This window comes from Acidimicrobiales bacterium (assembly GCA_022452145.1).
Taxonomy (GTDB): Bacteria; Actinomycetota; Acidimicrobiia; order Acidimicrobiales; family MedAcidi-G1; genus UBA9410.
The window spans coordinates 1-115,343 of record JAKURY010000003.1 but is presented as its reverse complement, the minus strand read 5'-3'; the positions used below and the strand labels follow the sequence as shown (position 1 = coordinate 115,343).

The window sequence follows — 115,343 nt, the reverse complement described above, 5'->3', positions numbered from 1 at the left end:
CGCCACCACGATGAGGGCCACTGCCGGCCCGCCGGGAAGGAGAGCGTCGGCGAGGCGTCCCAGCAGGACGTATCCAGGGAAGAACCGCACTCCCTCGGTCGGCACGCCGTCGTAGCCGTGGACGAGGAGCGACTGGTACCAGTCGCCATCCCATGCCAGGAGGCCGCGGGTCGACGGTCGGGGACCGCCGTCCGCCCGGGCACCCGCCAGGTGGACGGCGATCCACGCCGCGGCGATCAGCAGCCGAGCCGTCGTCCACGCGGGCAGGACGACAAGGAGGTCGTCTTTCGCCCGCCGGACTCGACCTCCGGTCACGGACGACCTGGGAAGCGCGAGAGGTTGGCCGCATCGTCGAAGGCATCGCCATCGGCACGGACCACCTTCGTGGGCCGACCCAGGCGTTCCACCAAGGCCTGGCGGAGATCCCCGCACTGTCCACCCATGGTCTCGTACCCGTCCATCCAGACCAGCCAAACCGTGGCACCATGTCCTGCCCGGAGCACGATCCCGTCGGCCACCGAGGCGACGTCGACCGACGCATTCCGCCTGGCGTAGTTCGCCCAGTCGACCCGTCGACCGTCGTCCAGCATCGGGTGGGAGAGGGTCACGAAGCGATCGGCCAACAGGCGGTGTCCTGCCGGCGCCAACTGGTCCGGGCAGAACACGACCACGTCGGTGGCAGCGCCATCGTCCAGGATCGCCTGGGCAGCCACCCCCACCTGGGTCCGGTCCCGGCCAAGCTCGCGGGCCACTGAGACTCCGGAGAGGAGGACCAGGAGCGCCAGGACGAACACGGATCCGGTACCGGGTAGGTGCCGCAGGCCCACTGCAGCAGCAAGGACCACCGGCACCAGGGCAAAGACCCCGTAGCGCCCCTGAAAGGCGGTGTCGGTGGCCAGGCTTACGGCAGCTCCCAGCAGCATGGTCGCCAGCCCGATGCCGACGGCCACCCGGAGCCAACCCCGGTCCGTCCAGCCGACCAGTGCGCCGGAGGCGCCACTACGGGTTCCGACACCGAGGACGACGAGGACGGACAGGACGACTGCGACCAGCAGCGCCTCCGAGCCCCGACCACCCCCGTAGGCCTCGAGGGTGAGGGCTGCCACCACCGTGGGGCGGGGCGCAGGCGACCACGGCGTACCGGTGTGGGCCAGCTGGTCGAGGAAGACCGGCAGCCAGGGCAGGAAGGCCACGCCGCCGGCGGCAAGGGCTCCGGCCAACCGGAATGCCCGCTCCCTGTCCCTGCGACGTCCGACCAACAGGAGGCCGACCCCGACCACCGCCATCAGGAAGAGCGACCAGTAGTGCGTGAGCAGCAGCGCTGCGGCGACCGCCGCGACCCCAGCGAGGCGGCCGGTCGACGGTGACGCCCACGCACGGACGACGACGAGGTGTCCCGCCAGTAGTAGGACCAGGAGCAGCAGGTACATCCGGGCCTCGGTCGCGTACCGGATGGCGAACGGGCTGGATGCCATCACCCCAAGGGCGAGCAGGGCGCCCGTACGGTCGAGGTGGCGACGGGCCACCATCCACACCAGCGGCAGCGAGACCACGCCGAGGACGCCGGAGAAGGACCTGACCGCCACATCCCCGTCGCCCAACACGGTGGTCCAGATGGCCAGAAGGACGTAGTAGAGCGGCGGGTGTCCGTCGTGTCGGAGGGCCTCCACAAGGGGCGACCAGCCACGACGGGCCTCCTCGGCCAGGGAGGCCGAGATCGCCTCGTCCAGCCACATGGGAGACGCCGGAAGGAAGCGAAGCACCAGCCCGCCGACCACGGCGACGGCCACCATGGCAACGATCCAGCGGGTCCGAGCGGCCTCCTCCACGGCGCAGGAGCGTACCTTCGGTCCCGGGAGGAGTCCGGTACGCTCGGTCCGTGCCCGATCGTCGCCAGGCCGGTCCGGACTCTCCCTCCCACAGATGAGCACGCCCCCGTACACCCGCCGCGAACCGTCACCCGACCACCTGCAGCCGGTAATCGTCGGCGCCGGGCCGGCAGGGCTGACCGCCGCCTACCAACTCGGGAAGGCAGGCGTCCTGGCCACCGTGCTGGAGGCCGACACGGTCGTAGGCGGCATCAGCCGAACAGCCGTACGCGACGGCTGGCGCTTCGACATCGGGGGCCACCGGTTCTTCACCAAGGTCCGTGCCGTGTCGGACCTCTGGCACGAGATCCTGGAGCCCGACGACTTCCTGGTCCGACCCCGCATGAGCCGGATCTTCTACAAGGGCAAATTCTACGACTACCCGCTGCGGGCCATGAACGCCCTCCGCAACCTGGGTGTTCTCGAGGCCGTCCGCTGCGTGCTCTCCTACGTCTGGGTCCGGATCCGCCCGCCCCGCGACCTCACCTCCTTCGAGGGGTGGACCGCCAGCCGCTTCGGATGGCGCCTGTACCGCACCTTCTTCAAGACCTACACCGAGAAGGTCTGGGGGGTGCCCGCCGACGAGATCCAGGCCGACTGGGCCGCCCAGAGGATCAAGAACCTCTCCCTGTTCAGCGCCGTCCTGAACTCCCTGATGCCCCGCCGGAACCAGAAGGACATCACCAGCCTTATCGAGGAATTCGAGTACCCGAGGTACGGACCGGGGATGATGTGGGAGCGGTGCCACGAGCTGGTCGTAGGCCAGGGATCCGAGGTGCTCCTCGAGCACCCGGTCCGCCGCATTCGACACGCCGACGGCCTGGCCCACCAGGTGGAGGCGGACGGGCCCGACGGCCCGGCCGTGTTCCCGGCCAGCCACGTCATCTCCTCGATGCCCCTCCCCCACCTCCTCCTGGCCATGGACCCGCCGATACCCAACCACGTGCGCCTGGCGGCTGACGGCATCGGCTACCGCGACTTCCTCACCGTGGCGCTGGTGATACCCGACGAGGACGGCTTCGAGGACAACTGGATATACATCCACTCCCCGGAGGTACGGGTCGGACGGGTCCAGAACTTCGGCCGCTGGTCGCCCCACCTCGTCAAGGAGGGAAGGACCTGCCTGGGCCTGGAGTACTTCGTCGACGAGGGCGACGACCTCTGGACGGCCACCGACGAGGACCTGGTGTCGCGTGGGAAGGTAGAGATGGAGCGACTCGGCCTCCTGGACCCGGACCGTGTCGAGGCCGGCTACGTGGTCCGGATGGCGAAGGCGTATCCGATGTACGACGCCAACTACCAGGCCAACGTGGCGGTTCTCCGGGACTGGCTGGAAGCCCATGCGCGCAACGTCCACCCGGTGGGTCGCAACGGCATGCACCGGTACAACAACCAGGACCACTCCATGTACACCGCCATGCTGACCGTCGAGAACCTGCTCGGAGCCTCGCACGACATCTGGCAGGTGAACGTGGAGGAGGACTACCACGAGGAGCTCCGGCCGACCGACGCTGTCGGAAGCTGACCGTGTCGCTCCCCTCCACCCACCCCGGCGAGGCGGTGGCCAGACGCGACCGGGACTTCGCCCGCAGGCTCTCGATCATCGTCACGCTGGGGCTCATCCTGCGGGTGGCCTACGTCCTGCTGGTCGAGCGGGGCGACCCGCTGTCCGGGGACGGCGTCTACTACCACCAGGCTGCGAACCTCCTCGCCGACGGCCTGGGCTTCACCGAGCCCTACCGGTACCTCCACGGTGGCGCCCAGGAGTACCTGTTCGCAGCCGATCCCTCGACCATCGGGACCACGGCCAACACGGCGCTGCCCGTCGGTCACGTCGAACCGACCGCCGGCCACCCTCCGTTGTGGGTGGTGGTGCTCGGGTTCGCCTCGATGCTGGGCTTCACCGGCGTGACCGCCCACCAGATGCTCGGGGCCATTGTCGGGGCAGCCGGGATCGCCGCCGTCGGCTGGGCCGGCCGGATGCTGGACGGACCCCGGACCGGGCTGGTCGCCGCAGCGCTGGCCGCCGTCCACGCATGCCTCTGGCTGAACGACGGCCTGGTCATGTCGGAGAGCCTGGTGGTCTCCGGAACCGCCCTCCTGGTGGGATGCGCCGTCCTGGTCCAGCGGTCGCCCGACCGACGGTGGCTCCTCCTGCTGGGCCTGGTCGGCGGCCTGACGGCCCTGGTCCGCGCCGAGGTGCTGCTCGCCCTGCCCGTGTTGGCGTGGCCGGTCCTGCGGTCACCCGGGATCGACCACCGACGCCGGCTGATGCATTACGCGACCATCGGGCTGATAGCCGGAGCGGTCCTGGCACCGTGGGTGGTCCGAAACATGAGGACCTTCGAGGAGCCCGTGCTGCTCACCAACGGCACCGGGATCCTGTTGGCCCAGACCAACTGCGACGCCACCTACTACGGGGACAAGCAGGGCTCCTGGGAATTCGAGTGCGGCCTCCCCCAGCCACTCCGCAGCGACGGCACGCCGGGAGACGAATCCGAACGCGACCTCGTGTACCGGCAGCGGGGCCTCGACTACCTGACCGACCATCCGGGCCGCCTCGTCACCCACGTGGTCCCGAAGCGGGTAGGACGGTTCTGGGGCGTCTACGCCCCGATCCAGCAGTTGCGCGCCGACATCCTCGTGGAAGGTCGGGAGTTCCGGCTCTCGGTCCTGGGCCTGGCGCAGTTCTACGCCTCGGTTCCCCTCGCCGCGGCTGGCGCCGCGTGGCTGTGGCGACGGGGCCAGGGACTCCTACCGCTCCTGGCCATCCCGCTGGTCGGCACCCTGGTCGCCGCCCTCACGCTCGGGGCGACCCGCTACAGGGTCCCCACGGACGTGGTCCTCGTGCTGCTGGCCGCGGTGGCGATCCGCCGCTTCCGGGACCGCCGGACCGCTGTACATAGGCTCGCCTGATGCCCCCCGCCGTCACCATCACCATGGACGTCGAGGACCTCCGGCCCACCCCCGACCTCCCGGAACGCGTGGTCACCATGACCCACCAGGTCCTCGACCTGCTGGCCGCCGCCGATGTCCGGGCATCGGTCTACGTGGTCGGCGACCTGGCGGAGCGGCGGCCGGGGATGGTCAGGCGGGCCGCCGGCGAAGGCCACGAGATCGGACTCCACTCCTGGTCCCACGTCCCGATTCCCACGCAGCGACCGGCGGAGTTCCTCGCCGCCATCAGGCGGGGCCGTAACCTGCTCCAGGACCTTTCCGGACAGGAGGTCTCCGGCTACCGGGCCCCGATGATGTCGCTGGTCCCGGCGTCGGCCTGGGCTGTTCCCCTCATCGCCGAGGCCGGTTTCACCTACTCATCCAGCGTGCTGCCTGGACCCAGCCCCCTCTACGGCTGGGCCGGCCTGCCCCGACGCCCGTTCCGGTGGTCGGGCGGCCCGCTGGAGCTCCCGTGCCCGATGGTGGGCTTCGGCGGCCTGGACATCCCCTACCTGGGGGGCACGTACCTCCGCCTGCTACCGGCGGCAGTCCGTCGGATCGGCCTCCGGCGGGCAGCTCCGGAGGAGGCGTTGTGGGCCTACTGCCATCCCTGGGAGTTCGACTCCGACGAGGCGTTCCACCTGCACGACCACATCGGCATGCTGGCCAGCCGGATCGCGTGGCTGCGACGGTCACGCATGGAGAGCAAGGTTCGTCGCCTCCTCGAGGAGCCGGTGGCTCCCCCACTCTGCGAGGTGGCGGCGGCCCTCGCCGGTCGGGACCTTCCGGAGGTGGATCCGACCCGGACACCTCAGCTCGGACCGGTCGCCCGTTGGGCCAACGGCCGGCTCCGCGGACGGTGAGTTCCCGGCGGAGCACGTTCCGGCTCCCCACCACCTTCGGCGGACGACTGGCCGCCCTCACCGTCCTGGGCCTCCTCGTCCGCCTCGCCCACCTGTTCCTGATCGCCGCCGACAACCCCCTCAGCGGTGACGCTGCCGGCTACCACCTGGCATCCAACCTCTTTAGCGACGGCCTGGGCTTCCCCGAACCCTTCCGCCACTACTTCGGTGCCGTCGACGTCGTCCCCCTGGACTCGGGAGAGATCGTGGTGGAGACGCCGATCGGCCACCTCGAGCCGACCGCCGGGCATCCACCCGTCTGGACAATGCTGCTGGGTGCCTTCTCCTTCCTCGGGTTCACCACGGTCTTCCAGCAACAGGTGGTGTCGGTCGCCCTGGGCACCCCCGCCATCGTCCTGATGGGCCTGCTGGGTCGCGAGGTCCGGTCCGAACGGGTTGGCCTGCTGGCGGCGACCGCCACCGCCGGGTACGCCTTCATCTGGGTCAACGACGGCCTGCTCATGGCCGAGACGGCGGCCATCGCCATGGCCGCGGCGACCATGCTGGTCGGTGTCCGCTTCTGGCGGGAACCCACCCGATGCGCCGCTCTGCTGCTGGGCCTGGTGGGCGGCCTGGCGGCCCTCACCCGTGCCGAGCTGGCACTCTTCCTCCCGGTGGTCGCCGCCGTGATCCTCCTGCGGTCGCAGCTCGGATGGCGGGAGAAGGTGGTGCGCTACACCCTCTGCGGGGCCGCCTCACTGCTCCTCTGCGCGCCCTGGTTCATACGCAACATCACCACCTACGACGCCCCGGTCCTATTCTCCAATGGGATCGGCACCGTGCTGGTCCAGGCCAATTGCGATCAGACGTACTACGGACCGGACCTCGGGTACTGGCAGATCTCGTGCGGGAACCCACCGCCGTACGGTCCGGAGGGTCAGGTCCTGGGCGAGTACGAGCGCGACATGGTCGTACGGGAGCGGGCCTCCGCCTACATCGCCGCCAACCGTTCACGCCTGCTCAGCGTCGTGGTCCCGGTCCGGATCGGCCGGATGTGGGGCGTCTACGAACCCATCGGCCAGCTCCGGCGGGACGTGCACGTGGATCGCAGGTCCATGGCCGTGTCGCTCCTGGGCTTGGCCCAGTTCGTCGTCCTGGTGCCGCTGGCAGTTGCCGGCATGGAGTTGGTCCGCCGACGGCGAGGACCCCTGCTTGTGCTAGCCGCCTGGATTCCGATCGCCACGTTCACGGCCGCCACGGCCTTCGGCACCACCAGGTACCGGACGGCCGCCGAGACGTCCCTCGTTATCCTTGCCGCCGTCGCCGTCGACGCCCTGGTGGACCTGCGCCAGCCGGAGCCGGTACAACCGCTTCAGTCGACAGACGCGTCGCAGCCCCCGGGCGGATCGTCGTAGCGGGCATCGCTGGTCCAGGCGTCCTCCCACCACCGCTCCGACGGATCGCCGATGTCGTGGTCGGCCCGAAGGGCGCCGAGCACCAGGTCGCCCAGCAGGGCCGCTCCCCCCGGACAGAGGTGGCCGTCGTCCCATCCGCCACGGACCTTGCGCACCTGGACCACCGTTCCTCCCAGGCCTACCCGGAACCGGGCGAAGCCACCGCCCGGGCCTCCCAGAGCCAGCCCGGTGTCCAGGTAGCGGACGTCGGAACGACGCCCGGCCAGTGCAGCGAACTGTCCGTTGGCGACCCGGCGCGCCGCTTCGATTCCCTCGCGCGGAGGAGCGGGTGGCATTCCCAGCCAGAGCACGGTGGCCCCTCGCCCGGCCATTCGGTCGGCCACGTCGTCCAGACGCCGTCCATAGGCGGCGGGGTCGGCGACGAGCCCGTCCAGGTCCCATCCTCCCAACATGACGACCACGACCTCCGGTCCGCCGTCCAGGATGTCGTCGAGGTAGTCGTCGAACCCGGGTCGCAGCAGGCCCACCCCACCGAACGACCTGGTGTCGACCCGGGCGGCGCCTGTGGCCTCCAGGGCCGCACGGATCCCCGGATCGCCATCGAACGCCACGCTGTCCCCGATGGTGACCACCCGCAGGCGATCGGCGCCACCGGTGGTCGCGACTAACAGGGAGAGGAGGATCGCCAGCAGGAGGACGACCATGGGGAACCACCTCCGGAGGACGGAACGACCCACCCCTGGCCCTGCGGCGGGATCGTCGACGTTGCGGCCCGAGAACATGGAGACCGAGGGTACCGGTGCGCCGACGACCGGTCCGGAGGCCCCCGGTAGGCTCGGCACCCCATGTACCGGTCCCCCACCCGACGAAGGTCCTCCCGACGCCGGTGGACCGCCCTGACCCTACTGGTACTCGGCCTCTGGATCGCCGTGGCCCCGTTCACCCGACCGCTTCCAGGTGGCGCTCCCTTCTCGTTCGAGTCCACCCCCGAGCTGGGTTGCCGTACTCCGCTGGTGGGCGCCTTCGTCGAGGACCGTCCCACCGCCGACGCCTACTCGACGCCCCGCCCGCAGGCCGACGACCCGATGGCCCCCACCACCGTGGACTGTGGGGGCCGGGCCGCGTTCCGTCTCATGCTGGGCACCACCCTCGTAATCGTGGCGATCGGCCTCCACGTCATGGACCGGCGTCGCGGGCGCTGAGGTCGCAGTGGAGGACCTACGGGCCACCGTCACGCTGCTCAACGACGTGTTCGGCTTCGATCCGCCGATCGGCCGCCACCACCTCGAGTGGTACTACCAGGCCAACCCGGAGGGCGAGGCGGCCGTGGGTCGGGTCGACGCCGACGACAGGCAGGTGGGAAATTATGCCCTGATCCCCATCCGCCTACTGGCGGCCGATGGCCGGACGCTCCGCCTCGGCCTCGGCGTGGACCTCTGCGTGCATCCCGATGCCCGCGGAACCGGGACCTACCGCCGGACGGTGGAGGCCAGCTACCGGGCCGGGGCCGCCGCCGGGCTGGACGGCATCCTCGGGGTGGCTAACACCGAGTCAGCCCCCCGTATGGTGAAGACCATGGGATGGCAGGAGCTGGCCCAGCTGCCGGCACGACTCCTGCTTCCCCGGCCCGGCAGCGAGCAGTTCACCCACCTCGGGGTGGACGACGGCCTGCTTGCCGGCGATCGCCTCGATGAGCTCCTTCCGGCGCCCACCGGCTCCCCGTCGACCGGCCACGCCACCGTCTGGAACGCCGAGCTCCTGCGTTGGCGCCTCGCCCGGCCCGGTGCCGACTACGTCCTCCACATCGGCCGGGACGTCCTCCTGGTCAGCACAACCGCCCGGGCCGGTCCGGTCCGGGTCGCCGTCCTGCTCAAGGTGCTCCTCCGTCGGCCGGCGACGGGCCCGCTACCGTCCGGGCCGCTGGCCGCAGCGCTGGCCGCCCACCACCGGACTCCGTTCGTTCTCCACTGGGGAGCCAACCACGGCGTCCACTTCACCGGCCCGCGCATTCCGCGGCGCCTCCAGCCCAGCCCGCTGGAGCTGATACTGCACCGCTTCACCGACGACGGGGGCTCCCCGATCGGCGACGCCGGCATCTTGCTCACATCGTTCGAGTTCCTGGACTTCGACGCCTACTGATCCGCCGACCGACGGGTCGCCTGGATCAGCCGCCCGGAGTGGGCGGTACCGTGGCGGGGTGCGCACCGCGGTGATCATTCCCGCCTTCAACGAGGCCGACGCCCTCCCCGAGGTTCTGGCCGAGCTGGCCGGACACAATCCGGACCACGACCTCGTGGTGGTCGACGACGGGTCCACGGACGACACGGCTGTCGTCGCCAGGGCGGCGGGCGCTACCTGCCTCCGCCTGCCCTTCAACCTCGGCATCGGCGGCGCCCTGCGGCTCGGATTCCGGTATGCCGTGGAGCAGGACTACGACCAGGCCTACCAGTTCGACGCCGACGGCCAGCACGACGCCACACAGGTCGGGGTGCTGCTGGCTGGCCTGGCGGATGCCGACATGGTCATCGGCAGCAGGTTCATCGGCGAACGGGGCTACCGGGTGGGCCGGAGCCGTGGCATGGCCATGGCCCTACTACGCCGTCTCGTCACATGGATCTGCCGGCAGAACTTCACGGACACCTCATCGGGCTTCCGGGCGTTCCGACGTCCCGTCCTGGAGCTCTTCGCGACCGAGTACCCGGCCGAGTACATGGAGTCGGTCGAGGCCCTCGTCCTGGCCGTCCGACGGGGGTTCACCGTCCGGGAGGTGCCGGTCGTGATGCACGACCGGGCTGGCGGGAGGGCGTCGAACCGCAACCTCCGGCTGGCCTACCACTTCGTCCGGCTCCTGATCGTCCTCGTCGCCGGCGGGACTGACCGCGGACGTGTCCGGAGGCTCGCGTCGTGACCGTGCAGACCCACGCCCTGCTGGCGGGCCTCACCGTCATCGCCGTGGTGGTCATCGTGCGCCTCGTCAGGCGTCAGGTCCTGAAGGCCAAGTACACCGTGCTCTGGCTGACGGTCGGCCTGGTTCTGGCCGTCACCGCCTCGGTTCCCACCCTCCTCGACAGGGCGGCCGACCAACTCGGAATCTGGTACCAACCCACCCTCTTCCTGCTGCTGGCCATCGGCTTCCTGCTGCTCCTCACCATGCACTTCTCCTACGAGCTGTCCCGGATGGAGAAGCGGATCCGGGCCCTGGCCGAGGAACTCGCCCTGCTGAAGGGGTCGGATTACGGCGACTAGCGGACGTCGGGCTGAGGCCGTCGGTCAGCCCCCCGCCATCAACCAACCATCGCCCACCAGTCGGTCCTCCAGTTGGCGGGCCAGCAGGTCGGCGCCGACCTCGTGGAAGTGCACCCCGTGGTCCTTGCGGAGCGCGACCGTCCGACCGTCCTCGTCGACCATCTGGTCCCGGTAGGCGCCTGTCTCGTCACCCAGGACGTCCATCGAGTCCAGGTCGGTGGCCCCGGATCCCCAGGCCGCTGTCGTCGACGCCCAGATCGCGTTCAGGGAGTCGGTGAGGAACCTCGGGTCCCGCATCCGGGGGGTGGTCCACCAGTAGACGTGGGCGCCGTCGGCCCGCCATCGGGCCATGGCCTCGTCTGCCCGTTCAGCCAGGACGCTGGCCCAGCGCTCCGACCCGGGCACCAGCCCCTCGCCATCGAGCACGTACCCCTCGAATTCGTTGGCACCGATCATCACGACGACCACGTCGGGTCGGACCTCGGCCACCAGCACGGCGTAGTCGACCAGCACGCCGTCGTCCCAGTCCCAGTGGGGCACGGTGAACCCGAAGCCGAGCGCGCCACGCCCCTCCACGAGCACGTCGGGTCGCCGGTCAAAATTCCGCTCCATGCCCCACTGCAGGTCGAGCATCAGAGAGTCGCCCACCGCCAGGATCCGGAGGGGATCCCCTGCCGAGGCCCTGCGCGGGGCGACGGTGTCCGACGGTCCGGCAGGCTCTTCCGGCGCGGCACTACCCGACTGGTCGACGCTCCCAGCCGGCGCGGCACTACCCGACTGGTCGACGCTCCCAGCCGGCGCGGCACTACCCGACTGGTCGGTGGTCGTCACGCCGGGTTCCGGTGGCACCTCCAGGTCCGGAACCTCCACCTGCCCGTTTGCCTCCGCAGGTCGGAGAATCGACGATGGCGTGGCGGCATCCAACTCCCTGATCGCTGGGGCAAAGGTCACCGTGGGTTTGGTCCCATCGAATACTCCCTGCACCCGTTCGAGCGGCTCGTCCAGTGCCAGGGCCCGTGAGATCCGACCCGCCGGCGTAGCCCACCCACCGGCCACGTCGCGCCGCCAGCCCTCGGGTTGCGTGTCAGCCCACCGGTCGGCGACATCGGGTGCCAGGAGGCTGGCCAGGACCAGGACCGTGACCGCCGTCCAGAGAAGGCGGGCGGCGCTCCGGCGGGGGCTTCGGGCCGGGCCGGTCATCGGGCGGGAAGAATAGTGCGATAGGCCTTTCGCTCAGTGGATGTTGCGAATAGGTTACGGATTGCCGCGATGTACCGTGGCATTTCATTTAGCGTTCTGTTCAACGGCCCGGTCCGGAACTCCGGAGGCAGGGTCCGTCTCTCAACCAAAGGGGTACCCATCCAATGATGTCAACAATTCTCACCCTGATCGTCCTGGCGATGATCTTCCAGGGTGTTCTGGCCGTGCTCAACAGCATCCTCGACACCGTCGGTGTCGGCTCGATGCTGAGCGGTCTTCCGGTCGTGGGATCCAACCTGAACCTGATCTGGGCGTATCTGTTCGTCGTGGTCAGCGAGGTGGGTGGCTTCGGCTACGGGGCTTCGACCGAGATCCTCGGCATGGGCGACTTCGGTTCCGACGTCGGGACCGCGCTGGCGATCTGCGCCTTCATACCGGTGAAGGACGCTGCGGTCTCCGCTCTCGGCAGGGGTCTGGCTCGCTGACCCAAGCCTGAACGAGGGCCCCGTCGCCTCCGGGCGGCGGGGCCCTCGTCGTTTTCCACCAGGGATGGAGCTCGCTTGCCTGCAGGTCCCGGGTCTGGAGGTCGCTTTCCACCAGATCTCAGATCAAGAACCGTAGTCGAACACTTGTTCGGCCCCGACTAGGCTCGTCTCCGTGATGCAGGCCACCCTCTTCGGCACCCTGCCCTTCGCCCTCGCCGAGATCACCGACCGGGTCCGGAGGACGATGCTCGACGGCGACTGCTGGATCGACCACGTCGACAGGTGGGCTGCCGGTGCCGACGACCTCCACCTGGAGTTGCTGGGGACCCTGGACTGGCGTTCACACAGCCGCTGGATCGTGGACCGCGAGGTGATCGAGCCGAGGCTCAGCACGGGGATCGCCAGGCCATCTGCCCCGCTGTGCCGGATGGCCGCCCGATTGGCCCACCACTACGATCAGGCGTTCACGGCCAGCTGGGCGAACCTCTACCGTGACGGCAACGACAGCGTGGCCTGGCACGGTGACCGCTTCCGCCCCGGTGCCGAGCACGAGACTGTGGCACTCGTCTCCCTGGGAGGCCCGCGTACGTTCCGGGTCCGGCCCCGCGGAGGTGGGCCATCGCACGCATGGAACCTCGTCTCGGGCGACCTGCTCGTGATGGGTGGTCCGACCCAGCACCGCTTCGAGCACTCCGTACCCAAGGCATCCCATGCCCCGGCCCGGGTCAGCGTCGCCTTCCGCTGCCCACGGGGACGGGAGTTCGATCCAGCCGTCGTAGACAGCCCGACGGGCCGGAGGCTGGAAGCTTCCCGCCTCTGAACGGGCGGATCCCGACCGCTACGGTCCCCGTCACGGAACGAGACGCCGCCGGGGAGAACAGGGAGCAGACGCCATGGGTCGATTCGACGGAAGGGTGGCCCTGCTCACCGGTGCGGCCTCGGGGATCGGCAGGGCAACGGCACTCCTCATGGCCGCCGACGGGGCCGCCATCGCAGGCTTCGACCGCGACGGCGACGGTCTGGCCGCCGTAGCCGCCGAGGTGGCCGACGCCGGCGGGAACATGACCACGACGGTAGGTGACGTGTCGGACCGGGGGTGCTGCAGGACCGCCGTCGACGAGGCCGTGTCCTCCCACGGGCGGCTCGACGTATTGGCCAACATCGCGGGGGTGGCCTGGAGCGAGCACGTCGCCGACGCTACCGAGGAGACCTGGAACCGGATGCTGGGCGTCAACGTGTCCGGGGTGTTCTGGTGCTGTCAGGCCGCCATCCCCCACCTGCTCGAGACCCACGGCAACATCGTCAACATCGCGTCGAACGCCGGCCTGATGGGACAGGCCTACACGGTCACCTACTCGGCGACCAAGGGAGCGGTGGTCAACATGACCCGCGCCCTGGCCATGGAGTTCATCAAGCAGCCGATCCGGATCAACGCCATCGCCCCCGGGGGCGTGGACACGGCCATGACCCGCAACTACTCCATGCCGAAGGACCTCGACTTCTCCCTGATGCAGCCCTACATCGGCTTCAGGGACATGGCCGACCCGGCAGAGTTGGCCAATGTCATCGCCTTCGTGGCCTCCGACGAGGCAAGCCGCATCCACGGCGCCATCATCCCGGTGGACGGAGGCCTCACCGCCGGCTGACCGGGCCCTGCGCGACCTGTTCGAACTACCGTCTCGGCTATGGATCGCACGTACGTGCTCGGCGTCGACCTGGACGGGGTGTGCGGCGACTACACCGCCGCCTTCCGCTCGGTGGTCGCCTCCGAGCTCGGCGTCGACGAAGCCTCGCTGCCCCTGGAGCGCTCATGGGACTTCGCCGAATGGGGGCTCTCGGCCGATGAGTTCGAACGCCTCCACCACCTCGCCGTCACCGAGCACCGCATGCTGCGCTGGATGCCGGTCATCGCCGGCGCAGCCGAGTCCCTCTGGAGGTTGTCCGACGCCGGGGTCCGGATCCGGGTCATCACCCATCGCCTCTACGTCAACTGGGGACACGCCACGGCCATCGCCGACACCGTCGAATGGCTGGACCGGGTACGCATCCCGTACCGGGACATCTGCTTCATGGGCGACAAGCCCGAGGTGGGGGCGGACCTGTACGTCGACGACGCCCCACACAACGTCGAGGCCCTCCGGGAGACCGGCAACCGGGTGATCCTGTTCGACGCCCCCTACAACCAGGGGGTGCCCGGAACCCGGGCCCTGGACTGGACGGAGTGCGAGCAGATGGTGCTCCGGGACGCCGCAACGGCGGGCTTCGAGTTCCAGACGTCCCTTCCCGGCATGGAGCGGGGCGCAGGACGCTTCGACCGTTGAGGATCCGGCCTGCCAGTCAGCGCCGCCTGTAGTCGGGCGCCCGCTTCTGGGTGAAGGCCAGCGGGCCCTCGCCGGCATCCTCGGAGGAGAAGACCGACCGGATGAGCGGGAGCTCGAAGGCGAAGGCCTCCTCCTCGGTCATCCCCGACGTCTCCCTGAGGGTGCGCAGAACCGCCTCCACTGCCAGCGGGCCGTTGGCCGCCACCGTCACCGCGATCTCGCGTGCGCGCTCCAGCGCCGTCCCGTCCGGTACCACGTGGCCGATGAGGCCGAGGGCCCGCGCCTCGGTTGCCGTCACGTGCTTCCCGGTCAGGAGGATGTCAGCGGCCTCGGTGAAGGGGATCTGCCTGGCCAGCCGTACAGCCGATCCGCCGCCCGGATAGAGCGACCAGCGGACCTCGGACACCCCGAAGGTGGCGCTCTCTCCAGCCACCCGGATCTCGGTCCCCTGCAGGATCTCCGTACCCCCGGCGATGGCGTTGCCCTCCACCGCTGCGATCACCGGCACCCGGGGATGACGCGTCTTGAGCAGGCCGTCGTAGATCCAGTCCGATCCGTCCCGTTCCATCCGGCCCTTCACGTCGTAGTCGTCGCTGTCGCCGGCGTCGCCGGCCATGGCTCGCAGGTCCATGCCGGCTGAGAAGTGGTCACCGGCTCCGGTCAGGATGCAGACCCTGACGTCGGGATCGGCATCGATCTCGTCCCAGGCATCAGCCAGGCGGGCGAACATGGCCAGCGTCATGGCATTGCGCCTCTCCGGCCGGTTCATGGTCAGGGTGACGACCGGTCCTTCTCTCTCCATCAGCAGGTCAGGCACCGTTCCTCCTTGAGAACCGGTGGTCATCCGGCCAACGCCGGCATGACCTCGTCGACCACCAGGTGCAGGGACTCCCATCCGACGGCCGGATCTATGCCACCGCACAACGGGTGGAGGACGACGGCGCCTCCGGCACACACCAGGTCCACACACTCCTCCGGAGTCACGATGAGGTGCTGGCCGCCCGCCCGAAGTTGCTCCACGTCGTCGGCCTCCACCTTCCAACTCGTCCGCTGGTCCGGATACTGCCACGAGGCATAGGAAAGGGCGTCGTACAGGAGGTTGGGGCCTATCCGGTCCCACAGGGCATCGGGGTCCCGCGTGACCATGACCAGCCCGGCCCCGCTCGGCATCATGCAGAACGGCGAGCCGTGCCCGCAGGCCTCAGATTCCAGGAGGTAGGCGTCGAGGAGTTCCCGGTCCTCTACGGCCGGGATGAAGGGGAGGTGCAACCGGGCGGCGCGTCGAGCCGATGCCACCACCGAGCCCCCGACGGCCAGCAGGGAGCGGGGATCCGACGCCGGCTTAGGGGTCACCCAAGCCGTACGGCCGTCCAGCTCGAACGGCTCCCCCTCCCACGCCCGGAGCATGGTCCGGATGCCGGCCTCGGCATCGGCCCCCCGACGGCTCCTGTCCCTTCCGAACATCTCGAACTCTGCCTCCCGGTAACCGATGCCGACCACCACGTTGAGGCGCCCGGGTGCCAGGAGGTCCAGAGCGGCGATGTCCTCGGCAACCCGGAGCGGGTCGTGGAGCGGCAGCAGGAGGGCCGACACCGAGCAGAACAGGTTCCTCGTCGCACCCAGCACCGCTCCGGCGACAGCCAGCGGCGCGTTAATGAAACCGTCCTCGCAGCCGTGGTGCTCTGACAGGACCACCCCGGCGAAGCCCCGATCGTCGGCCCATCGGACCATCTCCAGCATCTCCCCGTACTGGGCGACCGGGGTGAGGCCCTCCACGAAGGGTGGGATCCTCAGGTCGAAGCGGAGCAAGAACACCCCGGGCCTCCCGGTAGTCGGCTCGAGGAACGGAGGGCCGCGCCGGTCATAGGTCTGCGAAGGCGGCGCGGACCACCTCGAGGTCCTCGCGGTTGGTCAACCCGATCCACTCCTCGTCGGTGGACAGTACCGCTATGTCCAAGGAGCCCTCCCGGTGCTGGCCGGCCAACGCCTCGGGGAGGAGGAACTCCACTGTGGGGTCCGCGGAGTTCACGGCGTGGAACTCGTCCCACTGCCCGACGAGGCGCTCCACGGCATGCAAGGGCAGGCCCCATATGTTCATCGACACCGGCGTCGTCGGATCCAGGTCGCCGAACGGATCCAACGCGGTGATCGTGGCGCCTTCCCATCCGATGCCATGCGTCTCGACCAGCCCCTCGAGCAGGCCGTCGGCCCCCAGGCGACACACCCCGCGGGACACCCGCCCCGAGTCGGGCAAGGTTCCTGCCAGGGGAAAACCCAGCATCACCGCCCGGCTCCCGGTAGAGGCGACGGCCTCCGCCACACGGACCACGCCGGTCGCCCCGTAGTAGTCGTCCGCGTTGACGATCACAGCGGGGCCGTCCAGCAGCGAGGCCGCTCCAGCCACAGCGTGCCCCGTGCCCCAGGGCCGGGCCCGGGGAGGCCCGAAGGCATCCTGGTGTACGACCTCCAGATCCAGGCCACTGCCGTGCTGGGTCCGGAGGTGGCGCCTCAGGTCCTCGTCTATGTCGGAACGGGCGATGACCACGATCCGGACCACACCTGCCGCCAGAGCGTCCCGGATCGTGAAGTCCAGGATCGCCTCGCCGGCCCGGCCCACCTCGGCCAGCTGCTTGACCCCGCCGAAGCGGGTCCCGAGGCCGCCGGCCATAACCACCAGAGCCGCGTCGGACACGCTTCAGCCTGCTCAGTCGGCCGCGGCCCTGCGGTCCCGGTCGCCGCGCAGGAACGCCTCGCGTGCAGCGTCGCCGGCGCCTAGCAGGTTCAGCTCGAAGGTGAAGCCCTGTTCGTACCGGTAGCTGCGACGGACGTCCACCGGGTCGATCCCGTTCAGGGAGGCCTTGGCTGCCCGGACCACCATCGGATCCTTGGCTGCGATCACCCCGGCCAGCTCCATGGCCACATCCCGGAGGTCGTCCTCCGGAACCACCCGGAGCACCGAGCCGTAGGCGTGGAGTTCCTCGGCCGTGGCCGGCTCACAGCTGTAGAGCATCCAGCGTGCGCGGTGGGCGGGGACGAGCCGCATCAGGTGGGTGGCGGCACCCAGGGCACCGTTGTCGACCTCCGGGAGGCCGAACCCGGCACCCTCGACGGCCACGACCACGTCAGCGTTGCCGGCTAGCCCGATCCCGCTCCCGAGGCAGAAGCCGTTCACGGCCACCACCACCGGAGCCGCACACTCGTAGACGGCCCGGAAGGCCTCGAAGCAGGAACGGTTGGCCTCCACCAGGCCCTCGTGGCCATCCATTGCCTGGATCTCCCCGATGTCCACCCCTGCACAGAAGCCCCGGCCCTCGGCTGTCAGGACGACCGCCCGGACGTCGTCGCGACGCCGGTATCCATCCAGGAGATCCGCCAGGGCGTAGGTGTCGGCGATGCCCAGGGCGTTCACAGGCGGATTGTCCATGACGATGGTCGCCACGCCATCGTCGATCGTCTCGTGCAGGGCCATGGGTCGCTCCGTCCTCCTAGCGGCGTACAAGCACCGACGAGCCGTGGCCGAACAGGCCCTGGTTGGCCGTCACGCCCACCCGTGCCCCCTCCACCTGGCGATGGCCGGCCTGTCCCCGCAACTGCCAGGTCAGCTCGCAGACCTGTGCGATGGCCTGGGCCGGAACCGCCTCGCCGAACGCCCCCAAGCCGCCGCTCGGGTTCACGGGAATCCGTCCACCGATGCTCGTGGCGCCCGAGCGCAGCAGCGACTCGGCCCCGCCCACCTCACAGAGCCCGAGCTGCTCGTACCAGTCCAGCTCGAGGGCCGAGGACAGGTCGTACACCTCGGCGACGTCCACGTCCACCGGACCCAGGCCGGCCTCCTCGTAGACCCTGGCGCCGATCGACTCCTTGAAGCCCAACTCCGCGGCCTCTGATCCGGCGGCCGAGTCGGTGGCCAGGTACGGCAGGTCGATGACGGTGTCGGGATAGGTCGGCGTGACCGTCGACAGCCCCGCCACCCTCACCGGGTCGCCCGCTCCACGGGAGCGGGCGTAGTCCATCGAGCTGACCACCAGGGCCGCGCCGCCGTCGCTGGTGGCGCAGATCTCCAGCAGGCGCAGCGGGTCGGAGACGACCGGCGAGTTGGCCACATCCTCGACCCCGTACTCCTTGGGGTAGCGGGCGTTGGGATTGTGGACGCCGTGTCGGCTGTTCTTGGCCTTCACCAGGGCGAAGTCCTCCGGAGTGGCCCCGTGGAGGGCCATGCGACGGCGGGCGTGGAGCGCGAAGTAGACGGGGTTGGTGGCCCCCACCATGTGGAACCGGAGCCAGTCCGTGTCGTCCGGTCGGTCGCCCTCCGCAGGAGCCAGGAAGCCCTTCGGGGTGGTGTCGGCGCCCACGACGAGCGCTACGTCACAGGCACCGGAGAGGATCTGGCCCCTGGCGACCGACAGAGCGGTCGCGCCCGAGGCACACGCCGCATAGGAGCTGGCCACCTGGGCTCCGGTGAAGCCGAGCGCCCTAGCGAACGTTGAGCCGGCGACATAGCCGGGATAGCCGCACCGCACGGTGATCGCACCGGACACGAAGCCCACGTCCCGCCAGTCCACCCCAGCGTCGGCCAGGGCCTCGCGGGCGGCGTGAACCCCGTATTCCGCGAAGTTGCGGCCCCACTTGCCCCACGGGTGCATCCCCACCCCGAGGACGGCGATCTCATCCATCGGCGTCGCCTCCGTTCAGACCCGGCCGTCGGCCGACAGTCCGACGGGTCGCCACTGCCAGGTCAGGTACTCGCGTTCATCGTCCTCGTAGAGCACCCCGAGGACCAACTCGACCTCCATGTCCACCTCCAGGTCCTCGACGGTCCATCCGGGGGCCACCTGGCCGAGCACCACCATCCGCTCCACCTCCAGCTCGACGGCGGCCACCACCACCGGCACGTAGGGCTCTGTGAGGATGAACGGTGGGGGTGGCGGATAGGCGCTGTTGGTGAAGGACCAGATGCGGCCGACCCGGCTGAGCAGCACCTCATCGACCGCGGCTGCCGGATGGTGGGGATCTGCGCCGCCGAGGTGGAGTGGAAAGCAGTAGCCGCCGGAATCGACCATACGACCACCTATCAGGTGTGGTTCTTCGCCGAGCGTGAAGAACCCCTCGATGGCGGGCACCCGCTGCTTGGTGGTCACTGTCATGGACGCTCCGGGGATCCTCTTCCAGGACAGGTCGCTGGATCCTGTCCGGTGACGCCCGATCCTATGGCCGTGGTAGCCGTCGGTTCCCAGCGGGGCCCGGAGCCCGATGTTCCCCAGCGGGATCCGGAGCCCACCAGCCCACTCAGCGGAGGATCCCCCCACCGTCGACCTCGTACACGACGCCCGAGCCGCCCGACGACCTCAACAGATCGAAGGTCGCATCGGCCCCCGCCCCGTCGCGGTCCACGATGGCCACATGGGAGGCGCCCTCGGCCGAGTAGAGGAGCGATGCGGCACGGCCGATGCCACTCCCCGCTCCCGTGACCATCACCACCTTGCCTGCAACCAGGGTCATCGGACCGACGGTAGTCGGATCACCGACCTGACATCGCCAGCTTGTGACGTGAGTCATCGGAGCCGCCCCGCGGCCCCAGCGATGCCCGGGCCGGATGACGAGCCCGCGATCGGCGACCGGTACCGTCGCCGTTGTGGGCGGACAGGATATGGCACAGGTCTCCGGAGACAGTGCAGACCTCGAGCTCGCCGGTGACGACGAGTTCCCGACACGAGTTGAGGAGTTCCTCGACGCACACTGCCGGAGGATCAGCGATCCCACCGGCGAGGACGGTGACGGCCAGGGTGGCGAGGCGGATGCACTCCTCCGGACCCGGGCCTTCCAGGGATCCCTGGCAGATGCCGGCCTGGCCGGCCTGACATACCCGGCCATCTTCGGCGGAGCGGGCCTCACCCGCCGCCACCAGGAGGTGTTCGACAGGGTGTCGGCCGGATACCGGCTACCGAACGCTCCCCTGTCCATCTCGCACGGCATGTGCCTGCCCATGCTCGCCCAGTTCGGCACCGAGGAGCAGAAGGCCGTCTACCTCGCGGACAACATCCGCGGCGATGCCATCTGGTGCCAGATGTTCTCCGAACCGGGTGCCGGGTCCGACGTGGCCGGGCTCTCCACCCGTGCCGTCCGGGACGGCGAGGAGTGGATCTTGGACGGTCAGAAGGTGTGGACCTCGGGAGCCCACTACTGCGACTTCGGGATCGTGGTGGCCAGGACCGATCCGACCCTGCCCAAGCACCAGGGCCTCTCCATGTTCATCGTGGATCTGCGATCGTCCGGAGTCGAGATCCGACCGCTCGTGCAGATCTCCGGAGCGCGTGGCTTCAACGAGGTCTTCTTCACCGGCGTGCGGATCCCGGCCGGGAACCTCCTCGGGGAGGTGAACCAGGGCTGGAACCTGGCGGTCTCGATGCTCATGTTCGAGCGTGTCTCGATCGGCGCCGGCGGTGGCGCCCTGAACGCGAAGCGATGCCCGGAGCTCACCATGCTGGCCCGGGAACTCGGCCGGTCCCACGATCCGGTAATCCGCCAGGGCCTGGCCGACCTGTACGTCCACGAGGAGATCAAGGACTACATCGGCCAGCGCATACGGGCCACGGTCGCTGCCGGAGGAGTACCGGGCCCTGAGGGTTCCATAGCCAAGCTCAGCGGGGCCATCCTGGCCCGCCGCTCGCGGGACCTGGCCATGGCCATCGTCGGCACGGCCGGCCAGGCCTGGGGGGATGGGGATCCGGCTTCGGCGGCGTCGGCACGCTGGTCCGCCTTCTGCATCAGCGCCGCCGGGGTGAGCATCGCCGGTGGGACCGACGAGGTGCAGCGCAACATCATCGGGGAACGGGTCCTTGGGCTCCCCAGGGAGCCAGACCCGTTCAAGGGTGCCGCCTGGCAGGACATCCCCCGGAACTGACCACCGACGGCGCCCCGGACAAGTGTTCATCGACCTCACCGACGACCAGAAGGCCCTGCAGGTTGAGCTCAGGGCATATTTCGGCGACCTGATGACGCCCGAGGTGAAGGGCCGTGTCTCCAGCGCGGAGTTTGCCGAGAACCACGACTACAAGGCCCTCATCCGACAGGTCGGGTCCGACGGCTGGCTGGGGGTCGGATGGCCGGTCGAGTACGGCGGCAGGGGCTTCACCCCCATCGAGCAGTACATCTTCTTCGACGAGTCCCAGGCTGCCGGCTGTCCCATCCCGTTCCTGACCACCAACACCGTCGGGCCGACCATCCGGAGGTTCGGCACCGACGAGCAGAAGGACTTCTTTCTGAGGCGGATCCTGGCCGGCGAGATGCACTTCTCGATCGGCTACTCGGAACCCGATGCCGGCACCGACCTGGCCGCGCTGCGAACCCGAGCGCTCCGGGACGGCGACAGCTGGGTGGTTAACGGACAGAAGCTGTTCACCAGCCTCGCCTACAACGCCGACTACGTGTGGCTCGCCGCCCGGACCGATCCAGACGCTCCCGCACATAAGGGCATCACCATGTTCCTCGTCGACACAACCGACCCGGGGTTCTCCATCCAGCCCTTCGAGACCTTCGGCCAGACGCACACCACCGCCACCTTCTACGACGACGTCCGGGTACCGGATGCCATGCGGGTCGGCGAGGTCAACGCCGGCTGGGGCCTCATCACCGACCAGCTCAACCACGAGCGGGTCTCCCTCTTTCCCGGGGCACGCCTGGTCAGGATCACCGACGACGCCGTGTCCTGGGCAAGGGACACGACCGCCGCCGACGGCCTACGAGTCATCGACCACGAATGGGTCCGGGTGAAGCTGGCCGAATGCCGTGCCCTGGCCCGCCACCTCGACCTCCTCAACTGGTATGTGGCCGCCGAGAACACCCACGGCCGCATGGGCCCCGCGGACTCCTCAGCGGTGAAGGTCCACGGTTCGGAGTCGATGCACAGGGTCTACACGCTCATCACCGAGGTGATCGGGGCCACCGGCCACCTGAAGGAGGGTTCGCCGGGCACGTCGATCCTGAACACCGTGGAAGCCTCCTACCGCAGCGTCTGGGTGCTGACCTTCGGCGGCGGCACCAACGAAGTACAGCGCGACATCATCGGCATGGCCGGCCTGGGCCTCCCACGCCAGCAGCGCCGCCGGACGGACGGGGGGTAGCCGCAATGGACTTCACCCCCACGGAGGCCCAGCAGGCGGTTGCAGACCTGGCCGACCGCATCATGGGCGACCACCTGGACATGGAGCGCCACGCCTCCGTCGAGGCGGCCGGGGACTGGTTCGACCGGGACCTCTGGGAGGACCTTGCCGAGGCCGGCCTCCTCGGCATCGCCCTCGGGACCGACGTGGGCGGGGGTGGCCTGGACGCGGTCGCCCTGACAGTGCTGCTACGGACCCAGGGGGAGCACGTCGCCCCCCTACCACTGCTCCCATCCTCGGTGGCGGCCCTCATGGTGGACCGGCACGGCTCAGAGGAGCAGCGCAGCCGTCTGCTGCCCGACGTGGCCACCGGTCGCACCGTCCTGACTGTCGCCGTCCAGGAGTTCCTGAACGACCGGCTCGCCGAACCGTCCACAGCCTTCGACGGCGGGACGCTCCGGGGTACCAAGGTGGTGGTCGAGCATCTCGACGCAGCCTCGCTGGCACTGGTCACGACATCGACGCCGGACGGCCCCCGCTGCGTCCTCGTGGACCTCGCCGGATCGGGAATAGGCCTCCTCAAGGGAACCTCCACCCGTCGACAACCTGTATGGGAAGTCTCCTTCGACGGAACGCCGGCCGAGCTGCTCGGTGGCGGGACGACCGTGGACGCCCTCCTGGACCACCTCAGGCTCGGCGTCTGCGCCACCCAGCTGGGCGTGACCGAAAGGGCACTCACCATCACCGCCGAATACACCTCCACTCGACAGCAGTTCGGTCGCCCCATCGCCACCTTCCAGGCAGTGGGACAGCGCCTGGCCGACCAGTTCGTGAACGTGGGCGGGATCCGGCTGGCCACCCTGTCCGCGGCATGGCGCCTTGCCAACGGGGTGGATGCAGCCGAGGACCTGCTGGTGGCCAAGTGGTGGGCCTCGGAACGGGCCACCGACGTGGCCCACGCCACGCAGCACTGCCACGGCGGTATGGGTGTGGCCACCGACTATCCCCTCCACCGCTACACCCTCTGGAACAAGCACCTCGCCACCTCGCTCGGGGCCGGAACCCAGAGCCTGCGCGACCTCGGCGCCCTCCTGGCCCGCTGACGACCCGGAGCCCCACATGGCCCACCACGACCTCCTGATAATCGGTGCCGGGTCCGGCAACTCGATCATCGGCCCTGAGCACGACGACTGGGACGTGGCGATCGCGGAGCCCTGGTCCTTCGGCGGAACCTGCATGAACCGCGGGTGCATCCCGTCCAAGATGCTCGTCCATGCCGCCGACCTGGCGCTATCGGCTCGCCGGGCGCCAGCCCTGGGTGTGCACACCACCTTCCAGCGGGCCGACTGGCATGCCATCCGGAACCGGATCTTCGGACGCATCGACCCCATCGCCGCCGCCGGCCTCGAGTACCGCCACTCGCTTGCCAACGTCACCGTCTACGAGCACAGCGCTCGCTTCACCGGCGAGCGCACGGTGGAGCTGGCCGGCCGGGAGGTCACAGCTGAGCGAATCGTGGTGGCTGCAGGGGCCCGCACCGTAGTGCCCGACGTACCCGGCCTGGCCGGTACCCCGTTCCGCACCTCGGACGACGTGATGCGCCTGGAGGACCTGCCGGAGCGACTCGTAATCCTCGGGGGCGGTTTCATAGCAGCCGAGATGGCCCACGTGTTCGACGGCCTCGGAAGCCGAGTGAGCATCGTGCACCGCGGCGACATGCTCCTGAGGGGCGCCGACGCGGATGTGAGGCGTTGCCTGACGGACACCTACGTCGACCGGATGGACGTACGCCTGGGAACCACGATCACCGAACTGGCCCACGACGGCACCTACGAGATCCTCCTCTCCGACGGGTCGACCCTGCGGGCCGACCAGCTGCTGGTTGCAACCGGCCGACGGCCCAACGGGGACCTGCTCGAGGTCGACCGGGCCGGCATCGCCGTCGACGAACGGGGCTACGTCACCACCGACTCCCACCTTCGCACGACAGCCGAGGGCGTATGGGCCCTGGGCGACGTCACCAACCCCCGACAGCTCAAGCACACCGCCAACGCCGAGGCCCGGATCGTGGCCCACAACCTCACCGACCCGGATGACCTCCGGAGAGTGGACCGGCGGTTCACCCCACATGCAGTCTTCGGCCATCCCCAGATCGGAAGCGTGGGCTACACCGAGCAGCAGCTCGTGGATGCCAGCCGCCCCTACCTCGTGGCGACCCGTCACTACTCGGACACCGCCTACGGATGGGCCATGGAGGACACCACCGGTTTCGCCAAGGTGCTCGCCGACCCCGACACCCGCCTCCTCCTGGGCGCGCACATCGTGGGACCGCAGGCACCGACGCTGATTCAACAACTCATCCAGGGCATGGCTGCCGGGCTGACCGTGGACCGTATGGCCCACGACCAGCTCTACATCCATCCCGCCATGCCCGAACTGGTCGAGCAGGCACTGCTAGACCTCTGAGCCCGACAACAGGAGCACCCACATGAGAGACCTGGACGGCAAGCTCGCCGTCATCACCGGAGGCGCCTCGGGCATGGGCCTGGCCTTCGCCCACCGGTTCGCCGCAGCGGGCATGAAGGTGGCCATCGGCGACATAGAGGAGGCCGCCCTGGACAGGGCTGTTTCCGAGCTCAGGGCGGCTGGAGCAGAGGTCTTCGGTGGCCGGTGTGACGTGTCCGACATCGGGTCCTTCAGGGCCTTCGCCGCAGAAGTGGACGCCGAATTCGGTGCTGCCCACCTGATATGCCTGAACGCAGGGGTGGCCGGTAGCGGGCTGATGGTCGAGCGGACGCTCGCTGACTGGCAGTGGGTCCTGGGCGTCAACCTCTGGGGCGTGATCCACGGCCTGGACGTCTACCTCGGCGGCCTGTTGGAACAGGACGACGGCCACGTTGTCATCACCGCATCGGTGGCGGGACACACGTCCTTTCCGGAAATCGGGCCCTACAACGCCTCCAAGCACGCCGTGTCCTCGATCGCCGAGACCCTCCACAACGAATTGGCAGCCGCAGGCTCGAAGGTCGGCGTCACCTCGCTCTGCCCGGGCTTCGTGGCCACCGGCATCTTCGACTCCGATCGCAACCGGCCGGAGCACCTCGTGGACGCCCTGGCGGAACCTCCGTCCGAAGAGGATCTGGCACGGCGGAAGATGGTCCAGGAGTGGATGGCCCAGAACGCCAGGGACCCGGCCGAGGTGGCCGACATGGTGCACGATGCCGTTCGGGACCAGACGTTCTGGGTCTTCACCGATCCCGACCACCTCGAGCCGATCGAACGGCGCCATGATGAGATACGGAGCCGCCGAAACCCGTCCCAGGAGCAGGGCATCGGGCTGTCGCTCCTGGACTGAACCGTCGCTCCTGGACCGTAGAACGCCGCCGGGAACCACCCGACCGACCGTCCTGTCATCGGCCGGAGGCCGGTCACTCGGACAGTGAGGCCTCGACGACCGACCGCGCCCAGCGATAGTCGGACTTGCCGCTCGGGCTGCGCACCAGATGCTCCACCAGGACTATCCGCTTCGGCACCTTGTAGCCGGCGAGACGTTCCCTCACACCGGCACGAAGCTCGTCGGCATCGGCAGCTCCCGGCGCCGCCAGTTGCACCACCGCTGTGACCGCCTGTCCCCACCGATCGTCGTCGAGACCCACCACGTTGCAGTCGGCCACCGCCTCCAATTCCTTGAGGGCCTCCTCGACCTCCTCGGGGAACACCTTCTCCCCGCCGGTGTTGATGCACGCCGATCCCCGACCCAGCAGGGTGATGGTCCCTTCCGCGTCGACGGTGGCCCAGTCCCCGGGAACCGACCACCTTCGACCGTCCACCATCGGGAACGACTCCTCGGTCCTGGCGGGATCCTTGAAATAGCCGAGGGGCAACGGCCAGCCCAAGGCGATCCTGCCCCGCTCGCCGGAACCGGGCTCCACGTCGCAGCCCTCCTCGGTGAGGACCCGCGTGTGTTCCCCGAGGGCGAACCGGGCCGTCGTCGTATCCCTACGCCCACGGGAAATGACCTGCTTGGCCATGCCGATTCCCTCACTGGACCCCAGCGAGTCGACGATGGTGCACGCATGGTGGTCCAGCATCGCCTCCTTCGTGGCAGCGCTGAACATCACGCCGGAGGAGAGGAGCAGCCGCAGCGAGGAGAGGTCGGGCAGCCGACCCTCGGCTGCGGCCCGGTCCAGCGACTCCACCATCGGCCGTCCGAAGGCGTCCCCGACCATGGTGACCATCGTGATCCGGTCGGCCTCAACGATCCGCCACAGTTCGTCGGCGTCGAACGTACGGGACTCCAGGGTGGAGAGCATCCCACCGTGGCTGAGCGTGGCCAGGCCGGGTAGCCCGGAGGTGCCGTGCATCAACGGAGCGGCGCAGAGTTGCCGGATCTCCGATCCGGCATCGGCGATGCGTCGGGCCGTCGCCGCCACCTCGGCGGGAGTGGACGGCACCGGCACGCCGAAGGGCCTGAAGGTGGCCTCCATGGTCCCGAGGAGGTTGGTGTGGTCCCACATGACGGCCTTGGGCATTCCGGTCGTCCCACCTGTGTAGAGGAACCAGAGGTCTGACCCCGAACGCCCGATACGTGGCATGGGGTCGGCCGACGCGGCCACCTCGTGGCCGACCGCCCAGTCGGGCAACTGGTCGCCACCCACCTGTACGGCGAGGCGCAGTGCCGGACACCGCTCCCGGACCGCCGCCACCTGGTCGGCCAGGGTGTGGTCGAAGAAGACCGCCTCGGCGTCCGAGTTGTCCAGGATGTATGCCAGCTCGTCGCCCGTATAGCGGTAGTTCACGTTGGCCGGGACACCCCGGACCTTGAAGGCCGCGTACTGGGCCTCGGGGTACTCGTGCCCGTTGTACAGGTACAGCGCCACCTTGGAACCAGGACCCAGGCCGTGCGCGACCATCGTCGTCGCCAGGCGAGCCGCCCGGTCGTCGAACTCGGACCACGACAGGCGCCTGCCGGCCGCCGAGATCGCCGGACGGTCGCCGACCTCGTCGGAAACCGCTTCCCATGCGGTGGCCAGGTTGAGTAGCCCGTCGATGCCGCCCACGGGCGGCGATGGTACCGATCCCGCCGGCTGTGCCTCCCATCGGCTTCCCGGGAGGAACCTCCACGGGTCGGGACCCGGAGCAGCCCTATGCTCGACCGACGTGGGCAACACCTTCGGACAGACCTTCCGCCTCACCACGTGGGGCGAGAGCCACGGCGCGGGGATCGGCGTCGTGGTGGACGGCTGTCCACCGCGCCTTCCCCTCACCGCCGACGACCTGCAGGCCGACCTGGACCGCCGTCGCCCGGGTCAGAGCCGCCTCACCACGCAGCGCGACGAAGCCGACAGGGCAGAGATCCTGTCCGGTGTCTTCGAGGGCCTGACGACCGGCGGACCCATCGCCGTACTGGTCCGCAACGACGACGCCCGTCCGGGCGCCTACGACCACCTGCGCGACCTCTACCGGCCCTCCCACGCAGACTTCACCTACGAGGCAAAGTACGGACACAGGGACTGGCGGGGTGGCGGACGCTCCAGCGCCCGGGAGACCATCGGTCGGGTGGCCGCCGGCGCCATAGCCCGCCGGCTCCTGACCGAGGTCGCCGGGATCCAGGTCCTGGCCTGGGTGTCGCGCGTGCACAACATCACCGCCGACGTGGCTCCCGACGCCGTGACGCCCGGCGACGTGGAGGCTGACCCCACCCGGTGTCCCGACCCGGTCGCCGCCGCGGCCATGACGACGGCCATCGAGGCGGCCCGCAGGGACGGCGACTCCCTGGGTGGGATCGTGACCTGTGTTGCACGCGGCATGCCGGCGGGACTGGGCGTCCCGGTATTCGACCGCCTGGAGGCCGACCTGGCCAAGGGGATGCTCTCGCTGCCCGCCGCCAAGGGCTTCGACGTCGGCAGTGGCTTCGATGCCGTCGCCATGACCGGCAGGGAGCACAACGATCCGTTCGTACCCGGCCCCAACGGCCCCCGCACCACCTCGAACCGCTCCGGTGGCGTCCAGGGAGGCATCTCCAACGGCGCCGACGTCCACTTCCGGGTGGCCTTCAAGCCCACCGCCACCGTCTCGTCGGCCCAGGACACCGTGACCACTGAGAACGAGGCGGTGGTCCTGGAGGCGAGGGGCCGCCACGATCCGTGCGTCCTGCCGCGTGCCGTGCCCATGGTGGAGGCCATGGCGCTCGTGACCCTGGCAGATCACTGGTTGCGCCAGCAGGCCGTCGACGTCCTCGACCGCTGAGGGCGACCTCCACCTCGGCCCGGCCCGTTGCCGCCCCCTACACTGCCCCCATCGACGCACCGGTAATCCGGAGGCACAAGTGACTCAACCAGAGAACAACCCGGCGATCCGCTCCGACAAGCCCATTCCGTACGACATCCCGACCTTCGACGACCTCGAGTCCGAACGACGACACCGCAAGGAACGCCTGGCCGCCGCCTTCCGGATCTTCGGACGCTTCGGGTTCAGCGAGGGGGTGGCCGGCCACATCACGGTGCGCGACCCCGAGCACACCGACTGCTTCTGGGTGAACCCCTTCGGGACCCCGTTCAGCCACATCCGGGCCTCCGACCTCTTGCTGGTCAGCCACACCGGTGAGATCGTCCACGGCGAATACGCCGTCAACCAGGCCGCCTTCGCAATCCACTCCGGGCTCCACATGGCCCGACCCGACGTGATCGCCGCCGCCCACTCCCACTCCCTGTACGGCAAGGCCTGGTCGTCGTTGGGACGGTTACTGGATCCGATCACCCAGGACAGTTGCATCTTCTACGGCGACCACGTGCTGTTCGACGACTACACGGGCGTGGTCAACGATCCCGAGGAAGGGAAGCGGGTCGCCTACGCCCTGGGCGACAGGAGTGCCGCGATCCTGCGGAACCACGGCCTCCTCACCGTCGGCGCCAGCGTGGATGCCGCCACATGGCTCTTCGTCACCATGGAGCGGTCCTGCCAGGCCCAGTTGCTGGCCGAGGCCGCCGGTGAGCCGGTGCTCATGGACGACGAGACCGCTGCGATGACCCACCGCCAGATTGCTGGCGACTTCGCCAGCTGGTTCAGCGCCCAGCCCATGTTCGACCAGGTCCTGCGGGACCAGCCCGACCTGCTGGACTGACCTCCGGAAGGTCGGGGTCAGCCCCTGACGAAGGGCAGAGCCACCACGGTGGCGGCAACCACGGCCTCGTTGTTGGATGCGTTCGGCAGGACCCAGAACCGTTCCTCGGCTAGCCACCAGACGATGATGTTGTCGACCACCGAACCGTCGGCGTCGTCCAACAGGTGGGTGTACTGGGCCCGTCCTGGGGCGAGCCGCCGCAGGTCGTTGCTGAAAGCGGCCTGGGGCACGCCGAGCGCCTCTGACCCCCGAGCTCGAGGCTCCCTAGGTGGCTCACGTCGAACAGGGCGGAGGTCCCACGACACGCCGCGTGCTCCGCCAGGGTGCCTCCCGGATATCTGACCGACATGTCCAGCCACCAAACGGCACCATGCGGTCACCCAGGGTTCGGTGGACCGGGTCCAGCGAGGATGTGAGGAGGGCCCATCAGCCATGGAGCCGAAGGTAACGGCGGTCAGGCAGCGTGGGTGACCAGCAGGCGATCCAGGTCCCGCCGGTAGAGAATCCGGACCCGCACTCCCGGGTGTCGCTCGCGCAGCAGTCGCACCTTGCGGTTCTTGCGGGTCACCAGGGACTGGCGCAGCGTCGTGACCTCGAGGTACAGGTCGTGGTCCGGGAGGTAGAAGTCCGGGGTGAAGGCGACGCGGGGGCTGCCATCGGGGTCGGACTCCAGCACGAACGTGCGGGGCTCGTACTCCCAGGCGATGTCGTAGAAGTCCAGGAGGTCGGCGATCCGGTGCTCGGACTCGTGCGAGAACACGGGCCGATCGGGCGACGGATCGGGACGGCGTGGTCGCAGGTCTGTCACCTCTCCGCCACCCGACCGTTCCATGGCGTCGATGGGGCCGATCCGACGGCTACTTCTCGACGGCCCTGGCCGTCGGGACAGTCTCGGTGGCCTTCCGGCCCTCCGGGTACAACTCCACGATCCTGGCGTCCACCTGGTCCCTGACCCCGGACAGGGGGAGGATGTTGAGCACGCCCTGCCCGTGGCGGATCAGGTCCACGATCTCCTCCTCGCCGGTGCGCACCATCACCGACGAGCCGCTGATGACCAGGTTGACCCTGGTCACGTCCTCATCCAGGTGCTGCGTGAGGTATGTGAACACCTCTCGCACCAGCTCCAGGCGGATTCCGGCGTCCAGTAGGGACTTCACGGCCCGCAGCTCGAGCAGGTCCCGGTAGGAGTAGCGGCGTCTGCTGCCGCTTCCGGTGGCACGGGCCAGTGACGGCCTCACGAGATCCGTCCGGTCCCAGTAGTCGAGCTGACGGTAGGTGATCCCGGTGATCTCGGCGGCCCGCTTGCCCGGATATCCCTGGTCGGATGCTTCGGTGGCCATGGGACGTCTCCCTCGTCTCGGATCCGGTGGTCCCGGAGCATGGACCCAGCACCACAGGAGTGGAACTACAGCCCTGTTACTTCGACCCTCAGCGTACGGGCCGGCGCACCCCTGGTCAAGGATTTCGCGCCCCGAGTGGTCAGGCAAACACGCTGAGCGCGATCCGAAGGCTCAACCCTCGAAGTCCTCCGGCTCCACCGAGTCCAGGAACGCCCGGAACTCCTCCACCTGGGCCTCGGGCACCGGCTCGTCGGTCGGAGGGGGCAGGTAGCCCGCTTGGTCGACCACGTCCTCGGCGGCGAAGACCGATGTGCCCGTCCGCACCGCCAGGGCGATCGCATCCGAGGGGCGAGCCGACACCACCTCGACGCCGGCCGGGCCACGCAGATACATCTCGGCGAAAAAGGTCCGGTCGCGGAGTTCTGTGACCACCACACGTTCGAGGGTGGCCGAGAAGGTGGCCAGCAGGGTGGCCATCAGGTCGTGGGTCATCGGCCGCGGTGGATCCTGCCCGGCCAGCGCCAGGCCGATGGCCGTCGCCTCCGGCATCCCTATGAAGATCGGCAGCAGGCGCTCACCATCCGCCTCACGGAGGAGGACCACCGGCACGCTGGACGGCAGGACCTCCTGGACCCCCACGATCTCCATCTCGATCATCGGCTACCCCGGATGCTGGGATGATGGCGCACGCCGAAACCCTAGTGCCGAGCCCCAGACCGCCCAGCCCTCCGGACGTCCTCCATGAACGCCGGATCCGCCCGATCCAGGTCGGCCAGGTCCACCTCGACCACGCCGGGGAGGTTGCGGAAGTCTCCCCGATGGTCCAGGCCGAACCCCACCAGGTAGGAGGCGTCGGTGACGAAGCCGGTGTGGTCGATGGCCACTGGGAGGACCCGGCGGTCCGCACGGTCGAAGAGGGTGCAGACGCGCAGTTCGACCGGCCCGTGGTCGCTGACATGCCGTCGCAGGTAGTCCAGGCGAAAGCCCGTGTCGACCACGCCCTCGACCAGGACCACCTGTCGACCCTCCACGTCGACCGACAGGTCGCTGGTCAGGCGTACCCTGCCGCTGTCGGGGGCGAACGCACTGAGGGCGAGGAAGTCGACCACGACCGGTGTGGCCAGCAGTCGGACCAGGTCCGCCATGAACGGCAGGCAGCCCTTCAGCACCCCCACCATGACCGCTCCGGGTTCCAGCACCTCGTCCAGCTCGGTGGCCAGACCGGCCACCCGGTCGGCTATGGCCGACGCGTCCCTGTACGGCTTCGGCACGACCATCAGGCAAAGGGGCCGAGCGACCGGCGTAGCAGCAGGTCGTGAAGCGCTGCGCCCGCATCGGCCAGCTCGTCGAGCAGGTGTCGGGCCTCGCTCCGGGATCGGCCGTCGCCCTTGCGCTGCAGCGGTTGCAGGACCTGCTCCAGGATTCCCGCCTCGCGTTGGGCGGCCACCAGGTACATGCGTAGGTGGCGGACGTCGAAGCCGTGCTCCACGAAACGGGCCGCGACCCTGGCCACCAGTAGGGCGTCGCCGTCGTAGACCACCGTCCGGCCGGCTTCGCGGCCCTCGAGCAGTCCCAGCCTCTCCAACTCGACCACGGCCTCGACGTCGAGGCCGGTCGTAGTGGCCAACTCGTCCAGGCTGACGCTCACGGAACCCAGGTCGCCCGACCGGGCGCGCTCCCGAAACGGCTGCACCCGGGACGGCTCCGGCAGTTCAACGGCCGTCACGTCAACCCCGTCCAGGAGGATGGACCGGATCACCTTCAGCGGCAGGAAGTGCTCACGCTGCTGGCGCAGGATCCATGTGAGGCGGGCGACGTCGTCGACGGAGAACCGCCTGTAGCCCGCCGGGGAGCGTTCCGGCTCCAGCAGCCCGCGTGACTCCAGGTAGCGGATCTTGGAGACCGTCACGTCGGGGAACTCCGCCTCCAGCCGGGTCAGGACCTCACCGATGCTCATGGATCCGCTCGTCGCAAGACCCCCGGGGTCCGCGTCGCCAGCAGCCACCTTCCCTCAGTCCCCGGTGCCGTGGAAGAACATCAGCTTGAAGCGCCCGATCTGCAACTCGTCGCCGTCTCCCAGCTCGCAGGTCTCGATACGGCGCCGGTTCAGGTAGGTGCCGTTCAGCGATCCGACGTCCCGCACGACGTAACGGTCGCCGATCCGCTCTACCTCCACGTGCCACCGAGAAACGGTCACGTCGTCCAGGAGGATGTCGGCTCCACCGTGGCGACCAATGGTGGTCACCGCTGCCTCCAGCCCGTAGCGAGACCCGGCCTTCGGGCCCGACTCCACCACGAACAGCCCACATTCCGCCGGGAACAGGTCCCGATCCTCCTCGTGCGGTATCTCCTCCACCGAGTCGAAGGCATCGGTCACCTCATCGACAGACGACCGGAGCCTCGCTCCACAGGACCCGCAGAAGCGGGCGTCAGCCTGCTCCGGGCGACCGCAGTCCGGACATTGGACGGTCAACGCTCACCCCCCGATCATGGCCTGGTAGGCAGCCGCGTCGAGGAGGTCGCCGGTCACCGAGCCATCGGTGTCCATCTCGCAGATCCAACCGTCTCCGTACGGATCCTCGTTCACCTTTTCCGGGGCCGTCTCCAGGTCCTCGTTGACGGCCACCACCTCGCCGTCCACCGGGGCGAACAGCTCGGACACCGACTTCGTCGACTCGACTTCGCCGAACACCGATCCGGCTGCGATCGAGAAGCCGACGACCGGCACCTCCACGAAGACCACGTCACCCAGGGCGTCCTGCGCGTAGTCGGTGATCCCGATGCGGATCCGGCCGTCACCTCGATCTCGGACCCACTCGTGGTCCGCCGAGTAGAGGAGGTCAGCCGGAACGTTCATGGCCCGAACCTACTTGGACCGACCCGATCCGGTGGCACAATGAACCGGCGTCCTCTCCGGTCACCGCCCGGATCGTCCCTGCCGCAGCGCAACGCGCGCTTCCGGGACGTACGACCAGGCTGCCACCCAGGAAATCACGAGCCCGGGCAGGCCGAACACCCAGGCAGCCACGGCAAAGGCCTCGTGGGCGAAGGCAGTGGACTCCCCCGCCAGGAAGCACGGCACGGCCCACAGCAGGGCGAACGTGCCGGTCTTCCCCCACCAGGTCACGTCTATCCGACGCGCTCCCAGGGCCAGCAGGACCAGGGCGACCAGGCCGATGAGCACCTCGCGGACGAGCACCAACGCCGCGAACCAGGTGGGGATCGAACCGTCCACCACCATCGCCACGAGCGCCACCACCAGGAGGAGCCTGTCGGCGGTCGGATCCAGCAACTTTCCCACCTCGGAGACCTGGTCGAATCGCCGGGCGATCCAGCCGTCCACCCAGTCGGTCGCGCCGAGTGCGCCGAGGAGCAGCGCAGCATCGGTCCGGTTCCCGGCGTCGAACAGGACCCACAGGAACCATGGAATGCATCCCAGTCGCGTCAGGGTGATCAGATTCGGCAGCGTCCACACGCCGTCCCACCCGGTCCTGGACGAGGCCGAGCCAGCCCCTGTATCCGATCCCATCGGGCGCAGCCTACGATCCGTCCCGGTCGTGCCCCAGCCGGCCACGGAACGATTCCACTAGGAGCTCCCATGGCCTCGATTTTCACCCGCATCATCGCCGGCGAGATTCCCGGCCGGATCATCTGGAGCGACCCGACCTGCATCGCCATGCTCGACATCCGCCCGTTGAACAGGGGCCACATCCTGGTAATCCCGATCGTCGAGGTGGACCGCTGGACCGACCTCCCCCCTGAGGTCGCCACGCACTGCACCCGCGTGGCCCACGCCATCGGCCGCGCCCAGATGGCCGCCTTCGCCCCGGAGCGCATCGGCCTCATCATCGCCGGATTCGAGGTCCCCCACACGCACCTCCACGTGGTGCCGATCGACCACATGGGCCACCTCGACTTCGGCCAGGCTGACGACGACGCCGATCCTGGCGACCTGGACGCGGTGGCCGAGGAACTCCGGGCCGTGCTCCTGGCCGCCGGCCACCCCGAGGTGACCTGACCACCAGCCGGCCGTGTCGACCGTCAGGCGCCCGGCCGCCTCACCCAGAGTCGTACGCCGTCGCGGTCCAGGCGCTTGCGGAACTCCATCAGGATCAGCCGGCTCTCGAACATGCGTGCCTCCGAAGCCGTCCAGCCCATGGACTCCACGTCCACCACCACGGCATCGAACCGTTCCGGCCAGTCCAGGTCGGGCAGGAAGCCCTGCGTTGCACGCAGCACCTGGGCATCGTCACGGTCGGCCACCAACGGGTAGACCTCGGCGGGAACGATAACCCTCGCGTCGTCTCCGATCAGGATGGACGCCGACACCCTGGCCACGTCGACAGGCGAGCGCCGACCCCACTCCCACGGCTCCTCGTAGGGCGACGAGGCGGCGTCCCGAACGAAGAACACCACTGCGGTGAGGACCAGGACGGTCAGCACCCGGCGGTCCACCAGGATCCGACTCACCCCGGGGGTCCCGATCCGCATCAGTGCATAGGTGGCGGCGATGAACACGAAGGCCAGGGCGGGCACGTCCTGCTGTGGGTTGCCGAAGCCGGCATCGGGCACGTCTGCGATCAGGTACAACGCCAGGAGGGGCAGCACGGGCACCAGGTAGCGGGGCCTCACCAGGGGCAGGAACAGCACCGGCGCCAGCATCAGGAGCACCTTGTCGAAGCCGTCCCGACCAAACAGGTCGCCGATCAGGCCAAGCGGGTCGCTGAGCATGCCGAGGACGATTCCGACCACACCGGTCCCGTAGCGGGCGAAGGCGTCGAGGTGCGGATAGCCACCATCGCCGACCACGGGCTGCACCACGAACGACATGACCAGGAACCAGGTCAGGCCGAAGGTGGCGAGCGACCATCCGGCGGTCCGGTTGTCCTCACCGACCATGAGCAGCCCGAGGGCCACCACGGCGAGGCCCAGGTCGGACCGGGTGCTGACCACCAGCAGGACCAGCACAGCCACCAGCCGCCACCGGTCCTTCTGGGCAGCGAGGTAGGCGGCCATCAGAGCGGGTATCGCCATGGCCTCCGGATGGAATCCGGCGAGGTTCAGGTTGTGGATCGACGGATGCAGTGCGTATGCCGTCATCAGGGCCGCAGCTGCTCCGATGCGCAGGTTGGCCGGGCCTCGGGCGATCCGCCAGATCGGCACCACCCCCAACGCCAGGGCCACCGACTGGACAACCAGGAGGGTCCCTGCAACCGGGAACGCCCTCAGGGCCCAGGCCATCGGCCAGAAGGCCCAGGCACCCTGGTCGGCGAACAGGTTGTACCCCAGGTCGCTGACCACCGGTTCGAAGCCCCGATCCATGAGGTCCGTCGCCTGGAGGTAGTGGCCCACCTGGTAGCCGATGCCCAGGTCGTGGCTCCGGGCCAGGGCCAGCAGTGACAGGATGGTCGCCAGGACCACGGCAGTGAGCCACGGCAGGCTGCGATCCCAGGCCCGGGAGTCCATGCGGGCCTGCCAGCGGAGCATGACGATGTCGAGGCGGCGCCTGATCGAGACCACCTTTGTCACCACGGTCTCGCCGGTCCGCTCCAACGACTGGGCGGTGCGCTCGAGGGTGGGAACGGCCTTCACCAAAGGGCCTTCCAGTCCTCGTGGGGGCCGGAGTCCCTACCCCCGTGAACCGCCTGGATCAGGTCTTCGCCCTTTCGCCGGGCGTCGTTCACCCGGCGGTCGACCGGATGGCGCTCCAGCAGCCCCTCGGGTGCCGATGCCAGGAGGGCCTCAATCCTGCAGCGGTCCGGGGTCGTCGGATCCAGCCAGTCGGCCCAGTCGCCCGGCGGCAGCAGCGCCGGCATCCGATGGTGGACGGGAGCCAGGTCGGCGTTGGCCGGCACGGTGATCACGGTACACGTGCGGAGCAACGCTCCGTCGTCCCCCACCCTCCCCTCCCAGAGGCCAGCCATGGTCAGTGGTGCCCCGTCCACCCGGTGCACGAACCAGGGCTGCTTCGGGGATCCGCCCGGACCCGGCCCCCACTCGTAGAAGCCGTCCACGGGGATCAGGCACCTCTGCTTCCGAAAGGCGGCCCGGAAGGAGGGCTTCTCGGCCACCGTCTCGGCCCGTGCGTTGAACAGCCGATCGCCGATCGTCGGATCCTTCGCCCATCGGGGGACCAAGCCCCAGCGGGCCGTTCCGAGCATCCGGGTCGGACCCTCGGCCACGTCGACCCACACGAACGGCAGCCTGCCGGACGGTGGCACGTTGTGGTCCGGACCGTCCAGGACATCGACGATGGCGTCCGCACCCACGTACTCGCTGAGTTCCTCGGGCGACGATGTCGTCACCACCCGACCGCACATGCCCTCACCGTACCGGCCGTGTCGTCCCGGCTCGGCCGCGGGCCCGTGCGATCAGGTCAGGATGCAGTCCCCCAGGGACGATCCGCTCCCCCACACTCCCATGTCCACGGTGACGACGTCGCCGGATGCACCGCCGAACGTGGGCACGGCCACCGAGGCCCCGGCATCCGCCACGGCGATCGATCCCCTCACGGCCAGGGTCTCCCAGCGAGACGCCGTCCCAGTTGCGGTCTCTAGCCCGAACCGGATCGTCTCGGCCCAGCCTGTGCCCCCTTCGATCAGCGGCACCTCGCCCTGCGGAATGTCCACCGCCAGGATCAGCACCCGCCGACCGATGCATGTGACACGGGCCGTCCTGCCGACCAGATCCGGTGGACACGCCCCGTCGGTCGCCTCGTGGATCACGACGTCCAGCGGACGGAGGAGTTCGGTGGCCACGACGACCCGGACACATGCCCCGGCCCACCAGTCAGCTGGACCCAGGAGCGCCACTTGGCCACCCCCATGCTCGAAGACGGTTCCCGCCAACGCCCCGACCGGGATCGGAAGTTCCGCCGCGGGGACCTCGAGGCGGATCCGGTCGGCAGGATCTCCGTCCCCCCGCAGCACCGCCACCACGCGGTCGGCGGTACCCACCAGCGCCGGTTCCGCTACCGGCGCTCCCCCGGGGATGGCGCCGGCGGGGCCATCGGCCTCCGAGGCGGTGACCGTCGACGAGAAGCGGAGGGCCCGATCCGACCGGTCGACCGAATCGGGGGCCAACAGGCCTCGAGCCACGGCCACCACACCGACGATGAGCAGAACGAACAGCACAGCTCCCAACACCCGGTTCCTGAGACCTACGTGCAACGAGCGGACGATGACGGCCTCGTCCCGCCGCTCAGAGCGGGAACGGGGCCCGAAGGCCTCGCTGCGATCTCCACCGCTCAGCAGCGTGGCCCAGCGGGTGACCGTCTCCTCCGGAAACCGCAGGGCCAGGGTGGCGAAGGCCTCCTCCTCCTCGGGTCCGAAGAGCAGCAGCAGGTCGTTCTCGCGCAGGAGCTCGACCGGCTCGCTGCGGTGGACCAACTTCCGGTCCCCCGACAGGGCGACCAGGAAGGCCCGGATCTGCCGGTCGGCCTCCAGCTCGCTCCATCGACCCCCGGTCTGTGCCGGGAGGCCGGCAACCGGAGAGGTTGTCGAATCGCTCTCGCGGAAGAAGCCCGTGCGGCGGTCCCTGAGGTCGTCGGAGACCTCCGTTCCCGGTTCCGCCAACCTGCGTTCGGGGGCGGTAGCCGGCTCGACCTCGTCCCCACGGTCGGTGGCCACGTCATCGTCGATGGGTTCGTCGGGCGCCGGCACGTCGCCGAGGTTACGCAACCTGACGCTTCCACTCCCGGCACCCGCGCCGGAAGCACACGATGTGCCGCATACTGTCCACCGGCCGATCGAACCGTCGAAGACCGATCCCTCCCCATGCTCCGACCCCGACACCTCGCCCCCGCGCTCTCCGTGGCCTTAACCCTCCTCCTGGCCGCCGGCGCCTGCACCCTCGACGCAGACACCACCCAGGACCAGACAGGGCCGACCGTCGCAACAGACGCTCAGCCTTCGGAAGCGGCGACGTCCATAGCCAACCGTGTCGACGACGGCACCGGTGGCGGTGCCAGTGGAGAAGGAGTTGGCACCGTTGGTGATATCGGTGAAGCGGACGAGCAGTTGTCAGAGGCGGCGTCGGCGGTGACGGCGTCGACCGTCGCGAAGCGTGTCGAGGACGGAGGTGCCGATGAAGCCGACGGAGGTACCGGTGAAGACGGCAGCGCCATCCCCGACGGAACTATCACTGACGGCCACTACGCCGACCCGCGCGGCGAGGCCTACGAGCAGTTTCAGTCCACCTTCGACCGAACCCACCCCTTCCAGGCCCTCGACGCCTTCTGTCTCCCGACACCCGTTCCAGACACAGCGCCGGTTGCCACCCAGCCTGGCATCACCGCCGATTCCGTCACCCTCGTGCACCTCCACACCCTCCTCGCTGAGTTGGAGAAGATCGGCTTCTCGGCGCCTGTGGGCGACGTCGACGACATACTCCGGGCCTTCGTCGGCCTGGTGAACGAGGAGTGCGGCGGGATCCACGGTCGACGACTGGACCTCCGTACGGTCGAGGTGTCGGCACTCGGTGGCGGCGGCCACGACATAGACACGCGCCGGGAGGCGGCATGCCTGGAGTCCCTCGAGATCCATGAGGCACTGGCCGTCCTGAGCGTGGAGGCCATCCCGGGGACCGCCGCCCAGTGCCTCACGGTGTCGGGTCTGACGTCCTTCCTGACCGTCCGGGGCACCTCCGACCGGGACGAACGCCGGGCCGGCGGCCTCCTGTTCGCCCTGGAGCCGGGTGATCGGATCGGCCTGGAGGCGGCGGTCCGCATGGCCGAAGAGGCTGGCCTGCTGACCGACGCCACGGTCGGGCTGGTCCTACCCGATGCGCCCCAGCGCTCCGACGACGTCGCCGACGTACTCGTCGGTGCCCTGGAGGACCTCGGTCACGAGCCCACCATCCACCTGCTGGGATGTGAGGGCACCACGACCTGCCGGGTGGGCCTGGACACGGCGGTGGCAGCCATGGCCGGGCGCGGCGTGGACGTCGTGTTCCCACTCCTGAACCGGACCTCCATGCCGTGGCTGATCCTCGAGATGCTGGATCAGGGAATGCCGCGACCCACCTTCATCCAGTCCGGGCTGGACGGCCAGGGCCTCGACGCGGTGTCATCCCAGGTTGCCGAGTTCGGCGGCTCTCCGGCCGGTGGGTACTACGACGGAGCGTGGCTAATCGACGCCTCGGCTACGGGCAGCCACCGGCTCGATGGGTTCGAGACGCGGCCCTTCGACGAGATGTGCAACCGCTCGTACGCCCAGACGGGTGGACGACCGCCGGCCAACGCCGACGACAGGACCGACGACGTCTACCGGACGGTGACCGAGGCCTGCAGCCTGGTCAGGGCCATCGCCCGGGCCCTGCACGACGCGGGACCCGACCCGACCCGACTTGGATTCCAGGTGGCGCTGGCCGCCCTGGGCTCGGTGGACGTACCCGACATGCGCCCCGCCACCAGCTATGACGGGCACCTGACCACCCAGGTCAAGCGCTACGAGTACCCGTGCGTGCACGGCTCTGGCTTCGGCGCCACCGAGGGTTGCCTGGTGCCGATCTCGGAGCCCCTGCCACTGGACTGACCGAACCCCCGCTGGCGTCGCGGTACCGACCGGCGGAGGGCCCTGCCTCAGGGGCGGACCTCGTAGTAGAGGTTCGTGGGATCGTCCACCTGGTGCCGGGTGAAGATCCGGAAGCCGGCTTCGGTGACCATTGCCTCCAACGTCACCGGATCCAGCCCCAGCGTGCCGAGGCCCATGCCGTCCGGCGTCGACATGGCCGATGCCATGCAAGTCGTCACCGAGGTCGAGTACATCAGGGCCAGCATCGGGTTACGCAGGTTCTTCCCCCACTCCCCCGACGACCTGATCTCCTTGACCAGCCAGGTCCCGTCGTCGGCGATCGCAGAACGGATCGCGGCCATCGCCCGGTCCGGACGAGGCATGTCGTGCAGGCAGTCCAGCGTCATCACGAGGTCGACGTCGCCGGTGGCCGGGAGGTCCTCGCCGCCAGCCAGGTGGATAGTCACGTTTCCGACATCGGCGAACCGCTCGCGGGCCGCTGCCACCGCCCGTTCGGACACGTCGTAGCCCTCGTAGGTGGAGGAGGGGAAGGCCTCGGCGAGCAACTCGAGGGCCAGTCCGGTGCCGCAACCGACGTCCACGACCCTGGCTCCGGCCGTGAGGCGACCGGCCACGCCGTCCAGCAGCGGGATTATCGTCGGGACGAGCAGGGCCCGCGCCATCGGTGCCAGCATCGCCTCGGTGTGCTGCTCGGACCCTTCGCCCTGGTCGTCGTAGGTCAGGCCCAGGCCGGTCCGGAACGCCTCCAACAGCCCGTCCGCCACCCTCGGATCGCGCAGGCGGGCGAACACGCCGGCGGCATAGCTGGGCTGGTCCTCGCGGGCCAGCACCAGGGCCGCCTCCGGCTCCAGCTCGAAGGTCTCTCCGTCACCGGTGACCAGCAGCTCGGCCGCCGCCTGGCTCCTGAGCCACTCGCGCAGCCACCGCTCGTGGAGTCCCGTGGCCACAGCCAGGTCAACGGAGGTGACTGGTCCGGCGCCGTCCAGCGCCCGGTAGATGCCGAGGCGCACACCAAGGTGGATCATGAGGCCCACCATCTCGCCCTGCTTGTACCCCCAGGTGGTCAGCGTGTACCTACCCAGCAGGTCACGGTCTATCGACATCGCCGTCACTATCCCTTCCGTCATGCCCCGGAGGAGTCGTCCTCATCCGGGTCCCGTACCCAGATGGCGCCATCGTGTTCCACGCACGGCAGCACCGCCAAGTCACCCTTGCGGTCCCGCCGGCCGTTGACGTTCTGCTTCCAGCCTGCACCGTCGGCGCCGAACCGCCAGAAGTGGGTCAGGCAGACGAGCTCGTCGCCGTCGACGGCTCCCTGATGGGCCAGGTGCGACCACTGGTGTGGGCAGCGGGCCTCGGAGACGCACGGGACTCCAGATTCGCCACGCCACACCACCAGGTCCTCGTCGCCGAAGGACACCTCGAGGATGCCACCGGCTGGAAGCTCATCGTCGACCAGGCGGATCCAACCGGAACCGGGTGGACCGCCGGAGGGCCGGTCGGCCACGGGTCAGACGTCCGTGAATCGGGTCACCGCCACCGCTGAACCGATCATGCCGACTAGTCCTCCGATGACGAGCAGCCAGATGCTGGTGTCCCAGACGAATCCCTCAGGCACAGCGAAGCCACGGAACAACGGGACGGCATCCGATTCCTGGAAGTAGGCCAGCACCTGGGCGTCCACCACGAAGAGGGCGGGAATGGCAAGCGCGGCACCGGTCAGGCCGTGGATGGTGCCCTCCAGCATGAAGGGGATCCGGATGAACCAGTTGGTGGCACCGACCAACTTCATCACCTCGATCTCCTGGCGGCGTGCCCCGATGGCGGTGAACACCGTGTTCAGGATCAGCAGCGTGGACACGCCCACCAGCACGACGGCGGCCACCAGCAGGGCCTGGCTGACCCGCGTGGAGAAGTCCTCGATCTGGCGGATGGCCTCGGTGGCGGTCGCCACCTCCTTGACCCCCGGTTGCTCCCCGAACTGGCGGGCCATCTCGGCGACGTTCCCGGCGTCCGGGTTGGCCGGCACGATCCGGTAGGAGGGCGGCATGACGTCCGGCGTGACGCTCTCGATGAGCTCGGGCTTGTCGGCAAAGAGCCGTTGGAACTCCTCGTAGGCCGCAAGCTTGTCCACGTACGTGTAACCGGAGACGGCGGGGCTGGAGTCGAGCACGTTGCGGATCGCGGCGTCCTGCTCCGCCGAGGCGTCCGAAACCATGAACACGATGAACTCCACGCCCTCCTGGAACTGCGCCGTGGCCCGTGCGGCACCCTCGCGGATGAGCAGCGAGGCCCCGACGAGGGACAGCGAGATGGCCACCGTGAGGATGGCGGCCAGCGTCAGGCTGAGGTTGCGCCAGAGGCTGACGAACGTCTCGCGGACGTAGTACCAGAGCCGGTAGAGCACGTCAGGTGGTCCGTCCCGGCTCGACCGGCTTCACTCGTAGACCCCGCGGGACTCGTCGCGCCTGATGACCCCGCGGTCCAACTCGATGACCCGTCGACGCATCGTGTCCACGACCCCCCGGTCGTGGGTGGCCATGACGACGGTGGTGCCGCTGCGGTTGATTCGGTCCAGCAGGCGCATGATCCCGACCGAGGTCCCGGGGTCCAGGTTCCCGGTGGGCTCGTCGGCTAGCAGGATCAGCGGCCGGTTCACGAAGGCGCGGGCAATCGAGACCCGCTGCATCTCTCCGCCGGACAACTCGTCGGGTAGCCGCTCGGCCTTCCGGGCGAGGCCCACGAGCTCGAGGATCGCCGGGACCTGTTGACGGACGACCTGACGGGGGCGGCCGATCACCTCGAGGCCGAACGCCACGTTCTCGTAGACGGTCTTCTTGGGTAGAAGCTTGTAGTCCTGGAAGATGTAGCCGATGTTTCGCCGGAGGTACGGCACCTTCCAGGAACTCAGGGAGCCCAGGTCCTTGCCTGCGACCATGATCCGACCCTCGTCGGCCACCTCCTCCCGGTTGAGGAGCCGGATGAAGGTCGACTTCCCCGACCCCGACGGGCCGACGAGGAACACGAACTCGCCCCTCTGGATCTCGACGGTGGCGTTCTTCAGGGCGACCACGTCGCCCTTGAATACCTTGGAGACCCCTTCCAGCTTGATCACCGGGGCCTCCCGGGCCGCGACTCCTCGCTTAGAACGGGTCGTGACGGCACGGCGCGCACGGTACCAGAGGGTCGTCCACGGATCGCGGCGCCCCGGGGGGCCAGGGCGGACAGGATGCCGGGCCGGGACGGTCGGAGGCTCAGGCCTCGGTCCGGGAGCGGAGCCACCGCAGGTACGCCTCCATGAAGCCGTCCAGGGCGCCGTCCAACACTCCGGCCACGTCACCCACCTCGTGCCCGGTACGGAGGTCCTTCACCATCTGGTACGGCTGCAGGACGTAGGAGCGGATCTGGCTCCCGAAGTCCACGCCCCGCTGCTCGCCACCGATCTCGGCCAACTCAGCGTCGCGCTTCTGGCGTTCCAGGTCGAGCAGGCGGGCCGCCAGCATCTGCATGGCCCGATCCTTGTTCTGGTGCTGGCTGCGCTCGTTCTGGCAGGAGGTCACGATCCCGGTCGGCAGGTGGGTGATTCGAACAGCCGAATCGGTGACGTTGACGTGCTGCCCCCCGGCTCCCGAGGAGCGGTAGGTGTCGATCCGCAGGTCGGTCTCGTCAATCTCCACCTCGTCGACGACCTCGTCGAAGAAGGGCACCACTTGGAGCGAGGCGAAGGCCGTCTGCCGCTTGGACTCCTTGTTGAACGGCGAGATGCGCACCAGACGGTGTACGCCGCGCTCGCTCTGGAGGAGTCCGAAGGCGTACCGGCCCCTCACCACGAACTCCACTGAACTGATGCCGGCCTCGGTCCCCTCCGAGATCGACTCCACCACCAGCTCGAAACCCCGGCGATCGGCCCATCGTCCGTACATCCGGAGCAGGATCTCGGCCCAGTCCTGGGCGTCGGTCCCGCCGGCCCCGGACTGCACGTGGCAGACGGCATCGCCCTCGTCGTACTGCCCTGAGAACAGCGACCGGAGCTCCAGGGCGTCAAGGCGGGTGGCCAGATCAGCCACCGCCTCGCCGATCTCTCCATCCAAGCTCTCGTCGCCCTCCTCGGCCGCCATCTCGGCCAGCGTCTCGGCGTCCTCGAGGCGTGCCGTCAGGTCTGCGTGGAAGTCCAGGTCCTCCACGACGCTGGAGAGGTCCTTCTGGACACGCCGTCCACGGTCCTGGTCGTTCCAGAGGTCGGGGTCAGCCATCTCGGCCTCCAGCACCACCCTGCGCTCGTCGAGCTCGGTGATCCGCAGGTAGCCGAACGCCTCCGCCAGTCGGGTCCGGAGCGCGGCGAGGTCTGGGGCGAAGTCCTGCACGTCAGCCCCCGTGGCAGTGCTTGAACTTGCGGCCCGACCCGCACGGGCACGGCGCGTTCCGTGGGGTGTTCTCCCACTCGGTGTTGACCTTTGTCGCGACCCTCGTGGGCGTCGACTCCTCCACCCGGGCCGGCACCCCGGCGGCGGCCGCCGCCCCTAGGACCGGGCCCTCCGGCCCACTGGTCGTCATGTCTGACGGCTGGGCCGAGTCGTCGGCCCTGACGATCCGGACCCGCATCACGTAGCGGAGGAAGTCCCGTCCGATCAGGTCGTCCAGCTGGCTGAACAGCTCGAATCCCTCGCGCTTCCACTCGGTGGCGGGATCCCGCTGGCCCATCGCCCGGAGGTGGATGCCCTCCCGTAGGTGGTCCATCTCGTAGAGGTGCTCGCGCCAGCGCTGGTCGATGATGGAGAGCATCACCTGTCGTTCGACCTCGCGCATGGCCTCGGTGCCGAGCTCCTCCTCGCGTCCCTCGTACACCTCCATGCCGTCGGCCGTCAGGACCTCGTACAGCTCGTCGGTGCTGCGCGCCTCGGCCAGTGCCTCGGCATCCAGGCCCAGCGGCCAGTAGGTGTCCACCTCCGCCCGCAGGCCGTCGAGGTCCCACTCCTCGGGGAGCCCCGAGCCGCAGTGCGCCTCGATCGTTCCGTCCACCACCGAGGCCAGGACCTCCAGCACCTCGTCGCGCATCTCCGAGTCGGTGAGCATCTGGTCGCGGCGCCGGTAGATGACGTTGCGCTGCTCGTTCATCACCTCGTCGTACTTGAGGACGTTCTTGCGAACCTCGGCGTTCTTCTGCTCGACGGTCGTCTGGGCCCTCTCGATGGCCTTGGTAACCATCTTCGACTCGATAGGCACGTCCTCCGGCAGTGCCCTGTCCATGACGCCCCGAATGGTGTCCGAGGCGAAGAGGCGCATGAGGTCGTCCTCCAGCGACAGGTAGAAGCGGCTCTCACCGGGGTCTCCCTGGCGGCCGCTACGACCCCGGAGCTGGTTGTCGATCCGGCGCGACTCGTGGCGCTCGGTACCCAGCACATACAGGCCACCACTGGCCCGTACCTCGTCGCCCAGCCCGGCGCACTCCGGTTCGAAGCGCTCCAGGAGCTCGGCCACCAGGGCCTCACCCTCCGGGGTGGCCAGGTCCATTCCAGCAGCCCGCACCTCACGCTCGGCCAGGTTCACCGGGTTGCCACCTAGCAGGATGTCCACGCCGCGGCCGGCCATGTTGGTGGCGACGGTGACCGCTCCGGGACGACCGGCCTGGGCCACCACCTCGGCCTCGCGGAAGTGCTGCTTGGCGTTCAGGACCTCGTGGTCGATGCCGCGCTTGTCGAGCTCCCGGGACAACCGCTCGGAGTTCTCGACCGACACGGTGCCTACCAGCACCGGCTGGCCGGCCTCACGACGGTCCACGATGTCGTCGACCACCGCTTCGAACTTCCCCGCCTCGGACTTGAAGATGAGGTCGCTCTGGTCGAAGCGCACGAGCGGACGGTTGGTGGGAATCGGCACCACCTGGAGGCCGTAGATACCCGCCAGTTCGGCCGCCTCGGTCTCGGCGGTTCCGGTCATGCCTGCCAACTTCTCGTAGAGACGGAAATAGTTCTGGAGCGTGATCGTGGCGAGCGTCTGGTTCTCCTCCTTGATCGACACCCCCTCCTTGGCCTCGACGGCCTGGTGGAGCCCATCGGACCACCGTCGTCCCTCGAGCACCCTTCCGGTGAACTCGTCCACGATCCGGACCTCGCCGTCCACGACGATGTAGTCCTTGTCCCGCTTGTAGAGCTCCTTGGCCTTCAGGGCGGCGTGGAACTGGTGGACGAGGTTGGCCGACACCTGGTCGTAGAGGTTGTCGACGCCGAGGGCCGCCTCGACGGCATGGACCCCTTCCTCGGTCGGGGCGACGATGCCCTTCTCCTCGTCCACGTCGTAGTGGTGGTGCGGCTCCAGGCCCCTGACTACGGCGGCGAACCGCTTGTAGAGGGCGGCCGCCTCGCTGAGCCGCCCGCTGATGATAAGCGGCGTCCGCGCCTCGTCGATGAGGATCGAGTCGACCTCGTCCACGATGCAGAAGGCGTGGCCGCGCTGGGCCTTCTCCACGTCGGACATGGCCATGTTGTCGCGCAGGTAGTCGAAGCCCAGCTCGTTGTTGGTCCCGTAGGTGATGTCGGACGCATAGGCGGCCCGCTTCTCGGACCGGTCGCGGACGTCGGGTAACACGAGGCCGACCGACAACCCGAGCCACCGGTGTATCTGGCCCATCCACTCGGCGTCCCGGCTGGCCAGGTAGTCGTTGACCGTGCAGAGGTGGACGCCGCGTCCCGAGAGGCCGTTGAGGTAGGCGGGCAGCGTCGAGACCAGGGTCTTGCCCTCGCCCGTGCGCATCTCGGCCACCCAGCCGAGGTGGAGCGCCATGCCGCCCATGAGCTGGACGTCGTAGTGGCGCTGGCCGATCACTCGCCAAGCCGCCTCCCTGACCACGGCGAAGGACTCGACCAGCAGGTCGTCGAGCTCGGCGCCGTTCTCCAGTCGCTGGCGGAACTCGTCGGTCTTGGCCTGCAGTTCGTCGTCGCCCAAGGCCGACATGGAGTCGCCGAGGGCGTTGATGTCGGGGACCAGGGACTCCAGGGCCTTGACCTTGCGGCCCTCACCGCTGCGCAGGACGCGCGAGAACAGACTCATGGTCCGGCCGAGGCTACCGGCCGGGGGTTCTGGCGATGGTGGCTCCGGCGAGCACCGTGGGACCCGCCGGCTGACCGGTCAGGAGGTTGCAGGGAGCCGAAGGAGGCCCATCTCGGCCAGCCGGGCCGGCGCGTCGTCGACGCCGGTTCCCAGAATGGCGGCGAGCGCCTGGAGGTCGTCGCCGCGTATGGTGAGGACCCGTCCGTTGAAGTCCTGCCGCTTGACCTGGATGATCCCCAGGTAGCGGCGGATCAGGTCGACCTCAGGTCCCGAGACGCCCTCCAGCCCGACCAGGTCGATCACCACCTTCTGTCCCGGGCTCCATGCCGACCCCGTCGAGGGGTCGTCGCCACCGTCCCGGTGGGCCGTCGGTAGGAGCTGGTCAACGGGCACGCTGTAGAAGCACGCCAGGCGGTGCAGTCGGGGTATGGATACGGCGCGCTCACCGCGTTCGTAGGCCCCGAGGACCGATGCCTTGAACTCCGACTCCGACCTGGCCTCGACGTCCTGCAACGAGAGCCGCTTCTGCCGGCGGATCAGCCGGATGCGTTCCCCGAGCCGGTTGCTGTACTCGGCCTCGTCCCGGTGGATGCCGGCGCGATCTTCTCCTACCACAAGACGTGACCGTACCGACCGCGCTGCGTGGTCGACAACCAGCGATCAGGATGACCCTGTGGAGCGGGTCGGAGCACGCTCGGTCAGGAAGCCGCCGACAACCGACCGTCGCGCAGGGCCACCATCAGGGTGCCGGCGGCAATGGCCGCCGTCTCGGCCCGCAGCACCGTGGGCCCGAGGCCCACCCGCCGACGATCGCCCAACTCGGCGTCGGTCCAGCCACCCTCCGGTCCGACCAGGAGCAGCCCCACGTCGTCGTCCAGCGCTTCGCCACCCGGCTCGGCCATCGCGACACCGGTGCGGCCCACCGCCACCTCCGCCGACACCATCGACTCCACCACCGGTAGCCGAACCCGCCGCGACTGCATGCCGGACTCCCTGGCCACCCGGGTGAGCCTGGCCAGCTGGGCCACCGCCCTGTCGGCGTTCCATCTGACCACCGACCTCTCGGCCGACAACAGCAGGATCCGGTCGACCCCAAGCTCGGTGAGCTTCTGCACCACCAGCTCCGGCCGTCCGGACTTGATGAGGGCGAAGCCCACCGACACCTCCCGTGACGGCGGCGGCACGTCCACCACATCGCCACACGGGTCCAGCCCGGCGCCGAAGCGGGCGGCCCGCCAGCGACCCGCGGTGTCGCACACGGTGAGGGGGTCGCCGTCCCGAAGGCGCAGGACCCTGGACAGGTGGTGGCGATCCTCGGCGGACAGGACCGGATCGTCCAGGTCCTCCACGTAGGCATGGGGGCCGCCCCGGCCGTCGGGCAGCCCACCGCTCATCGACACCCTTACCGGAAGGCCGACCGGATCCTGGAGATCAGGCCGTCCTCCGGCTCGGCGACTGTCTCGCCGCGCTCGCTGGCCAGGGTCCGGAGGAGATCCTCTCCGTCGGCGCTGAGGCCGGTCGGGGTGTCCACCACCACCTCGATGACCAGGTCGCCGCGCCCCCTTCCCTGCAGGTGGGGCACCCCGCGTCCCCGGAAGCGGAACACCTCCCCGGTCTGCGTGCCGGCCGGGATCCGAAGCTCCTCGGTTCCGTCCAGCGTCTCGTAGTCCAGCTGGACACCGAGGGCCGCCTGGGTCACCGGCACGTGCAGCCGGTGGACCAGGTCCTGGCCATGGCGCTCGAACACCGGGTGGGTCCTGACCCTGACGTGCACGTAGAGGTCTCCGGCCGGGCCACCCCGCGGCCCGACGGCTCCACGCCCGGTGAGGCGCAGCGTCGTGCCCTCGTCGACCCCGGCACGGACATTGACCGTGAAGGTGCGCTCCTCGACCCGCCTCCCCTCGCCCCGGCAGTCCGCACACGGATCCGGGACCACCTCACCACGGCCCAAACAGGTCGGGCAGGCCGCGCTGGTCACCATCTGGCCCAGCAGCGACTGTCGCACCCGTTGGACCTGACCGGTCCCCCGGCAGCCCTCGCAACGCTGCGCCGAGGTGCCCGGCGTCGAGCCGGTCGCCTCACAGGAGGTGCACGCCACCGCGGTCCGGACGGTCAGTTCCTCCTCGCACCCGAACACCGCGTCGACGAAGTCCACCAGCAGGGTCGTCTCGAGGTCCTCCCCGGTTATCGGTCCTGACCTGCCACGCCCTCCACCGCCGAATCCTCCGGCGCCGCCGAAGAACGACTCGAATATGTCGTTGATGCCGCCGAAGGGATCGCCGGCCATGCCGACGGTGGGTCCTTCATGCCCGAAGCGGTCGTAGTGCCGGCGCCCCTCTGGGTCGGACAGGACCTTGTAGGCCGCGGCCACGGCCTTGAACTCTGCCTCTGCCGCCAGGTCACCCTGGTTGGCGTCCGGATGGTGTTGGCGGGCCAGGCGCCGGTATGCCGCCTTGACCTCGGTGGGCGACGCATCCCGGTCCAGCCCGAGGACCCCGTAGTGGTCGCGTGGCACCGGTCAGCCCCCGGTGAGGCTGTCGCCGAGCCGACGACCCACGACGGCCACAGTAGCCAACGCCTGGGAGTAGTCCATGCGCGTCGGCCCGAGCACCCCTATGGAGCCTGCCGGTTCCCCCTCGATCTCGTACGGGGCCACCACCAGCGAACAACCGGACAGCGTCTCCAGCCCCGTCTCCGTTCCGATGGCTACGCTCAGTCCCCGATCGATCACGTCCTTCACCAGGGCGACCACGACGAACTGCCGCTCCAGGACGTCCAGCACCCGGCGGACCCGCTCGACCTCGCCGAACGCCTCCGCTACCTGGGCTGTACCACCTACCCACGCCTTGTCGGCATGGCCCGAACGTTCGGACAGCACGTTCGTGACGGTGCGCAGCACGGCGTCCACCGATGGTTCCCCGGTGATCGGAGCACTGGGAACGGCGTTCAGACGACGGCCTATGAGGGCCCCGGAGAGGTGGGCGGCCGCCACGGCCAGGGTGGCCTCCGTCGGCTCCGCGGCATCACCGGCCAATTCCAGCGTGTGCTTCTCGACCGTGCCGTTGGCCATAACCATCACCAGCAGGGCCAGGCCCGGGGTGAGGCCCACGACCTGGGCTGATCGCACCTCCTGGTGGTCCCGGTCCGGGGCCAGGACCACCGCCGCACTCCCGGTGAGTTCGGCCAGCAGGCTGCTGGTGTCGGCGAGCATCTGCTCCATCTCACGGTGCGACCGGCTGAAGAAGGCCCTGACCTGCTCGCGGTCCGCTGTGTCCAACATGGTCGGGCCCTCGAGGTGGTCAACGAAGAAGCGGTAGCCCTTCTCGGTCGGCACCCGGCCTGCCGAGGTGTGCGGCTGCTCCAGGTAGCCCTGCTCCTCGAGGTTGGCCAGCTCGTTGCGAATCGTCGCCGACGAGACGTCAACGGCGTCGGATGCGGCGACGCGTGCCGACCCGACGGGCTGGGCCGTCCGGATGTACTCCTCCACGACGGCGCTCAGGATCGTCGCCTTCCGGTCCTCCAACACGGCTCCGATGCTATCGGCAGGCCAGATGCCGGACAGATCCGGCGACCGGGGTCGGAGCCGACCCCACGGCTCTCAGTCGCCCAGCCTGAGGGCTGAGATGAAGGCCTCCTGGGGCACGTCGACGCGCCCGATGGACTTCATCTTCTTCTTGCCCTCCTTCTGCTTCTCCAGCAGCTTCCGCTTGCGGGTGATGTCGCCGCCGTAGAGCTTGGCCGTCACGTCCTTGCGGAAGGCACGCACCGTCTGGCGGGCTATGACCCGCCCACCGATGGCGGCCTGGATCGGCACCTCGAACTGCTGACGCGGTATGAGCTCCTTCAGCTTGACCGTCATCTTCCGGCCGTAGACATCGGCGGCCGTCCGGTGGATCACCATGGAGAAGGCATCCACCGGCTCGCCCTGGAGGAGTACGTCCACCCGCACCAGATCGGAGCTCCGGTATCCCTCCGGTTCGTAGTCGAGGCTGGCGTACCCCTGGGTCCGGCTCTTCATCTGGTCGAAGAAGTCGATGACCACCTCGGCCAACGGGAGGTGGTATTTCAACTCGACCCGTTCCGGGGAGAGGTAGGTGATGCTCTCCAGCTCGCCGCGACGCTCCTGGCAGAGCTCCATGAGGGTGCCCGTGTAGTCGGACGGCGTGAGGAGGGTGGCCAGCAGGAACGGCTCCTCGATGCCTGCGATCTCCCCGGCCGCCGGAAGGTCGCAGGGATTGTCGATCTCGATGGTCTCGCCGCTGGTCCTCGTCACCCTGTACTCCACCGACGGTGCGGTGGTGATGAGGCTGAGGCTGAACTCCCGCTCCAGGCGCTCCCTCACGATCTCCATGTGGAGAAGCCCCAGGAAGCCGCACCGGAATCCGAAACCGAGAGCGCCGGAGGTCTCCGGCTCGTAGGTGAAGCTGGAGTCATTGAGGCGGAGCTTCTGGAGGGCGTCCCGCAGGTCGTTGAACTCGTCGCCGTCGATCGGATAGAGGCCGGAGAACACCATGGGCTTCGGCTCCCTGTAGCCCTCCAGGGCGACCTCTGCGCCATCCCGGCTGGTGGTGACCGTCTCGCCCGAGCGGGCCTCGCCCACGTCCTTGATCCCTGCCAGCAGGTAGCCGACCTCCCCGGGACCCAGCTCGTCTACCGACGTCATCTCGGGCCGACGAACGCCGATCTCGTCCACCTGGTGGACCGCCCCGGCCTGCATGAACCGCAGCGACGCGTTCGACCTGAGCCGACCGTTGACGATCCGGACCGAGGACACCACGCCCCGGTACTGGTCGAAGTGGCTGTCGAAGACGAGGGCCTGCAGCGGGGAGTCCGCATCTCCGGCCGGCGGCGGGGTGCGTCCGACGACCGCGTCCAGCAGCGCCGCCACGCCCTCCCCGGTCTTGGCGCTGATGTGGAGCACCTCCTCGGCCGGGATGCCCAGGACCTGCTCGATCTCCTCTGCATACCGGTCGGGCTCTGCGGCCGGCAGGTCGATCTTGTTCAGGGCCGCCACAATCTCAAGGTCGTTCTCGAGCGCCAGGTAGCAGTTGGCCAACGTCTGGGCCTCGATCCCCTGGGCCGCATCCACCACCAGGATCACTCCCTCGCAGGCGGCCAGCGAACGGCTCACCTCGTAGCTGAAGTCCACGTGGCCTGGGGTGTCGATGAGGTTGACGACCGTGTCTTTCCAGTCCAGGCGCACGCTCTGGAGCTTGATGGTGATGCCCCGCTCCCTCTCCAGGTCCATGGTGTCGAGGTACTGGGCCCGCATCTCCCGGGGGTCGACGGCACCGCAGAGCTCCAGCATCCGATCGGCGAGGGTGGACTTGCCATGGTCGATGTGGGCGATGATCGACGTGTTGCGCAGCCGCGAGAGGTCCATGTCCCCGCAGACGGTACCGGCGGACGTCGGATCCTCGGCGACAGCCCGCGCTGCCCGGAACGGGCAGGCGTCACGCCCCGTGGAGAACCGTTCCCGTGGCACCAGCGGTAGGATCTCTGCTCGTGCCGGTTGGTCATCCGACCGTGCCCCGTCGCCAACGACGCACCAGTACCCACCGACGAACAGGGACGCTCCCCCGTGGCGAACATCAAGAGCCAGATCAAGCGGAACCGCCAGAACGAGGTTCGTCGCGTCCGCAACCGCGCCGTGCGCACCGAGCTGAAGACCCGCATCAAGAACGCCGTCGAGGCTGCCGAGACCGGCGAGAACGCCGCCGAGGCAGCCGCTGCCGCCATGAGGCGCATCGACAGGGCTTGTGACAGCGGGGTCCTGCACCCAAACACCGCCGCCCGTCGCAAGTCTCGGCTCCAGAAGCGCCTCGACGCCCTCTCAGGCTGAGGCTGCGCCTCGCCCTCGACCCCGGCACCAACCGGCGGCCTGCTAGCGCCGGGTGAGGCTCGCCAGTCGGGCCACCAGCACCTCCACCACCAGTTCCGGTGGCCAGGCCGAACGACCCCTGAGGTCCAGGTCGGCCGCAGCCAGCAGCCGGATCGAGCGGGCGGTCTTGTGGGGTCCCAGGCTCCGGCTGGCCCGCAGCGCCTTCTTCGCTGGAAAGCCCTTGATGCCCAGGGCATCCGAAGCGCCGGCCTCGTCGTGGATCCCCGATCCGTCGAGGCGTAGCAACCGGCCGAAGTGGCCGTGCAGGGAGGCCATGACGGCCAGCGGATGGCGTCCTCCGGCATCCATCATGCGGCTGAGGCAGTCCAGAGCCCTCGGGACGTCGCCGCGGTCGATGGCATCGGTCAGGTCCCATGGTGCCACGTCGCCTCCCGTGCCCAGGAACGGCTCTACGTCACCTGCACCGAGTGCCGACCCGGGTCCGAACACCGCAGCGAGGGTGTCCAGCAGCGGCACGACCCTCGCCCGGTCCTCTCCCATCCGCCTGGCGATGAGCGCCCGGGCTGGGCGGTCCAACTCCACAGCGGCGCCGTCCAGGCGTTCGTCCAACCAGCGCTCCGCGTCGCGACCGCGACCCGTCCCGACCCTCCGTACCTCTCCCCCGGCAGCGGTGACAGCCTCCACGAGGTCCTTCGGAAGCCGATTCAGCTTCTGCTGGGTGGGCGTCCGACCCTTCTCCCAGACCACCACCAACGACGTGGTGCCGAGCGGGGAGGCCAGGTAGGCGACGAGAGGCGCGACGGCGTCGCGGTTGCCGAACCGGCCGAGATGTCGGCCCACCACGACCCGTCGTCCGGTCAGGAACGGCGGGGTCTGGGCTGCGTCGACCAGTCTGGCGATCTCGAAGCCGTCGTCGGCCCGGTAGTCCTCCTCGGTCAACTCTTCGAGAGCCAGCGTGCGGTCCTCCGCGCCCAGCGACGCTTCGACCGCTGCCCGCACGGATTCGTTCACCAGGGCCTCGTCGTCTCCGGAGATCACGACGATCGGCAGCGTCACCTCGGCACGCCGATCGCCTCGGCGTCGACGGCCAGGACGGCGGCCATGGTGTCTGCCACCCGCCTGCCGCCACGTACATCGTGGGCTCGGATGATCCGACATCCCAGGGCGATGCCCAGGGCATGGGCCGCCCACGACGGCTCGACCCGTTCGTCGATTCCTTCGCCTGTCAGGTTGCCCAGGAAGCCCTTGTTGGATGCCGACAGGATGACCGGCAGGCCGAGGGCGACCAGGTCGTCGGTCCGACGCAGCAGCAGTGCCGACATGGCGGGCGTCTTTCCCAGATCCAGGCCGGCATCCACCATGATGCGCTCATCGGGTATGCCCGCCTCCCGTGCCATCTCCACCCTGGCGGCCAGGAACTCCCGGACCTCGACCACCACGTCGCCGTAGGTGGGGCTCGGATCCGGGATGCGGGGTCCGATCCGGACGTGGGTGGCCACCGCTGCGGCCCCGTGGCGGGCACACGCCGGCAGGAAGGTCGGGTCGGCAAAGCCGCTGATGTCGTTGCCCACTGACGCTCCGACGGCGAACGCCTCGTCGGCCACTCGCCCCCGGAAGGTGTCCACCGATATCGGCAGGTCGAACCGCGACCGGAGGGCCTCGACGGCCGGCACCACCCTCCCCAGCTCCTCTGCCTCAGTCACCTCCGGACCCGGACCAGCCTTCGAGCCACCCACGTCCAGGAAGTCGGCGCCGTCATGGACATGCCGTTCGGCCAGGCGGAGGAAGTCGTCGAAGTCCCAGTACCGACCCCGATCCCAGAACGAGTCAGGGGTCCTGTTGAGTATCCCCATGACCAGTGTGCGGGTCGCGCAGTCGTAGCGGTGGCCGGACCCCAACTCGACGATCACCCGGTCGACGGTACACGCGGCACCACGACTGTCGGTGCCCGCCGGACCAGCAGGCGGCCCCGTTCCAGGTGCACCACCCAGGTGGATCCTCCAACCCGAAACCGGGCTCTGCCGGGTGGGATCCTGGCACCCACAGATGCCAGTGGCACGGTGACGAACGGCAGGCGGGACGGGTCGGATCGGCCCGACGGCCACCAGAGGAGGGCCGCCAGGCCGATGCCGGCCAGGAGCAGCAGGCCGGCAGCCGTCAGGTGTGCCGGCGTAGCTGGGCGCTCGAAGAGCAGGTCGTCGATCCGACGTCGGATCTGGTCGACGGGTCCGGACACGGCACACCCCCCGTTGGGTCGTTGAGGTTCCGGGAAGGCTGTGCGGGGGCGAGTCGCCGGACGCAGGGTCCGTCGTTACGCCCGGAATGTCAGAAGAGCGCCGAGGTAAGGCGGCGGCGCCAGTCGGCCGTCCGGGGATCGTCGGGGCCCAGCAACTCGAGCAGGTCCACGAAGCGCCTACGGGAGTCGTCGTCCTCCTTCACCGTGCCCAGCAGGTCGGCGAGGCTGGCCTCGATGTCCTCGACAGGCTCGATGCGTGCCATCGCCGCGACGCGTCGGGTCTCGGGCGACTCCGGGATCCGCTCCAGCAGGTTCAGCGCCGCCTCCCGGTCTCCGTCGCCGGCCCGCTCCACCAGCAGGAGCGCCAACGCGGTGACGGCGGCGACGTCGTCGTTGTCCAGCTGGAGGGCGGCTATGAGGGAGGCTTCGTCACCGAGGGCGACCAGGCGCTCGACCTCGGACACCTCGCCGGCGGGCAGCAGCCCCTCCACGAACGCACGTACGGCGTCCTCGCCCTGGGCGCCAACGAAGCTGGCGGCCACCTGGCCGTCGACCATTCCGAAGACAGCCGGGATGGACTGGACCTGGAAGGCTTGGGCGGCCCCCGGGTTATTGTCGATGTCCACCTTGGCGAGCACGACCCGACCGTCCGTCTCGCCTACGACCTTCTCCAGGATCGGACCGAGGGACTTGCACGGCTCGCACCACTCGGCCCACAGGTCCACGACCACGGGTACCTGGCGTGACCGGTCGATGACCTCGGCCTGGAAGGTGGCGTCGGTGACGTCCATGGCGGTCAGGGTAGGGAGCCCGACCGGCCGCTCCACTACCGTCGGCGGACAATGACCGACATCGCTGGGATCGACCACGACAGCCTGGTCCGCTGGTTCGACGAACGGGTCGGTGGCGTCGACGGCGGGCTGGAATTCGACCTGATCACCGGTGGACGATCAAACCTCACGTTCACCGTGGCCGACGGAAGCGGACGCTGCTGGGTACTGCGCAGACCACCGATGGGCCACGTGCTGGCCACCGCCCACGACATGGCCAGGGAGCACCGGATCATCAGCGCCCTGGCCGACAGCGGTGTACCTGTCCCGTCCGTCGTCGGGCTCTGCGAGGACGAGGAGGTGAACGGCGCACCCTTCTACGTCATGGACTTCGTCCCCGGCCTGGTGGTGCGCGACGTCGCCATCGCCGAGGGCGTACCGATCGAGGTGCGCAGGAGCATGGGCGAATCGCTCGTGGAGGTGCTGGCCCACCTCCACGACGTTGACCTGGACGCCGTGGGCCTGTCCGACCTAGGGCGCCACGACGGCTACGTCGAACGGCAGCTGAAGCGCTGGCGGACCCAGTTCGTGAACTCCACCACCCGTGACATCCCCAGGGTCCTGGAGGTCCACGAACTGCTGGAGCAGCGCGTGCCCGCCCAACAGGGGGTCGGCATCGTGCACGGCGACTACCGGCTGGACAACTGCATGATGTCGCCCGACGGCGAGGTTGCCGCGGTACTCGACTGGGAGCTGTGCACCTTGGGCGACGTCCTGGCCGACGTGGCCGGCATGGTGGCCTACGGCGACTCGCGGACCACCGGCGGCATCCTTCCGCCGACCTCGGTCGACGGGTTCCCCACAACCGACGAGGTACGTGAGATGTACGCCCGCCACGGCACCCGTGACCTCGCCAACCTGGACTTCTACGTGGCGTTCGCCTATTGGCGGATCGCCTGCATAGTGGAGGGCGTGTACTCCCGATATGCGGCCGGCGTCATGGGTGACCAGGACGACCCGCGCCTCGTCGAGGCGTTCGGCCAAAGGGTCGTGGACCTGGCCGACCTGGCCTACGAGACGGCTTCGCGGCTTCCGAGGGTCGCCTGAAGTGGACGCTCGACCGCTCGTGGAGGTCCTCGAGGTCCCGGTACTGGAGAACCCGGTCCTGCTGCTGGCCCTGGATGGCTGGATCGACGCCGCCGGGGCGGCCAGGGCGGCCCGACAGCGACTCCTGGACGGCGATCCGGGTCGGAGGCTCGCCCGGTTCGACACCGACCGCCTGCTCGACCATCGGGCCCGGCGACCCACCCTGCACCTCGTCGACGGCGTGAGCCGGCGCATGGAGTGGCCGAGCATCGAGCTCTTCCTGCTGGAGTCGACTTCGGAGAACGACGTGCTCGTGCTCCACGGCCCCGAGCCCGACCACGAGTGGAGGGCGTTCTCCGATGCTGTGATGGCCCTCTGCCGCAGCCTGGACGTCAGGATGGTCGTGGGACTGGGCGCATACCCGGCAGCCGTTCCTCACACCCGGCCCACGCGCCTGTCCTGCACGGCAGGCAGCCCGGAGATGACCGAGCGGCTGGACTTCGTCACGGCCACGATCGAGGTGCCTGCCGGTGTCCAGGCCGTAATCGAGATGGAGGCCAGCAGGACGGGCATCCCGGCCATCGGGCTGTGGGCACAGGTCCCCCACTACCTGTCTGCCTCCTCGTATCCCCCGGCGGCGCTGGCCCTGCTGAACGGCCTGGGCGAGCTCACCGGGGTCTCGTTCGAGGACGGTCCGTTGGCCGAGTCGGCGCTTGCCACACGGGCCCGCCTGGACGACCTGGTGACACGGAACCCGGAGCACGTCACCATGCTGGAGAAGCTGGAGGCGGCCTACGACGACCTCCACGACGTGCGGGGCCAGCTACCTGACGGCGAGCAGCTGGCCGCCGAACTGGAGCGCTACCTGCGAAGCCACGACGACGGCTGAGCACCCCGGCCGCAACTGGCACGGCCGGCGTTTCAGACGACGACGTTGACCAGCTTCGGTGGCCGGGCGATGACCTTGCGAGGTTCTCCCCCGTCGAGGGCGGCGACGACCTTCCCACAGGCCAGAGCCGCCGCGATGGCGCCCACCTCGTCGATGTCGGAGGACACCTCGAGCCGGTCGCGGACCTTGCCGTTGACCTGGACCACCATCGTCACGGTGTCGTCGACGAGCTTGGACGGGTCGGACTCGGGCCACGGCTCCACGTGGACGTGGCCACCACGTCGCATCTCCCAGAGTTCGGCGCACATGTGTGGTGCGGCCGGGGCCATGACCTGCAGCAGGGCGTCGACCGCTGCGGCCAGCGTGTCGGCGTGCGGGCCATCATCCGCCTGCACGTACCGGTAGAGGGTGTTGGTGAACTCCATGAACCCGGCAATCGCCGTGTTGTAGGACCAGCGGTCGTACTCGTCGGTGATACGGGCCACGAGCCTGTGGGTGGCCCGGTCGACGGCGGCATCGGCTTCGGTGGGATCTCCGGTACGGGGTCCCGCTGCCAGGTCAGAATCCGGTACGGCCAGGCGCCAGACCCGGGCCAGAAACTTGGCGCACCCGTCGATACCGAAGTCCTCCCAGTCCACGTCCTCCTGCGGGGGCTTCACCTGCAGGTGGGCGAGACGCAGGGCGTCTGCCCCCTGGCGGTCCAAGATCGGCTCGGGGGCGACCAGGTTGCCCTTGGACTTGGACATCTTCGTACCGCCGAGACGGATCATCCCCTGGGTGAAGAGGCGCTGGAACGGCTCCCGCAGCCCGGCGGGCGCCACCCCCAGGTCTGCCAGGGCCTTGGTGAAGAAGCGGGCGTACATCAGGTGGAGGATGGCGTGCTCCACGCCGCCGATGTACTGGTCGACGGGCAGCCAGCTGGCCGCCGCGTCAGACGCGAACGGTGCCTCGTCGTTCCACGGGTCGGCGAAACGCAGGAAGTACCAGGAGGAGTCCACGAAAGTGTCCATGGTGTCGGTCTCGCGTCTGGCCAGGCCGTCACACGTAGGGCAGGTGGCCGACAGGAAGCCGTCGTGGGTGGTCAGCGGCGACCGACCCGTCGGCATGAACTCGACGTCGTCGGGTAGCTCGACCGGCAGCTCGTCGAGCGGTACCGGCTGCTCGCCGCAGGCCTCGCAGTAGACGATGGGGATCGGGCAGCCCCAGTAGCGCTGGCGGGACAGCAGCCAGTCGCGGAGGCGGTAGTTGACCTTCCGGACGCCCAGGCCCTCGGCCTCCAGCCAGTCGGCAGCAGCCTCCTTGGCCTCGGCCACATCCATGCCGTCAAGGAACCCGCTGTTGATGGCCGTTCCGTCACCCAGGTAGGCCTCGCCGTCAAAGCCGTCGGGCGGCTGGACGGTCCGGACGATGTCGCAGCCGTGGGCGGTGGCGAAGTCCCAGTCGCGCTGGTCCTGTCCGGGTACGGCCATGATCGCCCCGGTGCCGTAGGTCATGAGGACGTAGTCGGCCAGGAAGACCGGGATGGCCTGGCCGGTGAAGGGGTTCACGACCCGGCCACCGGTGGCCACGCCGCGCTTGTCCAGCGGGCCGGTGGTGGACATGCGGTCGATCTCGCTGAGGCCTTCGACCGATGTCCTGAAGGCGTCGACGGCGGCCCTCCGGTCGTCGCTGGTCAGCTCGTCGACCCGGGGGTGTTCCGGCGAGACGACGGCGAACGTGATGCCGAAGGAGGTGTCGGGACGGGTGGTGAACACGGCCAGCGGCTCGACGTCGCTGCGGGCGTTTCCGTCGCCGTCCGCAATCGGAAGGCCGAACTCGGTCCCTTCGGAGCGGCCGATCCAGTGGCGCTGCATGACCTTGACCTTCTCGGGCCAGTCGACGGTGTCCATGTCGTCGAGGAGTTGCTGGGCGTAGTCGGTGATCCGGTAGAACCACTGCTCCATGTCGTGGCGCTCGACCAGGTCGCCCGAGCGCTCGCAGCTGCCGTCGCCCAGCACCTGCTCGTTGGCCAGCACGGTCTGGCAGCCGGGGCACCAGTTGACCGGGGCGGTGTCGCGGTAGACGAGGCCGGCCGCGTAGAACTTCAGGAAGATCCACTGCGTCCAACGCATGTATGACGGATCGTGGCTGCGTACGACGCGCCGCCAGTCGTAGACGGCGCCGATGCGTCGCAGGGATGCGGACAGGGCCTCAATGTTGGCCTCGGTGTTGATGCGCGGATGGGTGCCGGTGGTGATGGCCGCGTTCTCTGCCGGCAGGCCGAACGAGTCGAAGCCGATGGGTGAGAGCACGCCGTCGCCCCGCATGGTGCGGTAGCGGACCAGCAGGTCGCCCATCGTGTAGTTGCGGACGTGGCCCATGTGCGCCGGACCGCTCGGGTACGGGTACATGGAGAGCACGTAGAACGGCGGCCGGGGGTCGTCGTTGTCGACCTGGTAGGTGCCCTCGTCGAGCCAGTGCTGCTGCCAGCGGGCCTCGATGGCCTGGGGGTTGTAGCGCTCGGACATCGACGTGAGGCTAGCGAGGCGTCGGCTGGCCGGAGGTACCCCCGAACCCGGATCGGCCGAGCCGTGTCCCGGAGGGGCGCTGGTAGATTGTCGGCTCCTCGGGGCTATAGCTCAGTTGGCAGAGCGCTTCCATGGCATGGAAGAGGTCGAGGGTTCAATTCCCTCTAGCTCCACGTGACGCCGCAGGTCAACGACCTGCGGTGCTCTCGTTTTCAGGTGTCGGCGTCGAATCCGAGTGCGGCTATGCACCCCGGGTAGGTGGGCTGGTCTATGAGGACCTGGTTCACGACCGTTTGCCGGAGGTGGCCGACGAGCCCGTCTGCATCCAGGGCAACGGACCCATCCCGCAGTCCTTCGGCCAGCAGGAGCCTGAGTTCTCCGAGGGTGCCGTCCACGCCGAGGAGGTTCCGCAACCGGGACCACTCCAGATGCCGGTGTTCGTCTCCCCACTCCAGTTCGCGGGCCACGATGTCCAGCGAGTTGGCTGCCACACGGGCGAGGAACCCGGTCCGACCGTCTATGGCCGGAACCACGTCGGACCGCAGGAACTCACGGACGCTGCCGACCATCTCGTCGACCCGTGGCAGGTCGGGCCCGTGGTCGCCACCCTCCCGGGCCACCTCGGTGACCGGGCCTGGGATGAGGATGTTCACACAGTCCACCTGGCACTCCGACGAGCGCCTTCCGATCGCCGCCCGCTCCACGCTGCGGTCCGGGCCGGTCCGGTACTGGTCGGCCATGCCGAGGCAGCCGATCGACCACCAGAAGGATCCGAACACCTCCCAGAATCTGACGTGCTCCGGGTCGACGACACGACCCGACTCCTCCTCGTAGCCGGCGAACAGGTCCTCGTAGGAGCCGAAGCCACCAACCGGTTGCTCCGGATGGCCGAAGCGCCAACTGGAGGTGCAGAGCCAGCCCAGGTCACGCATCGGGTCACCGATGTGGGCGATCTCCCAGTCCAGCACGGCACCCATGCCGGTCGGGTCGACCACCAGGTTGCCGTTGCGGAAGTCTCCGTGGACGAGGGCCACCTCGCCGTCGGGGGGCAGGTGGTCCAGGAGCCACCGGGCGGTGAAGTCGATCATCGGCTGGGCACTGCCGAACCCCTGGTAGCGCTCCCACGTCAACCTGACCTCGTCTTCCGGGCCGACCTCGCCCAGGACGTCGCGTAGCCCCGTGGAGTCCAGGTCGATGGAATGGATCCGCGCCAGCGCTCGTCCGCACTCACGGGCCAGCCCAGCCCTGGCGGCGACCAGGTTCTCGGAGCGGTTGATCCGGCCCCCGAGGCTCTCGCCGGCGATCCACTCCATGACGAACCCGTCTCCCAGGCCGTCCTCCGGGCGGAGGACCAGGCGGACGTCGGGACCGGGCACCCCCGCCCGACGGGCCAGCACCATGAGACGTGCCTCGACTGCAAGGCCGGGCCCTCCGATGCCACGCCCTTCGGTCGGGCCGACGCTCCTGCGCAGCGCCAGGCTGCATGCACCGTCCTCCATTTCGACTCGGAGGCGGTAGGTCTCCTGGCTGGCTCCCCCCGACAGTCGCTCCACCGAGTGGAGGGTCACGAAACCGTCCAGCCTCTGCAGGACCTCGCCTAGAAGGTCCTGGAGTTTCCTGACGTCGGTCATCGTCTGCCGCTCAGTCCCCGGCGACACCCTTGGGGGCCTGCTGCTTCATAAAGCCGAACATGTAGCCGGCGATGCGGCGCATCTGGATTTCCTCGGCACCCTCTGTGATCCGGTAGCGCCGGTGGTGCCGGTAGATGTGTTCGAACGGCCGGTGGCGTGAATAGCCCAGCCCGCCGTGGACCTGCATGGCCCGATCCGCCGCCTCGCAGCACAACCGGTTGGCCCGGTAGTTGCACATCGAGACCCTGTCCGAGACCGAGAACGCCCCGTAGGCGTCCATCTGCCACGCGGTCTTCTGCACCAGCGCCCTGAGCATCTCGCACTCCGTCTGGAGCTCGACCAGGGGGAACTGGATCCCCTGGTTGATCGAGAGCGGCCTGCCGAACGGCCTGCGCTCCTTCGCATACGCGACCGACTCGTTGATGCAGTACTGGGCGGCTCCGAGGCTGGAGGCGGCCTGTCGGATCCGGTTCTCGTTGAAGAAGTGCTGGGCGATCTGCAGTCCGCGACCCTCCTCTCCGAGGATGGCGCCGTGGGGCACGCGCACGTCGGTGAGCGACACGCGGCCGTGGTCGGTCGGCATGTTGAAGGTCCAGAGGTATTCCTCGATGACCAGCCCGTCGGCATCCATGGGGGTCAGGAACGCGGTGATGCCGTGGCCGTCCCCGGGCTCGCCGGAGGTCCTGGCCAGGATCATGTCGCTGTGCGCCCGGTGTATGCCGGTGTTCCACGTCTTCTCGCCGTTGATCACCCATCCGTCCCCGTCGCGCACGGCGCTGGTCTCCATGTGGGTGGCGTCCGATCCGTGCTCCGGCTCGGTGATCCCGAAGGCGAAACCACGAGTCCCCTCCAGCAGGTGTGGCACCCATTCGGCCTTCTGTTCGTCGCTCCCGTACTCCAGCATCAGCAACAGTCCTACGTTGTTGCCGACGATCGAGTGCTCGTTCTGGAGGTCGTTGTGCAGCCCGAGGCCCCTAGCGGCGAGGTGCTCCCGGATGACGGCCATGCCCAGGTTGGTGCCGTTCCTGCCGCCCAGTTCCTCTGACAGCGGGTACCGGTAGTGACCGGCCTCGTCGGCCCGGCGCCGTGCCTCTGCCAGCAGCTCCTCCCACTGCCGGTTGGGGAGCCCGTCGCGGTCCCAATCGGTGCGCGCATCCTCCCGACGGTGGTCGAAGAACCTGATGTTGTCGTCCTGCTCTTCGAGCGGCCTGATCTCGCTCTCGATGAACTCGTCCAACTCGACGAGGTAGTCCGCGAGGTCAGCGGGAATGTCGTGGTCCATGGGCCCTCCTCGGTGGCTGTGCCCACCTTGACCGATCTCCGGCGGCCCCGCCACGCCGAGGCCGTCATCTCCTGCAGAGTGCCGTCACGTCCCCAGCAGGACCACGACCTGTCTCAGCTCGGCGTGAAACTAACCAGTGGATCTATTCTGCATTCCGATGCGACCACTGTCCCACGACGAGGTGCTCGACGTCGCCGTCGACCTGGCCTGCCAGCTCGTCAACCGGCCGGTGTCCAGCCATGTCGGCATCGCGGGCCCCAGGTTCGCCGACGTCGGGCCTGACCGAGGCGAGGCCACATGATCCCTGATGCACGGTTCGTACTCGACGAGACCGATCGTCCGGCCCTCGCCTGAGAGCGGCCGGGCAGTCGCTACACTGCCGCCGCGGTCTGGAGACGGAAGTCCGGTGTGATCCCGGCACTGTCCCGCAGCGGTGATGTCGTCGCTCTAAGGTGACGACGAGTCCGAGCCAGCTCCCCGCCGTACGAACCAGACACCCTCGAGGCAAGGGATTCGGTTCGGCCGATGGCCTGCGAATGGCCTGTCGATCGAGCGATGACTCCTCGATGACAGGAGGAACCCGTTCCGATGCTTCGCAAGATCCTGGCATCGCTGCTCGCCGTCCTCACCCTCGCCGCCTGTGGCGGCACGGAGACCTCCACCGCCATGTCAGGTGCCCCGGCCGCAGCCGAGCCCGCCGGTCCGGCACGCATCGTCTCGATCTCGACGGTGGCGACCGAGATGCTCTTCGCCATCGGCGCCGACGACAAGGTGGTGGCGGTCGACTCCCTCTCCACCTTCCCCGTCGAGGCCCCGGTAACGGACCTGAGCGGCTTCGAGCCCAACGTAGAGGCCATCCTGGGCTTCCGGCCGGACCTGGTGGTCCTCTCCTACGATCCGGGCGATGTGGTCGCCGGCCTCGAGGCCGCCGGGGTCGCCTCCCTGCTCCAGGGAGCCTCGATGACGATTGCTGACACCTACATCCAGATCCTGGCCCTCGGGGAGATCACCGCTCACGCTGCGGAAGCTGCTGCGCTAGTGGACGCAATGCAGGCCGAGATGTCCGACCTGGCAGCCTCGGTGACCGAACGCGACGAGCCCCTCAGCTACTACCACGAGTTGGACGACACCCTCTACACCGTCACGTCGGCGACGTTCATCGGCGAGGTCTACGCCATGGCCGGCCTCGTCAACGCCGCCGACCCGGCCGATGCCGACGGGTCCTCCTGGGGCTATCCGCAGCTCTCGGCCGAGTACCTCCTGGATGCCGATCCGGACATCATCTTCCTGGCCGACACGAAGTGCTGCGCCCAGACGGCGGCGGCGATCGCCGAGCGCCCCGGCTGGGAGACCCTTACGGCCGTGTCCACAGGCCGCATAGTCGAGCTCGACGATGACGTGGCCTCGCGTTGGGGTCCGCGCATCGTGGACTTCCTGCGTGCCATCGTCGATGCTGTCAACTCTGTCGAGTGATCGGATCCGAGGTGATCCGATGACGTCCCGGTCGCTCGGATCACCGGCATCCCGTGGCTGGCTGAGCGGGCCTGTCGGGCCCGGCAGGTCCCGACTCGGAGTCCGCTGGCTGGCCGTCGGCGTCGCATCGGTCCTGGTCGCCGCAGTGGTGGGCGTGGCCACCGGGCCGGTTTCCATACCCGTCTGGCATGTAGTCCTGGAGCTGGTCGACCGACTCCCCCTCGTGGACGTCGACTCCTCGCTGTCGGTCGCTGAACGGGCGATCGTCTGGGACCTGCGCGCCCCGAGGGTGGTGCTCGGCCTCCTGGTCGGAGCCCTTCTGGCCGGATCGGGTGCTGCCTATCAGGGGGTATTCCGCAACCCCCTGGCCGATCCCTACCTCCTGGGAATCGCCGCCGGAGCCGGCCTGGGCGCAACCATCGCCATCGTGGCCAGACTCCAGGACGCAATCGGCTTCATCGACCCGGTTCCGCTGGCGGCCTTCGCCGGAGCCCTCCTGGCGGTCGCAGCAGCCGGCACCCTCAGCGTCCGCCGGGGAAAGACCGGGTCGCCGGCCACCCTCATCCTCGCCGGTGTGGCCGTGGCCAACTTCTTCACCGCCATCCAGACCTTCATCCAGCAGCAGAACTCGGAGACCCTCCAGCAGGTCTTCGCATGGATCCTCGGGCGCCTATCGACCGCCGGCTGGGGAGAGGTGCGCCTTCTGGTTCCTTACGCAGCCATCTGCATGGCCGGCCTGCTGCTGTCGGTCGGTTCGCTGGACGTCCTGGCCGTCGGAGACGAGGAGGCCACGACACTCGGCCTCCGGCCACGAACCATCCGGAGGCTGGTGCTCATGACGGCGTCGTTGGGCGCGGCTGCGGCCGTGGCGGTCAGCGGCCTCATCGGCTTCGTTGGACTCGTCGTTCCCCACGCCGTTCGCATGGTCGCAGGATCCAGCCACCGACGGGTCATCCCGCTCTCCCTGCTCTTCGGCGCAGCATTCCTGGCCCTGGCCGACGTGGTCGCCCGAACGGTGCGGTCTCCCGCCGAGCTGCCCATAGGCGTGATCACCGCCTTCATAGGCGCACCGTTCTTCCTGCTCATCCTGCGACGACAATCCACGGCATGAGGGCAGCAGACCGCTCCGTGCAGGTGGCATGGTCAGACGTCTCGGTGGTGCTCGGGAATCGGACCGTCCTCGACGGCTTCGACCTCTCCGTCACGGGCGGATCCTGGCTGGTGGTAATCGGACCCAATGGTGCTGGCAAGACATCCCTGATGCGGACCCTCGCCGGCACCCTGCCCTATACCGGCACGGTCCGGATCGGAGACGATGACGCCAGCGGGATACAGAATCGGGAACGCTCCCGCCGACTGGCCGTGGTCCCCCAGCATCCCGTCATTCCCCCGGGGATCGGGGTGTTCGACTACGCCCTACTGGGTCGCTCCCCCCACCAGGGCCTGCGGTTCTCGGCCTCGGAAATGGACCGCAGCCGAACCCTCGAAGTCCTGCAGAGGTTGGAACTGGATGACTTCATGGACCGGAGCGTGGACACGTTGTCCGGCGGTGAACGCCAGCGGGTGGTGGTAGCGCGCGCCCTGGTCCAGGACACGCCAATCCTGGTACTGGACGAGCCCACCTCGTTCCTGGACCTCGGCCACCAACTTGAGGTACTGGAGCTGATCGCCGAACTCAGGACCGAGCGGTCCCTGACCGTCGTAAGCACCCTCCACGACCTGACGGTCGTGGGACAGTTCGCCGACAGGATCGCCGTACTGGACGGTGGTCGCCTCATCACGCACGGAACTCCGGCAGAGGTCATCACCCCCGGGATCATCGCCGACCACTGGGGGGTCCACGCCCACACCGAGGTCGACGAGGACGGTTCTGTGACGGTGACGGTACGACGCAGGCAGTCGACCTGAGGTCAGCCGACCTGCCAGTCGACGCGGGGACAGTCGGACCACAGCCGCTCCAGGTCGTAGAAGGCCCGGAACTCCTCGTCCAGGACGTGCACGACGAAGCCGCCGAAGTCCATCAGCACCCAGCGGTGGTCGTCACGACCCTCGACCCTGACCGGCTTCGGACCGTCCAGGATCGTCAGCTGGTCCTCGACCTCCTTGGCGATGGCCCGGACCTGCCGGGAGGTCACCGCGCTGGAGATGACGAAAAAGTCGGTTACCGAGATCACGTCGCCCACCTCGATAATGACGGTGTCCCGCCCCAGCCTGTCGTCTGCCGCCCTGGCCGCATGGCGGGCCCAGTCGGCCAGGGTGGGAACGTGGTCGTCCGCCGTGGAGCGGTCCGGGGAGGGCTGTGGCATCGGGCCGCCGAGGCTATCCGGCTGGCCGGAAGTCGGCTCCTATGACGACAGTCAGGTCGGCCACCGGACTAGCCATCTCGTCGAAGATCACACCGGCCCCCAGGAGCGCCGCCAGGGCGTTGGCCGCCTCAGCCTGGGCCGGGTCGCGGTGGATCACCCGGGTCTGGATCGCCCCGTCGTGGCGGTAGTTGCCCACCACCGCCAACTCCACACCGGCCCGTAGCACGGCTTCGCGGGCAGGGGCATCCAGCGACGGGTCGCCGGTGCCGTTCAGGAGTCGGACCGTGGGTAGCCGGCCCGGGACCAGCGGCACGGGGAACGGGAACATGGCGACCACCAGGTCGTCCAGCGCCGTCCCGTCGACCACCATCGAGGAGCCATCGATCGCCCACGGACTGGTGACGACCCTCACCGGACCGGTGGCCACCGTGACCAGCAGGTGGACCAGGTCCAGGTCGAGCACCGGGAGGTTGGCCGCCGGGTCCCCGACCCCGACCTGGTCCATCCAACCGGTCCACCATTCCCGTTGCCGGGCCAGCCGGTCCACACCGCCGACATCGTCCACGAAGCCCAGGAGGTCGACGACCTCTGCCGGCGCCACGGCCACAGTTCCGGCTGGGAACCGCACCACCGATGTACCGTCGGCCGCCGTGGCCACGAGCTCCCCGGGTAGTTCGACCACTACCGCCGGCGAGGCACCGGCGAGGTTCTCCCACCGGGTGGGAGTCAACAGCGCAGTCCCGGTGACCCCCACGCCCATCAGTTTGGTCACCGACGCCCGGACCGTCTCGACTCCACCCTCGCGGTGGCGGTCGACCAACCGGCACGGCTGCGCGGCGCATCCCGACGCGCTGGCCTCCGAGGGCACCAGGAGGACCGTGCCTCCACCTCCGGTCCGGTCGGTAGCGGCTATGACGGCGACCTGAACCAGTTCGCCCGCGGCATCCTCGGTCACCACCAGCATGGACCAGGTCTGCTCCACGAACGCCTCGAAGCCCGGCGCGGACTGATCGGTGACCGCCTCGCGCGTCCTGCCCTCCTCGCTGTCCAGGATCGTGCCGAGGCCGTCCATCAGGAGCCATCCCGACCAAAGGACGAGAACCGCGACCACCGCCGGGAAGCCCCACCGCCAGCCTGCCGAGAGGGGTGGTGCAGGCCGTCGCCGCTCCGAAGGCGACCCGTGGGCCATCTCCTCCGGGAGACCGTCGTCCATCCGTCCGTCGCTCACCGACCCGCCCCGTACAGGCCGTGTGCCCGGATGATCTCCGCCACACCGCCCGGGACCCCGTCGCCCACCTCACCTGTGGCGGCGATGACCTCCCTGAGGTCGTTGCTGGCCAGGTCCGGGAAGGATCCCCCCAGGACCCGATGCTCCCAACCGGCCGGCGGTCGGCAGTCCTCGTACCCCGGTCGCTCCATGACCACGATCGTCGCACGTCGACGCAGCTCGTCAGGGCGCGCCCACGTGTCCAGCCCGGGGGCAATGTCGCTGCCCAGCAGGAGGAACAGCTCGGCCCCGGCGTGCACCTCGCCATAGTGGGTCAGCGTGTCCGCGGTGTACGACGGCCCACCCCGCTGTATCTCCACGTCGTCCACCTGAACACTGTCCAGTCCAACCACGGCCTCCCGGGTCATGGCCAGGCGAACCTCTGCCGGTGAGACCTCCTCGGCGGTTCCGGCCATCGCCCCGACGGTCTTCTGCCAGGGATCGTTGGCTACCACGAAGACCACCACGTCGAGGTCGAGGGACCGACGGGCGTCTAGGGCGGCAGCCGTGTGTCCCAGGTGCGGGGGGTCGAAGGTTCCTCCCAGGATGCCGATCCGGCGCGGCGGGACGGGGGGCTCGGAGCCTGGCACGGACCGATGCTACTGACCGCCGAGCGGTATTCCGGGCGACCCGCCTGCCGGAGCGGCCCGTTACAGACCCGGCGTACACCCCTGTTGACCTGCACGGATGGCTCGGAGGCGGAGTATGCAGCCACAGTATGACGAACGTCATAGGAAACCGGGGTTCACAGCGCGCGCCATCTGTGCTTGACTATTCGTTAGACGAAGCCACCGGAAAGACGCATTGAACGGTTCGGATGGATCGTCGCCTTCCCTGAAATCCCCTCCCGGCCGCGGCGCGCGTCGTGGGCCAGAACGAATGAGATGTGAGCGAAAATGAGTGATTCCGTAGGCCAGTACCTGAACGAGATCGGCATGGTACCTCTCCTGAACGCCCAGGAGGAGCGGGAACTGTCCCAGATCATCGAGCGCGGCGCCGAGGCCCGCGCCAAGAAGGCGGCCGGTGAGTCCGACCGCCAGATCGAGCGGTCGATCAGGGCCGCTGCACGGGCCAAGGACCGCTTCATCCGTGCCAACCTCCGCCTCGTGGTGAGCGTCGCCCGCCGCTACCCCCTGCCGCCCGGCATGGAGCTGCTCGACCTCATCCAGGAGGGCAACCTCGGCCTCGAGCACGCCGTCGACAAGTTCGACTGGCGCAAGGGCTTCAAGTTCTCGACCTATGCCACCTTCTGGATCCGCCAGGCCATCGGCCGGGCACTCGACCAGAAGGCCAGCCTGGTGCGCCTCCCCGGCGACCGTTCGGCCAGCCTCCGGGCCGCCCTGCGGGCCGTATCCGGCAACGGCGACGAGTTGGACGAGGAGCATGCACGGCTGCACCGCCTGACCACCCCCACCTCTCTGGACCGAACCATCGGCGACGACGACAGCAACGAGTTGGTGGACCTGCTCCCCGACGCCGCTCCCGGGCCGGAGATCGAGGTCATGGCCATGGCCGAGAACGAGATGGCCACCCAACTGCTGGACGTCCTGGACTCCAGGGCCCGCTACGCCGTAGAGCAGCGCTTCGGCCTGACCGACGGTCGCAAGCGCAGCTACCGCGAGGTCGGCGAGGAGTTGGGTGTCACCGCCGAGGCGGCCCGCCGCCTGGTCAAGCGTGCGGTGATCACCGTACGGGACCGGGCCACCGAGGTCATCGACGCCGCCTGAACCCCCACGGGCCCTCCACCCACCGCGGGCCATCCAAATAGCCCGCGGCCCCATGACGGGTCGCCCGTAGGCTGGACCCCGTGAGCACGAGCACCACCCCACGCCCTTCCACCGACTGGGATCCCCGGTCCTGGCGGGGTCGTGTCGCCCTCCAGCAGCCCCAATGGCCGGATGCCGAGGCCCACCAGCAGGTGCTCAACCAGCTGGGCGTCCTACCGCCGCTGGTCTTCGCCGGCGAGTCCCGTGAGCTGACCGAGAGGCTGGCCGCCGTGGCCAACGGCGATGCCTTCCTCCTGCAGGCCGGCGACTGCGCCGAGTCCTTCGACACCGTCGCTGACTCCATCCGGGACCGACTGCGTGTCATCCTGCAGATGGCAGTCATCCTCACCTACTTCACCGGGGTACCGGTGGTGAAGATCGGTCGCATCGCCGGACAGTTCGCCAAGCCGCGTTCCAGCGACACCGAGACCATCGACGGCATCGAGCTGCCGGCATTCCGCGGGCACATCGTCAACGACGTCGGCTTCACAGCCGGGGAGCGCACCGCCGACCCCGAGCGCCTCCTCACGGCCTACAACAGGGCCGCCGCCACACTTAACCTCCTTCGGGCGTTCACCAAGGGCGGCTTCGCCTCCCTCTCGAGCGTCCACCAGTGGAACCGCGAGTTCGTGGCGGCCAGCCCCGCCGGCCAGCGCTACGAGGCCCTGGCCGACGAGATCGATCGGGCCGTGCAGTTCATGTCCGCATGCGGCATCAACAGCGACACCCTGACCGACCTCCGCCAGGTCGACTTCTACACCAGCCACGAGGCTCTCCTCCTCGACTACGAGGAGGCGCTCACCCGTCAGGACTCCCTGACCGGCGACTGGTACGACTGCTCGGCCCACATGCTCTGGATCGGTGAGCGCACCCGACAGCTGGACGGCGCACATGTGGAGTTCCTGCGCGGCGTCCAAAACCCACTGGGTTGCAAGGTCGGTCCGGCGGCCAGCGCCGACGAAGTCCTGGGCCTCTGCGAGGCCCTGAACCCCGACCGCCAACCGGGCCGGCTCACGCTCATAACCCGCATGGGGGCCACCAAGGTCGTCGACCTCCTGCCTCCCCTGTTGTCAGCCGTCCAGGAGGCCGGCCACCCCGTGGTGTGGGTGTGCGATCCCATGCACGGCAACACGTTCACCGCCGACGATGGTCGCAAGACCCGCCACTTCGAGGACGTGCTGGCCGAGGTGTCCGGGTTCTTCGCCGCCCACAGGTACGTCGGCACCCACCCGGGCGGCGTCCACCTGGAGTTGACCGGCGACGACGTCACCGAATGCCTGGGAGGTGGAGCCGAGGTGGCCACCAGCAACCTGGGCGACCGCTACGAGACGATGTGCGATCCCCGGCTGAACGGCAGCCAGAGCATCGAGCTGGCCTTCCGCCTCGCCGAACTCCTTCGCGACGGAGCTCGTTGACTGGACCCGCTCCGGAGCCACACGTCGTGGCCGTCAGCCCTCAGACGAGATTCTCGACGAAGCCCTCCAACTGACGGAGGTTGCGCACCTCGTGCACGCCCTCGCACCAGGTGCCGTACTCCCCCACGATCGAGTCTCCGGTGTCCCAGTAGGCCCTCGGTTCGGGGTTCAGCCAGAACACCTTGCGTGCCCGGTGCTGGAGCTCCTTGAGGATCCACGACTGCGAGGCGTGGTAGTTGTTCCGGGCGTCGCCCAGGATCAGGACCGTGGTCTTGGGACCCACGTCCTTGCCGTACCTCTCCCAGAAGACGCCGAAGGCGTGCCCGTAGTCGGAGTGCCCGTCGACCCAGACCACGTCGGCCTCGGTGTTGACACGGTGCACGGCCTCGCCGATGTCCTCCACCCCCTCGAAGAAGCCGGTCACCTCGTCCATGCCGTCAATGAACACGAACGACCTGACCTTGGAGAACTGGCCGCTGAGGGCGTAGACGAGGTGCAGGGTGAAGCGGGCAAAGGCGGCCACCGAACCAGAGATGTCAGCCACCACCATTATCTCCGGCTTTGCCGGGCGGGGGAACTTGAACTTGGGCTCGGCCGGCACGCCGCCGTAGCTCAGCGAGTGACGCATCGTGCTGCGGAAGTCCAGCGGACCCTTCCGGCCGTGCCGCCGCTTGCGAGCCAACCGGACGGCCAGCTTGCGGGTCAGCGGGTAGATGGCCTTGCGGAGGTTGGCCATCTCCTCCCGCGAGGCGTGCATGAAGTCGACGTCCTCGGGTAGCGGCTTGCGAAGGGTCCTGGCCATGGCCTCGACCCCCCGGTCGGCCACCAGGCGGCGGCGGATCTCGGCCTCTATCTCCTGCTTCAGGCGGTTCAGGCGGTCGCTGAACTCGTCCCGCTCGAGCCGCTGTTCCAGTGGGGTGAGCGGGGCGGGAGCCTCTTCCTGAGCCGCCTCCATGAGCCGGTCCAACATCTCGTCGAGGTCCAAGTTCCTGAGCGTGCGGTACAGGTAGTAGGTGCCACCGACCGGCCGCCCCGGCTCCATCCCGGCGAAGCGCATCACGGCCTGCCGGGCCAGGGCGCGGAGCATCGCCTCGTCGCCGCCCATGAGCGCCCTGAAGAGCATCTCGGCCAACTGTTCAGGCGTGAGGGCTGACATGCCGCCACCACCGCCACCGCCGGCCTGCCCATCGCCGGGCATCGTCGCGTTCTCGTCGTCGTCCGAAGGGTCGCCCGACCCGGCACCGTCGACGATCTGGTACTCGGGGCCACGCAGTGAGAAGTAGACCTCGAACACCACCTCGAAGGCCCGCCAGTGGCTGTGGTTCTTGACCAGCGTGGCACCAAGGGCGTACTTGAACGCCTCGCGGTCCTCGATGGGGATGTGGGTGACCGCCTCCATGGCGTCCAGGTTCTCGGTCAGGCTGACCGGAAGCCCGGCGTTGCGAAGCTCGACGATGAAGCCGCTCAGGAGGTCCAGGAGCGGCTGGTCCGTCGGCGGAGCGGGAGCAGGGCCGGTGACTGTCACTGTCTGGACCGGGACGATCGCCTCAGGAGGCGTTCCCGGCCAACTCCGCGGGGTTGTCGGCAAACTCCTTGACGACCTTCTCAATATCGGTGCGGTACTTGAGCAGCACGTTCGCCGTGTCGGTCGCCGTCTTGGCGTCGATCTGCTCGATTCCCAGCAGCACCAGGGTGCGGGCCCAGTCCAGGGTCTCGGACACCGACGGGTTCTTCTTGAGGTCCAGTTGGCGGATGGACCTCACGATGCGCGCCACCTGGTCGGCCAGATTCACGTCGACCCCGGGCACCTTGGTCGAGACGATCTCACGCTCGCGCTCCAGGTCCGGGTAGTCGATGTAGAGGTAGAGGCAGCGGCGCTTGAGCGCCTCGGAGAGCTCCCTGGTGCCGTTCGAGGTCAGGAACACCAGGGGAACCTGCCTGGCCTCGACGGTGCCCAACTCCGGTATCGACACCTGGTAATCGGAGAGGATCTCCAGCAGCAGGGCCTCGGTCTCCACCTCCACCCTGTCCACCTCGTCGATGAGCAGGACGACCGGATCCTCGGCCCGGATGGCCTCCAGCAGCGGCCGGGTCAGCAGGAACTCCTCGGAGAACAGGTCGTCCTCCACTTCGCTCCAGCTGGCGTCGTCGCCCTCGGCCTGGATGCGCAGCAGCTGCTTCTTGTAGTTCCACTCGTAGAGGGCCTTGGCCTCGTCGAGGCCCTCGTAGCACTGCAGGCGGATGAGGCGGGCGCCGGCGATCTCCGCCACGCTCTTGGCCAACTGCGTCTTGCCGGTTCCGGCCGGGCCCTCGACCAGCACCGGCTTGCCGAGGCGGTCGGCCAGGTACACCACGCCGGCGATCCCGTCGTCAGCGAGGTAGTTGACGTCGGCCAGGGCGCTACGTACCGCCGCCAGGTCGGAGAACCGTTCGGGTTGTTCGATCATGCGGCGAGGCTACCGACCGGCCTGTTCCGCTACGGCATCCGGAACAGAGGCCATTCCGGCCGATCAGATGCCACCGAGGCGTGGCCGACCGGCCTCCACCGGGTGGGGGTTCCTCAGCCGCGGGTCTGGCCGTCTCCCCGGACCACGTACTTCTCGGTGGTCAGCTGCTCCAGGCCCATAGGGCCCCGGGCGTGCAGCTTCTGCGTGCTAATACCGATCTCGGCGCCGAATCCGAACTCCTCGCCGTCCACGAATCGGGTCGAGGCGTTGACGAGCACGGCCGCCGCATCCACCTCGGACGTGAAGCGGGCCGCGGCGGCGTGGTCCGTCGTGACGATGGCCTCGCTGTGGCCGGAACCCGTCTCGTTGATGTGACCGATCGCCTCGTCCAGGTCGTCGACCACCCGGACCGAGAGCTTCATCTCGCCGTACTCGGTCGTCCAGTCGGCATCTGTCGCCACGCCCATGGCCGGCACTACCTCCCGGGCCCGGTCGTCACCCACCAGCTCGACATCGCCCAGCGCGGCGACGGCCATCGGGAGGAACCGGTCGGCCACCCCGACGTGAACAACCAGGCTCTCCGCGGCATTGCACACCGATGGCCGCTGCGTCTTGGCGTTCACCAGGATGTCGGTGGCCATCTCCAGGTCGGCCGCCTCATCCACGTACACGTGGCAGTTGCCGTCGCCGTCGATCACGTAGGGGACCGTCGCGTTGTCCAGGATGGAACGGATCAGCGACGGGCCACCCCTGGGTATGAGGCAGTCGATGTAGCCCCGTTGCTGCATGAACTCGATGGCAGCCCCGCGGCCCGCGTCGTCCACCAGCACCAGGGCGTCGGCGGGCAGTCCGACCTCAACCAGCGCCGCCCGGATGCTCGCAGCTACCGCCAGGTTGGAGGCCAGGGCGCCCGAGGAGCCCCGTAGGAAGGCCACGTTTCCCGCCTTCAGGCACAACCCGAAGGCATCGCTGGTCACGTTGGGGCGGTTCTCGTAGATGATGGCCACCACCCCCAGGGGAACACGGACCTTGGTGAAGTGCAGGCCGTTGGGGCGGACCCACTCGGCGGTCACCCGGCCCACGGGATCCGGCAGCCCGGCGACCTGACGGAGGCCGGACGCCATGCTGGCGATGCGGTCGGGATCCAGTCGCAGCCGATCCAGGAAGCCCGTGGCCATGCCGTCGGCCTCGCCGCGGGCCACGTCATCGGCGTTGGCGGCAAGCAGGTCACCGACGTCGGCCTCCAGGCGATCGGCGGCAGCCAGCAGCGCTGCGTCCTTCAGGTCGGTCGAGGCGCGGGCCAGGACAGGGGCGACGGCCCGGGCCCGGCGGGCCAGGTCGGGTATCGAAGTCGTGGCCGCTGACATGGTCGTCAGGCTACCCAGCGCTCTCGAGGCGTCGGTCGGCAGGTCCGGGCCGCGGGTACCGTGGCGTCGATGGCCCCGGACCGCAACGATGCGTCGAACCGACCAGGCGGCCGGGGCTCCTCGGCGGTCGCCGCGGGAATAGCCCTGTCCCGGCTGTCGGGGCTGCTGCGCGAGTCGCTCCTCCGATCCGTGCTGGCCCTGGGCCCGGCCGCCGACGCCTTCGCCGCCGCCCTGCGGATCCCCAACCTCCTGCAGAACCTGCTGGGCGAGGGCTCGCTCTCGGCGTCCTTCATCCCCGTCTACAGCCGCCTACTCGGCGAGGGCCGTGACGACGAGGCGGGCCGGGTGGCCGGCGCCGTGGCCGGGCTGCTCGCCGCCCTGGCCGGTGGACTCGTCGTGGTCTCCATCCTGGCGGCCCGACCGCTGGCCGTCCTGCTGGCACCGGGCTTCGAGGGTCGGCGCCTCGACCTGACAGTCGACCTCCTGCGGATCACCACCGGGGGCCTGGGCCTGCTGGTGCTGTCGGCCTGGTGCCTTGGCGTCCTGAACAGCCATGGTCGCTTCTTCCTTCCGTATGTGGCGCCGGTCCTCTGGAATGCCGCCCAGGTGATGATCCTGGCGGTCGCGGCCTTCGGCGACTGGTCGCCACGAGGGGCCGCCATTGCCTTGGCATGGGGACTGGTGGCCGGTGGTGCCCTGCAGTTCGGCGTGCAGGCAGTCGCCGTCTGGCGGCTCGCCCCGGACCTGCGACCGTCGTTCGGCCGGGGAAACGCCGCGGTGGCCGACGTACGGCGGCGCTTCGGGCCGGCGGTTCTGGGACGGGGCGTGCTGCAGCTCTCCGGCTACCTCGACCTCGTCCTGGCCTCGCTCCTGGTCACCGGTGCGGTGGCCGGGCTGCTCTCGGCACAGATGCTCTACGCGCTTCCGGTGGCCCTGTTCGCCACGAGCGTGGCAGTCGCCGAACTCCCCGAGATGTCACGCCTGGCCTCCGGCCTGGCCGACCGGGCGCTGGCCGCCCGACGCAGGACCGCCTTCTTCGTGGCCTTCTGCACCGTCGCCTACCTGGTGCTGGGCGAGTCCATCGTCGGCGCCCTGTTCGGCTGGGGGGCCTTCGATGCCGACGACACGCGGGCCGTCGCTCTTGTGCTGGCGGCCTATTCCCTAGGCCTCCCGGCGGTTGCTTCCTCGAAGATCTTCCAGAACACCCTCTACGCCGTAGGCGACACGAGCGGCCCCGCGCGGATTGCCGCAGCCCGGGTGGGCCTGGCCGCCGTCGTGGGAATCGCCCTGATGTTCCCGCTGGACCGGATCGCCGCCCACGGCGGCGCCCTGCTCACGCTCGACGGCGTCGGCTGGTTCGGGCCGCTGAACGCCGGCATCCGGACCGGATCACCGGATCCACACCTGGGTGCGGTTGGCCTGGCCCTCGGATCGGCCTGCGCCGCCTGGCTGGAGCTGGCACTCCTGAGCCGTCGCTGCCGCAGATCCGTGGACGGAACCTCCGGCCCGACCGCAGTCATGTCCCGTCTGGCCCCGGCCACGGGTGCTGCGGTGGTGGTGGCCCTCGGCGTCAGATGGGCCACCGATGGCCTCCCCGCGATCGCAGCGGCGCCCATCGGTCTGGCCGTCGCCGGCTGCACCTACGTGCTGGTGGCCTCGGCGACCGGCGTGGACGAGGCGAACCTGGTGATCGGTCCCCTCCGTCGTCGCCTCCGCCGCTGATCTCCCGTCCGTCACCGCCTCCGCCACTGGCCCCGCAAGCGGGTCCCTGACAGATCAGGCCGGGAGCACCACCAGGTCGTCGGCGTGTATTGCCTCGTGCGCCATGCCGTCCGGCAGGGCGGAGGTACGCAGCCCGATGTGGGCCCGTAGCAGGGCGGAGTCGTGTCGCACGATGCCCTTGGCGAACACCATTCCCGAGGGATCGCAGACCTCGACGGCGGACCCGGCCTCGTAGGTGCCGTCGACCCGGACCACGCCGGCCGGAAGCAGCGAAACCCTTCTCCCCTCCAGCGCCCGTCGGGCCCCGGCGTCCACCGTGATCCGGCCGCTCGAGCCGACGGCAAAGGCGATCCAGAGGCGACGGGCGCCGAGGTTGGCCTCCCGGGGACGTACGACCGTCCCCACGCCCGAAGCCCCGTCGCAGGCATCGACCATCACGCCGTCGCGGCCAGCGTCGGCGATGACGGTCCTGACACCCGACCAGCTGGCGATCTTGGCGGCGGCCAGCTTGGATGCCATGCCACCGCTGCCCCTCACCGAACCGGCCGCTCCGGCAAGGCCCTCCATCTCCTTGTCGATCTCGATGATCTCCTCGATCAGCGAGGCTCCGGCATCCATCCGGGGATCGGCGGTGAACAGGCCTGGGGTGTCTGTCAGCAGCACCAGGGTGGAGGCCTCGACCAGGTGTGCCACCAGGGCGGCGATGCGGTCGTTGTCGCCGAACCGGATCTCGTCGTCGGCAATGGCGTCGTTCTCGTTCACCACCGGCACCACGCCCAGGTCCAGTAGGCGGTTCAGCGTGCCCCGGGCGTGCAGGTACTGGGCCCGGACGAAGAAGTCCAGGGGGGCCAGGAGGACCTGCCCGGCCCTCAGGCCGTGCCTACCCAGCTCCTCCCGGTAGGTGCGGATCAGGGCTCCCTGGCCTACCGCCGACACGGCCTGGAGGGTCACCGGATCCCGTGGACGGCGATCGCCGCCGAGGCCCAACTCGGGCAGGCCGGCGGCGATCGCCCCCGATGTCACGACGACCACGCGCCGGCCGCTGGCCCGCAGGGCCGCCACCTCGTCGCACAGCTTGGCCACCATGGCGCGATCGATGATGCCCTCGTCGTCGGTTATCGACGAGGTCCCGATCTTCACTACGGCGGTGTCGTCCCGTCGCGCCATCAGTCCTCTTCGTAGGTGAACTCGAGCCGACCGATTCGGACCGACTCGCCGTCCCGCACCCCCGCCCGGGCCAGTGCCCGGTCGACGCCCATTGATTTCAGGCGGTCATGCAGGTAGTACAGCGCATCCGGGTTGGTCAAGTCGTTCAGGTTCGCCACTCGCGCCACCCTGCGGTCGGTGACCTCCCATGTTCCGTCCTCGCCCCTCTCCACGTTCACGTCCTCGGTGGCGGGGCGGTGGACCACCACGGCCGGCCTCTCGGCCGGGACCACCCTGGCCTCGGCGGCGAGGTCGGCCAGGCGGTGGACCAGCGGATCCAGCCCCTCGCCGGTCATGGCCGATATCCGGTTGCCCTCGAAGGCCACGTCGGCGTCAGCCACGTCCGACCTCGACCCAACCGTCAGGCGGGGGCGGTCCAGGAGCTCGGGTCGATACGCCTCGAGTTCGGACAGCAGGACCGCGACCTGACGGTCGGGAGCCTCCATGGCGGTGGGGGCCAGATCTACCATCATCAGGAGGACTCGGGCCCGCTCCACATGGCGAAGGAACCTGTGGCCGAGTCCCCTGCCCTCGCTGGCACCTTCGATGAGCCCGGGGATGTCGGCCACCACGAACTCCGGGCGACCGTCGGGCCGGACCACGCCGAGGTTCGGTTCCAGCGTCGTGAACGGATAGTCGGCGATCCGGGGCTTCGCCGCCGAGATCCGCGAGATGAGGGTGCTCTTGCCGACGTTCGGGTATCCAACAAGGGCCACGTCGGCCATGAGGCGGAGTTCGAGGCGCAACCAGCGCTCCTCCCCCTCCTCCCCCTGTTCGGCGAAGGTCGGGGCCCGCCGCCTGTTGCTCAGGAACTTGGCGTTGCCACGACCCCCCTGACCGGCCTCCGCGGCCAGCCAGCGGTCACCGTGGTGCAGTAGGTCGGCCAGCAGTTCTCCGCTGTAGAGGTCGTGCACAGTGGTCCCCTCCGGGACCTTGACCACCAAGTCGGCGGCGGCCCGCCCGTGGCGCTTCCCACCCGACCCGTGGGTGCCGCTCCCGGCACGGCGGTGCGGATGGTCGCGGAAGGCCAGGAGGGACGCCACGTTGTGGTCGGCCTCCATCCACACGCCGCCGCCGTCGCCGCCGTCGCCGCCGTCCGGCCCGCCCTTGGGGACGTGGGCCTCTCGACGGAACGACACCGCTCCCGCCCCTCCGTCGCCGCCGCGCACGTTGAGCCCGCATTCGTCGACGAACTGGGACATGGCGACGAGCCTACTGAGGCAGCCCACCAGGCCCGATGGACTTCCATCCTCCCTAGGGTGGTCCGGTGACAGATTGGGACAACTCCGCCGAGCAGCACTCCCCAACCGACAGGGCGAGGACCTGGGCGTCGACCATGGACGGCCACGCCGACGACCGCCTTCGTACCGCCCACCACGACAGCCATGCGAACATCGAAATCGCCCCGCCAGTGGGACGTCCGGCACGGGAGGGGTTCGACGGCGTGGTCCTGGCCGACGGGGCCACCTGTGCCGTCGGCGCCGGCGACCGCCGGATCGCCGAGGAGCCCGACCCGTTCCGGACGTGCTTCGAGCGCGACCGGGACCGGATCCTCCACGCAACGGCGTTCCGGCGCCTGGCCGGCAAGACCCAGGTGTTCGTGTTTCCCGAGGACCACCAGCGGTCGCGACTGACCCACGCCCTCGAGGTGGCCCAGGTGGCCCGGGCCATCGCCACCAGCCTCGGCCTGAACGTGCCCCTCACCGAGGCCATCGCCCTGGGACACGACTGCGGCCACGGGCCGGGTGGACACGCCAGCGAGGACGCCCTGACCCCGTATGTGGACGGCGGCTACGACCACGCCCGGTGGGGAGCCGATGTGACCCTGGCACCACTCAACCTCTGCCGGGAGACGCTCGACGGCATCCGCAACCACTCGTGGTCGCGCCCCGCACCGTCCACGCCGGAGGGAGAGGTGGTCAGCTGGGCGGACCGGATCGCCTACGTCTGCCACGACTTCGAGGACGCCGAACACACCGGAATCGTGGCCGCACACGAGCTTCCCGAGCTGGTCCGGGAGCGATGTGGAACCACCCGCCGTGAGCAGTTGGCAGTCTTCATAGGCGGCGTGGTCACCGCTTCGTCGCTCGGCGGCCGCATCGGCATGGACGCCGACACGGCCGATGCCCTGAGCGCCTTCCGGAACTTCGACTACGAGCGGATCTACCTCCGCCCGGCATCGGTCGACCAGGCCTCCCGGGTCATCGACCTGCTGCAGGCCCTCGTCGACCATTTCGCAGCCAACCCGGCTGATCTGCCGTCAGACGCGCTACCGGGATCGGAGGAGCCGGGTGGCGACGCCGTCCGACTCGCCGCGGTCCGCCACGTCAGCGGCATGACCGACCGCTACGCCTGTCGGAGCGCGGTTCGCCTCCTGGGCTGGGATGTCGAACGGCTCCCCGCTGGCCTGGACTTCGCCAGGTAGGTCGGCACGGCGCCCGATCACCCGATGACTCCGCCCGCTACGCGAAACGACGCACCGCCCCGGGGCAATGCGTCGTGGATCGTGGGCCCGGAGGCGCCCGGATAGATCAGTCGGTGAGGATGTCCACCAGCTTGCGACCGGCACGCCGACCGAACTTCACCACGCCGTCTGCGGTGGCGAACAGGGTGTCGTCGTTGCCCCGGCCCACGTTGGCGCCCGGATGTATCTTCGTACCCCGCTGGCGGATGATGATGCTGCCGGCGGTCACCCGACCACCGTCGTAGACCTTGACGCCGAGTCGCTGGGAGTTGGAGTCGCGGCCGTTGCGGGTCGAGCCACCGCCCTTGGTCTTGGACATGTCGTCAGCCCCTCGTGATCCCGGTGATCTCTATCTCGGCCAGGTGCTGGCGGTGTCCCCACCGGCGACGCTGGTTGCTCTTGTTCTTGTAGGTGAAAGCCCGGATCTTCGGACCCTTGGCGTCGGCCACGATGCGGGCCGACACGCTGGACCCTGCGAGGGCCTCCGGGGTGGCGAGCACATCGTCACCGTCGACCACCATCACGGTCGTCAACTGGACCTCGGTGTCGACGTCCCCGAGCCGTTCGACGAGGACCCGTTGGCCCTCTTCTACCCGATACTGCTTTCCACCGGTGGCGATCACTGCGTACATAGTGCCCTCAGGCTATCCGGGGCCATCGGCGGCGCAACCGCCCCAGGAACCACCCGGGTGTGACGGTTGCCCCCTGTCGGCCGTCCGACGTGGTGGTCCCGGTCCTCAGCGCCGGCCGGCCCGGCCGGAACCCGCCAGCAGGTCGTCGTCCAGGATCCGCGCACGGCCCCCACAGTCGGCGCAGGCCGTACTGAAAGACTCAAGCAGGCCCTCCCCGATGCGCTTCCGGGTCATCTCCACGATGCCCAGCTCAGAGATGTCGAACACCTGCGTCCTCGTCTTGTCCCGCGCCAGGGCGTCGCGCAGCGTGGTGGCCACGGCCTCACGGTTGGCCCTGACCTCCATGTCGACGAAGTCGATCACGATGATCCCGCCGATATCCCTAAGGCGGAGCTGCCTTGCGACCTCCTCGGCGGCCTCCAGATTGTTTCGGAACACCGTCTCCTCGAGGCTGGACCGACCAACGTTCTTGCCGGTGTTTACATCGACCACCGTCAGGGCCTCGGTGTGTTCGATGATGAGCGAACCGCCCGAGGGCAGCCAGACCTTGCGATCCAGTGCCTTGCGGAGCTGTTCGTGCACGTGGTGCCTCTCGAACAGCGGCAGCGACTCGGTCTCGGGGTCGTGGTAGGTGATCCGGTCCACCAGGGCCGGGTTGACGCTGTCGACGTAGGTCCGGACCCGCTCGTACATCTCCGCATCGTCGATCACCACCCCCCGGAAGTCCTTGTTGAACTCCTCGCGTATGTAGCGGAAGGCCATCTCGGGCTCCCGGTAGAGGAGGCTCGGGGCCTGGGACCTCTCGGCGAGCGCCTCGATATCGTCCCACTGTCTGAGCAGCCGGCGGACGTCCCGCTCGACCTCTTCGGTGGTGATGTTCTCGGCAGCGGTGCGCACGATGATCCCGTGCTGCTTCGGCTTCACCCGGTCCAGGATCGACCGCAGGCGCTTTCGCTCCGCCTCGGGCAGGCGCTTGGAGATCCCGAAGGTGGTGCTGTTGGGTACGAGCACCACAAACCGCCCCGGGAGGGAGACCTCCTGGGTCAGGCGGGCGCCCTTGTGGGCGATCGGGTTCTTGGTCACCTGGGTGAGGATCGTCTGTCGGGCCTTCAGCACCTGCTCGATCCGGGGTCGACCCTTGCCGTCGAAGTCGGCATCCGAGTACTGGACGTCGCCCCTGTAGAGCACGGCGTTCTTGGGGGTCCCGATATCCACGAAGGCCGCCTCCATGCCCGGCAGGACGTTCTGTACCTTCGACAGGTACACGTTTCCGTGGATCTCGCTGACGTCGTCGGCCGGACGGGACAGGTAGTGCTCGATGAGCTGTCGACCCTCCATCACGGCAATCTGCGTGACGCCGCCGCTCACGCTGACACACATGAGGTAGCGCCCGATGGGCTTCCCACGGCGCTCGCGTCCGCGGCGTCGCTTCAGGGTGTCCTCGTCGAGCTCCAGGCGGGCGTCGTCGGTGACCGCCTCGACCGGCCGATTGCCCTGCCTCTGGCGACCCTTCTGGTCCGGTCGCCCGTCTCCGGAGGGTCGGCCCTCGCCGCCTCCACCTGAACGGTCACGGCCGCCGCGCCGGCGTCGGCGCTTACGCCCACCACCAGACCCGGGCTGGTCCTGAGCGCCGCCTCCGCCGGGAGCCGGTTGGCTGTCACCAACCCGGGGTGCAGGTCGACTGTCGCCGATCTGCGGCTTTCGGCCGCTTCCCGGTGCAGGTCGGCTGTCGCCGACCTTCGGGGGCCTGGCCGCCTCAGCGACCTCTGGTTTCGTCTTGCCTGACGTACGGCCCGTGTCGGCCTGTCGTTCGTCGCCCGTGTTCTCGGACATTTCTGGTTTCCCTTCTCATCACGCCGGCACCCTGGCCGACGGGGCAGGAACGGTCGGGGCCATCAGTGGCTCCTCGCGACCGTCTCCCTGCGACATCCATTGGTTCATCCTGCACACAGTCCGGGCCGTCAACGGCGGATCCATCGCCGCCAACAGCTCAGTCGGCCTGAGTGCCCGAGGCTGGGTCCCCAGGTCGGCTGAGAGCCGGATCCCGGTTTCCGTCGTCCCGGTGACGTCCAGCGCCAGCACATGGGGCCTGAGGTCCTCGACCACCGGCTTTCCCTTGCGTTCGCGCTCGACGACAATCTCCTCGCGGGAAAGCACGCCAGCCACCCACGCATCCATGTACTCCCGGTCGACGTCGTCGACCTCTATCGCCCAGGTGCAGGAGGTGACGGCCTGCTGAAGCGAATCACCCTTCTCCACCGGTGCGACCGCGACGACGTCAAGGCCCACGGGCAGCGCCGCCGTGAGTCGGGCGGCGAGGTCCACACCCCGCACGGCTGTCCAGTCTCCGTCCTCGTCCGACAACTCCAGGTCAAGGAACTCGGCCTCGGACTCATGGCCTGTCGAGAGCGCCAGCCCGAACGACAGCTTCGGCCGTGGGGAGAATCCCTGGCTATAGGCCACCGACACGCCCACCCGTCGCAGGGCCCGCTCCCATATCCGGGCGACATCCCGGTGGCTGATGAAGCGGACCTTCCCCTTCTTGGAGTACCTGATCCGGAGCCGCATCAGGCGCCCACCATCTCGGCGCTGCGGTCCGGGTCGGTGCGCCTCGTCAGCGTCACCGGCACGTTGCCCCCCGAGTCCAGGTCTTGTCCCGTTCCCTGGCTCCCACCCGCCGGCGGCACCGCGGAGGCCACGACGTGCTCGATTCCGTAGCCGGTGCAGGCCCCGCAGTCGTAGCACGGAATCCAACGGCAGTCCTCCAGGCCCAGCTCGTCGAGTGCGTCCCGCCAGTCCTGCCAGAGGAAGTCCTTGTGGAGCCCCGCCGAGAGGTGGTCCCAGGGGAGGACCTCCTGTTCGGTCCGGTGCCGGTAGACAAGGTCCTCGAAGGAGAGGCCGTGGCGCTCCAGTGCGGCCTCCCAGAGCCGGACGTCGAAGTGCTCGCTCCACTCCTGGAACACCCCACCGGCACGCCACACGTCCTCGATGACCCTGCCCAGCCGTCGATCTCCCCGGCTCATGAGACCCTCGACGACCGACGCCCGGGCATCGTGCCACTTCAACTGGACACCCCGGTAGCCCTTCGGATCCCGCTTCAACTCATCGCGCAGCAGGCCAACCTTACGCCGCAGCTCAACCTCGGTGTTCTGGCCGAACCACTGGAACGGCGTGAACGGCTTTGGCACGAAGCCACCGACCGACACCGTCACCGACGGGCTGCGCAGGTGCCGGCGACCCACCTCGATGCAGTTCCGAGCCATCTTCAGGATCGCCAGGGTGTCCTCATCGGTCTCGGTCGGGAGCCCGGTCAGGAAGTAGAGCTTCACACGTCGCCAGCCCTGCGAGTAGGCCGATTCGACGGCCGCATACAGGTCCTCCTCGGTGATGAGCTTGTTGATCACCTGGCGCATCCGCCACGTCCCGGCCTCCGGAGCGAAGGTCAACCCGGTCCGGCGGGCCCGCTGGATCTCGGCCGCTATTCCCACGGTGAAGGCGTCCACCCGAAGGCTGGGCAGCGATACCGAGACCTGGCCACAGGAGTCGTCGGCCACCGCTGCGGCCACCACCTCCTGGATCCCGCTGAAGTCGGCCGTGCTCAACGAGGTGAGCGAAACCTCGTCGTAGCCGGTCCGCCGCAGGCCCTCGGCCACCATGGTCCGCACCTGCTCGGCAGGGCGCTCGCGCACCGGTCGCGTGATCATCCCGGCCTGGCAGAACCGGCACCCCCTGGTACACCCACGGAAGACCTCTACGTTGAGGCGGTCGTGGACCACCTCGGTGAGCGGCACCAGCTGACGCTTCGGGTACGGCCAGTCGGCCAGGTCTGCCACCGTGCGCTTCTCCACTACCGGCGGTGCGTCGCCGATCGGCGTGACGCCGGTCAACAGGCCGGCATTGAAGCCCACCCGGTAGAGGGATGGCACGTAGACCCCGCTGACACCGGAGAGGGCACGCAGCAGATCCGCGCGTGATCCGGACCCGGTGGCCTTCCATGCCGCCACCACGTCGGTGATCTCGCCGACCACCTCCTCGCCGTCGCCCAGGACGGCCGCATCCACGAAGTCGGCCATCGGCTCCGGGTTGTAGGAACAGTGCCCTCCGACGAGCACCAACGGGTGGTCGGGTCCGCGCTCGACTGCCCGGATCGGCAAGCCGGCCAGGTCGAGGCACTCCAAGACGTTCGTGTAGACGAGTTCAGCCGCCAGGTTGAAGGCCAGGATGTCGAACTCGCCGGCAGGCCTATGGGTGTCCACCGAGAACAGCGGGAGGCCCTCGCGGCGCAGCACCTCTGCCATGTCGGTCCACGGCGCGTAGCTCCGCTCGGCCACCGCACCGGGCCGTTCGTTGAGGATCTCGTACAGGATCTGCAGACCCTGGTTTGGGAGGCCTACCTCGTAGGTGTCCGGGTAGAGGAGGAGCCAGGCCACCGCTTCGGGGTGGTGGTCCGGGACGGTCATCCCGTCCTCACATCCGATGTAGCGGGCCGGCTTCTGGACCTCGCCGAGAACACGTTCGAGTTCGGACCAGAGCGAACTCATGATGAAACCAGCGTACCGACCCGACCCGGGATCGGTGCCGCCCGGCCCACCCTCGGATACAACGGCACCGGCTCAGGCCCGACCCTGACGCTCGTGGCGGCGCATGTGCACGCTCTGCACGAGCCCGACCGAGACGAACGTGGTCAGCAGCGAGGAGCCACCGTAGCTGACAAGAGGGAACGGAATCCCGGTGATCGGCATGATTCCGGTGGACATCCCGACGCTCTGGAAGACCTGGAACAGGAGCATCGAGAACACCCCGGCGGAGACGAGCAACCCGAACCGGTCGTCAGCCATCTGCCCGATGCGCCATACCCGGAACAGGAGCAGGCCCACCAGCCCGAGGAGCACGGCGCCTCCCACGAAGCCGGTCTCCTCGGCCACGACGGTGAAGATGAAGTCGGTCTGCTGTTCCGGCACCAGCGCCGAGTTGTTCTGTGTGCCCTGGAACAGGCCCCTGCCCGTGAGGCCCCCGTTGCCGATGGCCACCTGTGCCTGCTCGAGGTTGTAGCTGGCCGTGGTCTCCGCGTCGTCGTCGACGAACACCAGGAGGCGACGCACCTGGTACTCCTCCAGGACGTCGGATTCCAGGACCCCCACCAGGCCGGTCACCAGGAGCAGGCCGAGGATGAACAGGTGACGGCCCTTCACCCCGGCGACCAGCACCATGCCGGCCGCTATCGCCCCGTACACCAAGACGGTGCCCAGGTCGGGCTGGAGGATGATCAGCCCGACCGGACCTGCCGTCAGGAGCACGGCGACTGCGACCCGGGGACCCGACGGCTCCTCGGTACGACCCAGCCAGGTGGCCAGCGCCAGGATGAGGACGACCTTGCCCATCTCCGAGGGTTGGAACTGGAGCCCGCCCACCTGGAACCACGCCCTGGCCCCCTTCACCTCGATCCCCGTCGCGAGAACCGCTCCGAGCAGGCCGAGCATGCCGACGTACACCAGGGGCACGAAGCGGTGGAGGCGCCGGTGTCCGTACCAGCCGGCCACCACCATGGCCACCAGCCCGAGTGCCACCAGCCGGGCCTGCCGACCCAGGTAGAACGTCTCGGCAGGCCGGAGGTCGGTGGCCGGTCCGCGGGTGGCCGAGTAGACCATGACCACCCCTATGAGGGCTACGGCCAGGGTGAGCAGCGGGAGGACCAGGTCCACGTGCCGGAGCACCCGGGGGCGGTCATAGTCGGGCCGGCGGAAGTCGACCATCAGCCGTCCGCCTCGGCCAGTCCACGGTCCTCGAAGACGGCCAGCACCTCGTCGATGAGGTCCGCGCAGTCCACGCGGATTCCCCGCACCCTCACGGTTCCCGAGGCATCCAGTACCGGTCCACCCGTCTCGGCCGAGGACGGATCCGCCGCATCGAGGCGGTCCAGCGTGTCGCCCGACCGCCACTCGTACCAGACGAGGCAGAGGGGCAATGCCGTCGAGCGGGCATACCGGACGGCGGCCAGCGGCGCTTCGGGCACCGTGCCCTCGAAGACCGGCTTTAGGATCCTGGCGACCAGCGGGGCGGCCATCCTGCTGCCGAAGCCCGCCTCCTCCAGGACGGCCACGATGGCGTGCGTGGGCTCCTCCACCGGGCCGAAGGCCGCGAACAGCGACGTGTCGGCCTTCCCGCTGACCTCGGCCGTACCGGTCTTTCCCGCCACCGGGTACCGCCCCAGCGGGAAGTACGTACCGCCGGTGGCCAGCGAGTTGAACGCCTCGTAGGCGGTGCCCTCCTCGTCTGCCGTAACGCCTGAGAGCCCGTCGAGTACCCGCCAGCGGAAGCCGGGGTCGATGTCCAACTCGGATATGGCCCGTGGCCCGAACTCCCGGACCACCGAGCCGTCCCGGGCCACCACCCGGGTCACGACGTTCGGGGCGTGGCGGACACCGCCGTTGGCGAGAGTGGCGAAGGCGTTGGCCAATTGCAGCGGCGTAACCAGCACCTCGCCCTGGCCGATGGCCGTGATGACGTTGTCGCCGGTGGACCACCCCCACTCGGGGAAGGCCACCGGATTCTCCTCGTGGCGCTGCCTCCTGTTGGCCGGGGTGGGCAGATAGCCGTCCTGCTCGAACGGCAGGGTGATGCCGCTTTCCAAGCCCAGCCCGTAGGAGGCCGCCGCATCCTGGATGGCCGTGTCGAGGTGGTCGGGATTGATGTAGATCGACTCGGCGATCCGGTAGTAGTAGACGTCGCTGGAGACGGTGAGGCTCCGGATCAGGTCCACGTCGTCGTAGGGCTTCTCGCCGGCGTTGCGGTAGCGACAACCGGGGGGTGGGTCGCGGGGGTCCACGTCGCCGCAACCCCGGAGGATGTATGCACCGGGGTCATCCCAGAGTTCGTCGGCTCGCGGAATCGCACCTACACCGAATACGCCCTCGTGCCAGGCGGCATGTGCGGTGAAGAGTTTGAACGTGGAGCCGGGGGCGTACTCGCCCTGGATCGCACGGTTGAACATCGGCAGGTCGTTGGCTGGATCGTTCAGATCCGCCCACTGCTCCGGGGCGAACCCTCCGATGGACAGGTTGGGGTCGTAGGACGGGAAGGAGGCCATCGCCAGCACGTCACCCACCCTCGGGTCCAGGAGCACCACCGCACCACCCGGTGCTCCGAAGGCGGGCAGAAGCTGGCCGGGACGATCGGGATCGGCTTCGGGCTCACGGGTGCGGGCCAGGTGGATCGACCGTTCCAGCTCCCGCTCCACCAGGTACTGCACGTCGACGTCGATCGACAGGACCACGTCGTCGCCGGGAATCGGCACCACGTAGAGGTCCTCGCGCTCCCGGACGATCTCGCCCAGGCGGTCCACCTCCACCACCTTGCGGCCCGCCACGCCCCGAAGGTCGTCCTCGAACATCAGCTCCACGCCGGCCTTCCCGATCTGGTCGCGCAGCCGGTACTCCTTGCCCGTCGGGGGTCGGCGAATCCGCAGCTCCCTGTCGTTTATGGAGCCCACCCAACCCAGGACGTGGGTGGCCAGGTCGCCGTAGAGATACGACCGCACCGTGGCCTCTTCCACACGGACTCCTGGAAAGCGGTCGGGTCGCTCCCCGAAGAACACCATGAGGTCCTCGCCGACGTCATGGGCCACCGGGACGTCGTCGTAGCGGCCGTACGAGGGATCCTCCAGCGCCCGCTCCACGTCGACGACCTTCACCAGCTGGCCGGACCGGTTGATCTCGATCGCGATCTCGGTGAGCATGTCGCGGAGGTCCTCGTCTCCCAGGTCGGCCTCCCCCAGCTCGTAGCGGTTCATGGTGAGCACGGTGGTCAGGCGGTTTCCGACCAGCGTCCTCCCCGCGACGTCGAGGATCCGCCCTCTGGGTGCCGGTACGGATACGACCCGGGTGATGTTGCTCCGTGCGGTGACCACCGCCTTCTCGCTGACCATGACCTGCAGGTACCAGAGGCGTGCCCCGAGGGCGGCGAACATAGACAACCCGACGATTGCCAGGAGTCGCATGCGATAGCGGCTGGCCTCGTTCACCCCCGCGACTCCGCTCCGCCGCCACGGAGGTCCACGTCGACCGGAAGGCCAGCCGTCACCGCCCACCGCACCGCCCAACTGGTCAGTGGCGCCACGGCCACGGACATCACGGCGGCCAGCGCGGCTGTACGGACCAGCCTCGGACCATCCACGTCGTGTAGGCCGAACAGGCCTCCGGCGAGCACGGAGGCCAGCACGCCTGCGGCCACAGCGACGGCCAGGCCGACGCCCAGGAACGGGCGGGTGGAGCGGGCCAGGCGTACTTCGAGATGGCTGGTCGCCACGGCGAGGGGGGCGTACACGAGGGCGTGCAGGCCCATCGGGGTTGCGGTCAGCGAGTCGTGCAGGAGCCCAGCGCAGAAGGCGATGACCGCTCCCCGCTCCGGTCCGCCGTGGTAGCCGGCCAGGACCGACACCAGCAGCATGAACTCGACCGACACCCCAGCCACCCGGAACTCCTCGAATACCGTCACCTGTGCCGTCGCCGCGGTCAGGAGGATCACCGCGACCCGGAAGCGGCCGGTCACACTGCCCTCACCGCTGTCACCGCTGCCCCCGCGGACCGACCTCGGCGAGTCTCGGGTCGAGCACCACGTTCAGGAAGCTGAGGTGTTCGAGCGACGCAGCGGGCTCGACGATGATCTCGCGGTCCAGGTCGGCCGTCGAATCGGGGTCCAGGACCCGACCGACCGGGATGTCGGCGGGGAACCGGCTCCGGCCACCGGAGGTCACCACCACCTCCCCGGCCTCGACCACGACATCCAGCCTGACGCCGGCGTCGATTACCAGGTAGCCGGTGGCACCACCGCCACGGGCCAGCCCCTCGTCCTGGGACCCTACGAGGCGGACCCCGACGCGGAAGCCCGGATGGGTGGCCAGCTGCACGATGGACCGCGACCGGTCCACCACCTCGAGGCGGCCGACGAGACCGGCACCGGTGACCACCGCCATTCCCTCGGACAGGCCGTCATCGCTGCCCTTGTCAACCTCGATGGTGTGGCTGGAGAAGTTTCCCGGTGGCGTGCCGAGGATACGTACCACGACGGTGTCCAGCGTGGTGTAGTCGATGTCCACCTCGCCCATGAGTCGCTCAAGCAACTCCCTGTCGGCCTCAGACGTCAGGCGCCGCCCACGCATGCGGGCCAACTCTGTCGCCAGGCGCTCGTTCCGGTCCCGGAGGTCGTCGTAGTCGAACAGACCGTGCCATGCGGTTCGCACCGGCCGGGCAGCCCCTTCGGAGATCGACCGGACAGGATCCAGGAGGTCGCGCATGCCCTGCTGGAACGCATTCAGCGGCTCGACTCCCCGGAACTGGAGGGTGAGCAGTGTCAGGGCGGCAGCGATCAGAAGCAGGAGCGTCGGACGGGAACGCCCCGTGGGCCTTGGGGCCGCCATCGGTCACTCCCCGTCGTCGCCGAAGATCATCTCCCCGTAGCTGGAGAATTCCTCCAGGACCAGACCCGCCCCCATGACGACGGACCCGAGCGGGTCGGCGACCACCCGGGTCGGCATGCCGGTCTCGGCGCGGATCCGGTCCGGCAAGCCGATCAGGAGCGAACCTCCACCGACCAGATGGATTCCGTGGTCCAGGATGTCGGCGGCCAACTCGGGCGGCGTTCGGTCCAGGGTGACCTTCACGGTGTCGATGATGGCATCCACAGGCTCCTCCAGGGCATCGCGGATCTCCCGCGTCGAGAACTCCACCGACTCGGGCAGTCCCGTCCGGAGGCTCCTGCCGGTGACCGCGGCCCGGAACTCACGGGTCAACGGATGGGCGGAGCCGAGCCGGACCTTGATGGCCTCGGCGGTGCGATCACCAACGTCGACCCCCTTGTCCTTCTTGAGGAACTGCTTGATGGCATCGTCCATCTCGTCTCCACCGATCCGCGACGACTGGCTGGACACCACTCCGCCGAGGGAGAGCACCGCCACCTCGGTAGTTCCTCCACCCACATCAACCACCATGGAACCCGTGGGATCAGCGACCGGGAGGCCTGCACCGATCGCCGCCGCCATGGGCTCCTCGATGATGTACACGGGCGGGCGGGCTCCCGCGAACTCGGCAGCCTCCTGGACGGCCCTACGCTCCACGCCGGTGACACCGGACGGAACGCAGATGACCATGCGGGGCTTGGCCCAGCGACGGTTGTGGACCTGCTGGATGAAGTACCGGAGCATCTTCTCGCAGAGCTCGAAGTCGGCAATGACCCCGTTTCTGAGGGGCCGGACGGCCCGGATGTGGGGAGGTGTCCTCCCGATCATCCGCTTGGCCTCCTGGCCCACGGCCAGCAGCGCGCCGTCCAGGGCGTTCACTGCGACCACCGACGGCTCGTCCAGGACGATGCCCTCGCCGCGGACGAGGACCACCGTGTTAGCCGTTCCAAGGTCGACCGCCATGTCACGGCTTCCCAGAGCCGCCCGGCGGGGCGCCTGCCGGAGAGGCCGTCGAACTACGTCTTCGGCCATCGACCGGGTGCTCCGTCGGGTCTCGTGAGGAGGCCGGTGCGCCCCCACTTCCGCTGCAGAGAACGTAACGCGTTCGTCAGCTGAATGCCACTCTCGGCGCACGTCCCACCACGCTGAGCGGGCAGAGGCGGCGCTCAGGCCTGGAGGCCGGGAAAGAAGATCCCAATCTCACGATCCGCCGAAGCCTGCGAGTCCGAGCCGTGGACCAGGTTCTCGGTGAACAGCGTGCCGAGGTCGCCGCGGATGGTGCCCGGAGCGGCATCACGGGGGTTGGTGGTCCCCAACATCGAGCGGACCACGGCGAACGTCTCCTCCGGCCCCTCCAGCACCATCACCATGGCCGGCGACCGGGACATGAAGGCCACCAGGTCATCGTAGAAGCCCTTTCCCACGTGCTCCTCGTAGTGTCGGGCCAACGTGTCGCCGTCGAGGTGGCGCAGCTCGACGGCCACCACCTTCAGGCCCTTGCGCTCGAAGCGGCCGATGATCTCCCCGACGAGGCCGCGTTCGACGGCGTCGGGCTTGCAGATGACGAGGGTTCGATCCATGGCCGGCAGGCTACGACCGACCGGGCATCCGCGGACCCCGATCAGGAGTCGAACACGTCGTCATCCGGGATGTCCTCCTCGCCGAGGGCGGTACGGGCAGCCGACAGGACGTAGAAAGAGCCCGTCACCAGTATTAGGTCGGCTTCCTCGGCAGTCGCCACGGCCAGGCGCACCGCGTCCACGGCATCGGGCACCGTCTCGACCTCCATGCGGCGCTCACGGGCCAGCGCCGCCAGGTCCGCAGCAGGCACGGCCCGAGAAGACGGAGCCGTGCAGGCCACGACCAGGTCCGGACCCAGGGCCACCAACTCGTCGAAGAACTCCGCCGGTTCCCGTGGACCCAGCGTCCCCACGACCAGGATCCGACGACCGGTCGGAAACACAGTCGGGACCGCCGCCACCAGGGCCCGGGCCGCATCCTGGTTGTGGGCACCGTCCAGGACCACCAACGGCTCTGTGGCCACCACCTCGAGCCGCCCCGGCACCCGGACCGAAGCCAGGCCCTCGGCCACCACCTCGGTGCCCAGCGGTGCGTCCAGGAACGCCTCGGCAGCCATCAGGGCGAGGGCGGCGTTGTCGGCCTGGTGGTCGCCGTACATCGGCAGGTAGACCTCCTCGTGCCCTCCCGACGGGGTCCACAGCTCCAGGAGCTGCCCGCCGACTGCCTGCTCGACACCCCCGACGCCGAAGTCGGTCCCCTGGAGCAGCAGCGGGTCCGGCGACTCGGCGGCGAACACATCCAGGAGCTCGATCGAGGTCTCCCCCAGCACCAGTGGGCGCCCGGGACAGATGATCCCCGCCTTCTCGGACGACACGTCACGGCGCCAGTTCCCCGTACCGTCCGTGTGGTCCCGCCCTATGTTGGTGATGACCGAAACCGCCGAATCGACCACGTTGGTGGCGTCGTACCGACCCAGCAGCCCGACCTCCACCACCGCCGCATCGACCGCCTCGTTGCTGAACCAGAGGAGGGCGGCCGCCGTCAGCAACTCGAAGTAGGACGGCCTCGCGGGGGCCACCCCGGCGTAACGCTCGAGGTCGGCAACCAGCTCGGCGAACTCCTCCTCGCCTATCAGCCGGCCATCGACGGTGAGGCGCTCGCGCACGGTGTCCACGTGGGGGCTGGTGTAGCAGCCGACCCGGAGCCCAGCGGCCCCGAGGATGGCACCGACCATCGATGACACCGAGCCCTTGCCGTTGGTCCCTGTGACGTGGATGGCCCGGACGTCGTGCTGCGGATCCCCCATGGCCCCGACGAGACCCCGCATCGCATCGAGGCTGAGCCCGTGGATGCGGCCGGCCGAAGCCTCGAGGTTGACGAACCCGCCAAGGAACCGCAGGGCGCCCGCATAGTCGTCGACCTCCGGCCAACCGACGGGACCCGTCACAGCGGCCCCCTCATCGCACCCGGGTCAGGAGGCTGCGCGATCGGGACGATCGGCGCTTCGTGGGAACACGGTCGGCACAGTCTCGCCGAGCACCGCATCCAGGTCGACCACGACCCGGCCTACCTCGTCGGCGCCCGGCAGCTCGTACATGACGTCGAGGAGGACCTCCTCGAGGATGGCCCGAAGGCCCCGGGCACCGGTTCCACGCTCCAGGGCCTGGGTGGCTATCGACGAGAGCGCCTCGTCGGTCACCTCCAGCTCGATGTCCTCGAACTCGAAGAGCCGCTGGTACTGCTTCACCAGGGCGTTCCGGGGCTCAACCAGGATCTTGACCAGCGCCTCGACCTCCAACTGCGGGACCGAGCCGACCACCGGCAGGCGGCCGATGAACTCCGGGATGAGACCGAACTTGATGAGGTCCTCGGGTCGCACGTCGGCGAACAGGGCGCCCACGTCCTTCTCGGCAGCGGACCGGATGTCGGCACCGAAGCCCACACCAGAGCCACCGTGCCGGGACTCGATCACCCGCTCGAGTCCGGCGAACGCCCCGCCACAGATGAACAGGATGTTCGTGGTGTCGATCTGCAGGAACTCCTGGTGCGGGTGCTTGCGCCCACCCTGGGGGGGAACCGCCGCCGACGTGCCCTCCAGGATCTTCAGCAGAGCCTGCTGCACACCCTCTCCCGATACGTCCCGGGTGATCGACGGGTTCTCGCTCTTTCGTGCCACCTTGTCGATCTCGTCGATGTAGATGATCCCGGTCTCGGCCTTCTTGATGTCGTAGTCGGCGGCCTGGATCAACTTGAGGAGGATGTTCTCGACGTCCTCTCCCACGTAGCCGGCCTCGGTGAGTGCCGTGGCGTCGGCGATGGCGAACGGGACGTTCAACATCCGGGCGAGGGTCTGCGCCATCAGGGTCTTGCCGCAGCCCGTGGGGCCCAGCAGCAGGATGTTGGACTTGGCCAACTCGACGTCGGTACCCGGCCCCGATCCAGCCTGGATCCGCTTGTAGTGGTTGTAGACGGCGACCGAGAGGATCTTCTTGGCCTGGTCCTGACCGACGATGTAGTCGTCCAGGAATGCGTAGATCTCCCGGGGGCGTGGGAGGTCACCCAGCGAGGTCTCGGTGGGCTCGGAGAGCTCCTCCTCGATTATCTCGTTGCAGAGGTCGATGCACTCGTCGCAGATGTAGACGCCCGGTCCGGCGATGAGCTTCTTGACCTGCTTCTGGGTCTTGCCGCAGAAGGAGCACTTGAGGAGCTCGCTCTCGCCGAACTTCGCCACGCTGCTCCCCCGGGCCCCGTCGTCGTCCTACTTGACGACGGCGATCGGGCCGCTGTTGTCGACCAGGTCCCGCTGGTCGATGACCTCGTCGATGAAGCCGTACTCCTTGGCCTCCTCGGCAGTCATCACGTAGTCGCGATCGGTGTCGGCATGGATCTTCTCGACGTCCTGGCCGGTGTGGCGGGCAAGGATCTCCTCAAGCTGGGTCTTGAGCCGCTGGATCTCCCGCGATGCCAGCTCGATGTCGGACACCTGCCCCTCGGCCCCCGCATAGGGCTGGTGGATCAGCACCCGTGAGTGGGGAAGGGCCAGGCGCTTGCCCGGCGCTCCGGCGGCCAACAGCACGGCGGCGGCCGAAGCGGCCTGCCCGAAGCAGATCGTGGTGATGTCCGGCTTGACGTACTGCATCGTGTCGTAGATGGCGAACAGGGAGTTGATGTCGCCACCCGGCGAGTTGATGTAAAGGCTGATGTCCCGATCAGGGTTCTCGGACTCCAGGTGCAGCAACTGGGCGCAGATGAGGTTGGCGATCGTGTCATCGATCGGCGTGCCGATGAAGACGATGTTCTCCTTGAGCAGGCGGGAGTAGAGGTCGAACGCGCGCTCACCCCGGCTGGTCTGTTCGACCACCGTGGGAACGAGGTAGTTCTGCACCTTGAGTTCTGAGAGGGTCATCCAGCTCACTCTTCGTCGTCGTCGACCGATTCTGCGGCCGATCCATCAGTCTCCCCCACCCTGTCATCGGCGTTGGGGATGGCCTCCTCGTCGACTGGCAGCACGATCTCGGGCTCCGGCGGCTCCAGCAACGCCCGGTCGACCGGTGCGCCGTCCTCGTCGACCACCTCGGCACGCTCGAACACCCAGTCCAGGGCTGCCTGCTTGCGGAGGTCCGCCCTCACCTCGAGCATGCGACCAGACCTTGCGAGCGCCTCCCGGAGGCCGTCCACGTCGCCCCCGGTCTGGGACGCCAGCATCCCGAGGTACTCCTCCAGCGGCTCACCCACATCGTCAAGCCCTTCGGCGTCGGCGACGGCACGCAGTCCCAGGTCCACGCGGGCCGCCACCTCGGCGCCCTCCCGTAGCTCGTCGCGCAGCGATTCCATGTCGCGGCCCATGGCCTCGAGGTAGACGGCGAAGTCGATGCCCTGGGAGCGCATCCGCATGGCCATCTCGTTGATGCGGTCGTCGACCTCGGCCTCGACCAGGGACGGCGGGACCTGCATGTCAACCAGGTCAGCGACGGCCTGTGCGACCCGGTCGCGTGCCAGCATCGGGGCCTGTCCGCGCCGCATGCCCGAGATCTGCTCCCGGATATCGGCCGAGAGCTCGTCAATGGTGTCGAACTCCGACGCCACCGCCGCGAACGCGTCATCGGACTGGGGAAGCACCCGGGCCTGCACCTCGGAGACCTCAATCCGGAAGGAGATGGTGCCCTCCTCCTCGGGGTGGTCGGCATCGAACTCCAGGACGTCTCCGGCCGATGCCCCCCGCAGGTTCTCGTCGATCTCGGGAACCACGGCGCCTCCGCCAACCTCGTAGAGGTAGTCGGTGGTGGTCAGGCCCTCGACGGCCTCGCCCTCGAAGGTGCCGTCGATGTCGATGGTGACCTGGTCGCCGTCCTCGGCCGGTCGGTCCACCGCCTCCAGCGTCGAGTGCTGCCTGCGCAGCGCCTCCAACTGCTGCTCCACGTCAGCGTCAGCGGCCTCCGGCGACGGGATCTCGATGCGCAACGAGCCGTGCCCGGCGATGGTCGCCCGCGGCCGGATAGAGACCACAGCATCGAAGGTGAGATCGCCCTCCTCGTGCCCACCAGTGATCTCGATCTCAGGCGAGTCGATGGCGTCTACGTCGTGGTCGACCAGCGCACGACCGTAGTAGTCGGGAAGCGCCTGCTGGATCGCCTCCTGGCGTCCGGCGGCCACGCCGATGCGGGCCTCCAGGAGCTTGCGGGGGGCCTTTCCGGGTCGGAATCCGGGGAGGCGGACCTCCTTGGCGATCCGCCGGAAGGCCGCCTCCACAGCGACGTCGAACTCGGTCTCGGCGATGGCGACGGTCAGCCTGACCAGGTCGCCGTCCAGTCGTTCAAGGGTGGTCTCCACAGTCTCCGGAGTGTACCGGCGGCCCCCTGACGGCCACCCGGCGAAATGGCCCCGGGTCGGTCAGGCCAGGCGGTCCAGGATCATCCCGAGGTCGTCGGCCGTGGTCCTCGGGTTCACAATGCAAAACCGCAGTGCAGGGCTCCCATCGACCTGTGTGGGGAGGACCAGCCCGACTCCCTCGTCCATCAGCTGGGATGACCAGGTGTCGTAGTCGGCCTGGTCCCATCCGATCCTCCTGAATGCGAGCACGGAGAGCGTGGGGGGCATGACGAGCTCCAGGTGGGGGGCGGCATCAACCATCGCCGCTCCGGCCCGTGCCACCTCGAGGGTCACCTCCACGGACTCTGCGTAGGCCCGCGTGCCGTGGACGGCCAGCGAGAACCAGAACGGCAGGCCGCGGGCCCGACGGGACAGGAAGTGCCCGTAGTCGCTGGGATTCCACTCCGAGCCCGAGTTGATCGGATCCAGGTAGCTGGCGTGCTGTGTGTGGGCCAGCCGGGCCACCTCGGGCTGGCGGTAGAGCAGTGCGCAGCAGTCGAAGGGGGCGAAGAGCCACTTGTGGGGGTCGATCACCACGGAGTCGCATCGGTCGATCCCAGCGAAATGGGGGCGCGCCGACTCGGCGGCCAGCGCCGCACCCCCATAGGCCCCGTCCACGTGGAACCAGGCCCCATGCTCCGCTGCAGCCTCGGCCACCTCGTCGAGCGCATCCACCACGCCCAGGTTGGTGGTGCCGGCCGTGGCGACCACGGCAAAGACCTCGGTGCCCTCCGGCCGTGCCGCGATGGCGGCGCGCACCGCGTCCCCCCGGAGGCGACGGTCGTCGCCGGTGGTGGCCAGCAGGACGTCCACGTCCATGACCCTCGCCGCTGAGTCGATCGAGGAGTGGGCGCCATCCGAGGCCACGACCGACCACCTGGCCGGTCGACCCGAACCGTCCGCCTCGCGACGACGCATCGCCTGGTCACGACCCGCTATGAGCGCCGACAGGTTTCCCATGGTGCCACCGGAGGCGAAGCAGCCTCCGGCGCCCTCCGGGAGACCCACCAGGTCGGCGACCCAGCGGAGGACCTGGTTCTCGGCGTACACCGTGCCTGCCGCCTCCAACCAGGAGGTGGCGCACATCGAAGACGCCCCGACCACCAGGTCGAACAGGACCGAGGCATTCGTGGGAGCGCCCGGAACGAAGGACAGGAACCGACGATGGTCGGTCGACAGGCAGGCCGGCGCCAAGTGGTCGGCGAAGGCTGCTAGCACCGACTCTCCCCCGAGGCCCTCCTCGGTGATGGTCTGCCCGACCGCCTCCCAGAGTTCCTGGTGGGATCGGGGACCGTCCAGGGGCGGGTCCGTCCTCACCCGGTCAAGGGCATAGCGGAAGATGGCCCAAGCCAGGTCGTCGGTCGACTCGTCGAACTCGTGCATTCCCACGCCGGGGAGGCTATGTCCCCGCGGTTCGGCTCCCGCCGGTCAACGGATCGTGAACGGGTTGGACATCGGCTCCGCCGAGGTGTTGATCCAGACGGTCTTGGTCCTCGTGAACTCCCTGATGGCGTCGACACCGGCCTCGCGTCCCGATCCCGAGTTCCCGAATCCGCCGAACGGGGCGATGGGCGAGATGGCCCTGTACGTGTTGACCCAGACGATCCCCGCCCTGATGGCTCCGGCCACCCGATGGACCCGGGACACATCGGCGGTGAAGATCCCGGCCGCCAGGCCGAACTCCGTGTCGTTGGCCATGGCAACGGCGTCGGCCTCCGTGTCGAAGGAGAGCACCGACATGACCGGCCCGAAGAGCTCCACCCGCGTACTCCGGATGTCCTGGTCTGGGCATCCCAGCACGGTGGGTAGGTAGTACCAGCCGGCGTCGAGGGCCTCGGGTCGGGCTCCTCCGGTGTGGAGGATGGCCCCCTGTCCGGTGGATTCGGCGACGACGGCCTCGATGCGGTCCCGTTGTGCACGGGTGGCCAGGGGGCCCATCTGGGAATCGTCGTCCAGCGGATCGCCGATCCGGATGGCCTCGGCCCTCCGGACCAGCTCGGCGATGAACTCGTCGTGGATCCCCGACTGCACGAAGACCCTGCTGCCAGCTACGCAGCTCTGGCCGGATGCGCCGAAGTTCCCAGCCACCGCCCCGTTCACGGCACCATCCAGGTCGGCGTCGTCGAAGATCAGGATCGGTGACTTGCCACCCAGCTCGAGCGAGACCGGTGCCAGGTTGGCGGCGGTGTTGGCCACGATGTGACGGGCCGTATCCACGCCACCAGTGAATGCCACCTTGCCGACCATCGGGTGGCTGGTCAGCGCCCTGCCGCAGGGTTCGCCGAACCCGCTGAGCAGGTTGACGACACCCGGGGGGAAACCCACCTCATCGAGCACCCGGGCGAACTCCAGCAGGGGCGCCGGGGCGATCTCCGAGGCCTTGATGACGACGGCGTTGCCGGCGGCCAGGGCAGGTCCGACCTTGGTGGCGGTCAGGAACAACTCCGCGTTCCACGGCACGATCGCCGCCACAACGCCGATCGGATCCCGTGTCGTGAACACGTGCAGGTCCGGCTTGTCGATGGGCAGGGTGTCGCCCTGGATCTTGTCGGCCAACCCCGCGTAATAGCGGTAGTAGTCGGCCACATAGGCCGACTGGGCCCGTGTCTCGGCCGCCAGCTTGCCGCTGTCGGTGGTCTCCACCTCCCCGAGTCTGTGGGCGTTCTCGGCCACCAGGTCGGCCAACCGGTACAGCAGGCGTCCCCGTGCCGTGGCCGTCATCGACGCCCACTCACCGGAGGTCATGGCCCTGTGCGCCGCCCGGACCGCCCGGTCGACGTCGGCCTCCGTGGCCGCCGGCGCCGAGGCCCAGACCTCGCCGGTTGCAGGGTTCGTGGAGTCGAATCGACCTCCGTCGGAGGCCTCGCAGAAATCTCCGTCGATGTAGAGCTGGTAGTCGTTCACGGGGTCTCCTGGTCACGGTGGTCGAGGAAGTCGAGGAGGGCGGCCACGAACGCTTCGGGCGCCTCGAGAGGGGGCAGATGGCGGAGGCCGGGCAGGATCCGCGCGACGCCGTCGGCGACTGCGGAGGCCAGTGCTTCGCTCATGGCCGGCGTGGAGCCGGGATCCAGCTCACCGGTCATGACGAGCGCCCGGGCGGTGACGTCGGCCGCAGCGGCCGGCATGGTCGGGTCGCCGTCCACGAAGACCCGGTAGGCCTTCAGGTAGGCGGCCACGTCGTTGGCGAGCATGCAGCGGCGCACCGCTCCGACCCGCTCGGGGTGAGCAGCCTGCCAGTCGGAGGCGAACCACCTCTCGATGGCCAGGTCGGCCACCAGCGCCATCCCCTCGGCCTCGGTCCGCGCCAGGCGGGCCCTGACGACCCGGACCTGGTCGGGCGTCCGGTCGAAGACCGTGTTCAGGAGGGCCAGGCGACCCAGGCGGCCGGGGTGGCGGGCGGCCAGCCCTAGGGCGATCAGACCGCCCAGGGATAGCCCGGCCAGATCGGGGATCCGGTCCACGTGGTCGTCCATGACTGCCAGGCACTGCTCCACGAAGTCGTCCATCGACCGACTCCCGGCCGGGTCGGGCGAACGTCCGTGTCCCAGGAGGTCGTACCTGACGACCCGGCGGTCGGTGGCCAGCGCCTCTACCACCGGGTCCCACATGGCGTGGTCGAGGCCCACTCCGTGGATCAGGACGAGCGGCGGACGGGCGCCGGTCTCGACGCCGTCGACGCGGACGAAGGACTCGACGCTCACTCCTCGGTCAGCCCCATCTCCTCCATGTCGGAGTAGCGGTTGCCAATGCGGTGGTGGGGTCGGCCGCCGACCGAGGCCCCGATGGCCACGACGACCTCGTCGGGACCCGGCGCGTCGGCGACGGCGACCTCGAGCGTCAGGTAGTGGGAACGCCAGCCGGGGTCGACCTTGTGCATCATCGGGATGGACAGCGTCGAGCCGGGACCACCACGTGTGTTGGTGAACGACAGGTAGGAGGTGCCGCCCACGGCGTCGCGGAACACGTTGCCGAAGCGCAGCGTGTGGATCAGCGCCGAACCGTGCTCGACCTCCCCTGACGTCCCGACCATCGCCGCCTTGCCGTAGGCCTCCACGGAATCGCCGCCGCCGGCCATCTCGACCAGACGGGGAACCATCACGTCGGCCAGCCTCGGAGCGACGTCGAGGATGGTGGGTCGCAGGTCCTCCACGAAGCCCTGACCGGTCCATGGATTGGCGATCACGGCCACCACGCCGTGCAGGAGCAGCGGCGGCTCGGCGGTCCTGCCACCCTCGATGTGGATCTCCTCGGTGTGGGTGACCAACTTCCGGATCTCGAGCGGCATCAGGCGGCCTCCTCGGCGGCATCGGCGAACTGGGGAATGACCTCTTCGGTGGACATCGTGATGGTGTCAGTGGACGCCTCGTGCGACACGCGGATGTCGACCACGGTGCCCGCTCAGCGGGGGACGCCGGGCTTGATGTAGGCGGTCCGGGTGCGGGTGAAGAACTCCTGGGCGGTGTCGCCCTGCTCGCGGGCCGCGTGGCCCGACGAGTTCTTCTCGCCGCCGAACGGAGCGTGGATCTCCGATCCCGTGGTAGGGCCGTTGACCTTGATCAGGCCGGCCTGCAGTTCGTGGACGGCCCGGTCGATCTTCCACATGTCGTTGGTGAAGACCGAGGCCGACAGGCCGAACTCGGTGTCGTTAGCCAGAGCGAAGGCCTCGTCCTCGGATTCGACCCGCAGCACCGTGCTGACCGGGCCGAAGACCTCCTCGCGGGTGATGGTGAGGTCGGTACCGCCCACGAACAAGGTCGGCGGGTAGTAGCAGGGACCGTCGGGCGTGCCGGCATTGACGGCCACCGTCTCCGCCCCCTCGGCCTTGGCCTGCTCGACGGCCTCAGCCACCTCGGCCCGGGCGTCGGACGACACCAGCGGGCCGATGCCCACCCCTGTGTCCTGGCCGTCGCCCACCACCAGATCACGGACCCCGGCCACCAGCCGGTCGACAAGCTCGTCGTGGACGTCGCCCACGGCGATGATCCGACGGGTGGCCGTGCACTTCTGGCCGGTGGCGCCCATGGCACCGCCGACCGCCGCGGCCACCGCCATGTCCAGGTCCGCATCACCGAAGACGATGCAGGGGTTGTGGCCGCCCAGCTCGAGCTGTACGCGGCCGTTGCGGGCCGTGACCACGTCGCGGATGCGATGGCCTACGCCCACCGAACCGGTGAACGTGACCCCGTCGACCCGCTCGTCGGCCACGACGGCTCCGCCCATCGAACCGGGGCCGAGGACCAGGTTCAGCACGCCGGCCGGGATGCCGGCGTCGGCCAGCAGGCGGGCGATGGCCACCGACAGCAGCGGCGTGTTGCTGGCCGGCTTCCACACCACGGTGTTTCCGGCGGCCAGGGCCGGAGCGATCTTCCAGACCGGGATGAGGATCGGAAAGTTCCACGGGGTCACGACCCCGACCACCCCGAGCGGGGCCCGGACGGTCCGGATGGTCTCGCCCGGGTTATTCGTCGGGAAGATTCGCTCGGTGGAAGTCTTGGCCAGCCCGGCCTGGTAACGGAAGGTCTCGGCCGCCAGCACCGCCTCGCCACGCGACTCGGCGAGGGTCTTGCCCTCCTCCATGGTGCACAGCAGGGCCAGGTCGTCGGCCCTTTCGTCGAACAGGACGGCGACCCGCTCCATGGTCCGGGCCCGACCGCCGAAGCCGATGGCGCGCCACGACGCCTGGGCGTCGACCGCCGCGCCGACCGCATCGGACGCCGTCCCGGCATCGCCCAGCGGGTACTCCCCGACCGGTTCGTCCGGACGGGCCGGGTTCTCGCTGACAGCCCTGCCACCCGGGGCGTCGGTGCTCCAGTCGCCGCCGATGAGGTGTGCGCCCTCCGGCACTGTGATTGTCATGCGCGGCAGCGTAGCCACCGTGTGTCGAGTCGTCCCCGACAGTCCGACGGTAGGTTCATGGCGTCCGTTACGCCGGGCACGCGGGTGTAGTTCAACGGCTAGAACCTCAGCCTTCCAAGCTGATGATGAGGGTTCGATTCCCTTCACCCGCTCCGTCAAGGATCCCGGCTCCGAGTCGGTCCCCTAGAGTCTGAGCGTGCTGATCGCGCAGATCTCGGACTGCCACATCCGCGACCACGGAGATCATCTCGCCCGGCTGGTCGACACCACCGAGACCCTTCGACGGGTGGTGGAACACCTGATGGCCCTGGATCCGGCGCCGGACGTCGTGCTGGCAACCGGTGACCTGACCGACGACGGCACTGCGGCCCAGTACTCCACCCTGGTCGAGGTCCTGGCCCCGATCGCCGACCGACTCCTCCCCATCCCGGGAAACCACGACGAGTGCCCCCGATTCCGCGAGGCCTTCGCCGGCCTGATACCGGACGACGTCGACGAGGACCACTGCAGCTACGTGGTGGACGCCCACCCCGTCCGCCTCGTCGGCCTGGACACCACGATTCCCGGCCGGCACGACGGACGCTTCGACCTGGAACGGGAACGCTGGTTAGAGGGCGCCCTGGCTGCTGCTCCGCACCGGCCCACCCTGGTGTTCACACACTTTCCACCCTTCGAGACCGGGTTGCGGTTCATGGACGACGCAGGGCTCCTGGATGCCGACCGGTTGCGGGCGGTGATACAACGCCACGCCCAGGTGCGCCTGCTGGTGACCGGTCACCTCCACCGGCCCATCCACACCTCGATCGGTTCCACGCTGGTCTCGGCCTGTCCGTCCACCGGCAACCAACTACGGCTGGACTTCCATCCGGACCGCGGAGCCGCCGTCGACGAACCCCCCGCCTTCCAGCTCCACCGCTGGGACGGCGAGCGGTTCGTCACCCACACCGGCGTGGTCAGGGACCCGGCGGTCGTCCGGACCATCGACCTCGGCGGCTTTGTGGCCGAGATCCGCCGACGGGTCGAAGCAGGTGAGCCGTTCACCAAGGGCTGAGGCTCCCGGCGCCAGGTGCCGGTCAGGCCTGGCGGTCGAGGAACCGGTATACGTCGAGCAGGTCGATACCCGGGAAGGGCGTGAACTCCCGACTGGCCGACGGCAGCGCCGTCAGGATGAAGCTCCTCTCTGACGCCGAGGGCCAGGCCACGCCGTCCCAGCGACGCAGGATCTCCGGCTCGACCCGATCGTCCTCGCTTCGGCCGCTGACCCGGCGGAGGGTCCCGCCTCCCCTGAACAGGCCGGCGTCGGCCGCCCTGCACCCCAGCGTCACGGCATAGGGGGTGCGCTCGGTTGCGTTCTCGATGTAGGTCACACACCAGAACTCCCCCCGGTCGGTGGTAGTGAGCTGGTAGTGGAGGAGATCGGATCCGTCCCAGGCCTGGCGCGCTCCCCAGTGTCGACCCAGGCGCGCACCCTCCAGGCCGCCGTCGGCGTCGGCAGGGAACTCGATGCCGTCGTTCTCGTACGCCTTGGTGATCGTGCCCTCGGGATCTGTCCGGATGAAGTGCACCGGGACGCCCAGTCGGACGGTGGCCAGGTTCGTGAACCGGTGGGTGGCCATCTCGTAGGAGACGTAGTACCGCTCCTTGAGGTCCTCGATGGAGAGGTCCCGGTCGTCCCTGGCGGCGACCAGGAAGTCCACCGCCGCGGCCTCGGGCACCAGCACGGCGGCCGCGAAGTAGTTGGATTCGATCCTCTGGCGTAGGTACCCCTCGAAGTCGGTGGTCTCGGCGTGCTCGAGGGCGAAGTGCCCGAGCGTCTGGAGGATCACCGATCGGGCGGCACGCACGGTGAGATCGTCGCGCTGGGCGATGTAGATCACCCGCCGGCGGGTGTCGGTCACGGACCGGGCCGTCCGCGGCATGCCCTTCACCCGCTCGACCGTGAACCCGTAGTGGGCGGCCAGGTCGGCCATGTGCCTCTCGGTGGGTGGCCCCTCGCCGGTGTAGCCGGCCGCCTTCAGGCCAGCGGACGCCTCGGCTTCTATCTCGGCGAAGTAGTTGTCCCGGCTACGCATCTCGGTGCGCAGGGCGATGTTGGCAATCCGGGCACGATCGCCGGCCTCGAGGCTCGCCAGGCCGGAACGGCTCACCTCCACGTCGGGGAGCGCCCTATAGAGACCGACGAGCGCCTCCAGCACGTCGTCGTCGAGTCGGGCACCGGCACGAAGCTCCGGCAGCTCCAGGGTGCTACGCCACGGCCCCGCCTGGGCCCGCGCCAACTGGATCTCCAGCTCGGCTCGTCGGCTCGGCGGCGTGGGGTCCAGGAGGTCGACGGTGCCGCAGCCGAGGGCCGCCGCCAGGTCGCCCAGCACGCCCAGCTTGGGTTCGATCCGTCCGTTCTCGACCTGGGAGAGGTAGGACGCCGGCCGGCCGATCCGCTCTCCCAGGCCGGCCAGCGTCAGCCCGGCAGAACGTCGCATGTGTCGCAGTCGGTGACCCAGAACGATCGGATCGAACGCCTTCCCCGAGGCCGGAGCAACCATCGCCGTTCCCCTTCCAGTCGTACCCGTCGACGTATCCACTGCCACGAACCACACGGTTCGAGAAGAGAATTAACCGAACTCTGTTGATTCTTCGCGGTTTCGGGCAGCCTAGGGGAACTTTCCGGCCCGCCGGTCAGGTTCGGGATCCGGAAAATCGTCAATACTCAACCTGCGAGACGTACCAGGAGAGCCACGGGAGCGCACATGTCCGGCTTGGACGGCATCCAGATCAGCGAACATCCGAGGCGCGACGAGATCTTCACCCCGGAAGCCACGGCCTTCGTGACCGACCTGGTCCGCACCTTCCGCGACCGGCGCATCGACCTGCTCAGGAACCGACGCATCCGGCAGGAGAAGTTCGACGGCGGCCTTCGCCCGGACTTCCTGCCCGAGACCGCCGAGATCCGCTCGGGCACGTGGACGGTCGCTCCGCCGCCCAAGGACCTGCTGGACCGCAGGGTCGAGATCACCGGTCCTCCGGAGCGCAAGATGATGATCAACGCGCTGAACTCGGGAGCCCGCGTGTTCATGGCCGACTTCGAGGACTCCAGCTCTCCCACCTGGGACAACATGCTGGAGGGCCAGGTCAACGTGCGGGACGCCATCCGGCGTGACCTCAGCCTTCGTCGCGGCGGCAAGAGCTACACCCTGAACGACGAGACGGCCACCCTGGTCATCCGGACCCGCGGCTGGCATCTCCCGGAGGGGCACCTCCAGATCGACGGCCGACCGGCCGCAGCCAGCCTCGTGGACTTCGGCCTCGCCTTCTTCCACAACGCCAGGGAGGCCCTCGACCAGGGCACCGGCCCGTACTTCTACCTCCCGAAGCTGGAGAACCACCACGAGGCCCGCCTCTGGAACGACGTCTTCTGCCACGCCCAGGACGCCCTCGGAGTTCCCCGCGGTTCGGTCAAGGCCACCGTGCTCATCGAGACCATCACCGCCGCCTTCGAGATGGACGAGATCCTCTACGAGCTCCGCGAGCACTCGACCGGCCTCAACGCCGGTCGTTGGGACTACATCTTCAGCGTCGGCAAGAAGTTCAACTCTGATCCCGCCTTCGTCCTCCCCGACCGGGCCGACGTCACCATGACAGTGCCGTTCATGCGTGCCTACACCGAGCTCATGGTGGCCACCTGCCACAAGCGGGGCGCCCACGCCATCGGCGGCATGGCGGCCTTCATCCCCAACCGCCGCGATCCCGAGGTCACCGCCCGGGCACTCACGAAGGTCAAGGAGGACAAGCGGCGCGAGGCCAACGACGGCTGTGACGGCACCTGGGTGGCCCACCCCGACCTGGTGACCGTCGCCGAGATCGAGTTCAACGCCATCCTCGGCCAGGGCCTCAACCAGGTCGACCGCCTCCGCCCGGACGTCGTGGTGTCCGGCGACGACCTCCTCTCAGTCGACCTCACCGGCGGCTCTGTCACCCTCGACGGCCTCACCACAAACGTCTACGTCGGCCTCCGCTACCTGGCCTCCTGGCTCTCCGGCAGCGGTGCGGCTGCCATCAACAACCTCATGGAGGACGCCGCCACGGCCGAGATCAGCAGGTCGCAGGTCTGGCAGTGGATCCGTCACGGCAGCCTCCTGGAGGACGACACCCCGGTCACCGCCGACCTGGTCCGCACGGTGATCGACACCCAGATGGGCGTCATAGCCGATGAACTCGGCAGCGAGGCATTCGCCGACCTGCCGTTCGACGATGCCAGACGGGTCTTCGAGCAGGTGACCCTTGCCTCGGAGTTCGTCGAGTTCCTCACCCTGCCCGCATATGAACTCCTCGGCTGACGGGCCGCTACAACCAGATCCCCCTACGGGGTCCGCCGGCTGAGCCGGTCCTTCCCCCACGAAAGCGAGCAACCGATGCGTAACACCTTCGACGACCAGGTCGCAGTCCTGGAGAAGGACTGGGCCGAGAACCCCCGCTGGGAGGGCGTCCGGCGCGACTACAGCGCTGCCGACGTCGTCCGGCTGCGGGGATCGGTCCTCCCCGAGTGTTCCATTGCCCGCCACGGTGCCGAGGTGCTCTGGCAGAAGATGCACGAGATGGACTACGTCCACGCCCTCGGAGCCATGACCGGCGGGCAGGCCATCCAGTACGTCAAGGGTGGCCTACCCGCCCTGTACCTCTCCGGCTGGCAGGTTGCCGGTGACGCCAACCTGGCCGGTCAGGTGTACCCGGACCAGAGCCTCTACCCGGCCAACTCGGTCCCGTCCGTCGTGGAGCGCCTCAACAACGCCCTGCGCCGGGCCGACCAGATCGAGTGGTCGGAGAACAAGGGCGTGATGCTGAGGGACTGGATGGTCCCGATTGTGGCCGACGCCGAGGCCGGCTTCGGTGGCGCTCTGAACGTCTACGAACTCATGAAGCGGATGCTGCGGGCCGGCGCCGCCGGCGTGCACTTCGAGGACCAGCTGGCCTCGGAGAAGAAGTGCGGCCACATGGGCGGAAAAGTGCTCATCCCGACCCAGCAGCACATCCGTACCCTGACCGCCGCCCGCCTGGCCGCCGACGTGCTCGGCGTGCCGTCGGTGGTGATCGCCCGGACCGACGCCCTGAGTGCCACGCTGATCACCACCGACGTGGACGACCGAGACAAGCCGTTCCTGACCGGCGAACGCACCACGGAGGGCTTCTTCAACACCCGGCCGGGCATGGCCACCCCCATCGCCCGGGCCCTGGCGTACGCCCCCTACTGCGACCTCATCTGGTGCGAGACCGGCACGCCGGACCTGGACCAGGCCCAGGAGTTCGCCGACGCGGTGCACGCAGAGTTCCCCGGCAAGATGCTGGCCTACAACTGCTCACCGTCGTTCAACTGGAAGGCGGCCCTGGACGACGAGACCATCGCCAAGTTCCAGAGGGAACTCGGGAAGATGGGCTACAAGTTCCAGTTCATCACCCTGGCCGGCTGGCACGCCCTGAACGCCTCGGCCTTCGACCTGGCCCGCGGCTACACGGAGTCGGACATGACGGCCTACGTGGCCCTGCAGCAGGCCGAGTTCGGCATGGAGGACGACGGCTACACGGCCACCCGACACCAGCGCGAGGTCGGCGCCGGCTACTTCGACGACATCGCCACGGTCATCTCCGGCGGTACGGCCTCGACGCTGGCCCTGGAGGGCTCCACCGAGGAGGAGCAATTCTAGGAGTCACCTGAGCCGCGGTTCAACTCAGCGACCCCTGGCGCCGATCGGGGGTCGCTCGGCGCCCGGGGTGGTTCGATGCACTCGCCCCCCATGTCCATGCCGTACCGTCCCCACGTGCTCAAGGCTCCCCGACCCACCCGTCTCCTCCTGGAAGTGGTAGCCATCGTCCTGGTGGTGGTCACGTCGGGAGTCGGTGTGGCGACCGCCCTGGCCGGTGCCGTCCTGGGCCCCGACGAGGTGATCCTGCCGATCCTGGATGAGCTTCCGGACGGGACGATCGTCAGCTCGACGTGTGGTAACCCGATCGTCTACGACGACGGAAGGCCGTTCGGCCCCGTCGACGTGGTGCTCGACCCGGGGCACGGCGGACCGGAGTCCGGAGCCGTTGGTGCCAACGGCCTGACCGAGCGGGACCTCAACCTCATGGTGGCCTTCCACACCCAACTCGCCCTCGAGGACCTCGGTTACACGGTGGCGCTGACCCGCCGCCGTGACACACACATGCCGATCCGCCAGCGGGCCGCCATTGCCAACGCCCTGACTCCCCTGGCGTTTGTCTCGATCCACCACAACGGCGGGGCGACGCGACGGTCCGACACACCGGGCACCGAGACCTTCCACCAAGTCGACGACCCTGAGTCGACCCGCCTGGCCGGCATCCTGTTCGAGGAGATCCAGTCGGCCTTCTCGCCGTACTGGGTCCCGTGGGTGCGCACGGTCCACCAGGGCGTCTCCACCCGCCTCCGGGAGCCCCGTGCCGAGACCTACGGAATTCTCCGGATGACGCCCGACCTGACGTCCGTGATCACAGAAGGTCTGTACCTCTCCAACCCGCCGGAGGCCCAACTCCTGGCCCTGCCGCAGATCCAGGAGTTGGAGGGTCGGGTGATCGCCGCGGGCATCCACCGCTTCCTGACAACGCAGGATCCGGGATCGGGCTTCAAGCCCGAGTTCTTCGACCCGCACACGACCGGAACGGGAACCGCACGGGGATGCGTGGACTCCGAGATCACCCCACCGGCTGGTATCTCCACGGGGTTCACGGCCAAGGAGCACGAGGACCTGGTGGCAACGGCCCGACAACTCGGGAAGTCCACCGACTGGTTGCTGCGCTTCGGTGTCCACACTCTGGAGTTCCTGAGCGAGTTGCCGGGCGCCGCTGCGATCACCCCGCTCGCCGCCGCTGACAGGCCCGACGCCTACGGACCGGTCGCCGAGACCGTGGCCTGGAACCAGGCCGAACAGGCTGTCCTGGTCCGGATGGCCGACGCCTACGGGATCACCCGGACCCAGGTCCAGAAGCTTGGGGCCGTCCTGATGGTGTTCCTGGCAGGCCTGGAGGACCAGCCGGTGACCCAGAACGACCCGGCCGCTACCCAGGACGACGCAACAGCGGTCCCCGACGACGCCGACTAATCCCAGTCCCGCCTCCGCTCGGCCTTCCGGGCTCCCCTCCGGCGCTTGGCCTCCAGGCGGCGCTCGACCGCACCCCTACGGGGACGGGTGGGACGCCGGGACCGCTGCTCCACGAGCGCCTCCCGAATCCGTCGCTCAAGCTCTTCGAGGGCCCGCTCACGGTTGCGGACCTGAGAGCGGTGCCGGTCGACCACCACGCGCAACCTCGGCCCGAGCCGGGCCACCAGACGACCGCGGATGTCATCGTCGATGCCGCCTGCGATCCGTAGGTCGAGTTCGGCCTCGACCCGGGTGTGGGCGCGATTGGCGTGCTGTCCTCCCGGACCACCAGATGGACCGAACCGCCACGTGACCTCGGCCGCCGGCACCCTGCAGCCGGGACCGGCGTACAGGTCGCGGTCGTCTGCCCGTGGCATGCGTCGAGGCTAGGTGTTGTAGATAGCCGGGCCGTCGACACTGCAACTCGACCCACACCGGGCGGACCGGCACACCCCGCAGGACAACCCGGCCAATTTTGTGCCCGTACCGGCTCCTGTTGTACTGACCGCCGTGACCAGACCTGCCATGGGCCGTGACGCGCAGGCACAGACCACGGGCCGGCGGGAACTCAGCTTCGCCGTGATCGGTGCCGGCATGTCGGGAATCCTGTCGACGATAAAGCTCCGGGAGCACGGCTACAGCAACGTCACCATCTACGAGAAGGCCGACGGCCTCGGTGGCACATGGCGGGAGAACACCTACCCGGGCGTGGCGTGCGACGTGCCATCGGCGCTCTACAGCTACTCCTTCGCCCCCAACGCCGAGTGGACCCACCGGTTCTCGTCGGGAGCGGAGATCCTCACGTACCTCGAAGGGGTCGCTGCGTCCAATGCCGTTCCGGGGTCCGTCCGCTTCGGCGAAGAGGTGGTCCGCTGCGACTTCGTGGATGGCCGGTGGCACCTCGAGACCTCGCTGGGCGCCCACGACGTCGTAGACGTGGTGATAGCCGCCACCGGGGTGCTCCACCACCCCTACATCCCCGACATCGACGGTCTCGACTCCTTCGCCGGCCGGACCGTCCACACCGCCCGCTGGGACGAGACGGTTCCCATCGACGGGCAGCGGGTAGGCATCGTCGGTACCGGCTCGTCGGCCATTCAGATGGTGGCAGCCGTCGCCGACCGCGTAGCGCTGCTGCACCTCTTCCAACGGACGGCCCAGTGGGTGATGCCCCAGGAGAACCCTGCCTACACCGACGGGGAGCGCCAGGCCTTCAGGGACGACCCGACGGTGATGCACGCACTCCACGAGGACATCTCCGAGATGTTCGCCAACGGCTTCTCCAATGCCGTCGTGGACGCCGAGTCCGAGGGGATGCGCATGATCGAGGCCGCCTGCCTGGCCAACCTCGAGGACAGCGTGACCAATGCGGAGCTCCGCGAGCGGCTTCGCCCCGACTACCGGGCGGCATGCAAGCGGCTCGTCGTCTCCCCCGACTTCTACAGGGCAATCCAGCATCCGAATGCCGAGTTGGTCACCGACGCCATCGAGTGCGTCGAACCGGAGGGGGTTCGCACGGCCAACGGTCGAGTCCACGCCCTGGACGTGCTAGTCCTGGCCACCGGGTTCCGGGTCGACCGGTTCATGCGCCCCATGGAGGTGGTGGGCCCCACGGGCGCACGGCTGTCCGAGATCTGGGCGGACCGCCCGACGGCCTACAAGTCGATCTCGATTCCAGGCATCCCCAACTTCTTCATGCTCAACGGACCCAACGGTCCCATCGGCAACTTCTCGCTCATCGAGGTGGCCGAGCTCCAGTTCGCCTTCATCCTGAAGCTGCTGGAACGGCTCCGCTCAGGCGGGTGCGCCCGGATCAGCGCCACTGCCGAGGCCACCGAGGCGTTCGAGGCCACACGTGTGGAGGCGGCGAAGGGAACGGTCTGGGCGACAGGTTGCAGGAGCTGGTACCTGGACGACCGTGGGGTGCCAGCGGCATGGCCGTGGACGTTCCAGAGGTTCCGTGAGGTCATGGCCGAGCCGGACATCGGCGACTTCGATCTGAAAGGCTGAGCAGCCCGGCCCACCTGACCCCGGAAGGCCTCAGTGGACTTCAACCACTTCCTCTCCAGCTACATGCCCGATCCGGCGTACGGCGGTCAGCGCCTGTTCGCGGACATGGTCGAGCAGGCGACGACCGCCGAGCGCCTCGGCTACCGCGGGGTGACCATCCCCGAACACCACCTCATCAACCTGCTGCTCACGCCGTCACCACTCCAGATGGCGGTCAAGCTGTCATGTGAGACCGACCGCATGGAGCTGGTCACCTCGGTGGCCGCCCTGCCACTGCGTGACATGAGGGTGTTCGCCGGCGAGGTGATCCAGGCCGACATCCTCACCGACGGGCGACTCATCCTGGGCGTCGGACGGGGTGCCTTCGCCTACGAGATGGCACGCATGGGCTCGTCGATCGAGGAGTCCCGGGCGAAGTTCGACGAGAGCCTCGACGTGCTCATAGCCCTGATGACCACCGAGGAGGTCTCCTGGAACGGCGATTTCTACCAGTTCGAGCCCCTCACCGTCATGCCGCGTCCCATGACGCAGCCCATGCCGAAGCTCATGGTGGCGGTCATGAATCCTCCCGGGATCGCCGCCTACACCAGGCGTGGCTTCAACATCCAGACCACGCCGCTGGCCGGCCGGCCTGACCTGTTCCGTGCCCAGATCGCCGCCCACAAGGAGGCGAAGGCGGAGATGGGCGAGGCCGGTCGCCCTCTTCGGATCATGATGTCACGGATCATCTACTGCGCCAGAGACGTCGCCGACGCCCGCCACAAGGTGGAGATGGCCTACGAGTACTACAGCCGCTTCGACAACCTGTTCACCGGCCCAGGCATCGTGCGAAACGGGGTCATCCAGCCCCTCCCCCGCCAGCAGACGATCGAAGAACTCGAGGAGAACCTCATCATCTGCCCGCCCGACGAGATGGTGGAGCGCCTGGGCGAGTACCGGGACACCGGTATCGACGAGGTGATCCTGAGCTCCAACCTGGGCCAGCCCCAGGGCGAGCATCTCGAAGCCATGGAACGCTTCGCCACCGAGGTCAAGCCCCACCTCGAACAACGCGCCGCAGCGGCCTGACCGGACACCGGACCGTCCGACCCGAACCCGACCCCGCGGAGAGAACCCGGCCATGACCGCCATAGACGTCTCTTACACCGTCTCCGGCGAGGGTCCGCCCCTCTACATGGTCCACGGGATCGGATCCCGTCGGGTCACGTGGGACGGGCTGCTTCCCGGCCTCGAGGAGCACTTCACCTGCGTCCGCTACGACCTTCGCGGACACGGCAAGAGCCCCGTCCCTGACGTGCCATATTCGCTGGACGACCTGGTGGACGACCTCGAGGCACTGCGGGTCCGGCTGGCCCACGACCGCATTCACGTGATCGGCCATTCGCTGGGCGGGCAGATCGGCCCCGCCTACGCCAGGGCACATCCGGAACACACCGCCAGCGTGGTGCTGCTCAGCACGGCGGCAGGCCGCACCGCCGACGACAGCGCCAGGGTCAATGGCGTCGTGGCCAGAATGCGGGTCGATGGGGTCGAACCGGTGCTCGGCACCCTGCTTGACCGCTGGTACACCGACGACTTCATAGAGGCGCGGCCCGACGCCATCCGCAACCGGATCGAGCAGGTGCTCGGCACGCCCGAGGATGTGTTCCTGAGCGTCTTCGACGTGTACGCCGGGGCCGAGATGGCTCCATGGCTGCACGAGATCTCATGCCCGTGCCTCGTGATGACAGGAGAGTTCGACGGAGGCTGTAATCCCAGGCTGAACCGCTTCATCGCGGGCGAGCTACCCGACGCCGAGTTGGTGATCCTCGACGACCTGAAGCACTCGATCCTGGTCGAGGCGCCCGACCGGGTCCTCGGACCGGTCAGGGACTTCCTGATCCGCCACCGCGACGCCTGACTCCTGACCCGCCGGTTGGAGGCCAGCCAGCCCGCTGACTCAGATCCTGCGCGCCACCACCCTGAGACCGCCCAACTTTCCTCCCGAGAAGAGGCGCACCATCGTGTCGTAGAAGGCGCACATGGTCTCGAACACCTCTTCGCCGTGAACCCGCAGATGTCGGTCCCTGTGCTCGAGGTACGAGTTCAGGCGATCACGGGTGAAAACGGCCCAATCGTCTGACATGTCCTCGAACAGGATCGGCTTGAAGCCAGCATCGATGAGATCCTGGCGGTACTGATCCCGGCTCGGCAGATAGTTGACGAAGAGGTCTGTCGCGAGCTCCTCCCTTTCGAGGTCATCGAAGGGCCTGCGTTCACAGAGGTCCTCGGCGTAGACGAAGCCTCCGTCCTCGAGCAACGATCGGCACCGCTCGAGGAGGACGTCCCGCTGGGGGATGTGGTACAGCGCCAGCCAACTGACGATGGCCTGGAACTGCGCACCATCCCAGTGATGGGTCAGAAAGTCACCACACAGGTGCTTCACCCTGTCGTCGAGGCCGCACCGCTCCGTGAGAGTCGATGCCATGAGATGGTGGTCTTCCTGAAGCTCCAGCGCGGTCACCTCGGCTCCCGTTACCGACGCCAGGTACCTGGCCGGCCCCCCGAGCCCTGAACCGATCTCCAGAACCGAACTCCCCTCGTCGATGTTCGTCGCCCTGATCGCTTCATCCACTGCTTCGGTGCCGTGGTAGTGCAGTTGATCGAAGGCGGTCAACTCGTCGACAAGCAGCGGCCCGGTTTCGTCCTTCCCGAGTGCACGAAGCTCGTTCACCACCCTGT

General features: G+C 68.9%; 111 protein-coding genes, 2 tRNA genes and 1 pseudogene (1 of these 114 running past the window's edge). 41 read left to right on the top strand and 73 right to left on the bottom strand.

Going from position 1 to position 115,343, the window contains the following annotated elements; all coding sequences use genetic code 11:
- Positions 1-315, bottom strand: partial view of a hypothetical protein gene (locus tag MK177_01790; protein ID MCH2426045.1) — the 5' end (the start) only. The gene continues 789 nt to the left of window position 1, outside the view; the window shows 315 of its 1,104 coding nt (coding positions 1-315); the start codon lies at positions 313-315; its stop codon lies off the left edge, out of view.
- The gene (locus tag MK177_01785) at positions 312-1,829 is read right to left on the bottom strand and encodes a glycosyltransferase family 39 protein (protein MCH2426044.1); all 1,518 of its coding nucleotides are present in this window, start codon (positions 1,827-1,829) and stop codon (positions 312-314) included. The genes MK177_01790 and MK177_01785 overlap by 4 nt, the downstream gene beginning before the upstream one ends.
- A gap of 94 nt (positions 1,830-1,923) precedes the next feature.
- On the opposite strand from MK177_01785, the gene MK177_01780 reads away from it, so the two are divergent.
- The 4 genes from MK177_01780 to MK177_01765 are packed head-to-tail and all read left to right on the top strand — an operon-like array spanning position 1,924 to position 7,062.
- On the top strand, positions 1,924-3,393 hold the full coding sequence (locus tag MK177_01780; GenBank protein MCH2426043.1) for an NAD(P)/FAD-dependent oxidoreductase: 1,470 nt from the start codon (positions 1,924-1,926) through the stop codon (positions 3,391-3,393).
- Positions 3,394-3,395: 2 nt separating this feature from the next.
- A complete protein-coding gene (locus MK177_01775) occupies positions 3,396-4,784 on the top strand; it encodes a hypothetical protein (GenBank protein ID MCH2426042.1) in 1,389 nt (462 codons plus the stop codon).
- The gene (locus tag MK177_01770) at positions 4,784-5,668 is read left to right on the top strand and encodes a polysaccharide deacetylase family protein (protein ID MCH2426041.1); all 885 of its coding nucleotides are present in this window, start codon (positions 4,784-4,786) and stop codon (positions 5,666-5,668) included. The genes MK177_01775 and MK177_01770 overlap by 1 nt, the downstream gene beginning before the upstream one ends.
- Positions 5,665-7,062 carry a glycosyltransferase family 39 protein gene (locus tag MK177_01765; protein MCH2426040.1) on the top strand — a complete coding sequence of 466 codons (1,398 nt, stop codon included), beginning with the start codon at positions 5,665-5,667 and terminating at the stop codon, positions 7,060-7,062. The genes MK177_01770 and MK177_01765 overlap by 4 nt, the downstream gene beginning before the upstream one ends.
- Here MK177_01765 and MK177_01760 read toward each other — a convergent pair.
- A complete protein-coding gene (locus MK177_01760) occupies positions 7,020-7,844 on the bottom strand; it encodes a hypothetical protein (GenBank protein ID MCH2426039.1) in 825 nt (274 codons plus the stop codon). The genes MK177_01765 and MK177_01760 overlap by 43 nt on opposite strands.
- Positions 7,845-7,907: 63 nt before the next feature.
- Here MK177_01760 and MK177_01755 point away from each other — a divergent pair, with 63 nt between their 5' ends.
- From MK177_01755 to MK177_01740, 4 genes are read left to right on the top strand one after another with little or no spacing between them, the layout of a single operon-like run.
- Positions 7,908-8,264 (top strand): hypothetical protein, encoded by a 357-nt coding sequence (locus tag MK177_01755; GenBank protein MCH2426038.1) that lies wholly within the window; start codon positions 7,908-7,910, stop codon positions 8,262-8,264.
- Between the two features lie 7 nt (positions 8,265-8,271).
- Positions 8,272-9,201, top strand: coding sequence for a GNAT family N-acetyltransferase (locus MK177_01750; GenBank protein MCH2426037.1), 930 nt, complete (start codon positions 8,272-8,274; stop codon positions 9,199-9,201).
- Positions 9,202-9,259: 58 nt separating this feature from the next.
- Positions 9,260-9,970, top strand: a complete 711-nt coding sequence (locus MK177_01745; GenBank protein ID MCH2426036.1) for a glycosyltransferase family 2 protein — start codon at positions 9,260-9,262, stop codon at positions 9,968-9,970.
- Entirely contained in the window at positions 9,967-10,308 is a 342-nt protein-coding gene (locus MK177_01740; GenBank protein MCH2426035.1) for a DUF2304 domain-containing protein, read from the top strand. Before MK177_01745 ends, MK177_01740 begins: the two co-directional genes overlap by 4 nt.
- A 24-nt stretch (positions 10,309-10,332) precedes the next feature.
- Here the strand turns inward: MK177_01740 and MK177_01735 are convergent, their stop codons facing one another.
- Positions 10,333-11,508 carry a hypothetical protein gene (locus tag MK177_01735; GenBank protein MCH2426034.1) on the bottom strand — a complete coding sequence of 392 codons (1,176 nt, stop codon included), beginning with the start codon at positions 11,506-11,508 and terminating at the stop codon, positions 10,333-10,335.
- A gap of 167 nt (positions 11,509-11,675) precedes the next feature.
- Between MK177_01735 and MK177_01730 the strand changes: the two genes are divergently transcribed.
- The 4 genes from MK177_01730 to MK177_01715 all read left to right on the top strand — a co-directional run bounded on the left by MK177_01730 (position 11,676) and on the right by MK177_01715 (position 14,314).
- Positions 11,676-11,993, top strand: coding sequence for a hypothetical protein (locus tag MK177_01730; GenBank protein ID MCH2426033.1), 318 nt, complete (start codon positions 11,676-11,678; stop codon positions 11,991-11,993).
- A 175-nt stretch (positions 11,994-12,168) separates the two neighbouring features.
- The gene (locus MK177_01725) at positions 12,169-12,813 is read left to right on the top strand and encodes an alpha-ketoglutarate-dependent dioxygenase AlkB (GenBank protein ID MCH2426032.1); all 645 of its coding nucleotides are present in this window, start codon (positions 12,169-12,171) and stop codon (positions 12,811-12,813) included.
- A gap of 73 nt (positions 12,814-12,886) precedes the next feature.
- Positions 12,887-13,639 carry an SDR family oxidoreductase gene (locus MK177_01720; GenBank protein ID MCH2426031.1) on the top strand — a complete coding sequence of 251 codons (753 nt, stop codon included), beginning with the start codon at positions 12,887-12,889 and terminating at the stop codon, positions 13,637-13,639.
- Between the two features lie 39 nt (positions 13,640-13,678).
- Positions 13,679-14,314, top strand: coding sequence for a hypothetical protein (locus MK177_01715; GenBank protein ID MCH2426030.1), 636 nt, complete (start codon positions 13,679-13,681; stop codon positions 14,312-14,314).
- A gap of 16 nt (positions 14,315-14,330) precedes the next feature.
- On the opposite strand, the gene MK177_01710 is transcribed toward MK177_01715, so the two are convergent.
- The 7 genes from MK177_01710 to MK177_01680 form a co-directional block, all read right to left on the bottom strand.
- On the bottom strand, positions 14,331-15,131 hold the full coding sequence (locus tag MK177_01710; GenBank protein ID MCH2426029.1) for a crotonase/enoyl-CoA hydratase family protein: 801 nt from the start codon (positions 15,129-15,131) through the stop codon (positions 14,331-14,333).
- Positions 15,132-15,154: 23 nt separating this feature from the next.
- Positions 15,155-16,129: an LLM class flavin-dependent oxidoreductase gene (locus tag MK177_01705; GenBank protein ID MCH2426028.1), complete on the bottom strand. Its 975-nt coding sequence runs from the start codon at positions 16,127-16,129 to the stop codon at positions 15,155-15,157.
- 46 nt (positions 16,130-16,175) lie between these two features.
- Complete coding sequence (locus tag MK177_01700) at positions 16,176-17,006, bottom strand: NTP transferase domain-containing protein (protein MCH2426027.1); 831 nt, start codon at positions 17,004-17,006, stop codon at positions 16,176-16,178.
- Positions 17,007-17,018: 12 nt separating this feature from the next.
- Positions 17,019-17,783 carry an enoyl-CoA hydratase family protein gene (locus MK177_01695; protein MCH2426026.1) on the bottom strand — a complete coding sequence of 255 codons (765 nt, stop codon included), beginning with the start codon at positions 17,781-17,783 and terminating at the stop codon, positions 17,019-17,021.
- Positions 17,784-17,799: 16 nt separating this feature from the next.
- Positions 17,800-18,987 carry a lipid-transfer protein gene (locus MK177_01690; GenBank protein ID MCH2426025.1) on the bottom strand — a complete coding sequence of 396 codons (1,188 nt, stop codon included), beginning with the start codon at positions 18,985-18,987 and terminating at the stop codon, positions 17,800-17,802.
- Positions 18,988-19,002: 15 nt separating this feature from the next.
- On the bottom strand, positions 19,003-19,458 hold the full coding sequence (locus tag MK177_01685) for an OB-fold domain-containing protein (GenBank protein ID MCH2426024.1): 456 nt from the start codon (positions 19,456-19,458) through the stop codon (positions 19,003-19,005).
- Positions 19,459-19,600: 142 nt separating this feature from the next.
- Positions 19,601-19,813, bottom strand: a complete 213-nt coding sequence (locus tag MK177_01680) for an SDR family NAD(P)-dependent oxidoreductase (protein MCH2426023.1) — start codon at positions 19,811-19,813, stop codon at positions 19,601-19,603.
- A gap of 133 nt (positions 19,814-19,946) precedes the next feature.
- Here MK177_01680 and MK177_01675 point away from each other — a divergent pair, with 133 nt between their 5' ends.
- Genes MK177_01675 through MK177_01655 form a run of 5 tightly spaced genes read left to right on the top strand, consistent with a single transcriptional unit; the run spans position 19,947 to position 25,768 of the window.
- Positions 19,947-21,215, top strand: a complete 1,269-nt coding sequence (locus MK177_01675; protein MCH2426022.1) for an acyl-CoA dehydrogenase family protein — start codon at positions 19,947-19,949, stop codon at positions 21,213-21,215.
- A 22-nt stretch (positions 21,216-21,237) separates the two neighbouring features.
- The gene (locus MK177_01670; GenBank protein ID MCH2426021.1) at positions 21,238-22,434 is read left to right on the top strand and encodes an acyl-CoA dehydrogenase family protein; all 1,197 of its coding nucleotides are present in this window, start codon (positions 21,238-21,240) and stop codon (positions 22,432-22,434) included.
- Between the two features lie 5 nt (positions 22,435-22,439).
- The gene (locus tag MK177_01665; protein MCH2426020.1) at positions 22,440-23,516 is read left to right on the top strand and encodes an acyl-CoA/acyl-ACP dehydrogenase; all 1,077 of its coding nucleotides are present in this window, start codon (positions 22,440-22,442) and stop codon (positions 23,514-23,516) included.
- Positions 23,517-23,532: 16 nt separating this feature from the next.
- Positions 23,533-24,879: a mycothione reductase gene (locus MK177_01660; GenBank protein MCH2426019.1), complete on the top strand. Its 1,347-nt coding sequence runs from the start codon at positions 23,533-23,535 to the stop codon at positions 24,877-24,879.
- A gap of 22 nt (positions 24,880-24,901) precedes the next feature.
- Positions 24,902-25,768: an SDR family NAD(P)-dependent oxidoreductase gene (locus tag MK177_01655; GenBank protein MCH2426018.1), complete on the top strand. Its 867-nt coding sequence runs from the start codon at positions 24,902-24,904 to the stop codon at positions 25,766-25,768.
- Positions 25,769-25,841: 73 nt separating this feature from the next.
- Here the strand turns inward: MK177_01655 and MK177_01650 are convergent, their stop codons facing one another.
- The gene (locus MK177_01650) at positions 25,842-27,473 is read right to left on the bottom strand and encodes an AMP-binding protein (protein MCH2426017.1); all 1,632 of its coding nucleotides are present in this window, start codon (positions 27,471-27,473) and stop codon (positions 25,842-25,844) included.
- 100 nt (positions 27,474-27,573) lie between these two features.
- Between MK177_01650 and aroC the strand changes: the two genes are divergently transcribed.
- A complete protein-coding gene (gene aroC / locus MK177_01645) occupies positions 27,574-28,662 on the top strand; it encodes a chorismate synthase (protein MCH2426016.1) in 1,089 nt (362 codons plus the stop codon).
- 79 nt (positions 28,663-28,741) lie between these two features.
- The gene (locus MK177_01640; GenBank protein ID MCH2426015.1) at positions 28,742-29,536 is read left to right on the top strand and encodes a class II aldolase/adducin family protein; all 795 of its coding nucleotides are present in this window, start codon (positions 28,742-28,744) and stop codon (positions 29,534-29,536) included.
- A 17-nt stretch (positions 29,537-29,553) separates the two neighbouring features.
- Here MK177_01640 and MK177_01635 read toward each other — a convergent pair.
- From MK177_01635 to MK177_01595, 9 genes and pseudogenes are all read right to left on the bottom strand, one after another.
- Positions 29,554-29,885 (bottom strand): annotated as a pseudogene (locus tag MK177_01635) (hypothetical protein).
- A 105-nt stretch (positions 29,886-29,990) separates the two neighbouring features.
- A complete protein-coding gene (locus MK177_01630) occupies positions 29,991-30,296 on the bottom strand; it encodes a hypothetical protein (GenBank protein ID MCH2426014.1) in 306 nt (101 codons plus the stop codon).
- 97 nt (positions 30,297-30,393) lie between these two features.
- The gene (locus MK177_01625; GenBank protein ID MCH2426013.1) at positions 30,394-30,876 is read right to left on the bottom strand and encodes a MerR family transcriptional regulator; all 483 of its coding nucleotides are present in this window, start codon (positions 30,874-30,876) and stop codon (positions 30,394-30,396) included.
- Between the two features lie 171 nt (positions 30,877-31,047).
- Positions 31,048-31,533, bottom strand: coding sequence for a bifunctional nuclease family protein (locus tag MK177_01620; protein ID MCH2426012.1), 486 nt, complete (start codon positions 31,531-31,533; stop codon positions 31,048-31,050).
- Between the two features lie 41 nt (positions 31,534-31,574).
- On the bottom strand, positions 31,575-32,153 hold the full coding sequence (locus MK177_01615; GenBank protein MCH2426011.1) for a hypoxanthine phosphoribosyltransferase: 579 nt from the start codon (positions 32,151-32,153) through the stop codon (positions 31,575-31,577).
- Positions 32,153-32,833: a MerR family transcriptional regulator gene (locus tag MK177_01610; protein ID MCH2426010.1), complete on the bottom strand. Its 681-nt coding sequence runs from the start codon at positions 32,831-32,833 to the stop codon at positions 32,153-32,155. The genes MK177_01615 and MK177_01610 overlap by 1 nt, the downstream gene beginning before the upstream one ends.
- Positions 32,834-32,887: 54 nt before the next feature.
- Positions 32,888-33,253 (bottom strand): FHA domain-containing protein, encoded by a 366-nt coding sequence (locus MK177_01605; protein ID MCH2426009.1) that lies wholly within the window; start codon positions 33,251-33,253, stop codon positions 32,888-32,890.
- A gap of 99 nt (positions 33,254-33,352) precedes the next feature.
- Entirely contained in the window at positions 33,353-33,733 is a 381-nt protein-coding gene (gene gcvH / locus MK177_01600) for a glycine cleavage system protein GcvH (protein ID MCH2426008.1), read from the bottom strand.
- A 60-nt stretch (positions 33,734-33,793) separates the two neighbouring features.
- A complete protein-coding gene (locus MK177_01595; GenBank protein MCH2426007.1) occupies positions 33,794-34,405 on the bottom strand; it encodes a CDP-alcohol phosphatidyltransferase family protein in 612 nt (203 codons plus the stop codon).
- Positions 34,406-34,474: 69 nt separating this feature from the next.
- Here MK177_01595 and MK177_01590 point away from each other — a divergent pair, with 69 nt between their 5' ends.
- Entirely contained in the window at positions 34,475-34,894 is a 420-nt protein-coding gene (locus MK177_01590; protein MCH2426006.1) for an HIT family protein, read from the top strand.
- Positions 34,895-34,917: 23 nt separating this feature from the next.
- Here the strand turns inward: MK177_01590 and MK177_01585 are convergent, their stop codons facing one another.
- Genes MK177_01585 through MK177_01575 form a run of 3 tightly spaced genes read right to left on the bottom strand, consistent with a single transcriptional unit; the run spans position 34,918 to position 38,537 of the window.
- Positions 34,918-36,468, bottom strand: a complete 1,551-nt coding sequence (locus MK177_01585) for a DUF2079 domain-containing protein (protein MCH2426005.1) — start codon at positions 36,466-36,468, stop codon at positions 34,918-34,920.
- Entirely contained in the window at positions 36,465-37,196 is a 732-nt protein-coding gene (locus tag MK177_01580) for an SOS response-associated peptidase (protein ID MCH2426004.1), read from the bottom strand. The genes MK177_01585 and MK177_01580 overlap by 4 nt, the downstream gene beginning before the upstream one ends.
- 51 nt (positions 37,197-37,247) lie before the next feature.
- On the bottom strand, positions 37,248-38,537 hold the full coding sequence (locus MK177_01575; GenBank protein MCH2426003.1) for a hypothetical protein: 1,290 nt from the start codon (positions 38,535-38,537) through the stop codon (positions 37,248-37,250).
- Between the two features lie 114 nt (positions 38,538-38,651).
- On the opposite strand from MK177_01575, the gene MK177_01570 reads away from it, so the two are divergent.
- Positions 38,652-40,409, top strand: a complete 1,758-nt coding sequence (locus MK177_01570) for a hypothetical protein (GenBank protein ID MCH2426002.1) — start codon at positions 38,652-38,654, stop codon at positions 40,407-40,409.
- A gap of 47 nt (positions 40,410-40,456) precedes the next feature.
- Here the strand turns inward: MK177_01570 and MK177_01565 are convergent, their stop codons facing one another.
- From MK177_01565 to lepA, 11 genes are all read right to left on the bottom strand, one after another.
- Positions 40,457-41,536, bottom strand: coding sequence for a class I SAM-dependent methyltransferase (locus tag MK177_01565; protein ID MCH2426001.1), 1,080 nt, complete (start codon positions 41,534-41,536; stop codon positions 40,457-40,459).
- Positions 41,533-41,916 carry a Rieske 2Fe-2S domain-containing protein gene (locus tag MK177_01560; GenBank protein ID MCH2426000.1) on the bottom strand — a complete coding sequence of 128 codons (384 nt, stop codon included), beginning with the start codon at positions 41,914-41,916 and terminating at the stop codon, positions 41,533-41,535. Before MK177_01560 ends, MK177_01565 begins: the two co-directional genes overlap by 4 nt.
- Positions 41,917-41,919: 3 nt before the next feature.
- Positions 41,920-42,816: an ABC transporter permease gene (locus MK177_01555; GenBank protein MCH2425999.1), complete on the bottom strand. Its 897-nt coding sequence runs from the start codon at positions 42,814-42,816 to the stop codon at positions 41,920-41,922.
- Between the two features lie 30 nt (positions 42,817-42,846).
- Complete coding sequence (gene ftsE / locus MK177_01550; GenBank protein ID MCH2425998.1) at positions 42,847-43,524, bottom strand: cell division ATP-binding protein FtsE; 678 nt, start codon at positions 43,522-43,524, stop codon at positions 42,847-42,849.
- Positions 43,525-43,663: 139 nt separating this feature from the next.
- Positions 43,664-44,773 carry a peptide chain release factor 2 gene (gene prfB / locus MK177_01545; protein ID MCH2425997.1) on the bottom strand — a complete coding sequence of 370 codons (1,110 nt, stop codon included), beginning with the start codon at positions 44,771-44,773 and terminating at the stop codon, positions 43,664-43,666.
- 1 nt (position 44,774) lies between these two features.
- Positions 44,775-47,456 (bottom strand): preprotein translocase subunit SecA, encoded by a 2,682-nt coding sequence (secA, locus tag MK177_01540; GenBank protein MCH2425996.1) that lies wholly within the window; start codon positions 47,454-47,456, stop codon positions 44,775-44,777.
- Positions 47,457-47,534: 78 nt separating this feature from the next.
- A complete protein-coding gene (locus tag MK177_01535; GenBank protein ID MCH2425995.1) occupies positions 47,535-48,071 on the bottom strand; it encodes a transcriptional regulator in 537 nt (178 codons plus the stop codon).
- 83 nt (positions 48,072-48,154) lie between these two features.
- Positions 48,155-48,850: a 16S rRNA (uracil(1498)-N(3))-methyltransferase gene (locus MK177_01530; protein ID MCH2425994.1), complete on the bottom strand. Its 696-nt coding sequence runs from the start codon at positions 48,848-48,850 to the stop codon at positions 48,155-48,157.
- A gap of 8 nt (positions 48,851-48,858) precedes the next feature.
- On the bottom strand, positions 48,859-49,971 hold the full coding sequence (locus tag MK177_01525) for a J domain-containing protein (protein ID MCH2425993.1): 1,113 nt from the start codon (positions 49,969-49,971) through the stop codon (positions 48,859-48,861).
- Positions 49,972-49,974: 3 nt separating this feature from the next.
- Complete coding sequence (gene hrcA / locus MK177_01520) at positions 49,975-50,982, bottom strand: heat-inducible transcriptional repressor HrcA (GenBank protein ID MCH2425992.1); 1,008 nt, start codon at positions 50,980-50,982, stop codon at positions 49,975-49,977.
- Between the two features lie 72 nt (positions 50,983-51,054).
- A complete protein-coding gene (lepA, locus tag MK177_01515) occupies positions 51,055-52,839 on the bottom strand; it encodes a translation elongation factor 4 (GenBank protein MCH2425991.1) in 1,785 nt (594 codons plus the stop codon).
- A 198-nt stretch (positions 52,840-53,037) separates the two neighbouring features.
- Here lepA and rpsT point away from each other — a divergent pair, with 198 nt between their 5' ends.
- Positions 53,038-53,298: a 30S ribosomal protein S20 gene (gene rpsT, locus MK177_01510; protein MCH2425990.1), complete on the top strand. Its 261-nt coding sequence runs from the start codon at positions 53,038-53,040 to the stop codon at positions 53,296-53,298.
- A 42-nt stretch (positions 53,299-53,340) separates the two neighbouring features.
- Here rpsT and holA read toward each other — a convergent pair whose 3' ends face one another.
- From holA to MK177_01490, 4 genes are all read right to left on the bottom strand, one after another.
- Positions 53,341-54,354: a DNA polymerase III subunit delta gene (gene holA, locus MK177_01505; protein ID MCH2425989.1), complete on the bottom strand. Its 1,014-nt coding sequence runs from the start codon at positions 54,352-54,354 to the stop codon at positions 53,341-53,343.
- Positions 54,351-55,208 carry a dihydropteroate synthase gene (folP, locus tag MK177_01500; protein MCH2425988.1) on the bottom strand — a complete coding sequence of 286 codons (858 nt, stop codon included), beginning with the start codon at positions 55,206-55,208 and terminating at the stop codon, positions 54,351-54,353. The genes holA and folP overlap by 4 nt, the downstream gene beginning before the upstream one ends.
- Positions 55,205-55,534, bottom strand: a complete 330-nt coding sequence (locus MK177_01495; GenBank protein ID MCH2425987.1) for a hypothetical protein — start codon at positions 55,532-55,534, stop codon at positions 55,205-55,207. The genes folP and MK177_01495 overlap by 4 nt, the downstream gene beginning before the upstream one ends.
- Positions 55,535-55,623: 89 nt before the next feature.
- On the bottom strand, positions 55,624-56,325 hold the full coding sequence (locus MK177_01490) for a tetratricopeptide repeat protein (GenBank protein ID MCH2425986.1): 702 nt from the start codon (positions 56,323-56,325) through the stop codon (positions 55,624-55,626).
- 51 nt (positions 56,326-56,376) lie between these two features.
- Between MK177_01490 and MK177_01485 the strand changes: the two genes are divergently transcribed.
- Both MK177_01485 and MK177_01480 read left to right on the top strand, forming a co-directional pair.
- Positions 56,377-57,411: a phosphotransferase family protein gene (locus MK177_01485; GenBank protein ID MCH2425985.1), complete on the top strand. Its 1,035-nt coding sequence runs from the start codon at positions 56,377-56,379 to the stop codon at positions 57,409-57,411.
- Between the two features lies 1 nt (position 57,412).
- Positions 57,413-58,279: a PAC2 family protein gene (locus tag MK177_01480; protein ID MCH2425984.1), complete on the top strand. Its 867-nt coding sequence runs from the start codon at positions 57,413-57,415 to the stop codon at positions 58,277-58,279.
- Positions 58,280-58,311: 32 nt separating this feature from the next.
- Here the strand turns inward: MK177_01480 and leuS are convergent, their stop codons facing one another.
- On the bottom strand, positions 58,312-60,786 hold the full coding sequence (gene leuS / locus MK177_01475) for a leucine--tRNA ligase (protein MCH2425983.1): 2,475 nt from the start codon (positions 60,784-60,786) through the stop codon (positions 58,312-58,314).
- Positions 60,787-60,886: 100 nt separating this feature from the next.
- Here leuS and MK177_01470 point away from each other — a divergent pair.
- Positions 60,887-60,959: transfer RNA gene (locus MK177_01470), tRNA-Ala, on the top strand.
- Positions 60,960-60,998: 39 nt separating this feature from the next.
- Here MK177_01470 and MK177_01465 read toward each other — a convergent pair.
- Positions 60,999-62,417 carry a phosphotransferase family protein gene (locus MK177_01465; protein MCH2425982.1) on the bottom strand — a complete coding sequence of 473 codons (1,419 nt, stop codon included), beginning with the start codon at positions 62,415-62,417 and terminating at the stop codon, positions 60,999-61,001.
- A 10-nt stretch (positions 62,418-62,427) separates the two neighbouring features.
- On the bottom strand, positions 62,428-63,699 hold the full coding sequence (locus MK177_01460) for an acyl-CoA dehydrogenase family protein (protein ID MCH2425981.1): 1,272 nt from the start codon (positions 63,697-63,699) through the stop codon (positions 62,428-62,430).
- Positions 63,700-63,856: 157 nt separating this feature from the next.
- On the opposite strand from MK177_01460, the gene MK177_01455 reads away from it, so the two are divergent.
- The 4 genes from MK177_01455 to MK177_01440 all read left to right on the top strand — a co-directional run bounded on the left by MK177_01455 (position 63,857) and on the right by MK177_01440 (position 67,080).
- On the top strand, positions 63,857-64,000 hold the full coding sequence (locus tag MK177_01455; protein MCH2425980.1) for a hypothetical protein: 144 nt from the start codon (positions 63,857-63,859) through the stop codon (positions 63,998-64,000).
- A gap of 287 nt (positions 64,001-64,287) precedes the next feature.
- The gene (locus tag MK177_01450; GenBank protein ID MCH2425979.1) at positions 64,288-65,172 is read left to right on the top strand and encodes an ABC transporter substrate-binding protein; all 885 of its coding nucleotides are present in this window, start codon (positions 64,288-64,290) and stop codon (positions 65,170-65,172) included.
- A 19-nt stretch (positions 65,173-65,191) separates the two neighbouring features.
- The gene (locus MK177_01445) at positions 65,192-66,283 is read left to right on the top strand and encodes an iron ABC transporter permease (protein ID MCH2425978.1); all 1,092 of its coding nucleotides are present in this window, start codon (positions 65,192-65,194) and stop codon (positions 66,281-66,283) included.
- Positions 66,280-67,080, top strand: a complete 801-nt coding sequence (locus MK177_01440; protein MCH2425977.1) for an ABC transporter ATP-binding protein — start codon at positions 66,280-66,282, stop codon at positions 67,078-67,080. Before MK177_01445 ends, MK177_01440 begins: the two co-directional genes overlap by 4 nt.
- A 2-nt stretch (positions 67,081-67,082) precedes the next feature.
- Here MK177_01440 and rsfS read toward each other — a convergent pair whose 3' ends face one another.
- The 3 genes from rsfS to MK177_01425 are packed head-to-tail and all read right to left on the bottom strand — an operon-like array spanning position 67,083 to position 69,335.
- Complete coding sequence (rsfS, locus tag MK177_01435; protein ID MCH2425976.1) at positions 67,083-67,478, bottom strand: ribosome silencing factor; 396 nt, start codon at positions 67,476-67,478, stop codon at positions 67,083-67,085.
- Between the two features lie 13 nt (positions 67,479-67,491).
- Positions 67,492-68,706, bottom strand: a complete 1,215-nt coding sequence (locus MK177_01430; protein MCH2425975.1) for a LytR C-terminal domain-containing protein — start codon at positions 68,704-68,706, stop codon at positions 67,492-67,494.
- Positions 68,703-69,335: a nicotinate-nicotinamide nucleotide adenylyltransferase gene (locus MK177_01425; protein MCH2425974.1), complete on the bottom strand. Its 633-nt coding sequence runs from the start codon at positions 69,333-69,335 to the stop codon at positions 68,703-68,705. Before MK177_01425 ends, MK177_01430 begins: the two co-directional genes overlap by 4 nt.
- A 306-nt stretch (positions 69,336-69,641) precedes the next feature.
- On the opposite strand from MK177_01425, the gene MK177_01420 reads away from it, so the two are divergent.
- Entirely contained in the window at positions 69,642-70,472 is an 831-nt protein-coding gene (locus MK177_01420; GenBank protein ID MCH2425973.1) for a sigma-70 family RNA polymerase sigma factor, read from the top strand.
- An 80-nt stretch (positions 70,473-70,552) separates the two neighbouring features.
- The gene (locus MK177_01415; GenBank protein ID MCH2425972.1) at positions 70,553-71,926 is read left to right on the top strand and encodes a 3-deoxy-7-phosphoheptulonate synthase class II; all 1,374 of its coding nucleotides are present in this window, start codon (positions 70,553-70,555) and stop codon (positions 71,924-71,926) included.
- Between the two features lie 40 nt (positions 71,927-71,966).
- Here MK177_01415 and MK177_01410 read toward each other — a convergent pair whose 3' ends face one another.
- The 3 genes from MK177_01410 to MK177_01400 all read right to left on the bottom strand — a co-directional run bounded on the left by MK177_01410 (position 71,967) and on the right by MK177_01400 (position 75,740).
- Positions 71,967-73,451, bottom strand: coding sequence for a VWA domain-containing protein (locus MK177_01410; GenBank protein MCH2425971.1), 1,485 nt, complete (start codon positions 73,449-73,451; stop codon positions 71,967-71,969).
- A gap of 22 nt (positions 73,452-73,473) precedes the next feature.
- Positions 73,474-74,373 carry a MoxR family ATPase gene (locus MK177_01405; GenBank protein ID MCH2425970.1) on the bottom strand — a complete coding sequence of 300 codons (900 nt, stop codon included), beginning with the start codon at positions 74,371-74,373 and terminating at the stop codon, positions 73,474-73,476.
- Between the two features lie 113 nt (positions 74,374-74,486).
- Positions 74,487-75,740 carry a glutamate-5-semialdehyde dehydrogenase gene (locus tag MK177_01400; protein ID MCH2425969.1) on the bottom strand — a complete coding sequence of 418 codons (1,254 nt, stop codon included), beginning with the start codon at positions 75,738-75,740 and terminating at the stop codon, positions 74,487-74,489.
- Between the two features lie 69 nt (positions 75,741-75,809).
- Here MK177_01400 and murJ point away from each other — a divergent pair, with 69 nt between their 5' ends.
- The gene (gene murJ / locus MK177_01395) at positions 75,810-77,462 is read left to right on the top strand and encodes a murein biosynthesis integral membrane protein MurJ (GenBank protein ID MCH2425968.1); all 1,653 of its coding nucleotides are present in this window, start codon (positions 75,810-75,812) and stop codon (positions 77,460-77,462) included.
- A 54-nt stretch (positions 77,463-77,516) separates the two neighbouring features.
- Here murJ and proB read toward each other — a convergent pair whose 3' ends face one another.
- On the bottom strand, positions 77,517-78,629 hold the full coding sequence (gene proB, locus MK177_01390; GenBank protein MCH2425967.1) for a glutamate 5-kinase: 1,113 nt from the start codon (positions 78,627-78,629) through the stop codon (positions 77,517-77,519).
- Positions 78,629-79,870, bottom strand: coding sequence for a GTPase ObgE (gene obgE / locus MK177_01385; protein ID MCH2425966.1), 1,242 nt, complete (start codon positions 79,868-79,870; stop codon positions 78,629-78,631). The genes proB and obgE overlap by 1 nt, the downstream gene beginning before the upstream one ends.
- A 65-nt stretch (positions 79,871-79,935) precedes the next feature.
- On the opposite strand from obgE, the gene MK177_01380 reads away from it, so the two are divergent.
- Positions 79,936-81,093: an HD domain-containing protein gene (locus tag MK177_01380; protein ID MCH2425965.1), complete on the top strand. Its 1,158-nt coding sequence runs from the start codon at positions 79,936-79,938 to the stop codon at positions 81,091-81,093.
- Positions 81,094-81,199: 106 nt separating this feature from the next.
- Here MK177_01380 and rpmA read toward each other — a convergent pair whose 3' ends face one another.
- From rpmA to MK177_01280, 20 genes are all read right to left on the bottom strand, one after another.
- Entirely contained in the window at positions 81,200-81,451 is a 252-nt protein-coding gene (rpmA, locus tag MK177_01375) for a 50S ribosomal protein L27 (protein MCH2425964.1), read from the bottom strand.
- 4 nt (positions 81,452-81,455) lie between these two features.
- Entirely contained in the window at positions 81,456-81,764 is a 309-nt protein-coding gene (rplU, locus tag MK177_01370) for a 50S ribosomal protein L21 (protein ID MCH2425963.1), read from the bottom strand.
- A 105-nt stretch (positions 81,765-81,869) separates the two neighbouring features.
- The gene (locus MK177_01365; GenBank protein MCH2425962.1) at positions 81,870-83,132 is read right to left on the bottom strand and encodes an Rne/Rng family ribonuclease; all 1,263 of its coding nucleotides are present in this window, start codon (positions 83,130-83,132) and stop codon (positions 81,870-81,872) included.
- 483 nt (positions 83,133-83,615) lie between these two features.
- Entirely contained in the window at positions 83,616-84,332 is a 717-nt protein-coding gene (locus MK177_01360) for a TIGR03936 family radical SAM-associated protein (GenBank protein MCH2425961.1), read from the bottom strand.
- Positions 84,332-86,305 carry a TIGR03960 family B12-binding radical SAM protein gene (locus MK177_01355; GenBank protein MCH2425960.1) on the bottom strand — a complete coding sequence of 658 codons (1,974 nt, stop codon included), beginning with the start codon at positions 86,303-86,305 and terminating at the stop codon, positions 84,332-84,334. Before MK177_01355 ends, MK177_01360 begins: the two co-directional genes overlap by 1 nt.
- A gap of 72 nt (positions 86,306-86,377) precedes the next feature.
- Complete coding sequence (rodA, locus tag MK177_01350; protein ID MCH2425959.1) at positions 86,378-87,517, bottom strand: rod shape-determining protein RodA; 1,140 nt, start codon at positions 87,515-87,517, stop codon at positions 86,378-86,380.
- Positions 87,517-89,784 (bottom strand): hypothetical protein, encoded by a 2,268-nt coding sequence (locus MK177_01345; GenBank protein ID MCH2425958.1) that lies wholly within the window; start codon positions 89,782-89,784, stop codon positions 87,517-87,519. The genes rodA and MK177_01345 overlap by 1 nt, the downstream gene beginning before the upstream one ends.
- Positions 89,781-90,311: a rod shape-determining protein MreD gene (gene mreD / locus MK177_01340; protein ID MCH2425957.1), complete on the bottom strand. Its 531-nt coding sequence runs from the start codon at positions 90,309-90,311 to the stop codon at positions 89,781-89,783. Before mreD ends, MK177_01345 begins: the two co-directional genes overlap by 4 nt.
- Positions 90,312-90,327: 16 nt before the next feature.
- Complete coding sequence (locus MK177_01335) at positions 90,328-91,179, bottom strand: rod shape-determining protein MreC (protein ID MCH2425956.1); 852 nt, start codon at positions 91,177-91,179, stop codon at positions 90,328-90,330.
- Positions 91,180-91,182: 3 nt separating this feature from the next.
- Positions 91,183-92,181, bottom strand: coding sequence for a rod shape-determining protein (locus MK177_01330; GenBank protein ID MCH2425955.1), 999 nt, complete (start codon positions 92,179-92,181; stop codon positions 91,183-91,185).
- Between the two features lie 203 nt (positions 92,182-92,384).
- Positions 92,385-92,798: a nucleoside-diphosphate kinase gene (gene ndk / locus MK177_01325; protein MCH2425954.1), complete on the bottom strand. Its 414-nt coding sequence runs from the start codon at positions 92,796-92,798 to the stop codon at positions 92,385-92,387.
- A gap of 41 nt (positions 92,799-92,839) precedes the next feature.
- A complete protein-coding gene (locus MK177_01320) occupies positions 92,840-94,186 on the bottom strand; it encodes a hypothetical protein (GenBank protein MCH2425953.1) in 1,347 nt (448 codons plus the stop codon).
- 24 nt (positions 94,187-94,210) lie between these two features.
- Positions 94,211-95,470, bottom strand: a complete 1,260-nt coding sequence (clpX, locus tag MK177_01315; protein ID MCH2425952.1) for an ATP-dependent Clp protease ATP-binding subunit ClpX — start codon at positions 95,468-95,470, stop codon at positions 94,211-94,213.
- Positions 95,471-95,497: 27 nt separating this feature from the next.
- A complete protein-coding gene (locus MK177_01310) occupies positions 95,498-96,145 on the bottom strand; it encodes an ATP-dependent Clp protease proteolytic subunit (protein MCH2425951.1) in 648 nt (215 codons plus the stop codon).
- Positions 96,146-96,150: 5 nt separating this feature from the next.
- On the bottom strand, positions 96,151-97,569 hold the full coding sequence (gene tig, locus MK177_01305; GenBank protein ID MCH2425950.1) for a trigger factor: 1,419 nt from the start codon (positions 97,567-97,569) through the stop codon (positions 96,151-96,153).
- Positions 97,570-97,629: 60 nt separating this feature from the next.
- Positions 97,630-98,991, bottom strand: coding sequence for a pyridoxal-dependent decarboxylase (locus tag MK177_01300; GenBank protein MCH2425949.1), 1,362 nt, complete (start codon positions 98,989-98,991; stop codon positions 97,630-97,632).
- Positions 98,992-99,036: 45 nt separating this feature from the next.
- Positions 99,037-100,512 (bottom strand): aldehyde dehydrogenase, encoded by a 1,476-nt coding sequence (locus tag MK177_01295; GenBank protein MCH2425948.1) that lies wholly within the window; start codon positions 100,510-100,512, stop codon positions 99,037-99,039.
- Positions 100,509-101,309 (bottom strand): alpha/beta fold hydrolase, encoded by an 801-nt coding sequence (locus MK177_01290; protein ID MCH2425947.1) that lies wholly within the window; start codon positions 101,307-101,309, stop codon positions 100,509-100,511. Before MK177_01290 ends, MK177_01295 begins: the two co-directional genes overlap by 4 nt.
- Complete coding sequence (locus tag MK177_01285; protein MCH2425946.1) at positions 101,306-101,893, bottom strand: amino acid synthesis family protein; 588 nt, start codon at positions 101,891-101,893, stop codon at positions 101,306-101,308. The genes MK177_01290 and MK177_01285 overlap by 4 nt, the downstream gene beginning before the upstream one ends.
- Before the next feature lie 113 nt (positions 101,894-102,006).
- On the bottom strand, positions 102,007-103,464 hold the full coding sequence (locus tag MK177_01280; protein ID MCH2425945.1) for an aldehyde dehydrogenase family protein: 1,458 nt from the start codon (positions 103,462-103,464) through the stop codon (positions 102,007-102,009).
- Positions 103,465-103,544: 80 nt separating this feature from the next.
- Between MK177_01280 and MK177_01275 the strand changes: the two genes are divergently transcribed.
- A tRNA-Gly gene (locus tag MK177_01275) sits at positions 103,545-103,616 on the top strand.
- Positions 103,617-103,660: 44 nt separating this feature from the next.
- Complete coding sequence (locus tag MK177_01270) at positions 103,661-104,515, top strand: phosphodiesterase (GenBank protein MCH2425944.1); 855 nt, start codon at positions 103,661-103,663, stop codon at positions 104,513-104,515.
- Positions 104,516-104,537: 22 nt separating this feature from the next.
- Here the strand turns inward: MK177_01270 and MK177_01265 are convergent, their stop codons facing one another.
- Positions 104,538-105,941: a helix-turn-helix domain-containing protein gene (locus tag MK177_01265; protein ID MCH2425943.1), complete on the bottom strand. Its 1,404-nt coding sequence runs from the start codon at positions 105,939-105,941 to the stop codon at positions 104,538-104,540.
- Between the two features lie 267 nt (positions 105,942-106,208).
- On the opposite strand from MK177_01265, the gene aceB reads away from it, so the two are divergent.
- From aceB to MK177_01250, 3 genes are all read left to right on the top strand, one after another.
- Complete coding sequence (gene aceB, locus MK177_01260; protein MCH2425942.1) at positions 106,209-107,795, top strand: malate synthase A; 1,587 nt, start codon at positions 106,209-106,211, stop codon at positions 107,793-107,795.
- Between the two features lie 75 nt (positions 107,796-107,870).
- Positions 107,871-109,157 carry an isocitrate lyase gene (aceA, locus tag MK177_01255; GenBank protein MCH2425941.1) on the top strand — a complete coding sequence of 429 codons (1,287 nt, stop codon included), beginning with the start codon at positions 107,871-107,873 and terminating at the stop codon, positions 109,155-109,157.
- A gap of 114 nt (positions 109,158-109,271) precedes the next feature.
- On the top strand, positions 109,272-110,573 hold the full coding sequence (locus MK177_01250; GenBank protein MCH2425940.1) for an N-acetylmuramoyl-L-alanine amidase: 1,302 nt from the start codon (positions 109,272-109,274) through the stop codon (positions 110,571-110,573).
- Here MK177_01250 and arfB read toward each other — a convergent pair.
- A complete protein-coding gene (arfB, locus tag MK177_01245) occupies positions 110,570-110,989 on the bottom strand; it encodes an aminoacyl-tRNA hydrolase (protein MCH2425939.1) in 420 nt (139 codons plus the stop codon). The two genes, MK177_01250 and arfB, sit on opposite strands and share 4 nt — an antisense overlap.
- A gap of 133 nt (positions 110,990-111,122) precedes the next feature.
- Here arfB and MK177_01240 point away from each other — a divergent pair, with 133 nt between their 5' ends.
- Genes MK177_01240 through MK177_01230 form a run of 3 tightly spaced genes read left to right on the top strand, consistent with a single transcriptional unit; the run spans position 111,123 to position 114,522 of the window.
- The gene (locus MK177_01240) at positions 111,123-112,622 is read left to right on the top strand and encodes an NAD(P)/FAD-dependent oxidoreductase (GenBank protein MCH2425938.1); all 1,500 of its coding nucleotides are present in this window, start codon (positions 111,123-111,125) and stop codon (positions 112,620-112,622) included.
- A 33-nt stretch (positions 112,623-112,655) separates the two neighbouring features.
- Positions 112,656-113,690 (top strand): LLM class flavin-dependent oxidoreductase, encoded by a 1,035-nt coding sequence (locus MK177_01235; GenBank protein ID MCH2425937.1) that lies wholly within the window; start codon positions 112,656-112,658, stop codon positions 113,688-113,690.
- A 52-nt stretch (positions 113,691-113,742) separates the two neighbouring features.
- Positions 113,743-114,522: an alpha/beta fold hydrolase gene (locus MK177_01230; GenBank protein MCH2425936.1), complete on the top strand. Its 780-nt coding sequence runs from the start codon at positions 113,743-113,745 to the stop codon at positions 114,520-114,522.
- A gap of 39 nt (positions 114,523-114,561) precedes the next feature.
- Here the strand turns inward: MK177_01230 and MK177_01225 are convergent.
- The coding region (locus MK177_01225; GenBank protein MCH2425935.1) for a methyltransferase domain-containing protein at positions 114,562-115,343 on the bottom strand (782 nt) is incomplete at its 5' end.

Bases quoted from the DNA above. Each gene is read 5' to 3' on its own strand.
- MK177_01355 (MCH2425960.1), bottom strand. From the start codon at position 86,305: ATGAGTTCGCTCTGGTCCGAACTCGAACGTGTTCTCGGCGAGGTCCAG.
- MK177_01680 (MCH2426023.1), bottom strand. From the start codon at position 19,813: ATGACCCTGGTTGCAGGCAAGGTGGTGATGGTCACGGGAGCGGGGAGT.
- MK177_01620 (MCH2426012.1), bottom strand. From the start codon at position 31,533: ATGATCGAGATGGAGATCGTGGGGGTCCAGGAGGTCCTGCCGTCCAGC.
- MK177_01420 (MCH2425973.1), top strand. From the start codon at position 69,642: ATGAGTGATTCCGTAGGCCAGTACCTGAACGAGATCGGCATGGTACCT.
- MK177_01565 (MCH2426001.1), bottom strand. From the start codon at position 41,536: ATGACGGAAGGGATAGTGACGGCGATGTCGATAGACCGTGACCTGCTG.
- MK177_01655 (MCH2426018.1), top strand. From the start codon at position 24,902: ATGAGAGACCTGGACGGCAAGCTCGCCGTCATCACCGGAGGCGCCTCG.
- MK177_01570 (MCH2426002.1), top strand. From the start codon at position 38,652: ATGCTCCGACCCCGACACCTCGCCCCCGCGCTCTCCGTGGCCTTAACC.
- MK177_01335 (MCH2425956.1), bottom strand. From the start codon at position 91,179: ATGGCGGCCCCAAGGCCCACGGGGCGTTCCCGTCCGACGCTCCTGCTT.
- ndk (MCH2425954.1), bottom strand. From the start codon at position 92,798: ATGGATCGAACCCTCGTCATCTGCAAGCCCGACGCCGTCGAACGCGGC.
- MK177_01660 (MCH2426019.1), top strand. From the start codon at position 23,533: ATGGCCCACCACGACCTCCTGATAATCGGTGCCGGGTCCGGCAACTCG.
- MK177_01490 (MCH2425986.1), bottom strand. From the start codon at position 56,325: ATGGACGTCACCGACGCCACCTTCCAGGCCGAGGTCATCGACCGGTCA.
- MK177_01615 (MCH2426011.1), bottom strand. From the start codon at position 32,153: ATGGTCGTGCCGAAGCCGTACAGGGACGCGTCGGCCATAGCCGACCGG.
- MK177_01445 (MCH2425978.1), top strand. From the start codon at position 65,192: ATGACGTCCCGGTCGCTCGGATCACCGGCATCCCGTGGCTGGCTGAGC.
- MK177_01440 (MCH2425977.1), top strand. From the start codon at position 66,280: ATGAGGGCAGCAGACCGCTCCGTGCAGGTGGCATGGTCAGACGTCTCG.
- MK177_01310 (MCH2425951.1), bottom strand. From the start codon at position 96,145: ATGACCCTCTCAGAACTCAAGGTGCAGAACTACCTCGTTCCCACGGTG.
- MK177_01610 (MCH2426010.1), bottom strand. From the start codon at position 32,833: ATGAGCATCGGTGAGGTCCTGACCCGGCTGGAGGCGGAGTTCCCCGAC.
- MK177_01780 (MCH2426043.1), top strand. From the start codon at position 1,924: ATGAGCACGCCCCCGTACACCCGCCGCGAACCGTCACCCGACCACCTG.
- MK177_01760 (MCH2426039.1), bottom strand. From the start codon at position 7,844: ATGTTCTCGGGCCGCAACGTCGACGATCCCGCCGCAGGGCCAGGGGTG.
- MK177_01595 (MCH2426007.1), bottom strand. From the start codon at position 34,405: ATGGGATCGGATACAGGGGCTGGCTCGGCCTCGTCCAGGACCGGGTGG.
- aceB (MCH2425942.1), top strand. From the start codon at position 106,209: ATGTCCGGCTTGGACGGCATCCAGATCAGCGAACATCCGAGGCGCGAC.
- MK177_01580 (MCH2426004.1), bottom strand. From the start codon at position 37,196: ATGTGCGGTCGGGTGGTGACGACATCGTCGCCCGAGGAACTCAGCGAG.
- MK177_01685 (MCH2426024.1), bottom strand. From the start codon at position 19,458: ATGACAGTGACCACCAAGCAGCGGGTGCCCGCCATCGAGGGGTTCTTC.
- MK177_01230 (MCH2425936.1), top strand. From the start codon at position 113,743: ATGACCGCCATAGACGTCTCTTACACCGTCTCCGGCGAGGGTCCGCCC.
- MK177_01450 (MCH2425979.1), top strand. From the start codon at position 64,288: ATGCTTCGCAAGATCCTGGCATCGCTGCTCGCCGTCCTCACCCTCGCC.
- lepA (MCH2425991.1), bottom strand. From the start codon at position 52,839: ATGGACCTCTCGCGGCTGCGCAACACGTCGATCATCGCCCACATCGAC.
- MK177_01455 (MCH2425980.1), top strand. From the start codon at position 63,857: ATGCGACCACTGTCCCACGACGAGGTGCTCGACGTCGCCGTCGACCTG.
- gcvH (MCH2426008.1), bottom strand. From the start codon at position 33,733: ATGAACGTTCCGGCTGACCTCCTCTACTCGGCGGACCACGAGTGGGTC.
- leuS (MCH2425983.1), bottom strand. From the start codon at position 60,786: ATGTCCGAGCGCTACAACCCCCAGGCCATCGAGGCCCGCTGGCAGCAG.
- MK177_01405 (MCH2425970.1), bottom strand. From the start codon at position 74,373: ATGATCGAACAACCCGAACGGTTCTCCGACCTGGCGGCGGTACGTAGC.
- MK177_01400 (MCH2425969.1), bottom strand. From the start codon at position 75,740: ATGTCAGCGGCCACGACTTCGATACCCGACCTGGCCCGCCGGGCCCGG.
- aceA (MCH2425941.1), top strand. From the start codon at position 107,871: ATGCGTAACACCTTCGACGACCAGGTCGCAGTCCTGGAGAAGGACTGG.
- obgE (MCH2425966.1), bottom strand. From the start codon at position 79,870: ATGTCCCAGTTCGTCGACGAATGCGGGCTCAACGTGCGCGGCGGCGAC.
- MK177_01625 (MCH2426013.1), bottom strand. From the start codon at position 30,876: ATGGCCACCGAAGCATCCGACCAGGGATATCCGGGCAAGCGGGCCGCC.
- rodA (MCH2425959.1), bottom strand. From the start codon at position 87,517: ATGGTCGACTTCCGCCGGCCCGACTATGACCGCCCCCGGGTGCTCCGG.
- MK177_01285 (MCH2425946.1), bottom strand. From the start codon at position 101,893: ATGCCGCTCGAGATCCGGAAGTTGGTCACCCACACCGAGGAGATCCAC.
- MK177_01530 (MCH2425994.1), bottom strand. From the start codon at position 48,850: ATGAGCGGTGGGCTGCCCGACGGCCGGGGCGGCCCCCATGCCTACGTG.
- arfB (MCH2425939.1), bottom strand. From the start codon at position 110,989: ATGCCACGGGCAGACGACCGCGACCTGTACGCCGGTCCCGGCTGCAGG.
- MK177_01715 (MCH2426030.1), top strand. From the start codon at position 13,679: ATGGATCGCACGTACGTGCTCGGCGTCGACCTGGACGGGGTGTGCGGC.
- MK177_01330 (MCH2425955.1), bottom strand. From the start codon at position 92,181: ATGGCGGTCGACCTTGGAACGGCTAACACGGTGGTCCTCGTCCGCGGC.
- MK177_01265 (MCH2425943.1), bottom strand. From the start codon at position 105,941: ATGCGACGTTCTGCCGGGCTGACGCTGGCCGGCCTGGGAGAGCGGATC.
- MK177_01360 (MCH2425961.1), bottom strand. From the start codon at position 84,332: ATGCGGCTCCGGATCAGGTACTCCAAGAAGGGGAAGGTCCGCTTCATC.
- MK177_01755 (MCH2426038.1), top strand. From the start codon at position 7,908: ATGTACCGGTCCCCCACCCGACGAAGGTCCTCCCGACGCCGGTGGACC.
- rplU (MCH2425963.1), bottom strand. From the start codon at position 81,764: ATGTACGCAGTGATCGCCACCGGTGGAAAGCAGTATCGGGTAGAAGAG.
- MK177_01730 (MCH2426033.1), top strand. From the start codon at position 11,676: ATGTCAACAATTCTCACCCTGATCGTCCTGGCGATGATCTTCCAGGGT.
- MK177_01695 (MCH2426026.1), bottom strand. From the start codon at position 17,783: ATGGCCCTGCACGAGACGATCGACGATGGCGTGGCGACCATCGTCATG.
- MK177_01725 (MCH2426032.1), top strand. From the start codon at position 12,169: ATGCAGGCCACCCTCTTCGGCACCCTGCCCTTCGCCCTCGCCGAGATC.
- MK177_01280 (MCH2425945.1), bottom strand. From the start codon at position 103,464: ATGACAATCACAGTGCCGGAGGGCGCACACCTCATCGGCGGCGACTGG.
- MK177_01735 (MCH2426034.1), bottom strand. From the start codon at position 11,508: ATGACCGGCCCGGCCCGAAGCCCCCGCCGGAGCGCCGCCCGCCTTCTC.
- MK177_01770 (MCH2426041.1), top strand. From the start codon at position 4,784: ATGCCCCCCGCCGTCACCATCACCATGGACGTCGAGGACCTCCGGCCC.
- murJ (MCH2425968.1), top strand. From the start codon at position 75,810: ATGGCCCCGGACCGCAACGATGCGTCGAACCGACCAGGCGGCCGGGGC.
- MK177_01590 (MCH2426006.1), top strand. From the start codon at position 34,475: ATGGCCTCGATTTTCACCCGCATCATCGCCGGCGAGATTCCCGGCCGG.
- MK177_01460 (MCH2425981.1), bottom strand. From the start codon at position 63,699: ATGGACCACGACATTCCCGCTGACCTCGCGGACTACCTCGTCGAGTTG.
- proB (MCH2425967.1), bottom strand. From the start codon at position 78,629: ATGGCGCGACGGGACGACACCGCCGTAGTGAAGATCGGGACCTCGTCG.
- MK177_01300 (MCH2425949.1), bottom strand. From the start codon at position 98,991: ATGCACGAGTTCGACGAGTCGACCGACGACCTGGCTTGGGCCATCTTC.
- MK177_01485 (MCH2425985.1), top strand. From the start codon at position 56,377: ATGACCGACATCGCTGGGATCGACCACGACAGCCTGGTCCGCTGGTTC.
- rpmA (MCH2425964.1), bottom strand. From the start codon at position 81,451: ATGTCCAAGACCAAGGGCGGTGGCTCGACCCGCAACGGCCGCGACTCC.
- rsfS (MCH2425976.1), bottom strand. From the start codon at position 67,478: ATGCCACAGCCCTCCCCGGACCGCTCCACGGCGGACGACCACGTTCCC.
- MK177_01465 (MCH2425982.1), bottom strand. From the start codon at position 62,417: ATGACCGACGTCAGGAAACTCCAGGACCTTCTAGGCGAGGTCCTGCAG.
- MK177_01720 (MCH2426031.1), top strand. From the start codon at position 12,887: ATGGGTCGATTCGACGGAAGGGTGGCCCTGCTCACCGGTGCGGCCTCG.
- secA (MCH2425996.1), bottom strand. From the start codon at position 47,456: ATGAGTCTGTTCTCGCGCGTCCTGCGCAGCGGTGAGGGCCGCAAGGTC.
- MK177_01665 (MCH2426020.1), top strand. From the start codon at position 22,440: ATGGACTTCACCCCCACGGAGGCCCAGCAGGCGGTTGCAGACCTGGCC.
- MK177_01690 (MCH2426025.1), bottom strand. From the start codon at position 18,987: ATGGATGAGATCGCCGTCCTCGGGGTGGGGATGCACCCGTGGGGCAAG.